The following is a 110860-nucleotide window of genomic DNA, read 5'->3' on the forward strand; positions in this document are numbered from 1 at the left end:
CGTGGTCAACGTGGCCGATCGTGCCGATGTTGACGTGCGGTTTGTTCCGTTCAAACTTTGCCTTTGCCATTTCCGGGCGCCTCTGGTTCGGGGGCCGGCGTCGGCCCAGTGTGAATATGGCGCGTTCCCTATTGCCGATACGCAGAAAAATCAAGCCCGCTTCGCGGAAGGAGGCTGCGTCGCAAGGCAGAAATGTCACGCCCGGTCATGTGCGGGCGATGTCCGCACCAAAGGACGGGCCGCCCCCTCTTTTCCTTCGGAAAATTCGCCCGGCGATCCTGCCGCGGGGGTTTCGCACGCGCCCGGCGGCAAACCGCGCCGGCGCGGGGGGGGTGGGGGCACGGCCCCCACGAAAAAGCGGGGGGTGCGGGGGGCGGCAGCCCCCCGCCTGGGTCGGGCGCGCAGGCGCCCGACAGCAGATCAGGTAAAGCGGTTGTCCCGCGGGAAGCCGCGCGGCGCCATCCGCCCGGCCGAGGCGCGTTTGGCCTGCCATTCGGCCAGATCCATCTCGGTGCGGGTGCGCCCGGCCGGATCTTTCCAGCTCAGCCCATCCGCAAGCCGGAACGTGATCGCATCGCTCAAACCGCCATCCTTGAACTTTTGCAGCCGCACGCCCTTGCCGCGCACCATCTCGGGCAGTTCGTCGAGCGCAAAGACCAGAAGCTTGCGGTTTTCGCCCACACAAGCGACCGCATCGCCCGTCACCGGACGGCACACCTTCGTGCGCGCGCCCTCGGACATGTTGAGCACCTGCTTGCCGGTCCGGGTCGAGGCGATCATCTCTTCGCCCGGCACCACGAACCCGTCGCCCTCCGAAGAGGCGAGCAGGAATTTCTCGCCGGGCCTGGGCACCAGCACATGCGTCACCTCGACCTCGTTGGGCAGATCGAGCAGCAGCCGCAGCGGCTCGCCCATGCCGCGCCCGCCGGGGAGGTTCGCCCCCAAAAGTGTCCAGGCGCGCCCGTTCGAGCCGATCAGCACAATCCTGTCGGTGGTCTCTGCATGGAGCGCGAAGGCAAGCCCGTCGCCATCCTTGAATTTCGCCTCGGCATCCAAGGGCTGATGCCCCCTCAAAGCCCGCACCCAGCCCATGCGCGACAAGATCACGGTGATCGGCTCGCGCTCGATCATCGCCTCGATCGGCACCTCGGCCACATCGCCCGCCTCGGCAAAATCGGTGCGCCGCGCGCCAAGCTTGGTGGCCTTGCCATAGGCTTTGCGCACCTCGCCCAGTTCCGAGGTGATCTTCTTCCACTGCGCCTTCTCCGAGGCAAGCAGCGCCTCAAGCCCGGCCTGTTCCTTGAGCAGGCTGTCGCGCTCGGCGCGCAGCTCCATCTCTTCAAGGCGCCGCAGGCTGCGCAGCCGCATGTTCAAGATCGCCTCGGCCTGCACCTCGGTCAGATGCACCGCAACGCCCGCCTCGGTCGCCCAGTTCTCGGCGATCAGCGCGGCCTTCGGGTCATCCTCGGTGCGGATGATCTCGATCACCCGGTCAAGGTTGAGGAAGGCGATGATATAGCCCTCCAGCACCTCAAGCCGGTTGGCGATCTTTTCCAGCCGGTGGCGCGAGCGGCGGCACAGCACATCGCGGCGGTGGTCCAGAAAGGCGCGCAGCACTTCCTTGAGCGAACAGACCTTCGGCACGCGCCCGTCGATCAGCACGTTCATGTTGAGCGAGAATCGGATCTCCAGCTCGGAGTTGCGAAACAGCATCCCCATCAGTTGCGCCGGCTCCACCGTGCGGGCACGCGGCTCAAGCACGATGCGCACATCCTCGGCGCTTTCATCGCGCACATCGGCAAGCGCGGGCACCTTTTTCGTTTCGATCAGCTCCGCGAGCCGCTCGATCAGCTTTGCCTTTTGCACCTGATACGGGATCTCGGTGACGACAATCTGCCATTGCCCACGGCCAAGGTCTTCCACCGCCCAGCGCGCGCGCAGCCGAAACGCGCCGCGCCCGCTGCGATAGGCTTCAAGAATATTCGCCTTCGGCTCCACGATCACGCCCCCGGTGGGGAAATCGGGGCCGGGGATCAGATCGACGAGCGCCTCATCGGTGGTTTCCGGGTCGCGGATCAGCGCAAGGCAGCCCTCGACGAGTTCATCGAGGTTATGGGGCGGGATATTCGTCGCCATGCCGACCGCAATCCCCGAGGCGCCGTTTGCCAGCAGGTTCGGGAAGGCGGCGGGCAAAACCACCGGCTCGGTCAGCGTGCCGTCGTAGTTCGGGCGAAAATCGACCGCATCCTCAGCCAGCCCTTCGAGCAAGGCCTCGGCGGGCGGCGCCATCCGCGCCTCTGTGTAGCGGCTCGCCGCCGGGCCATCGCCGTCGATGTTGCCGTAGTTGCCCTGCCCGTCCACGAGCGGGTAGCGCATGGCAAAATCCTGCGCGAGCCGGGCCATCGCATCATAGATCGCCGCATCGCCATGGGGGTGATAGTTCCCCATCACATCGCCCGAGATCTTCGCCGATTTCCGGAACCCCCCGGTCGAGGCCAGCCGCAGCTCCCGCATCGCAAAGAGGATGCGCCGGTGCACGGGCTTGAGCCCGTCGCGCGCATCGGGGAGCGCGCGGTGCATGATCGTCGAGAGCGCATAGGTCAGGTAGCGCTCGCCAATGGCGCGCACCAGCGGTTCGGAATGGGTCGATGGGGGCGGAGTATCGTCGTCGCTCTTCATCCCTGCCGTGTAAAACGGGACCGCGCTTCGGTCCAGCACGAAACGCCGCAGCGGCCGCACGGCGGCGCACCGGCGCCCCAAGAATGTTGCCCCGGCGCCCGCCATCGCCTATCCCCTGAGGCAGATCGGGGGCCAGCGGGGGCGCATCATGGCAAAGACCATTCTCATCACCGGCTGCTCGTCGGGCATCGGCTACGACGCGGCGCATGGGCTGCAGAAGGCGGGCTGGACCGTCTTTGCCACCTGCCGGAAGGAAGAGGATTGCGAACGGCTGCGGGCCGAGGGGCTGACCGCCTTCGTGCTCGATGTGAGCGACCCGACCTCGATCGAGGCAGGCTTCAACGAGGCGCTCGCGCGCGGGCGCGGGCGGCTCGATGCGCTCTTCAACAATGCCGCCTTTGCCTGCCCCGGCGCGGTGGAAGACCTGCCCGTGGGCGCGCTGCGCGAGATCTTCGAAACCAACCTCTTTGGCCTGCATGACCTCACCACCCGCGCGATCCGCGTGATGCGCGCGCAGGGCGAAAATGGCGAGGGCCGGATCGTGCAATGCTCTTCGGTGCTCGGGCTGATCGGCGTGCGCTGGCGCGGCGCCTATGTGGCGACGAAATTCGCCCTTGAGGGCCTTACGGATTGCGCGCGCCGCGAGATGTCCGATACCGGCATCCGCATCGTCACCATCAACCCCGGTCCGATCCCGACCCGGTTTCGGCTCAATTCGATCCCGCATTTCGAGCACTGGGTGGACTGGAAAGCCTCGGCACGGCGCGCGCAATATGAAAGTTCGCTGCTCAAGCGGCTCTATCAGCCCTCGGGCAAACCGGACCGGTTCGAGCTGCCCGCCTCGGCGGTCACCGAGGCGCTTTTGCGCGCGCTCACCGACCCGAAACCGCGCTCGCATTACTACGTGACCAAGGCGACCTGGCTGGCCGCACTCGCCCGCCGCATCCTGCCGCTCTCCGCGCAGGACTGGCTCTTCACCAAGGCCTGAGCCGAGCCTCCGAAGGATCGGCCCGAATCAGCGCCTCGCGCGTCGCGACGTGACGTAGCGACACCGCACTGCGTCGTTTTTCATCTGTCTTTTGCTGCACTCGCATTGTAACAAAATTGCCGAAACGGGAATCCGCCCCCCTTTCGGGGGCGGTCTGATAACTTAGGGAGACACCGCCGATGAAGGTCCTCGTGCCTGTGAAGCGCGTGATCGACTACAACGTGAAAGTCCGTGTGAAAGCGGATGGCAGCGGGGTCGATCTGGCGAACGTGAAAATGTCGATGAACCCGTTCGACGAGATTGCCGTGGAAGAGGCGATCCGTCTGAAGGAAAAGGGCGTCGCGACCGAGATCGTCGTCGTTTCCGTCGGCGTGAAGCAGGCGCAGGAAACGCTGCGCACTGCGCTCGCGATGGGGGCCGACCGCGCCATTCTCGTGGTTGCCGCCGATGACGTGCATCAGGATATCGAGCCGCTTGCGGTGGCGAAGATCCTCGCCAAGGTGGCCGCGGAAGAACAGCCCGGGCTGATCATCGCCGGCAAACAGGCGATCGACAATGACATGAACGCCACCGGTCAGATGCTGTCGGCGCTGCTGGGCTGGTCGCAAGGCACCTTCTGCTCCGAACTCGCGATCGAGGGCGAGAGCGCCAAGATCACCCGCGAGGTCGATGGCGGTCTGCAAACGATCACCATCAAGCTGCCCGCCGTTATCACCGCGGATCTGCGTCTTAACGAGCCGCGCTATGCCTCGCTTCCCAACATCATGAAAGCGAAGAAAAAAGAGCTCGCCGAAAAGACCGCCGCCGATTACGGCGTCGATGTCACGCCGCGGCTCACGGTGGTGAAAACCTCTGAGCCGGCCGGCCGTTCGGCGGGCGTGCGCGTGGCTTCGGTCGACGAACTGGTGACGAAACTCAAGGACGCGGGGGTGATCTGATGGCCGTTCTGCTGATTGCCGAACTCAATGGCGCGAGCCTTGCCACCGATGCGACCGCGAAGGCGCTGACGGCGGCCAAGCAAATGGGCCCGGTGACGGTGCTCGTGGCCGGGGCCGGTGTGGCCGAGGCCGCCGCCGCGGCTGCGGCGCTGGATGGCGTGGAAAAGGTGCTCACCGCCGATGACGCAGCCTATGCGCATGGGCTCGCCGAGCCGCTCGCCGATCTCGTCGTTGCGCTCGCCCCGAGCTACAGCCATATCGTGGCCCCCTCGACCGCCTGCGCCAAGAACGCGCTGCCGCGGATCGCGGCGCTGCTCGATGTGATGGTGCTCTCCGACATCATCGGCGTTGTCGATGCCGATACGTTCGAGCGCCCGATCTATGCCGGCAACGCGATCCAGACGGTGAAATCCGCCGATCCGGTGAAAATCGCCACGATCCGCACCGCGACCTTCGAGGCGACCGGCGCGGGTGGCTCTGCCCCGGTCGAGGCCGTGGCGGCCGCCGGCGACAAGGGCCTGTCGAGCTGGGTCGCCGACAAGGTCGCCGCCTCTGATCGCCCCGAGCTGACCTCGGCGAAAATCGTTGTTTCGGGCGGCCGTGGCGTCGGCTCGGAAGCCGATTTCGCACTGATCGAAAAGCTCGCCGACAAGCTCGGCGCCGCCGTGGGCGCCTCGCGCGCTGCGGTCGACAGTGGCTTTGCTCCGAACGACTGGCAGGTTGGCCAGACCGGCAAGGTCGTCGCCCCCGAGCTTTATGTCGCCGTCGGCATCTCCGGCGCGATCCAGCACCTTGCGGGGATGAAGGACTCGAAAGTCATCGTCGCGATCAACAAGGACGAAGAGGCGCCGATCTTCCAGGTGGCCGATTACGGCCTCGTCGCGGACCTCTTTGCCGCCGTGCCGGACCTGACCGACAAGCTCTGAGCGGCCCCGGAACACATAAAAGCCCCGCCAACCGGCGGGGCTTTTGCTTTGGGACCCGGCTCAGATGAGGCGCCGCACCTCGGGCTCCAGCGCCTCGGCAATCTCTTGATGCACGATCGGCCCGGCCACCGTTGCCGCCGCGGGCTCTTCGAGCGGTGCGTAATGCATCCCCACCGTGCCGGTTGACCGCGCCATGCTCGAAGGCGAGACCTTCACCAGCGTATCGGCCAGCGGCGAGATTTCGGCCACCATATCCTTGCTGACCATCAGCGGCTCGGCCCCGAGCGGGTCGCTTTGCAGGGGCGACTGGTAATCGGTGATCCAGAGCAGAAGCTTCGGCCCTTCGACACGCTCCAAAAGGCCGCGCATCCGCGCCACCCAAGCGGTGCGCAGCTCGCTCACCACAGTGTCAAACCGGTCCGGCGCGCGCTCCTTCAACGTCGTCAACATGTGACGGGTGAAGTTGAATTCCGTGAAGTCAACATCGTCAAAGATCGCCCGCATCATGTTGGAGGCGCGCAGGAATCGGTCATTGCGGCGCGGATGCACGGCATAAAACCGGTTGGACATGTTCGGCGCGCCCAGAAGCTGGATCACCGAAAGTTTCGAGGCCTTGGTGATCTCGGGCAGTTGCGGCTCGCTGTAGAAAACGTCGATCCCTGCGTTCACATAGCCGAAGTTCACGACCGGCAGGCGCAGCCGCTCCTCAAGGAGCGCGGGCCACGGGTCGGCAATGAACTTTCCATAGGTTTCAGTCCCCCCGAAGGCACCCACAAAAGGCTGGCTCAGATCACGCCGCGGACCCCGGAACAACAGCTTCGACTTGCCATACCGGCACGGAAAATAATCAAGGGCACCACTGCCCGAATACTCGAAGGCCATCCATCCCACCTTAGTTTTCGACTCACCCATCCGGGAGGTTGGCCGCAAAGCCTTGCCAAAGCGCTAAAGAGAAAATTGACACAATTGGAATACCACTTGCCGCAGTGCAGCATCGGGCTTAGGCTTTGTCCAACCCGAAGGAAGGAACGAAGATGACGATCGAAACGGTGGGCGTGGTGGGCGCAGGCCAGATGGGCAACGGTATCGCCCATGTCTTTGCTTTGTCGGGGTTTGGCGTGATCCTGACGGATGTGGCGCCGGAAAGCCTTGACAAGGCGTTGACCACGATCACCCGCAACCTCGACCGTCAGGTGAGCCGCGAAAAAATCACTGCGGAACAAAAAGACGCAGCGCTCGCGCGCATCCGCACCACGCTCGACATTGCCGAACTCGGCCAGACCGACCTTGTGATCGAGGCCGCGACCGAGCGCGAATCGGTCAAGCAGAGCATCTTTGACAGCCTGCTGCCGCATCTGAAGCCCGAAACGATCCTCGCCACCAACACCTCCTCGATCTCGATCACCCGGCTTGCCTCGCGCACCGACCGGCCGGAAAAGTTCATCGGCGTGCATTTCATGAACCCGGTGCCGGTGATGCAACTGGTGGAACTGATCCGCGGCATCGCCACCGATGAGGCAACCTACAACGAGCTGATCGGCGTGATCGAAACGCTCGGCAAGACCCCGGCCTCGGCCGAAGACTTCCCGGCCTTCATCGTGAACCGCATCCTCATTCCGATGATCAACGAGGCGGTTTACACGCTTTATGAAGGCGTTGGGAATGTGCGCTCGATCGACATGGCGATGAAGCTCGGGGCCAATCACCCGATGGGCCCCTTGGAGCTGGCCGATTTCATCGGCCTCGACACCTGCCTTGCGATCATGAACGTGCTCCATGACGGGCTCGCCGATACCAAGTATCGCCCCTGCCCGCTGCTGACCAAATATGTCGAGGCGGGCTGGCTTGGCCGCAAGGCGGGCCGCGGCTTTTACGATTACCGCGGCGAGACCCCGGTGCCGACGCGCTGATCGTGGCTTAACGGCCCTGCCCGCGCGTGCTAGGCAGGGCCATGACACAGAACCCGATCCCCACCAAGGAACAGATCCTCGCCTGGCTCTCCGATCACCCGGAGGCCGGGGCGAAGCGCGATATTGCCAAGGCCTTCGGCCTCAAGGGCACGGCGAAGATCGAACTGAAGCGCCTGCTCAAGGAAATGGCCACCGAGGGGACGGTGGCGCGCCGCCGCCGCTCTTACCATGACAGCGGCGCCCTGCCCCCGGTGACGGTGCTCGAGATCCTCGCGCCCGATGCGCAGGGCGATCTCTGGGCGCGCCCGGTGGAATGGGAGGGCGAGGCGCCGCAAATCGCCGTGCTCACCCGGCGCGAAGACCCGGCGCTTGGCGCGGGGGACCGGGTGCTGGCGCGGCTCGCCCAGGTGACAGAGGGCTACGAAGCGCGGATCATCCGCAAGATCGGCGTTGCACGTCATCGCATTGTCGGCATCTTCCGCAAGGGCGCCGAGGGCGGGCGGATCACGCCGATCGACAAGGGCGACATGAAGGAATGGATCGTGCCCGCGGGCGCGACGGCAGAGGCGAAGGACGGCGAACTGGTCGAGGCGGAGCAATCCGGGCCGAAGGGCCGCATGGGCCTGCCGCGGGCGCGCATCATCGAGCGGCTGGGAGACCCTGCCGCGCCGCGCGCGGTCTCGCTTATCGCGATCCACCAGCACGGCATCCCCGACGATTTCCCCGACGCGGTGATTGCCGAGGCCGACGCGGAGCGCCCGGCAGGGCTCGGAGACCGCGAAGATCTGACCGACCTCCCCTTCATCACCATCGACCCCGCCGATGCGCGCGACCGCGATGACGCCTGTTTCGTCCAGCCCGACGATGACGCGGCAAACGCGGGCGGGCATATCCTCTGGGTCGCCATTGCCGATGTGGCCCATTACGTCCGGCCCGGCGCGGCGCTCGACCGCGAGGCCCGCAACCGCGGCAACTCCACCTATTTCCCCGACCGCGTGGTGCCGATGCTGCCCGACCGGCTCTCGGGCGATCTGTGCAGCTTGCACGAACATGTGCCGCGCGCGGTGCTTGCGGTGCGAATGAAGATCTCCGAGGACGGGCGCAAGATCGCGCACCGCTTCACCCGCGGCCTGATCCGCTCGGTTGCCTCGCTCGAATATGCGCAGGTGCAGGCCGCGCACGATGGCCAGCCCGACGCCAAGACCGCGCCGCTTGTCGCAGAGATCATCGCGCCGATTTACGCTTGTTACGCGGCGCTCGCCCGCGCGCGCGCAATGCGCCAGCCGCTCGATCTGGACCTGCCCGAGCGGCAGATCGTGATCAATGAGGCGGGCAAGGTCGCCTCGGTGAAGTTCAAGGACCGGCTCGACGCGCATCGGCTGATCGAGGAATTCATGGTGCTCGCCAATGTCGCCGCCGCCGAGGAACTTGAGCGGCTGCACCGCCCGCTCCTCTACCGCGTGCATGAGGAGCCGAGTGCGGACAAGATCGAGGCGTTGCGCGAAGTGGCGCAGGCCTCGGGCTTCACCCTTGCCAAGGGCCAGGTGCTCAAGACCGCGCATCTGAACCGGCTTTTGTCGCAAGCCGAGGGCAGCGAGTTTGATGAACTGATCAACATCTCCACCCTGCGCTCGATGACCCAAGCCTATTACGCGCCGCAAAACCTTGGCCATTTTGGCTTGGCGCTGCGGTCTTACGCGCATTTCACCTCGCCCATTCGCCGCTACTCTGACCTGATCGTGCACCGCGCGCTGATCGCCGGGCATGGCTGGGGGAAAGACGGGCTCTCGCGCGAGGATGTCGAAACGCTTGAAGAGACCGCGCAGCATATCTCGGAAACCGAGCGGCGCTCGATGGCGGCCGAGCGCGACACCACCGACCGCTACCTTGCCGCCTATCTCAGCGACCGGGTGGGGGCAGAATTCACCGGGCGGATCTCTGGCGTGCAGAAATTCGGCGCCTTCGTGAAACTCGATGAAACCGGCGCGGACGGGCTCATCCCGATCCGCGCGGTGGGGCGCGAGTTCTTCCATTACGACCGCGACGCCCAGCAGCTGATCGGCGCCGACACCGGCCTTGTGATCGGCATCGGCCAGCGCGTGCTGGTGCGGCTTGCCGAGGCGATCCCGGTCACGGGCGGGCTCGAGCTTGAACTGCTGGAACTTGAGGGCGCAAGCCTGCCCGGCGGCGGCAAGGGCGGGCGCAGGCCCTTCAAACCGGCGCGGAAGTTCTCCGCGCTCAAGGCCAAGCAGCGCGCCACCGCCCGCAAGGTCAAACGCACCCGCAAATAGACGCGCCAAAGGAAAAGGGCCGGGAGATCCCGGCCCTTTCCATTTCCATCAAGCGGCGATCAGCCGATCGCGACGGCTTTCACGTCTTCGTCCACATAGGGCACGTATTGCGCGAAGTTCTCGGCGAACATGTGCACCAGCTTTTGCGCCTGCGCGTCGTAAGCGGCCTTGTCAGCCCAGGTCGCGCGCGGATCAAGGAGCGTGGTGTCCACGTCATGCACCGCCACCGGCACCTCAAAGCCGAAGTTCGGGTCCTTGCGGAACTCGGCATTGTTGAGCGAGCCGTCGAGCGCGCCGGTGAGCAGCGCCCGGGTTGCCTTGATCGGCATCCGCTTGCCCACGCCATAGGCGCCGCCGGTCCAGCCGGTGTTCACAAGCCAGCACGAGGCGCCGGTTTTCGCGATCTTTTCGGCCAGAAGCTTGCCATAGACCTCGGGGCGACGCGGCATGAAGGGCGCGCCAAAGCAGGTCGAGAAGGTCGGCAGCGGCTCGGTCACGCCCACTTCAGTGCCCGGGGTCTTCGAGGTGAAGCCCGAGAGGAAGTGATACATCGCCTGCGCCGGTGTCAGCCGCGCGATCGGCGGCAGCACGCCGTAAGCGTCGCAGGTGAGCATGATCACGTTTTTCGGCTGCCCGCCCAGCGCCGTATCCGAGGCATTGTTGATGTAATGCAGCGGGTAGGCGCAGCGCATGTTGTCGGTGAGCGAGTTGTCGAAGAAGTCGAGTTCGAGCGTTTCGGGGTCAAAAACCATGTTTTCGACCACGGTGCCGAACATCGAGCAGGTGTTGTAGATGTCGGGCTCGGCTTCCTTCGAGAGGTTGATCGTCTTGGCGTAGCAGCCGCCCTCGAAGTTGAAGATGCCGTTGTCCGACCAGCCGTGCTCGTCGTCACCGATCAGGATGCGCGACGGGTCGGCGGAGAGCGTGGTCTTGCCGGTGCCCGAAAGCCCGAAGAACACCGCCGCATCATCGGGGTTGCCGATCGCGTGGTTGGCCGAGCAGTGCATCGCCATGATGCCCTTGCCGGGCAGGATGTAGTTGAGAAGGGTGAACACGCCCTTCTTGTTTTCGCCCGCATAGGCGGTGTTGCCGATCAGGATCAGCTTTTTCGCGAAGTTGAGCGCGATCACGGTTTCCGAGCGGCAGCCGTGGCGTTCGGGATCGGCCTTGAAGCTCGGGCAGTTGATGATCGTCCATTCGGGCGAGAAGGTGTCAAGCTCGGCACGCTCGGGGCGGCGCAGCATGGTGCGCAGGAACAGCCCGTGCCAGGCAAGCTCGGCCACCAGACGCACGTCCAGCCGGTGCGCCGGATCGGCACCGCCATAAAGATCCTCGACGAAATAATCCTTGCCCTTCATATGCGCGAGCATGTCGGCGTGCAGCACGTCGAATTTCGCCGGGTCCATCGGCTTGTTGTTTTCCCACCAGATCGTGTCTTCCACATCGGGGGTGCGCACCACGTGCTTGTCTTTCGGCGAACGGCCGGTATGCGCGCCGGTCGAGCAGTAAAAAGCGCCACCCTTGCCAAGCGTGCCCTCCCCACGCTTGAGCGCTTCTTCGATCAGCGCGGGTTCCAGCAGGTTGTAATAGACGTTGCCGAGACCAGTAATGCCCTGATCTTCGAGGCGTTTGGCCGGGTTCACGCGTCCGATGGTCATGTTCAGCTCCCGTTGCCGCATTATGCTGCGGCGCAGTGTTCCTCCCGGTATCCGTTACGGGTGGATACCGATCCGCGAAAGAATATTGCGGATGGCCGGGCTATAGCATGTGGCATTTGCAAAAGAACAGAAGGCTTTGTCGCAGCTAGCGCAAACACCCGATATTTAGCGCCACCATGCCCAAGAGGTGAGACAAATTAGTCAAACGTTCGCTTTTTTGGCCCGAACTGATTCAGCCTGCGGAGGCGATTCGCATATCGGAGTTGATTCCGCGCCGGGGAAAAGAGACAATGAACGTCAATCAAAAAACAAATGCGACGAAGTGAGGGTGCAGGACATGTCGAGGATCGCGCTGGTCGATGACGACCGTAACATTTTGACATCCGTTTCGATGACGCTCGAGGCGGAGGGTTACGAGGTGGAGACCTACAACGACGGTCAGGCTGCGCTGGAGGCCTTCAACAAGCGCTTGCCGGACATGGCCGTGCTCGACATCAAGATGCCGCGGATGGATGGCATGGAGCTGTTGCAGCGCCTGCGCCAGAAGACCGCGATCCCGGTGATTTTTCTCACGTCGAAGGATGACGAGATCGACGAGGTGCTCGGCCTGCGCATGGGCGCCGATGATTACGTCAAAAAGCCCTTCAGCCAGCGCCTTCTGGTCGAGCGCATCCGCGCGCTTTTGCGCCGTCAGGAAGCGATTTCCACCGGCGAAGTCTCGACCACCGAGGAAACCAAGGTGATCGTGCGCGGCTCGTTGACGATGGACCCGTTGCGCCACTCGGTGACATGGAAGGGCATGGAAGTGACCCTCACCGTCACCGAATTTCTGCTGTTGCAGGCTCTGGCCCAACGCCCCGGCTTCGTGAAAAGCCGCGATCAGCTGATGGACGTGGCCTATGACGATCAGGTCTATGTCGATGATCGCACCATCGACAGCCACATCAAGCGCCTGCGCAAGAAGATGCGCGCGGTCGACGATGATTTCACCGCCATCGAAACGCTTTACGGCATCGGTTACAGATACAACGAAGAATGACCCTTGCCGAGCACATGGAGGCTGGTGGCGCACGCGTGAGACAGGCCGCAAAATCCGAGACGGATGTGGTCCTCGGCGAGGATTGGGAAGGCCCGCAGGGCGCGGTCGATGCCGATCTTGCACGCGGACGCGCAAAGCGCGGCTTCATCTCGCTCAACCACTCGCCGCTTGCGCGCAAGATCATCACCTTCAACCTGCTCGCCATGGTCGTGATGGTGGCGGGGGTGCTCTATCTCAACCCGTTCCGCGACAGCCTCGTGTTTCAGCGCGAAAGCGCGATCGTGAGCGAGGCCGAACTCGTGGCCGATGTGTTCGAGGCGCGCATGCCTGCGGCGGCGCCCGTGAACCTTGCCGCCGGAGATGGCATCGACGTGGTCGAGGCGATGCGCGGGATCGAATTGCCGGAGGGGGCGACGATCTTCCTGTTCGATGCCGCGGGCAATCTGCTCGCCGATTCCGATGCCGTGGGCTCGGCGCCGCGCCAGCGCGTCGAAGGGCTTGGCATCGACGCGCGCTCGACGATGATCACCGATCTGCTCAACAGCGCCTGGGAATGGGGCGCGGCGCTCCTGCACCGCGAAACCGACCCCACCCGGAGCCTTGACAGCCGCCGCATCGCCGAGGGGCTGGTGCAGCAGGTCGAGAACGGCAAGACGGTGATGACCACGAGCCGCAACCCGGCCGGGGCAACAATCTTCTCGGTGGCGACCGGGGTTTATCAGAACGGCACCAAGGTCGGCACGGTGGCAATGACCTCCGCCGCGGGCGAGATCGACAAGCTTGTCCGGGTCGAACGCGAGCAGGTGCTGCAGATGTTCGTGGTGGCAATCATCGTCTCGATCGGTCTTGGCCTCGTGCTGGCCTCAACCATCGCCAATCCGCTCTCCGACCTTGCCGCCGCCGCCGAGATCGGCCGGGACCGGCATTCGCACAAGCTTGCGCCCGGACGGATCCGCATCCCCGACCTGACCGCGCGCCCCGACGAGATTGGCCGCCTGTCCGGTGCCTTGCGCGGCATGGTGGCGGCGCTCTACGACCGGATCGACGCAAACGAGCAATTCGCCGCCGATGTGGCGCATGAAATCAAGAACCCGCTGGCGAGCCTGCGCTCGGCGGTGGCCTCCCTCCATGTCGTCAAGCGCGACGACCAACGCACCAAACTGCTTGAGGTAATCGATCATGACGTCAAGAGGCTCGACCGGCTGGTGAGCGACATTTCCAACGCCTCGCGGCTCGACAGCGAACTCGTCAAGGAAGAGGAAGAACGCTTCGACCTGCTCAAGATGCTCGGCAATCTCGGCCAGTATCTTGGCGGGCAGGCGGGTGAGCTGGGAGTTGATTTCATCACCGATCTGCCTGCCGAACCGATCCATATCACCGGGCTGGAGCAACGCCTGGCACAGGTGTTCGTGAACCTCATCACCAATGCGATCAGCTTTTGCGAAGAGGGCGATGCTGTGCGCGTCTGGGCCCGCAAGCGCGAAAACCGGGTGCTGGTGGTGGTCGAAGACACCGGCCCCGGCATCCCCGAGGAAGCGCTGACCAAAGTGTTCAAGCGCTTCTATTCGCAACGCCCCGAGGGCCAGTTCGGCGACCATTCGGGCCTTGGCCTCGCGATCTCGAAGCAGATTGTCGAGGCGCATGGCGGGGTGATCTGGGCCGAAAACATCCGCCCCACCGATGCCGACATCACCTCCGAGCCGCTTGGCGCGCGGTTCGTGGTCGGCCTGCCGGTCTGAGCCTTGACGGGCGAGACATTGCACGCCACCGCGGTCGCGCTCCCGCCCGACCGCGGCGTGCTGATCCTCGGCCCCTCCGGCTCCGGCAAATCGAGCCTTGCCTTGCGGCTGATGGCGCTTGGCGCGACCCTCGTTGCCGATGACCGGGTGCAGCTTTCGGTCGAGGCGGGCGCGCTGATCGCGCGCTGCCCCGCCCCGATCCGCGGCCTCATTGAGGCGCGCGGCGCGGGCATCCTGCGCGCCGAAACCCTCGCAGCGGCGCAGATCGTGCTCGCCGTCGACATGGGGCAGGACGAAACCGCGCGCCTGCCGCCCGAACGCGAGATCACGCTCTTGCGTCAGCGCCTGCCTCTTGTGCTGCGGCTGCAACATGGTCATCTTGAGGCAACCATCCTGCAATGGCTCAAGGCCGGGAGAGCGATGTGACCGAACAAGGTCCGCAGCCGCCGCACGACATGTCTTCCGAAGGCACGGCCCCCGCCGAGCCGCAAACCCGGCTCGTGCTGGTCACCGGGCCCTCGGGGGCAGGCCGCACCACCGCGATCGCTGCGCTCGAAGACCTCGGCTATGAGGTGATCGACAACCTGCCCTTCAGCCTTGTGCCGCGGCTTCTTGAGGCGCCCCTGCCCCGGCCCATGGCGCTTGGCATCGATGTGCGCAACCGCGACTTTTCCGCCGCCGCACTGATCGAGCTGATCGACCGGCTCACCCGCGCGCCGGGCCTGCGGCTCGAGGTGCTTTACATGGATGCAAGCCCCGAGACCCTGATCCGTCGTTTCTCGGAGACCCGCCGCCGCCACCCGCTCTCGCCCGATGCGCAACCCCTGACCGGCATCGCGCAGGAGATCGACCTCCTGGTGCCGATCCGCATGCGCGCCGATGTGCTGATCGACACCTCGGCGATGAGCCCGCATGAAGCCCGCGCCGAAGTGGCGCGCTGGTTCGACATGGGCCAGATCTCCCGGCTCGCGGTCTCGGTGCACAGCTTCAGCTACAAGCGCGGCACGCCCCGCGGGCTCGACATGATGTTCGACTGCCGGTTTTTGACGAATCCTCACTGGGTTGCCGCGCTGCGCCCGCTCACCGGGCTTGACCCGGCGGTAGCAGAGCATGTTGCGACCGATCCGCGCTATGGGGAATTCCTGTCAAAGGTGTGTGAGCTGCTGCTGTTTCAACTTCCGGCCCATGTCGAGGAGGGCAAGGCGCATCTGGCGGTCGGCTTTGGTTGTACCGGCGGGCAACACCGCTCGGTCGCTGTGGCCGAAGCGGTTGCCAAGGCCCTTGCGCAGGCGGGCTGGCAAGTGTCTAAACGGCACAGGGAACTCGAGCGGCGGGCACAGGCCCAGCCGGCAACACAAGAGGCAAACGACGCGTGATCGGAATCGTGATCGTGGCACATGGGGGTCTGGCGCGAGAATATCTCGCGGCGGTCGAGCATGTCGTGGGTCCGCAAGAAGGGATCCGCGCGATCACCATAGAAGACGACCATGACCGCGCCGCGAAACAGGCCGAGATCCGCGCCGCGGCGGATGCGGTGGACAACGGCGATGGCGTGGTGGTGGTGACCGACATGTTCGGCGGCTCGCCCTCCAACCTGAGCCTGATGGCCTGCGAGGCGGGCGGGCGCGAGATCATTTACGGCGCCAATCTGCCGCTGCTGATCAAGCTTGCGAAGTCGCGCAGCCTTGGCGTTCATGCCGCGGTCGAGGCCTCGCTCGATGCAGGGCGGAAATATATCAACTGCTATTCCACCGGCGGAGCTTCGGCGAAGTGAGCGTCTCCAGAGTTTTGAAGATCGTCAACGAAAAGGGCTTGCACGCAAGGGCTTCGGCACGGTTTGTCGAGGTGGTCGAGGCGCATGACGCCCGCGCCGACGTGGAAAAAGACGGCATGAAAGTCTCGGGCGACTCGATCATGGGTCTTCTGATGCTGGCGGCATCGCGCGGCACCTCGATCGAGGTCACCACGTTCGGGACAGAAGCCGAAGCGCTGGCCGAAGCCCTCGCCACACTGGTGGCCGACCGCTTTGGCGAAGAGATGTGAGCCGAAAGGCAAAGGGGTTCGGAGTGAACGTAGAGGGGCGCCCTATCGCGCAGGCAGAGGAGCCGAAACCCTATGACAAGGGACGGCTTTCCTATGCGGGGACTTTCACCAATCCGTGGAAGGCAAACACGATCCGCACGATCGAATGGCTCACCGCGAAGTGGAAGCTTCTGCGGCTGATCCGCAAGTTCGAGCGCCGCGGTGCACCGTTCGGCCAGCCGTTCTGGCCGCAGGCGCTCGACATCATGGGGATCAAGGTCACCACGCCGCCCGAGCAGATCGCACGCATTCCCAAAACCGGCCCGCTTGTCGTGGTGGCGAACCACCCGCACGGCCTCGTGGACGGCATGGTGCTCGCCTATCTGATCGGGCAGGTGCGGACCGATTACAAGATCCTCACCCGCTCGCTTCTGACCGGCATCCCCGAGATTGCGCAGTTCATGCTGCCGGTGCCCTTCCCGCATGAGCCCAACGCGCAGGAAGACAGCCTGAAGATGCGCGCCGAATGCATGGCCACGCTCAAGGCGGGCGGTGTGATCGTGCTGTTTCCGGCGGGCGCCGTGGCGCATTCGGAAACCTACTTCGGCACGCCGATCGAAGGCGAATGGAACCCGTTCACGGCAAAGATGCTGGCGCGTTCCGGCGCGGCGGTGCTGCCGATCTATTTTCCGGGCCGCAACTCGCAGGCCTACCAGATCGCCAACAAGCTCTCTGCCACGCTGCGGCAAGGCTTGCTGCTCTACGAGATCCGCCGCGCGCTCAACAAGCCGCAAAGCCCGGTGATCGGCCCGGCGAAATCGGCCGAGGAGATTGCCGCAGCGCTCAAGCATCCGCGTCAGTTCCTTGCCGATCTGCGCGCCGAAACGCTGAACCTGCGCGGTTAAAGCGCCCGTTCCATGTCGCGATGCGGAATCCCCGCATCGTCATAGACCGGGCCAAAGGCGGTGAAGCCGAGCCCCTCGTAAAACCCCGTTGCCTGCACCTGCGCGCTCAACTGCACGCGGGTGCAGCCGCGCGCCTTGAGCCGCGCGCAGCCCTCAAGGATCAGCGCCCGGCCAAGCCCGGTGCCGCGCGCGCTTTTGGCCACGCAGACCCGGCCGATCTTGCCCAGAGCGCCCGTCGCGAACAGCCGCGCCGTGCCGAGCGCGGTCTCGCCCTCAAGCGCGAGCAGATGCACCGCCTCGCCGTCGCGGTCATCCCATTCCTCGGCCTCGGGCACGCCCTGCTCTTCAATGAACACCGCGCGGCGCAGCGCATGGGGCGCGGTCAGATCTGTCGTCTCAAGGATGATCATGCGAAATAATCCCGCAAGATGCGCGTGTAGATGCGTTTGAGCCCTTCGATCTGGGCCACGTCGATCCGCTCGTCGACCTGATGCATGGTCTTGCCGACAAGGCCGAATTCCAGAACCGGGCAATGATCCTTGATGAAGCGGGCATCCGAGGTGCCGCCGGTGGTGGAAAGCTCGGGCACCACCCCCGTCTCGCTCACGATGGCGCGGCTCACCAGCGAGACAAAGGCGCCCGGCGGGGTCAGGAAGCTTTCGCCGGAAACTTCGGTCGTGAGCGCAAAGGTCACGCCGGTCTGCCCGGTCACTTCGGCACAGAGCCGCTCGGCCCAATGGGTGATCGTGTCCGAGGTATGGGCATCGTTGAACCGGATGTTCACCGTCGCGCGCGCCTTTGCCGGGATCACGTTGTTCGCCGGGTTGCCGCAGTCGATGGTGGTGATCTGCAGCGTCGAGGGCTCGAAATGCTGGGTGCCCCGGTCAAGCGGTTGCGCCGTCATCCGGTGCAGCAAGGCCACCAGCGCGTGGAGCGGATTGCGCGCCCGATGCGGATAGGCGGAGTGCCCCTGCACCCCCTCGGCCTCGATATAAAAGGTCATCGAGCCACGCCGGCCGATCTTCATCATCTGACCGAGATGATCGGGGCAGGTCGGCTCGCCCACAAGGCAAACCGACATCGCCTCGCCTTCCGCCGTCATCCAGTCCAGAAGTGCGCGCGTGCCATCCTTGCCCGGCCCCTCCTCGTCGCCGGTGATGGCAAGCACGATCGCGCCGCCGGGCGGCGTTGCGCGGACAAAATCCACCGCCGCCGCAACAAAGGCCGCCACACCCGTTTTCATATCGGTGGCGCCGCGGCCCCACAGCACGCCGTCGAGGATCTCGCCACCGAACGGGTCATGGGTCCAGGCCGCCGCATCCCCCACCGGCACCACATCGGTATGGCCGTTGAAGCCGAAGGTCTTGCCCCCCTTCTCGCCCCAGCGCGCAAACAGGTTGGGCACGCCGCCGCGGTCAACCCGGGTGCAGGCGAACCCCGCCGCGCTCAGCACGCGTTCCAGCAAGAGGAGCGCGCCGCCCTCCGTGGGGGTGACAGACGGGCAGCGGATCAGATCGGCGCTCAGCGCGACGGCATCGGTGGTCATGGGCAAGTCCTCTTTTGCCAAGGCTTAGCCCTGCGGGCGGGCGCTTGCAACGCTACCGGCACGGCGGCGGATGGGACATACACTTTTGCGCGCGACACATTAGAACACATTTATCATCTCCTGCGAATTTTTATTGCGCTGCAACTGCAAAATGCCTAAGCACACTGCAACCGCAACAACCGCGCCGAATCCGGGCGCCATGGGGCTGACATGAAAGATACGATCCTCTCTGCCGACCTGCTTGCCCTCACCGGCGCGGCGCTCCCCGAGATTGCCGCGCTCACCGCCGAGGCCACAGCCGGGCTCAAGGAAAAGGTGAGCCGTGGCGGCAAAGTATCGAATGCAGCGCTTGAAGAGGATCAATTCGCCGCTCATGCGCTTGCCTGGCTCGCCACCTATAACCAGTCGCTCATTCAGCTCAACGGCTGGGCCACGCGGGTGGCCGAAGCCGGCCAGTTCGGCGAGATGGAAAAGCTGATCCTGCAGATCGGCTTTGGCGAATACCTCAACCAGATCGCCGGCGGCATCCCGATGAGCCAGGGCGAAACCGCGCGCCTCTCCGACCTCGGCGTGAGCTGGGCCCCGTCGGAAGCGGCCCGCCAGCTGATGGCCGAGGGCAACACGCCCGCCGCGCGCAAGGCGCTCGTCGCGCTGATGCAGGAGAACCACGGCCGCGCCCTCTTTGGCGCCTCCGGGCTTGAAGAAGAGCTTGAGATGATCCGCGACCAGTTCCACCGCTATGCCGAGGAACGGGTGATCCCGAATGCGCATGAATGGCACCTGAAGGATGAGCTGATCCCGATGGAGATCATCGAGGAGCTGGCGGAGCTTGGTGTGTTCGGCCTGACGATCCCGGAAGAATATGGCGGGCTCGGACTTTCGAAAGCCTCGATGGTCGTTGTGACCGAAGAGCTGTCACGCGGTTATATCGGCGTTGGCTCGCTTGGCACGCGCTCCGAAATTGCCGCCGAGCTGATCATCTGCGGCGGCACCGAAGAGCAAAAGCAAAAGTGGCTGCCGGGGCTTGCCTCGGGCGAGATCCTGTCCACCGCCGTCTTCACCGAACCGAACACCGGCTCGGATCTGGGCTCGCTGCGCACCCGCGCGGTGAAAGACGGCGCGGATTGGGTGATCACCGGCAACAAGACCTGGATCACCCACGCCCAGCGCACCCATGTGATGACGCTTTTGGCCCGGACCGAGCCGGACACGACCGACTGGCGCGGCCTTTCCATGTTCCTCGCCGAAAAGACCCCCGGCACCGACGACAATCCCTTCCCGACGCCGGGCATGACCGGCGGCGAGATCGAGGTGCTGGGCTACCGCGGCATGAAGGAATACGAGCTCGGCTTTGACGGCTTCCGGGTGAAGGGCGAGAACCTGCTTGGCGGCGAGACCGGCAAGGGCTTCAAGCAGCTGATGGAAACCTTTGAATCCGCGCGCATTCAAACCGCGGCGCGCGCCGTGGGTGTGGCGCAGGCTGCCTGCGAGATCGGCATGCGCTACGCGATCGACCGCAAGCAGTTCGGCAAGTCGCTGATCGAGTTTCCGCGCGTCGCGGGCAAGCTCGCGATGATGGCGGTGGAGATCATGATCGCGCGCCAGCTCACCTATTTCTCCGCCTGGGAGAAGGACCACGGCCACCGCTGCGACGTGGAGGCGGGGATGGCGAAGCTCTTGGGCGCCCGCGTCGCCTGGGCGGCCTCGGACAATGCGCTGCAGATCCACGGCGGCAATGGTTTTGCGCTCGAATACACGATCTCGCGCATTTTGTGCGATGCGCGCATCCTCAATATCTTCGAGGGCGCGGCAGAGATTCAAGCGCAGGTGATCGCGCGCCGTCTGCTCGGCTGAACGGGCTGAAAGGTGTCAGGCGGGGCCGTTTGCGGCCCCGTTTTGCATTGCGCGCAGTGGGGCATCGGGCAATCTGGCGCCAAAGGAGCCCCCGATGATCAGACCCGCCACCCCCCTTGATGCCGCCGCCATTGCCGCGATCTACAATGCTGCGGTGCGCGAGACGACCGCGATCTGGAACACCACCGAGGTCGACGCCGCCGATCGCGCGGACTGGATCGCCGCGCGCGCCGCATCGGGCCTGCCGGTTTTGGTGTTCGAGGCGGCAGGCGCGGTTCTGGGCTACGCCACTTACGGGCCGTTTCGCCCGCAGGACGGCTTTTGCGCGACGGTTGAGCATTCGGTCTATCTGGCCGCGGAGGCGCGCGGGGCGGGGCGCGGAGCCGCGCTGATGGCGGCGCTGATCGCCCATGCGCGCGGCGCGGGGGTGCATGTGATGGTGGCCGCAATTGATGCCTCCAACGCCCCGTCGATGCGCCTTCATGAAAGGCTTGGTTTCGCGCAGGTGGGGGTGATGCCGCAGGTCGGGCAAAAATTCGGCCGCTGGCTCGATCTGGCGCTCTTGCAATTGGTGCTGGACGAGCGGCCTCAGCCCTGACGGGCAATGGCGGCCATCAGCCGGTTGCGCGCTTCGGGCAGCGGCTTGCGGCCATGATCCGCCGCGAAGCGGGCGAGAAAATGGCCGGTGAGATCGAGCCCCTGCCCGATTTCGCCCCAGGTTGCCGGGCCTTGCCCCAAAAGGCACAAAGGCAGGGGCAAGAGCCGCGGCGCCCAGTCTCCCGCGCCCGCCCGGCTCACCGCGCGGCCCGAGCGGGGCGAGACAAAGGCGAGGTCGTCGCGCGTGCCGGTGACGGCGCAGCGGCTCAGATCGAGTCCCGAGCCCAGCTCTTCCAACAGCGCCATTTCCCAATGCAGGTAATCGACGACCCAGCCCTCGGCGGCCTCTCCGATCACGCCAAAAAGCGGCTCGGTTGCCGCATAAAGCCTTGGATGCGGGTCGCGCTCGGCCAGACAAAAGCTCAACAGCGCGCAGACCGCATTGAGCCCCATCAGCGCGAGCCGGTCTGAAAGCGCGCCCGCGCGCGAGGCGACAGGCTCGACGGTGAAGCTGCCGAGGTGATCTTCGAGCCGCGCCCGCCAGCCAAGCGCCACATGGCTGCCGGGCATCAGCGTCGCCGCCATCTTGCGCGAGGCACCGCCCCGCACCACCCCAAGGTGGCGGCCATGCGCGGCGGTGAACACCTCGATGATCGCGGAACTCTCGCCCTGCGTGCGGGTGGAAAGGATCGTGCCTTGGTCTTGCCAGTCCATCTGTCTCGCCGAAAGCCGGGGGGCTGTCTGCCCCCCGGACCCCCCGAGGATATTTGCACAAAGTCGAAGGGGAAAGTCAGTCTTTCAGGCCGTCTTCATCAAGCAGCGTGCGGCCATGGCGGGCTTCAAGCTCGATCACCCAGAGGTCGGGGTCAAAGCTGCGCTGCTTGCGGATGCTGTCATCGACATCGCGCTCGGCCCCCTCGGTGAGCACGGTCCAGGTCTCGCTGTCGGTCATCAGATCAAAGCGGCGGGTGTAAAGCTTCGCCTGCCCGTCCATGGTGGCACATTTGACCATGACCGCACCCGAATCGGGCTGCCCCTTCGCCGCGATATAGGCGGGGATATTGTTCAGCTCCAACCGCTTGAGATAGGCCCGCACCCAAAGCTCGGCGCGCAGACGGGGGGTCATGCGGAATTGCCGTCCTTGAAGTCGAGCCCCATCTCCGAATAGCGCTCGGCCTCTTCCTGCCAGTTCTCGCGCACCTTCACCTGCAAAAAGAGATGCACCGGGCGGCCCATGAACTCGGTCAGATCGTGACGCGCGGCGGTGGAAATCGCCTTGATCGTCTCGCCGCCCTTGCCCAGCACGATGCCCTTGTGACCGTCGCGGCTGACGTAGATGATCTGGTCGATGCGCGCCGAGCCATCGGGGCGGTCCTCCCAGCGCTCGGTCTCGACGGTGAGCTGATAGGGCAGCTCTTCATGCAGCCGCAGCGTCAGCTTTTCGCGCGTGACCTCGGCGGCGATCATCCGCATCGGCAGATCGGCGATCTGGTCTTCCGGGTAATACCACGGGCCGACGGGAAGCTCCCCGGCGAGCCAGCCGCGCAGGTCATCCACACCATGGCCACGCTCGGCGGAAATCATGAAGGTTTTCACGAACGGGTATTCGGCATTGGCCTTCTGGGCCAGCTCCAGAAGCCGCTCGGCCTTCACCTTGTCGATCTTGTTGATCGCGAGCGCGACGGGCTGCGTGCCCTCGCGCGCCTTGAGCGCCTCAAGGATCGCCTGCACCCCGTCGGTGAGGCCGCGATGCGCCTCGATCAAAAGCACGATGATATCGGCATCCGCCGCCCCGCCCCAAGCCGCGCTCACCATCGCGCGGTCAAGCCGGCGGCGGGGACGAAAGATGCCGGGGGTGTCGACGAACACGATCTGGCTTTGCCCCGCCATGCACACACCGCGAATGCGGGCGCGCGTGGTTTGCACCTTATGGGTGACGATGGAGACCTTGGCGCCCACCATCGTGTTGAGCAGCGTTGATTTGCCGGCATTCGGCTCGCCGATCAGGGCCACAAAGCCCGCGCGGGTGGTTTCGGTCATCTGGACTCCTGAACTTTGCGCCCGGATAGTCGATTTCATGCCACAAGGCCAGCGCGAAGCAAGGGGGCAGCGCTCAACCGGCTTCGAGCCGGGTCAGCAGGGCTTTGGCGGCGGCCTGTTCGGCATGGCGCTTGGAGCCGGCGATCGCCTCTGCGCTCTCGCCCGAATCGAGCACCACCGCGATGCGGAACTGGGGCGCATGGTCCGGCCCCTCGCGGCTGAGGGTCTCATAGCGTGGCGGGCTCATGCCGCGCGCCTGCGCCCATTCCTGCAGCGCGGTCTTCGAGTCGCGGGCATCGTGTTCGACCGTGTCGATCCGCGCGCCCCAGAGCCGGAGCACCAGCGCCCGCGCCACTTCGAACCCGCCATCGAGATAGACCGCGGCGATCACCGCTTCCATCGCATCGCCCAAGAGCGCTTCCTTGCGCCGCCCGCCCGACATCATTTCGGAGCGGCCAAGCTTGAGCACGGCCCCCAGGTCGACCTCGCGCGCCACCGCGGCGCAGGTCTCCTTGCGCACGAGCGCATTGAAGCGCGGCGCAAGCAGGCCCTCGGAGGCGCTGCGGTCAGCGCGGAACAGCGCTTCAGCCATCGAAAGCCCCAGCACCCGGTCGCCCAGAAACTCGAGCCGCTGGTTGTCAGGCCGCGTGGCCGAGCCGAGCGAGGAATGGGTGAGCGCCCGCACGAGGATCTCGGGGCTCTCGAACCGATGCCCAAGGCGCTCCATGAAGGCTGAGATCTCGGCAGAGACCTTCATTCGATCGCCTTGAAGAAGCGGTCCATCCGCCATGTCCAGATGTAGAAGAGCGATTTGCCCGCGGAGGAGAACATCACCCGGTCGGCGCGCCCGATCAGGTTTTCTGCCGGCACGAAGCCAACACCGCCGATGCTTTGCGGAAAGCGGCTGTCTTCGGAATTGTCGCGGTTGTCGCCCATCATGAAATATTGCCCTTCGGGGACAACGAAAACGGGCGTGTCATCGGCGGGACCGTCGTTGACGATGTTGAGGATGTCATGGCGCACGCCATTGGGCAGCGTTTCGAACTGGCGCGGCTTGATGCAATCGGCGCCTTCGCCCACCGGCGCGTTGGCGCAGCGCGGCAGCCCGCCCTGCGGCCCTTGCGGCGCATAGGTCTCGGCGAACTGGCCACCATCTTCAAGTTTCACCGGCTGGCCGTTGATCTGCAGCACCCCGTGGACCATCTGGATCCGGTCGCCCGGCAGGCCGATCAGCCGCTTGATGAAATCGACATTCTTGGTGGGGTGACGAAACACCACCACATCGCCGCGCTCGGGCTCGGAGGCAAACAGCCGCCCGTCAACCGGGCAGGGAGAAAAGCCGGGCGAGGAGAACGGGCAGGAATAGCGCGAATAGCCATAGGCCATCTTGTTGACGAACAGGAAATCGCCGATCAGCAGCGTGTCCTTCATCGAGCCCGAGGGGATCCAGAACGGCTGGAAGAAGAGGGTGCGGAAGATTCCGGCGATGACGAGCGCCCAGAACAGGGTCCGGACCGTTTCGCCAATGCCGCCTTCGGATTTGCTGGCCATGCTCTGCCTCTTTTTGGAACTGTGCCTTCCTTCGCCCGTCCCGGGGCACAAGTCAAGAAAGCGGCGTCAGGGAAGCGGGCGCGCCTCGATCACGACAAAGGCCTGCGCCCAGGGGTGGTCGTCGGTCAGGGTGACATGAACGACGGCTTCATGGCCCGGCGGCGTCATCTCGGCGAGCCGCTCGGCGGCCCAACCGGAGAGTTCCATCACCGGCTGGCCGGTTGGCAGATTCGTCACCGCCATGTCCTTCCAGGCGATGCCCATCCTGAGCCCGGTGCCAAGCGCTTTGGAACACGCCTCTTTTGCCGCCCAGCGCTTGGCATAAGTGCCGGGCGTATCGGCGCGCCGCTCTGCCTTGGCGATCTCCACCGGCGTGAACACGCGCGTGCGGAAGCGGTCGCCAAAGCGCGCGAGCGTCGCCGCGATGCGCTCGATATTGGCCAGATCGGTGCCGATCCCGAGGATCATCCGCGCCCCATCACGCCCGGGCTGCGTCCATCCGCCGCCGCATCTCGGCAATCGCCTCGCCAAGCCCCATGAACACGGCCTCGGCAATCAGCGAATGGCCGATGTTGAGTTCGGCAATCTCCGGGATCGCGGCAATCGGCGCCACCGTCTCGAAGGTGAGGCCATGGCCCGCATGCACCTCCAGCCCGAGGCTCGCGGCAAGCTTCGCGGCTTTTTGCAAGGCGGCAAGCTCGGCATCGCGCTCGGCGACCTTGCCCGCGTAATGCAGATCGCAGTAATGCCCGGTGTGCAGCTCCACCACCGCCGCGCCAATCGCCGCCGAGGCCTCGATCTGCCGCGTCTGGTGGCCCACGAACATGGACACACGCGCCCCCGCCTGCCGCAGCGGCGTGATATAGGCGGTGAGCCGCGCCTGATCGCCCGCAACATCAAGCCCGCCCTCGGTGGTGCGTTCCTGCCGCTTTTCGGGAACAAGGCAGATCGCATGGGGCTTGGTGGCCACCGCGATGCGCTGCATCTCCTCGGTCGCGGCCATCTCGAAATTGAGCGGAATTTTCAGCCCCTTCTTCAACTCCGCCATGTCGGTATCGCGAATGTGGCGCCGGTCTTCGCGCAGATGCGCGGTGATCCCGTCCGCGCCCGCCTCCTGCGCCAGAAGCGCGGCGCGCAGCGGGCTCGGATAGGCGGTGCCGCGCGCATTGCGCAACGTGGCCACGTGATCAATGTTGACGCCAAGGCGGATCGAGCGGGTCATGGAAGCCTCCGGGGTGATTGGCGCCACTATGCCCAAAGCCCGCGGCAGAGGGAAGATGCCCGCTCAGCCCTTGCCCGGTTCGTGATCCGGCTCGGCACGGTTTTTGGCCGCGGCCTCTTCGATCTGGTCTTGCGGCACCAAGGCGCCCTCTGGCGCCCCCTCAAGGGGCTCCTCCTCCGCAGGCTTGCGCGGCGGCAGCTTGGCCTTCAGCTTCGCCAGCCGCGCCTTCAGCTTCAGCTTGCGGGCATGCTGATAGGCCGTCACCAGCGGCAGCGCGATATAATAGCCGATCAACCCCGCCACGGTTCCGGGGATCAGCCCGCCCAGGAAATAGGGCAGGAAGATATCGATGAAGAAATCCTTCATGCCGCCCCATTGCGTCGGCTCGGCGGTGAAGACGGCGATCAGGTTGTGACGGGTGTCGACAAAGGCCTGCGCGAAGATGTCGAGCAGCCCCTCGGAATGGGTCGCGTCATAATGCTCGCCCATCATCCAGTGACCGAGCTTGATCGCGGTGAGCGCGATCAGCGGAAAGGTCAGCGGGTTGCCCACGAGCGTGGCAAAGAGCGAGGCGAGCACATTGCCGCGCATCAGCTTGGCCAGCAGCGCCGCCGCCACCAGATGCACGCCAAAAAACGGGGTGAAGGAGACGAAGATCCCGGCAAAGACGCCGCGCGCGATCCGGTGCGGCGGGTCGGGCAGGCGGTTCAGGCGCAGCCGGATATAGGTCAGCGCGCGCGCCCAGCCGCCCCGCGGCCAGAGCGAATCGCGCAATGTGGCGCCAAAGCTCCGCTTGTCTCGCCGTTTGAACACCACTTCCGTCTTCCGTCCTCAGGGCTTGCGGGACAGATCCCGCCACCGTTCCACCTGCGCCACATCCGTCTCGGCTTCAAGCGCTGTCAGCAAACGGTGCAGATGTTCCGCGTCGCGTAACTCGACTTCTACGACAAGCGAGTAAAAGTCCGGTTTGCGGTCGATGAAATTCAGGTCGGAAATATTCGCCCTTTGCGCCCCGATCAGGGTGCAGATATGGCCAAGCACGCCGGCATCGTTGGAGATCGTGACCTTGAGCGAGACGGAATAGGCCGGCGGATGCTGCCCCTCCTGCCAGTGCAGGTCGACCCAGCGCGCCGGCTGATCCTCGAATTCCTCAAGCGCGGGGCAGTCGATGGCATGAATCACCACGCCCTGCCCGCGATAGGTGATGCCAACGATGCGCTCCCCCGGCAGCGGCTGGCAACAGGCGGCGCGGCGGAAGCTTGTATCGGCGCCAAGCCCGATCACCGCGCGGCTCGGTTCAATCGTCTCGGGGCCGCGCTTGGCAAGCTCGGGGTAGAGCGTCTCCACCACCTCGCGCGCCATGATCTCGGCCGAGCCGAGACGGGCGAGCAATTCGGTTTCATCCGGCAGGCCCATGGTTTTCGCCGCGGTGCGCAGGGCCTTGTCAGAAACCTTGCGGCCAACATGCTCAAAGGCAACGCGGGCAAGTTCCGCCCCCAGCTTGACGAAGCGGGTGCGATCTTCCTCGCGCAGGCTCTTGCGGATCGAGGCCTTGGCACGCCCGGTCGCCACAATGTCGAGCCAGGTCGGCTGCGGGCGTTGCCCGGCGGCGGTGATCACCTCGACCGACTGGCCATTTTTCAGCCGGGTCCAGAGCGGCACACGGATGCCATCCACCTTGGCGCCGACGCAGGAATTGCCGATCCGCGTGTGGATCGCATAGGCAAAGTCGATCGGGGTTGCGCCCTTGGGCAGCTTGATCACATCGCCCTTCGGCGTGAAGCAGAACACCTGATCGGAATACATCTCGAGCTTGACGTTCTCGAGGAATTCCTCGTGATCGCCCTCGCCAAACCGCTCAGTCAGAGATTTCAGCCATTTCGCCGGGTCGACGGCAAAGGGGTTCACCGCGCGCTCGCCATCGCGGTAAGACCAATGCGCGGCCACCCCTGCCTCGGCCACTTCATGCATCTGCCGGGTGCGGATCTGCACCTCGACGCGCTTGCCGTCGCGGCCGGAAACGGTGGTGTGGATCGAGCGGTAGCCGTTCGACTTCGGCTGGCTGATGTAATCCTTGAACCGGCCCGGCACGGAGCGCCAGCGCTGGTGGATCAGGCCCAGAACGGCATAACAATCGGCCACGTTGCGGGTGATGACGCGGAAACCGTAGATGTCGGAAAGCCTTGAGAAGGTAAGGCTTTTTTCCTCCATCTTGCGCCAGATCGAATAGGGCCGCTTGGCGCGGCCAAAAACATCGGCCTCGATGCCCGCCTTTTCCAGCTCAATGCGGATATCGGCGGTGATCTTGGAGATCACATCGCCCGATTCCTTTTGCAGCGACACGAAGCGGCGGATGATCGAGGTGCGCGCCTCGTGGTTGAGCACCTTGAAGGCGAGGTCTTCCAGCTCCTCGCGCATCCATTGCATGCCCATCCGGCCCGCAAGCGGCGCATAAATCTCCATCGTCTCGCGCGCCTTTTGCGCCTGCTTTTCCGGCTTCATCGAGCGGATCGTGCGCATGTTGTGCAGACGGTCGGCGAGCTTGACGAGAATCACCCGCAGATCCTTCGACATCGCCATGAAAAGCTTGCGGAAGTTCTCCGCCTGCTTGGTCGCGTTCGAGCTCAGTTGCAGGTTGGTCAGCTTGGTGACGCCATCGACGAGTTCGGCGATATCGGTGCCAAACAGCGTCTCGACCTCGGTGAAGGTCGAGCGGGTATCTTCAATCGTGTCGTGCAAAAGCGCGGTGACGATGGTCGCATCGTCGAGCCGCTGCTCGGTCAGGATCGCAGCCACCGCGACGGGATGCGTAAAATAGGGCTCGCCCGAGTGGCGAAACTGCCCCTCGTGCATCTTCAGCCCATAGGCATAGGCACGGCGAATCAGATCGTCGTTGCAGCGCGGATTGTAGTTGCGAACGAGCGCGATCAGGTCTTCGACGTCGATCATCCGCGTTCGCTACCCTCCTGCGCCCCGGTCTGGCCTCAGTCGCGGCCTTGCGCGTCCATCAGGGCGCGCAGCATGCGCTCTTCGTCCATGTCGTCGGCTTTCGGCCGATCAACCTCGCCCGACATCAGCATCGCCATCGAATCCTCTTCGGGTTCGTCGACTTCGATCTGGGTCTGGTTGCTCTCGATCAGGCGCTCGCGCAGATCATCAGCAAGCTGAGTTTCCTCGGCGATCTCGCGCAGCGCGACAACCGGGTTCTTGTCGTTGTCACGGTCAACCGTGATCGGCGCGCCGGCAGCCACTTCACGGGCACGATGCGCCGCGAGCATCACCAGCTCGAAGCGGTTCGGAACCTTGTCAACGCAGTCTTCAACCGTCACGCGGGCCATGGGCAACTCCAGTAGAACGGGGAGGTGTGAACCGCCTACTTAGTCGGTTGATCTGCGCTTGACAAGCCGCCGATCTCCGCCATCGGCGCCAAAAACGGCTCAAGCGCGGCTTTTTCGGCCCGATCAAGCGCCGCCAGCATCTCCATGACCGTGCGCCCCGTGGCCGGATGGCGCCAGCGCGGCGCGATCTCGGCGAGAGGCACCAGCACGAATGCCCGCTCTGCAAGGCGCGGATGCGGCAGGATCAGAGTCTCGGGGGCAACCTGCATTTGCCGCTCAAGCGGCAGCGCGCGCCATGTGGCCTGCGTTTCTGCATCGGGCAAGACCGCATCGCCCAGCGCCAAGAGATCAAGGTCGATGCCGCGCGCCGCCCAGCGGGTGGTGCGCACGCGCCCGAGCGCCGCCTCGACTTTGTGCAATTGCGCAAGGATCTCTGCGGGGCGCCCCGCCCCGGCAAGCCATGCGCAAGCATTGACGTAGTCAGGCCCGGAGCCCGCAGGAAAGGCGGGGGATCGGTAGAATCGACTTACCGCCCGGAGCGCAAACCCAGAATCGACCAACATTTTGAGCGCCGCGACAAGGGCTTGCGCGGGAACGCCGGCAGGACCGGCAAGATTCGCCCCTAAACCGATCATAATGTTGTAATTATACATAAGGACATATACCTTATCGTCTCAGCTATTGCTATGCAGGACCTTCAGGCGGTTTCTATGGCGTTTTGGTCAATCGTTTTCCGCGTCAACCACTCACAACCTCTCGCCGCGGGACCGATAGAAAGGACTTATTGATGTTTTACAAGGATGAACGCCTAGCCCTCTTTATCGACGGCTCAAACCTCTATGCCGCCGCAAAGGCGCTCGGGTTCGACATCGACTACAAGTTGCTCAGGCAAGAATTCGAACGCCGTGGCAAGCTCGTTCGGGCTTTCTACTACACGGCGCTGCTCGAAAACGAAGAATATTCGCCGATCCGCCCGCTCGTGGACTGGCTACACTACAACGGTTACGCGATGGTGACCAAGCCCGCGAAGGAATACACCGACTCGATGGGCCGGCGTAAGGTCAAGGGCAACATGGACATCGAGCTGGCCGTGAATGCGATGGAGCTTGCGCCCCGGCTCGATCATGCGGTGCTGTTCTCGGGCGACGGCGATTTCCGTCCGCTCGTTGAAGCGCTGCAACGGATGGGCGTGCGCGTCTCGGTGGTGTCCACGATCCGCTCGCAACCGCCGATGATCGCGGACGAACTGCGCCGTCAGGCCGACAATTTCATCGAGCTCGACGCGCTGCGCGAAGTGATCGGTCGCCCCCCGCGGGAGCCGCGCGAAGCCGCGCCCGAAGCGTCGGAAACCTGATACCTCACTAAAAAGACGCGGAAAACGCAAGGGCGGCGGTTCACTCCCGTCGCCTTTTGTTTTGGCAAGGCCCCCCCGTCAGAACGGGCAGGGCGCGGTGAAGGTCATGTGCTTGCCGCCGTCGGGGTGGCGCAGCCGCAGGCTCTCGGCATGCAGCATCAGCCGCGGATAGTCCCGCGCCACGCCCTCGGCATAAAGCGGATCGCCGAGGATCGGGTGGCCGAGCGACAGCATATGCACCCGCAACTGATGGCTGCGCCCGGTCAGCGGCGTGAGCCGCACCCGCGTTGTGCCATCGCCGTCATGGCGCAACACGCGCCAGTCGGTCTGCGCGGGCTTGCCATTCTCATGGTTCACATGCTGGCGCGGCCGGTTGGGCCAATCGACGCAAAGCGGCAGATCGACCTGCCCCTCCTTGGGCTCAAGATGGCCCCAGAGCCGGGCAAGATAGTGTTTTTTTGTTTGCCGATGCTCGAATTGCAGGCCGAGATGGCGCTGCGCATGCGGCGTGAGCGCAAAAACCATCACGCCCGAGGTATCGGCATCGAGCCGATGCACAAGCAGCACCTGCGGAAACGCGCCCCTGAGCCGCGCGATCAGGCAATCGGCCTTGTGCGCCCCCTTGCCCGGCACCGAGAGCAGCCCGGACTGCTTGTCCACCACGAGGATCTCGTGATCGGCATGAAGGATGCGCGGCGGCTCCTCTGGCGGGGCATAGGCGTGTTCGGTCATCCCCCTCGCATGGCGCGGCGGGGGCGGCGCGTCAAGGCTCAGAGCGCGCCAAAGGTGGCGTGGAGAATCCCTTCAAGCGCCTGCGCATCTTCCTGCGTGAAGGCATCGGGCTGATTGCTGTCGATATCGAGCACGCCGATGAGCCGCCCGCCTGCCCCGAAGACGGGAATCACCAGTTCTGACCGGGTCGTGGAGGCGCAGGCGATATGGCCCGCAAAGGCCTCGACATCGGGGACAAGCTGGGTCCGCCGCGCACGCGCCGCCGCGCCACAAACGCCGCGGCTGAACGGGATCACAAGGCAGCCGTGCCCGCCCTGATAAGGGCCGATCTTCAGGATCTCCGGTTCCGTGACGCGGTAAAAACCCGTCCAGTCAAAGCGTTCATCGGCGTGATGGATCTCGCAGGCGAGCGTGGCCATCAGGGCCACTTCGTCTGTTTCACCCGCGGTCAGGGCAGCGATGGTGCGCGCGAGGGTCGGATAATCTGCGGACATCTGGGCCGTCATTCTTTCTGCTGGATACCGATTGGTAAGCTTTCGCTTTTAAGTTGAACCAAACGTTTCGGCCCCGGAGAGGCAAGATGAATCTTTATGCGGAAGCCAGGGCTGGCGCCCTTGTTGTTACCGTGGACGAAGAGCGGCTTGATGCTGCGATCGCGATCCGGTTCAAGGACCGGATGCGCGAAGTCACCCTGCAGCCCTCCCAACGGGTGTTGCTCGACCTCTCGCGTGTCGATTTTCTCGACAGTTCGGGGCTCGGCGCCGTGGTGGCCGTCATGAAAGCCCTGGCCCCGGATCGCGCGCTCGAACTGGTGGGGCTGACGCCGAATGTGGAGCGTGTGTTCCGCCTCACGCGAATGGATTCGGTCTTCACCCTGCATGGCGATGTGGAATCCGCCCTGCGCAAGGGGATGCGCCATGCTGGCTGACGGATCGCAGCCGCAACGCAGCGGCGCAGATCAACCCCCGGCCCGCCCCGAGGCGAAGATCTTCCATCATTCCTTCGCGGCGACGCCCTTTGCCGTGCGCACGGCCCTGCGCACCGCGCTCGCGCGCTTCCTGCGCCAGCTGAGCCCGGACGAGGCCGGCACGCTCGAACTGGTGTTGGCCGAAGTGCTCAACAACATCGTCGAGCATGGCTACGGCGAAACCGGGCACGGCACGATCACCCTTTCGCTGGTGCGCGATCATCGCGGCCTGAGCTGCTCGATCAGTGATGACGGCGTGGAACTGCCGCCCGCCTGCCTTGCGCGCTCGCTCGACAACACCCAGCGCCCGGAGCCCCAGGCCCTGCCCGAGGGCGGGTTCGGCTGGTTTCTGATTCACGATCTGGTGGAGGATCTGGGCTATCACCGCGCCAATGGCCGCAATCTGCTGGCCTTCCGCATGCCGATCGGCTGACGCGCCCGTCAGTTGAGCTGAAACTGCAGCGGGTAGCGACCGTCGGTAAAATCGCCGAAGAGATCGCCAAGGTCGGGATGCTCGACCGGCTCCCCGGACGGATCCGCCATCAGGTTCTGCTCGGACACATAGGCAACATAGTAACTGTCGTCATTTTCTGCGAGCAAGTGATAGAACGGCTGGTCCCGATTGGGACGGCTTTCCTCCGGGATGGCCTCATACCAGGCCTCGGAATTGGAAAACATCGCATCCACATCAAAGACGACACCGCGAAACGGATGTTTCCTGTGCCGGACGATCTGGCCGATATGATATTTTGCTTGTGTCGTCTGCATGGCGGCCCCCTAGCTTGGTTACATAATCCTTACCGCGCGTGATGTCCATCAATTGCCCCGGCCACCCCGAGAAACAGATTGTCGAATCTCGCCCAACAGTGAACGCCCGCCCCGCCTTCAAGGAATGGTTTTGCTTTCGTCCTGCGGCAGAATTTCGTAGACTTGTGCTCAAACAAGGCCGGAACGGCCAGAGCAGTCTCCAGATGCCGCCCCCGGCCCGCCCGCCGGGCAAGCGGCAAAACCGCACAGGCAAAATCGCGATGAAGAAATTCCTGATCCTGACAGCCGTGCTGATCCTCGGATCTTGCGGTGGCGGGTCGAAAGCACCGCGCAACCTCGACAACGCCTGCCTTCTGGCGCGCGAGAAACCGGCCTATTATTCCGCGATGAAACGGACCGAGGCCCGCTGGGGCGTGCCGGTTCATGTGCAGATGGCGACGATCCATCAGGAATCGCGCTTCGTCGCCAATGCCAAGACCCCGCACCGCTACGCGCTGGGCGTGATCCCGATCGGGCGGCAAAGCTCCGCGCAGGGGTTCAGCCAGGCGCTTGATGGCACATGGGAAGAATATCAGCGCGCCACGCGCCGGTATGGCGCGCGCCGCTCTAAAATTCAGGATGCGACCGATTTCATGGGCTGGTACATGGACGGATCAACCGAGAAACTCGGGATCTCGAAATGGGATGCCCGCGCGCAATACCTCGCCTATCACGAGGGGCGCACCGGCTACGCGAATGGCAGCTACAACGCGAAGGGCTGGTTGCTCGCCGTCGCCGACAAGGTTGCCGATCGCGCCGAGATGTATCGCCAGCAATTGCGCACCTGCCGACGCTGAGGCCCCGCTTGGCGGCCCCGCCCGGCTATTGCTTGCGGCGCTGGGTTTCCTGCATGATCGAAAACTTGGAATTGCCGATCGTGACCCCGGGTTTCAGCCCGCTCAGGATCACGGCGGTGCGCGCACCGCTTTCATCCGTGATCACCCAGCGCGCCAGCCGCAGCGGATTGGCCGAAAAGATCAGCCGGATCGTGCCATATTCGGGGTGCTCGGGGTCTTGCGCCACCACCGCGGTATCGCCCTCTTCCTCCTCATGGCCCACCACCATGCGCGCCTGACCAAGGTCAATGCGCGGCGCGAGGATCAGGTTCAGCGGCGTGCGCTTGAGCGGATATTGCTCCGCCATCTGGTTCGATTTCGGATCGAAAATCGCCACCGTGCCCGCCGAGGCCAGCACCAGCGCCTCGTTGTGATCATATTCGAACCGCATCTTGCCGGGCCGCTGCAGGTAGAGATGCCCGGTCGAACGGGAGCCATCGGCATTGATCTGGGTGAACTCCGCCTCGGCGCTTTTCAGCCCGTTGAGATAGGCGGAAATTTCAGACAGCGGCAACTTCTCGGCCAAGGCCGGAGCGGCGAGCGCGAGAAGCAGGATCGGGGCAAGGGCGAGGCGTGCAAGTTTCATGCGCTTATTCTAGCGCAAGAGGGCGCGGGGAACAGCCCCGCGCGCCTCACGTTCCACCGCGCGTCGATCACATTCACGCCGGGCGTCACTGCTCGGGCACCAGGATCTCGCGCTTGCCAACGTGGTTTGCCGGGGTCACCACGCCCTGGTCCTCCATCTGCTCCACGAGCCGGGCGGCCTTGTTGTAGCCGATGCCAAGCTTGCGCTGGATATAGGAGGTGGAGCATTTGCGATCCTTGATCACAATCGCCACCGCCTGATCGTAAAGCGCATCCTCACCATCGGTATTGCCGCCAAGGCCCAGCACCGCATCGATATCGGAGGCTGCATCCTCATCGGGGCCCTCGACCACGCCAGACATGTATTCGGGCGGGCCGAAGCTCTTGAGATGGCTGACGATCTCTTCCACTTCCTCGTCGCTCACGAAGGGCCCGTGAATGCGGGTGATGCGCGAGCCCGCGCCCATGTAAAGCATGTCGCCCATGCCCAGAAGCTGCTCGGCCCCCTGCTCGCCCAAAATCGTGCGGCTGTCGATTTTCGAAGTCACCTGGAACGAGATCCGGGTCGGGAAGTTCGCCTTGATCGTGCCGGTGATCACATCAACCGAGGGGCGCTGCGTGGCCATGATCAGGTGGATACCGCTCGCCCGCGCCATCTGCGCAAGGCGCTGGATGCAGGCCTCGATCTCCTTGCCCGCAACCATCATCAGGTCCGCCATCTCGTCGACGATCACGACGATATAGGGGAAGGGCTGGGGCAGGAATTCCTCGGTCTCGAACACCGGCTCGCCGCTGTCCTCGTCAAAGCCCGTCTGCACGGTGCGCTTGAACATCTCGCCGCGGTCCATCGCCTCGCGCACGCGGCCATTGTAGCCCTCGATGTTGCGCACGCCCATCTTCGACATGCGCCGGTAGCGCTCTTCCATCTCGCCCACCACCCATTTGAGCGCGACGACGGCCTTTTTCGGGTCGGTCACGACCGGGGAGAGCAGATGCGGAATGCCGTCATAGACGCTGAGTTCCAGCATCTTCGGGTCGATCATGATCAACCGGCATTCTTCGGGAGAGAGCTTGTAGAGCAGGCTCAGGATCATCGTGTTGATGGCGACCGATTTGCCCGAGCCGGTGGTGCCGGCAATCAGCAGGTGGGGCATTTTCGCAAGGTTCGCCACCACCGCCTCGCCCGCGATATCCTTGCCCAGCGCCAGCGGCAGCCGCATGTTGCTGTCACCAAAGTCGCGCGCAGAGAGGATCTCGCGCAAAACCACCTTTTCGCGATGCGCATTGGGAAGTTCGATACCGATCACCGAGCGGCCCGGCACGGTCGACACGCGGGCCGACAGCGCCGACATCGAGCGCGCGATGTCATCGGCCAGCCCGATCACGCGCGACGCCTTCAGCCCCGGGGCCGGTTCCAGCTCATACATGGTGACAACGGGGCCGGGGCGAACAGAGACGATCTCCCCCTTCACACCGTAATCCTCCAGCACGCTTTCGAGCATGCGGGCATTTTCCTCAAGCGCCTCATCGGACAGCGCATGACGCTGGATCGTGCTCGGGTTGGTGAGCAGGCTCAGCGGCGGCACCTCATAGGCAGGGGCCTGCGGCGCGTCAAACCGGAGCGCGGGCTGCGCCTCGGCAAGGGCCTGTTTCGAGGGCGCGAGCGACTTGCGCGGCGGCGCCACGATGCGGCGCTCGGGCGCGGCAGGCACGACGGCGCGGTTGAGCGCGGGGCGCAGCATCGGCGCGCCCTGCGGCATCGGCGGGATATCGTCATCCCCCAGATCGGCAAACACGTTGCGCTCTTCCTCCGCCTCGACATCTGCAAAGCCTTCCCACTCTTCATCGGGGGCGAGGCCCGGCGCAACGGCGGCCGGATGCGCGACGAAGGCGGCCTCGGGCTCGGGCTCGGGGGTCGCAAAAGCCATCGGTTCGGGCTGTTGCATCACCCGCGGGGCCGCAACGGGCGGCACAGGCGGCACGGCGGGAGCAGCCCCCGGCATGAAGCGCGGGCGCGCTTGCAGCGGCGGCTCTGCGCGCAGCACCGGGGCGGGTGGCACTTTCGGGCCACGCGCGAGCCGCGCGGAGACCGCCGCCAGAACCGAGGCGGGGGTCGAGAGCACGGGGGCAGGCTCCGGCTCGGGAAGCGGGCTTTCCACCGGGGCAGGCGCGCTCAACACCGGCTCGGCCCGCAGCACCGGAGCGGCCATCGGCGGCGCCGACACGGGCGGCGCAGGCGGCGCGGCGCGGGTCTTGACCGCCTCCTGGATGCGCGCCTTGATCCGGTCCTCGGAGGGGGCCTCGGAGGCATAGAACGCGGGCGCATGCATCGGCTCCACGAGTTCGGGCTCAAGCGAAAAATCTTCGTCATAGCCGAGATCGACCGGCTCGGGCGCACGGCGCACGCGCGAGCCCATCAGCGGGCGCGACGGCGCGGCCGCCATGCCGGAGGCCTCCGCAGCGGCCCGGCGGCCAAGCTCCCAAGCCTGTTGCGCCTGCCATGCGGCCTCATGTTCGGCCCGTTCGGCGGCAGCGGCACGGCGCGTCCGGCGCGCCTCGGCGGCGCCTTGCGCCATCTCGACGGAGCGCGCAGCGCTTCGGCCCGCAGCCGTCATCACCGTGGCGTAAAGCGTGATCGCCCCGATGCGCAGAAACCGCGCGATCGCCTGCAATTCGCCTTTGTCAAAGCCGAGCACGAAGAGGCTCGCGGCAAGGCTCGCCAGCGCCATCACCACCGTCATCAGCTTCAGCCCGACCGCGCCGGAAACCGGCAGCACGCCGAGCAGCGAGCCCGCGATCATGTCGCCAAAGTTGCCGCCAAGGCCATAGGCCTGTTTCCAGCCCGCGCCGGGCACGAGCAGCGCAGCATAAACCGCGACCACGGCGATGGCGATCGGCAAAAGAACCATCCGCCCCATGGCGCGTTCGGCGCCCCGGTGGAGCATGTGACGCCCCCCCCAGACCACGAGCGCAACCGGCAAAAGCCACCCGCCCCGACCGCAGATCACCACCAGCGGCGAGGCGATGGCCGCACCGATCCGGCCCAGCCAGTTCTGCACCGGCGCATCGGAGACGGCCATCCAGCTCGGATCTTCCGGCGTATAGGAGGCGAGCATCATCGCGCTCAGCACACCCAGCACCACAAAGAGGAGGCCCATAAGCTCGCGCCCCCGCCGTTCCAGAACGGCCTGAGTGTCCTGATCCAGAAGCGGGTCGCGTTGCCGTGCCTGATATGATGCCATCCGAACCGTCCTCACCTGTGCAAGCAGTCGCGCAGCATGATCAAGCCGCGCCGCGTTTCTTCTCTTGGGGCGACAAGAGCCACCCGAATATAATTGCGCCCGGGGTTCTCGCCCGCCACTTCCCGCGCGAGATAGGCGCCGGGCAGCACCTTGACCCCGGTTTCGCGCCAGAGCTTGCGCGTGGCCGCCTCGCCATCCTCGACCGGCAGCCACAGGAAAAACCCGCCCTCCGGCAGGCGGAACGCGTTCACGCCCGCAAAGATCTCTGCCGCATCGGCATATTTCTCGGCATAAAGCGCGCGGTTTTCCTCAACATGGGTCTCATCGGCCCAAGCCCGCTCCGACACGCGCTGAATGGGTTGCGGCAACGGCGCCCCGGCATAGGCGCGCAGCTGACGGATCTGCCTCATCGCTTTCGGCCCCGCCGCGCAAAAGCCCGAGCGCAACCCCGGCAGGTTCGAGCGTTTGGAGAGCGAATGAAACACCACGGCGCGCTCCGGGTCGGCCCCGGTCTCGCGCACCACCTCCAGCAGGCCGGGCGGCGGGGCAAGCCGCCAGATCTCGGAATAGCATTCATCCGCGAAAATGCGGAAATCGTGTTTCTCGGCAAGAGCCAACAGCCGGGCGAGATAATCGTGTGAGGCCACCGCACCCTGCGGGTTGCCGGGCGAGCACAGATAGACAATCGCGGTGCGATCCAGAAGCTCGGCGGGCAGGCTCTCGAAATCGGGCAAAAAGCCCGTCTCTTCGGTTGCGGGCACAAAGACCGGGTCAGCCCCCACCGTCACCGCGGCGATGGCATAAACCTGATAAAACGGGTTCGGCATCAGGATCGCCGGGCGCTTGCCGTTTTTGCTTTCCGGGCAGAGCGCCACGGCGGCGTTGAAAAGCCCCTCGCGCGTGCCGTTGAGCACCATGATCCGTTCCGGGCCCACCTCGGCACCATAGCGCCGCCCGAGCCAGCCCGAGATCGCGCCAAGCAGTTCGGGCGTGCCATCATTCGCCGGATATTGACCAAATTCCGCCAGATGCGCCGCCAGAACCTCGCCCACAAAAGCGGGCATCGGGTGGCGCGGCTCGCCGATCGACATGGCAATAGGGGCGCCACCGGGCTCGGTGCCGTCCAGAAGCCGCCGCAAACGCGGAAAGGCATATTCGGGCAGGTTCGCAAACCGCTCGGGAAAGTCCATCTGTGCCTCATGCTCGGGGTCGTTGCGCCCCGTTTGGCCCCAAAACTACCTAAGCTTGTGGGGCGCGTCCAGAAAAAGCGAATATCTGCCCCGGCCGCCAGATCAAAATGTGGCTTTTCAGCCCAGAGCAGCCTCCGCGGCGATGCCAAGGCGCACCAGCGCCTCCTCTCGCATCGGCTTGCCCATCAACGAGATCCCGCACATCGGCTCCCCCGTCGGCAGAGTGAGCGCGCAGAGCCCGAAGATATTGGCAATGCGCGTGTTGCGCAGCGCAAGCAGGTTCTCGGTTTCAAAATACTGCGGATCGGTGAGCAGCCGCAGCGCATCGGGCGGCAAGATCGGCGCGGTGGGCACGAGGATCGCATCATAGCCCGCGACCGCGGCATGAAACGCCGCGCGATAGCGCTCCAGATCATCCCAGGCCTTGACATAATCAGCCGCACTCACCCCCGCCCCGCCGCGGAAGCGCTGCAAGATCAGCGGATACATCTTCTCGGGCGCGGCCTCGATCACATCGCGCCAAAGCCCGTAAGCCTCCGGCGCAAAAACAACGCCTGAAAGCGCCATCGCCGGGGCGACCATCGGCAGATCCCTGTGTTCGATCCGGGCGCCTGCGCGCAAAAGCTTCTGCACTGCCGCAGCAAAGCCCGCGGCGGGCGCCTCTCGAATGGAGTCGAAGGGCAGCCCGTCGAGCACCAGCAACCGCGCGCCCTCAAGCGTGGCCCCCCGTAGATCGGGCGCGGCGCGGCCCTCAAGCGCGGCGAGCACCAGCGCGCAATCCTCGACCGAGCGCGCGAGCGGGCCAACCGTGTCAAAGCGCTTGCACAGCGGCACCACCCCTCGGATGGACACGCGCCCATGCGTGGTCTTGAGCCCGACGATATCGTTCCATGCGGCGGGAATGCGCACCGAGCCGCCGGTATCCGAGCCCACGGCGGCAGCGGCGAGCCCGAGCTTGACCGAAACCGCCGCGCCCGAGCTTGAGCCGCCCGGCGCAAGCCCGCGGGTCACGGCATTGGGGGGCGTTGCGGTATTGGGGTTGAGCCCGAGGCCCGAGAAAGCCAGCTCGGTCATATGTGTCTTGCCAAGGCAGACGGTGCCCGCGAGCGTTGCGTTTTCCAGCACGTCGGCATCGCGCTCGGGCGTGCGGCCCGCAAGCAGGAGCGAGCCTGCCTCAGTCACCGTGCCTGCGGTGTCAAACAGGTCTTTCCAGCTCAACGCCACGCCATCGAGCGGGCCACGGCCAAGCCCGTCAAGAAGCCGCGTGCGCGCCGCCATCGCCTCGAACCGGGCGCGGTCGGCAGTCAACCGGGCATAGATGTCGGGCCGCGGCGCGGCAGCTTCAAGATAGGCCTCTGCCATATCCACCGGGTCGAGCCGCCCCTCGGCCATTGCCCGCCCCTGTGCCGCCGCCGACCAGAACCGTTCCAGCATCCGCGCCTCCATGGTTTTGCACAGGCTAGCCGCGCCGCGGGCAATGGACAATCCCGCAGCCGACGCCATATTGGGAGCATGACACAGGATTCGGACGTTCTCATCGCCGGTGGCGGCCTGAATGGCCCCGCTCTTGCGCTCGCCCTCGCACAGGCGGGGCTCCGCGTGACCGTGATCGATGCCGCGCCGCGCGAGCGGCGGGCCGCAGATACCTTTGACGGGCGCGCCTATGCGCTGGCGCTTGGCTCCCAAAAGCTTCTGGATGCGCTCGGGCTCTGGCCCTCGGTCGCCGATCAGGCACAGCCGATCAACGATGTCAAAGCCTTCGATGGCCGCCCCGGCGAGGGCGTGGCGCCGTTCTTTTTGCACTTCGACAGCCGCGAGCTGGAGCAAAAGCCCGTGGGCTATATGCTCGAAGACCGCTTCCTCTACCGCGCCCTGATGGCGCAAGTGGCTGCCGCCCAAAACATTTCCCTCATTTCCGAAACTTCGGTCATTTCACAAAATGAGGGTCCGGGCGGGATCAGCGTCACACTTTCCAATGGCGCGACGCTCACGGCCAAGCTCCTTGTCGGCGCCGACGGGCGGCGTTCGGGCGTGGCGGAACGCGCGGGCATCTCCCGGGAGGGCTGGAATTACGGCCAAACCGCGCTGGTCGCCGCGATCGAGCATGAAAAGCCGCATGAAGGCATTGCCTATCAGCTTTTCATGACCTCGGGTCCGCTGGCGATCCTGCCGCTCACCGGCAACCGCTCCTCGATCGTCTGGAGCGAGAAGGCCGCCGCCGCCGCCGCCGTCGAACAGCTTGATGACGCGGATTTCATGGCGCTGGTGCGCCCGCGCTTTGGCGATTTTCTGGGCGAGATCCGGCTCGCCGGGCCGCGCTTCAGCTACCCGCTCAACCTGACGCTCGCCAAAGCCTATGTCGCGCCGCGGGTGGCGCTGATTGGCGATGCCGCGCATGGCGTGCACCCGATTGCCGGTCAGGGGCTGAACCTCGGCCTGCGCGATGTGGCCGCCCTGGCCGAAGTGGTGATCGAGGCGATGCGGCGCGGCGAGGATTACGGCACCACCTTCGTGCTCGACCGTTATCAGAGCTGGCGCCGGTTTGATTCCGTCTCGATGGCGCTTGGCATGGATGCGGTCAACACGCTCTTTTCAAACGACAATCCAATTCTGCGCGCGGGCCGCGACCTTGGCATGGGGCTGGTGCAGGCGATTGGCCCCCTGCGGCGCGGGTTCATGCGGCAGGCCGCGGGCATCGCCGGGCCGCTGCCCAGGCTGATGCAGGGCCGCCCGATCTGAGCCCCCGCATCTGATTTATTTCAGGCGCCGCGCCTCATCCGCGATCAGGATCGGGATCCCGCCACGGATCGGATAGGCGAGGCCTGCCGCTTTCGACACCAGTTCCTGGCGCGCCGCATCGTAGCAAAGCGCGGTCTGGGTGAAGGGGCAGACCAATGCCTCCAGCATGCGCCGGTCAAACCCGCCGCGTTCCGCCTCGGGCACGACAGCGGGCAAACCGGGGGCTGCCGTGTCTGTCATTGCTTGCGCTCCTCCAGCCCGCCGCGCAGCACGAATTCAAGCAGCGTCAGCAAAGTCTCGCGGCGCGTTGGCAGGCTCGGCGCCTCCAGCAGCGCCTGCTTGTCCTCCGGCTCAAGCGGCAGCAGCATCGAGAGCGAATTGATCAGCAACTCGTCCTCAGCGTCTTTCAACGCATCCCAATCGGTATCAAGGCCCTGGGCGTGGAAATAGCGCGCGAGCGTTTCCAGAAAGATCTCGCGGTCAAAGCCCGGATCATGCTCGGCCAGCCCCAGATCGCGCTCAAAATCCCCCCAGCTCACCTCGGCGCGACGATAGGGGGTGAAGCCCTCAAGCTCTTTGTGCAACCGAAACCGCGACACCCCCGAAAGGGTGACCATGTAGCGCCCGTCTTCCGTCTCGGAAAAACCGGTCAGGCGCCCCGCGCAGCCGATCACCGAGAGCTTCTCGCAGCCGTCGCGCCCCATGCAGGGCTGGATCATCCCGATCAGCCGCTGCGGGGTTTTCAGGCAATCCTCGATCATCTGCAGATAGCGCGGCTCGAAGATATGCAGCGGCAGCCGCCCCCGGGGCAAAAGCAGCGCCCCGGGCAGCGGAAAGAGCGGGATCTGGGCAGGCAGGTCGCAGGATTTCATCATACGCATCAGATAGCCCGCCCTTGCGCTCAGGCAAATATCATCGAGGAGAGCCGACGGCGGCCCTTCACGACAATCGGATCAGAGGGTTTGAGTGCATCGAAGATGGTGAAAAGCTGGGTTTTCGCGGCGCCATCGCTCCACTCACGGTCGCGGCGGAAGAGTTCGAGCAAGGCCTCGACCGCTTCTTCCACATCGCCCGCGGCATGAAGCGCCGTGGCCAGCTCAAAGCGCGCCTCATGGTCGTTCGGGTTCGCCTCCACCCGCGCCTTCAGTTCATCAAGCGGCCCGGCCTCGGCGGCCTGTTTGGCAAGCGCAAGCTGGGCACGCGCGGCCTCCACCGGCGCGGAAGCGGCAATCTTTGCGGGCACGGCGGCAAGGAAAGCCTCTGCCTGCTCAAGGTTGCCCGCCGCAATATGCGCGCGCAGAAGCCCGCCATAGGCTTCGGCGTTTTCGGGCTCTTCGCCGAGAATCGCGGCGAAAGTCTCGACCGCGTCGACCACCGCGCCCTGCGCCAGCATCTCCTCGGCCGCGGCAATCGCCTCCCCCAGGCCGTCATCGCCCGCAAGGCCTGCGAGCTTCTCGACAAAGGCCTTCACCTGCGAGGCCGGGATCGCGCCTTGGAACATATCCACCGGGCGGCCTTCAAAGAAGGCGACCACGGTCGGGATCGATTGCAGCGGCAGGCCCTGCTGCGCCAGCGCCTGGGTGAGGCGCTGGTTCTCGTCGACATTGATCTTGGCCATCACGACCTTGCCCTTTGCGGCCTCTACCGCCGCTTCGAGCTGGGGCCCGAGCTGCTTGCAGGGGCCACACCAGGGCGCCCAGAAATCAACGATGACAGGCACGGACATCGAGGCATCGACCACCTCGGCCATGAAGGTTGTTTCGGTGACGTCTTTCACCAATTGTTGCGCGGGTTTGGTCTCGGTTCCGAACATGGAAATCCTCTTTCGCGGGCTTTGCCCCTATATGCGGTGCGCGCGGGCGCCCGCCAAGGGGGGCATCTCAAAGATCGAATGTGGCAAAGACCGGAGCGTGGTCGGAGGGCTGCTCCCAGCCGCGGGCGGCGCGCAGCACGCGGCTGCCATGCGCGGCCCCCGCAATGTCGGGCGTGGCCCAGATATGATCGAGCCGGCGGCCCTTGTCGGCGGCATCCCAATCGGGCGAACGGTAGGACCACCACGAATAAAGCCGCCCCTCGGGAATATCTTGCCGCGTGATATCGACCCAGCCGCCCGCATCCTGCGCCTGCGCCAGATGCTCGACCTCAATCGGGGTATGCGAAACGATCTTGAGAAGCGACTTGTGGTTCCACACGTCATCCTCGCGCGGCGCGATGTTGAGATCACCGACGAGGATCGCTTTTGCGGGCTTCGCGGCGTGGAAATCATCACGCATATGGGTGAGAAAATCGAGCTTCTGGCCAAATTTCTCGTTCACGGAACGGTCTGGCACATCGCCGCCCGCGGGCACGTAGAAATTGTGGATCGTCACGCCGTTCTCAAGCTGGCCAGCAATATGGCGGGCATGGCCGAGCCCGGCGTAATCGCCTGCCGCCACTTCGGTGATGGGCATTTTCGAAAGGATCGCCACGCCGTTGTAGCCCTTTTGCCCGCGCGCCACCATGAAGCGGTAGCCCAACGCCTCAAACGCGGCAAAGGGGATCTTGTCCACCGGGCTCTTGCATTCCTGCAAGCAGAGCACATCGGGCGCGTCTTCGGTCATCAGCTTGCACACCAGCGCCTCGCGCAGGCGAACCGAGTTGATGTTCCATGTGGCGAGGGTGAAGGTCATGAGCGTCTCCTTTGGGGCCGCGAGAATGGCCTCTTGGCGGGCAAAGGGCAAGCGCCGCTCACCGGGGAAGCGCGCCCAGGGCCAGATCCCAGACCTTGCGCATCACCGTGGGCAGCGCGGCGGGCGCAAATTCTGCACGCGGCGTGAAGCCCTTCCCCTCGGCACAGGCCACAAAGACCTGCAGGCGCAGATGAAAATGGGTGAAGGTGTGGCGCACCTCATGCGAGAGCGCGACCCAATCCGCCTCCATGGGCGGCGCGGGCGCGGGCGTGGTTTCCGCCCAAGGCGTGCCCGGAAACCCGAGCATGCCGCCGAGGAGCCCCTTTTCCGGGCGGCGCTCCAAAAGCACCGCGCCCGCAGGGTCCACCGCCACATAGATGCACCCGAACCGGGTCGGCTTTTCCGCCTTTGGCACCTTGCGCGGCAGCTCTGCGGCAATGCCAAGCGGGCGCGCAGCACAAAAGGCCGCCACCGGGCACAGCGCACAGACCGGCCCGCGCGGGGTGCAGATCGTCGCGCCCAGATCCATCATCGCCTGTGCGTGATCCCCCGGGCGAAGCTGCGGCGTCAGCCGCCCGGCCTTTTCAACCAGCGCAGGCTTCGCGGCAGGCAGCGGCGTCTCGATCGCCCAGAGCCGCGCCACCACCCGCTCCACATTGCCATCGACAACAACCGCGGGCTCTTCAAAAGCAATCGCGGCGATCGCGGCAGCGGTATAGGGCCCGATGCCGGGGAGCTTTTGCAGCTCCGCCGCCGTCTGAGGGAAGCGCCCGCCCCGCTCGAACGCCACGACACGCGCGCATTTCAAGAGATTACGGGCTCGGGCGTAATAACCAAGCCCCGCCCATTCGGCCATCACCTCCGCGTCTTCGGCGGAGGCAAGATCCTCCACACGCGGCCAGCGCGCCGTGAACCGGCGGAAGTAGTCGCGCACGGCGGCAACGGTCGTTTGCTGCAGCATCACCTCGGAGAGCCAGACATGATAAGGCGCGGGATGCGCACCCGCGCCCGGCCCCACCCGCCAGGGCATCACCCGTGCGGACCGGTCATACCACTCCAGCAAGGCTGCTCCGGCCGCTGTTTCCTCGCCGTCACGCAATGTTTATGATCCCCTGACCAGAGTTGTTGTGGCAAACCCGCCTCAGCCGCCTAGAATAGTGCCAAGACCCGCGATGGCGAGGCCAGGAAACCCGATGAAGCCGAAGACGCCCGAGACCAGCCCCGAGCGCCAGCCCGACGAGCGCCCCGAAGCGCCACGGGCCAAGCGTCGCTTGCGCGGCTTCGAGGCGGCATCCGGGCTGGTGAAGGAGCGCATCCGCACTGCGGGCGAGTCGCGTGGATTTGCGGTGGCGCGCCTTGTTACCCATTGGGCCGAGGTGGTGGGGGCAGAAATCGCCCGCTCTGCCCGCCCGGTGAAGATCGGCTATGGCCGCGAGGGGCTGGGCGCCACGCTCACGCTGCTTGTCGAGGGGCCGATGGCGCCGATGATCGACATGAAGCGCGAAGAGATCCGCGCCAAGGTCAACGCCTGCTACGGCTACAACGCCATCGCGCGCATCCATCTGACCCAGACCGCCGCCACCGGCTTTGCCGAGGGGCAAGTGGCTTTTACACCCGCCCCCGGCAAGCGCCCCGCCACTTTGCCCTCGCCCGAGGTCTCCGCGCGCGCGCGTGACGCTGCGCAGGGCTGTGCGGATGCGGGGCTGCGCGCTGCGCTTGAAGAGCTTGGGCGCAATATCCTTATGAAACCCGCCACCTCCCTCACCCCGGCGGGACGAGCTGAGAAAGGCTGATCCATGAACCGACGCTCCCTTCTGCTGGGTCTCTCCGGTGCTGCCGTGCTGGCCGCCGCCGGTGGCTGGACGATGCTGCGCCCGGGCGCCACCACCGAAGACCTGGTGGCGAGCCCCGCCGAAGCCGGAGGCGCCACGCCGCAGATCCTGCCCGATAACGTCATGGGCTCGGCCAATGCGCCGGTCACGCTGATCGAATATGCCTCGTTCACCTGCCCGCATTGCGCGCATTTCCAGCAAGATGTGTTCAAGGCGCTCAAGCGCGATTACATCGACACCGGCAAGGTGCGCTTCATCCTGCGCGAAGCCTATTTTGACCGCTACGGGCTCTGGGCCGGGCAGATCGCGCAATGTGGTGGCAGCCCGAAATACTATGCCATCGCCGACATGATGTTCACCGAGCAACAAGCCTGGATCGGCGACGGCCAGCCTGAGACGATCGGCAACAACCTGCGCAAGATCGGGCTGCGCGCCGGTCTGACCAAGGATCAGATCGAGGCCTGCCTGAACGACAATGCCCGCGCGCAGGCGATGGTCGCGACCTATCAGAAGCATTTCACCGATGATGACATCAAGGGCACGCCCTCGCTGGTGATCAACGGCACGAAATACGAGAACATGAGCTACGAGAATCTGAAAAAGATCCTCGATCCGCTGCTGGCGGGCTGAGACCGCTAAAGACCGAGGCGGGCGAGCGCGGCTTCCAGCGCGCCCGCCTCTTCCAATTGAAGCCGCACCGGAAGCGCCAGCACATTGGGGCGAAACTCTGCAGGCAGGCGCGCGGCGTCCTTTTCGGTGGTGACAAGCTGTGCGCCGCGCAGCCGCGCCTCTGCCGCGAGCCGCGCCAGCAGCCGCGCCGTGAACGGCTGATGATCGTCAAGCGCCTCGGCCCGGATCAGGGTCACGCCAAGCCCGCGCAAGGTGGCAAAGAACTTTTCGGGATGCCCGATGCCCGCAAAGGCCAGAACCGGCAGCCCCTCCCAATCCATCCCGGTTTGCAAGGGCGCAAGATGGCCCTTGAGATGCGGCACGGAAATTGCCTGCCCCCAAAGCGCAGCAAAGCCCTGTTGCGCCGGGGGGGCGCCGATCGACACCAGCAGATCGGCGCGCGCGAGCCCTTCGGGCACCGGCTCACGCAAGGGCCCGGCGGGCAGGCACAGCCCGTTGCCAAAGCCCTTCACCGCATCCACGACAACAAGCGAAAGATCCTTGATCAGGGCCGGGTTCTGATGCCCGTCATCGAGCACGATCACCTCCGCCCCGGCAGCCAGCGCCGCCGCGGCGCCCGCCGCGCGATCCTTGGCGACCCAGGTGGGGGTGAAAGCGGCGAGAAGCAGAGGCTCGTCCCCCACCTCCTGCGCGCAATGGTGCATCTCATCGACGCGCAGGGGCCCGTGTTCCCTGCCGCCATGGCCGCGGCTGACCACATGGGCGGTGTGGCCGCGCGCCGCCAGAAGCTGCGCGAGCGCGATCACCGTCGGGGTCTTGCCCGTGCCGCCCGCATTGATGTTGCCGACCGAGATCACCGGCACCGGCAGGCGCTGCCCGCTGCGGCGCACGCGCCGCGCCGTGGCGGCGCCATAAAGCCGGCCAAGCGGCGCGAGCAGCCGCGCCATCGGCGCCGGGCTCCCGGGCGCGGTGAACCAGTAGCCGGGAGCCTGCATCATTCGTCCTTTCGTTGCCGCGCGGCATCATATGCGCGCAAGATCGCCGCCACCACCGTCTCTGCCGCCGCAGCGCCATCGGAAATCACCGCCCAGGCATTATGGGCGAGCACTGCGGCACGGTCGGGCGAGGTCAGATCCGCCACCGCCTCACCCAGCGAGATCTCGTCATGAATGGCCCGCGAGGCCCGCGCCTCGTCGAGCCGTGCGTAATCGGCGGCATGCGGCGCGGTCTGGGTGCCGTGCAAAATCGCCGAGCCGAGCGCCGCAGGCTCGAAAGGCGCGCGCGGCGCGGCCCCCGCACCCCGCAGCGTGCCGCCCATATAGGTGACCGGGGCGATCCGATACCACAGGCCGTATTCGCCCGGATCGTCGGCCAGAAAGATCTCGGTTTCCTCATCCGGCTCCCCTTCGACCGAGCGGCAGGCAACGCTCCGTCCGCGGTCTGTCAACTCGGCAGCGAGGTCTGCCGCCGTTTCGGGGAGTTCGGGCGCGAGGATCAGAAGCATCCGGTGCGCATGGCGCTGCGCGCGCTCCTGCGCGGCGACCAGCGCCTCGATCTCTTCGGGCGGCACCGAGGCGCCAAACCAGACAGGCCGGGTGCGGGTGAGCGCCGCAAGCGATACCCGCTCTGCCTCCGAGCAGCGCAAGGGCTCAGGCGGCTGCCCGAGCATGCCGCCAAAGGCGAGCCGCTCCGGCTCGACGCCAAGCTGCACCAGCGGCGCGATCGAGCCCTGATCGCGCACCAAAATCCGGTCCAGCCGGCGCAAGAGCGCGGGCTGACCAAAGCGGCGAAACGGGGGCCTCTGCCCCGGCCCCGCAACGGCGCTCGCATCCACCATCATCACCGGTCGTCTTGCTTTTCCTGCCGCGAGGATCAGCGCCTTGGGCAGCTCATTTCCGAACAGGACCAGAAGCGCCAGCGGTGCGGAACGCATCAGCAGGCGCGCGCCCGCCTCATCGGGCAGAGAGATCCGCTCTGCACCGTCAGGAAGCGCGATCTCCACCGTGTCAGGAAGGGCGACACGCAGCGGCAAATCGGGGCGGAGCCGGGCGAGCCGCGCCAGCACCAGGTCTACCCCCGCACCACGCTCGGCGGCATCTTCAGCGCCCAGCCACAAACAGATCGCCGGCGCCGAGGCCCCGGCGCTGGCCGCTTCTCCTTCGGGCTGCGAGGGGCGCCCCCGCAGCCAGCTGAATGCCGCTGGCAGCATCGCCGGGCCTGCCGATCAGAAGCCGAGTTCCTCGGTCAGCGAGGCCGCCGTTTCCTCATCGCGCAGCCGGTGCAGGTGGGCGATGAAATAGCGCGCATGGGCATCATCCACGGTGCGCTGCGCCTCGGCCTTCCAGGCGGAATAGGCGGCGGCATAATTGGGATAGATGCCGACGACATGGATCTTCGAAACGTCCTTGAACTCGGTGCGGTTGGGCGAGACAAGCTCACCACCGAAGACGAGATGCAGGCGCTGGGGGTTCGTTTTCGACATGGGCCTTCCTGTGGCTTGGGTGGGGTGAGAGTAAGCGAAGCCCGGTTTCCTCTCAAGCTGCATCGCAGCCCGCCGCAAACTTGCCCGAACGCGCGGACACGGCGGCGTGATCCGGCACGCCTTTCGGTGATCTTTTCTTCGCCCGCCTGAGCGGGTATGAGGCGCCATGACCAGCAGCCTCGTTCAGATCTACGACAGCCGCGTTGCCGCAGGCCGCCTGCGCGCCGATGCGGCGCAGCGCGCGCTTCTGCCCGCGCTCGAAGACATCCGCTCCGCCCTTGAGGCACCGCAGAAAAAACCGGGCCTGTTCGGCCTCTTTGCGAAACCGCCAGAAGCGGTGCGCGGGCTCTATCTCTGGGGCGGCGTCGGGCGCGGCAAGTCGATGCTGATGGACCTGTTCCACGAGACCGTGGCGGTGCCCAAGCGGCGCGTGCATTTTCATGCCTTCATGCAGGAGGTGCAGGCGAAAATCGACATTGCCCGCCGCGCCAAGGAAGAAGATGCGCTGATGCCGGTGGCGAAAGAGATCGCCGCCTCGGTCCGGCTGTTGTGTTTTGACGAGATGCAGATCACCGATATCGCCGATGCGATGATCGTCGGGCGGCTGTTTGACGAGCTGTTCAAGCGCGGCGTGACGGTGGTCACCACCTCCAACCGCCCGCCGGAAGATCTCTACAAGAACGGGCTCAACCGGCAGCTTTTCCTCCCCTTCATCGCGATCCTGAACGACAAGCTCACGGTGCGCGAGATCGCCTCGGAAACGGATTACCGCCAGCACCGGCTGACCGGCGCGCAGGTCTATTTTTCGCCCGCCTCCAAGGCCGCCCATGCGGCGATGGATGCGCTTTGGGACGAGCTGACCGGCCATGATGCCGCGAGCCGGCTTGTGCTGGAGGTGAAGGGCCGGCAGGTGGTGATCCCGCGGTTTCATAATGGCATCGGGCGCGCGAGCTTTTGGGAACTGTGCGGCGCAATGCTCGGCCCGGGCGATTATCTCGCCATTGCGGCAGCGCTGAAGGTGCTGATGCTCGACGACATCCCGCAGCTTTCCGCCTCGAACTTCAACGAGGCCAAGCGCTTCGTGACGCTGATCGACACGCTTTACGAGGCGAAGGTGCGGCTGATCTGCTCTGCCGCCGATGTGCCGGAGCGCCTCTATAACGAGGGCACCGGCAGCTTCGAGTTTGAGCGCACCGCCTCACGGCTGCGCGAGATGCAATCGGCCGATTGGGCGGCCGACCGCGCTTAAGCGAGCAGTTCGCGCACCCGCGGCGCGACCTCGCGGCCATAAAGGGCAACGGTCTCGTGCAGATGCGCGGGATCTTGCGGCCCGGCAGAATATTTCAGCGTGAAACGCGAGAGCCCCAGCGCCTTCACCGTGGTCGCAATTTTCTGTGCCACCGTCTCCGGGCTGCCAACGTAAAGCGAGCCATGGGCGATCTCGTGTTCAAACGCGGCGCGGGTGAATTTTGGCCAGCCGCGCGAGGCGCCGATCAGATCATGCATCTTCGCATAGGCCGGGAAATAGCGCTCCTTCGCCTCTGCATCCGTCGGGCCCACATGCCCCGGTGAATGCACCGCAATCGGCAGCTCTGCCGCGCCCATCTCGGCGCGGGCCTTGCGGTAAAGATCGGCAAAAGGCGCGAACCGGGCCGCATTGCCGCCGATAATCGCAATCACGAGCGGCATATCCATCGCCGCCGCCTCCAGCACCGAGTCGGGGCTGCCGCCGACGCCGCGCCAGACCTGAAGCGGGCGTTCCGGACGCGGGTAAACGGTGACGTTGTGCAACGGCTTGCGGTGGCGGCCCTGAAAGCTCACCTTTTCCCGGCTCAAGAGCGCCTGCAGGAGCTGCGCCTTTTCCGAAAACAGCATCTCGTAATCGTGGAGATCGAAGCCGAAGAGCGGGAAGCTCTCGGTGAAAGAGCCGCGCCCAATCGTGACCTCCGCGCGCCCCGGCGCCACGGCATCAAGCGTGGAGAGCCGCTGAAACAGCCGGATCGGGTCATCGGAAGAGAGCACCGAGACCGAGGTTCCGGCGTGGATGCGCTCCGTTTTCGCGAGAATTGCGCCCAGCAGCGGCTCCATTGACGAAATCGCGTAATCCGGGCGGTGATGCTCGCCAAGGCCGAAGTAATCCAGCCCGACCTGATCGGCGAGAATGGCATCCGCGAGCGTGTCACGGATCACCTGCGCCGCCGAGCGGGGGCCATTTGCGTCGGCGGTGATATCGCCGAATGTATCGAGACCAAATTCGAGCGTCATGGCGGGCTCCTTTCCTTTTCAGGCAAGATAACCCGCCGGGTTTTGTGCGCCTAGGCAGAGAAACGCACAGATTTCGTGCGCAGCCGCTCAGCCGTTCTCGCGCAAAACCTGCCCCGCCAGATAGAGCGAGCCGCAGATCAGCACGCGCGCCTGCGGGTCTTGCGCTGCAATCGCGGCGAGCGCGGCGGCCACCGAGCCCGCCTCAGCCACCGCGCCAAAGCCTGCCGCGCGCGCCGCTGCGGCGGTCTCGGCGGCGGGAAGCGTATTGGGCTCATCGGGGATCGAAACGGCCGTGAGGCTGGCGGCATGGACGGCAAGCGGGCGCAGATAGCCCGCTATGTCCTTGGTGTTGAGCATGCCGCAAATCAGATGCGATTGTCGGGCAGGCATCCGCGCCAAGGTTGCGGCCACCGCCGCGCCCCCCGCCGGATTGTGCCCGCCGTCGAGCCAAAGCTCGATGCCCGGCGCGCTCTCGGCCAGCGGGCCCTGCCGCAGCCGCTGCATGCGTGCGGGCCATTCGGCCCGGCTCACCGCCGCCTCGCAGGCGCTTTCGCCAAAGCCGAGGCAGCGCAGCGCCGCGATCGCCGCGCCCGCATTCTCGATCTGGTGCGGGCCGGGCAGGATCGGCAGCGGCAGATCGAGAAGACCGGTCTCGTCTTGATAGATCAGCCGCCCGCGCTCTTCGAACGCGTGCCAGTGCTGGCCATGGGCAAAGAGCGCTGCGCCAAGCCGCGCCGCCTTTGCCTCGATCACCGCCATGCCCTCGGGCGCCTGCGGGCCAACCACGCAGGGCACGCCGCGCTTGAGGATGCCCGCCTTTTCGCCGGCAATCTCGGGGAGCGTCTCCCCCAGATATTGCTGATGGTCGATCGAGACCGGGGTGATGATCGTCAGCGCGGGTTTTGCGACCACATTCGTCGCATCGAGCCGCCCGCCAAGGCCAACCTCAAGGAGCGTGTAATCGGCGGGCGTGCGCGCAAAGGCGAGAAAGGCCGCAACCGTGGTGATTTCAAAAAAGGTGATCGGCGCCCCGCCGTTCGACGCCTCGCATTCATCGAGCAGCGCGGCCAGCGCGGGTTCGGAGATCAGCGCGCCCGCAAGCCGGATCCGCTCATGAAACCGCGCCAGATGCGGCGAGGTATAGGCATGCACGCGCTGGCCCGCCGCCTCGAGCCCGGCGCGGATCATCGCCTGCGTCGAGCCTTTGCCATTGGTGCCCGCGATATGGATCACCGGCGGCAGTGCCGCCTCGGGGTGGCCGGTCGCCGCCAGAAGCCGGTGCACCCGGTCCAGCGTGAGGTCGATGATCTTGGGGTGCAACCCCATCAACCGCGCGAGGATTGCATCGGAAGGCTGCGGCATCGGAAACTCCCATATGTGAAGGCCGGGGGCGCTGCCCCCGGACCCCCGGGATATTTGGGGCAAGATGAAAAGGCTACTCGGCCTTTTGCGGCGCTTGCGGCGGCGTTTCCGCCGGATGCTCGGTTTCGGGCACGGTGATCTGGCCGGGCGGGGGAAGCTCGCCCCAGATCGCCGGCGCCTGGCTCATCAGCAGGCGCAAAAGCACAATCAGCTCATCGCGCATCTTCTTGCGATGGGTCACGCGGTCCAGCATGCCGTGATCGAGCAGATATTCGGCGCGCTGGAAGCCCTCGGGCAGTTTTTCGCGGATCGTCTGTTCGATCACCCGCGGCCCGGCAAAGCAAATGAGCGCATTGGGCTCGGCAATCTGCACATCGCCCAGCATCGCGTAAGAGGCCGTCACCCCGCCCGTGGTCGGGTGGGTCAGCACGACGATATAGGGCAGGCCCGCATCTTTGAGCATCTGCACCGCCACGGTCGAGCGCGGCATCTGCATCAGGCTCAGGATCCCTTCCTGCATCCGCGCGCCCCCGGCGGCGGAAAAGAGCACGAGCGGGCATTTGCGCTCCACCGCGCGCAGGGCGGCGGCAAGGATCGCATTGCCCACATACATCCCCATCGAGCCGCCCATGAACGAGAAATCCTGCCCGGCGGCAACGATGCGGGTGCGCCCCACCTCGCCCTCGACGACAAGCATCGCCTCTTTCTCGCCGGTGGATTTCTGGGCCGATTTCATCCGGTCGGGATATTTTTTCTGATCCTTGAAGGTGAGCGGATCGGTGATCGGCTCAGGCACTTTCACCTCGGTGAAAATACCCAGATCAAAGAGCGCCTCAAACCGCGCCCGCGGCGTGATCGGCATGTGATGGTCACAATTGGTGCAGACGTTGAGGTTTTCCGCCACTTCGCGGTGAAACAGCATCGTGCCGCATTCGGGGCATTTCGTCCAAAGGTTCTCCGGCATGTCGCGGCGCGCGAACAGCGAGTTGATCTTCGGTCGGACGTAGTTCGAGATCCAGTTCATCGGGGGGCCCCTTGGTTTCCGCGACGTCGCCCAGATAAGCCCGCGCGCGCGCAAATGCAATCAGCGGCGAAGTCTCAGCCGGGCGGCGAGCCAGAACACCAGCATCGAAACGCTGTCGAGCGCGAGATAGGGCGCCATCTGCCCGAGATCGTGCGAGTTGACCACGAGCGTGTAAAGCGAGAGCCCGTCAAGCTGGCCATAAAGCCCGACAAGAAACATCGCCGAGAGGTTGTTGGCGAAGTGAAAGGCAAGCGCAGGCCCAAGGTTGCCGGTGCGGGCGGTCAGATCGGCGGCCAGAATGCCAAAGCCCATGGCCCAGAGGCCGAGGAAGATTGCGCTTGGCCCGTTTTCGCCCGGAGAATAATGGAGCGCGCCGAAAATGGCGGCGGGAAGCACCATCCAGAGCGCGGGATGGCGCCAGCGTGCGGCGATCTGTTGCAGCAGGTAGCCGCGAAAAAGAAGCTCTTCCGAGGCGATTTGCACAAAGAGCAGCGGCAGCGCGAGCGGCAGCCAGGTGAGCAGCACAAGCAACGGTGTCGATTTTCCCAGATGCGGATCGAGGAAGGAAAACGGCACCATCAGCAGCGTGAGCCCGAGAAGCGGCGGAAACACGCGGGCAAAGTCGCGCCCGGCGCCTTGGCCGAGCAGGCTGGCGGCGGGGCGGCGGTGCAGAACCCGGGTCACAAGCAGCGTGCCAAGCGCGAGCGGCGCAAAGGTGGCCAGCACCATCGAGAGCCCCTCGGGCGTGCCCGCACGCGCCATCGCCGCCATCACCACGGCAAGCTCGAGCTTGCCCGCGACAAGCCCCACGAGCCCGAGGCCACCGAAAAGCGCCCCCAAATAGAACGCCACGATCAGCGCAAGGCCGATGAGGCTGCGCCAGATCTCGGAACGCGGCGCGGCGGGCGCGACGAAGGGGGCAAGGTTGGGGTAGGTCATGCAGGCTCCTCGGCGCGACCCTAGCCGCGGCCCCGCCGCCTCACAAGCCGCTTTACTTCGCCGTGCCTGCGGCAGATGAAGAAGCGCTTTGCCGGAGGTGTCATGTTCGAAGTCTCGCTCGATCTTGCCGCGATGCTGATTGCCGCGGGTTTTGCCGCGGGCTTTGTCGATGCCATTGCGGGCGGTGGCGGGCTGATCACGCTGCCGGTGCTGTTGCTCGCGGGGGCAACGCCCTTGCAGGCGCTTTCGACCAACAAGGTGCAGGGCGTTTTTGGCGCCGCCACGGCAGCGCTCACCTATGCCGCCAAGGGGCAGGTGAACCTGCGCCGCCAGATCGGCGCGGCCTCGCTCGCCTTCCTTGCCGGGCTCGGGGGCGCCTTCCTCGTCTCGGTGCTGCCAACCGAAGCTCTGCGCCGCATCCTGCCCTTTGTGCTGATCGCGATTGCGGCCTTTTTTGCCCTGCGCAAGGGGCTTGACGATACCGACCGGGCCGAGCGGATCACGCCCGCCGCCTTCACCGCCTTTGTGGTGCCGTTCATCGGCTTTTATGACGGGTTGATCGGCCCCGGCGCGGGCGCATTTTACATGATCGGCTTTGTCATGCTGGCGGGCTACGGGGTGCTCAAGGCCACGGCCCATACGAAGCTTTTGAACTTCGCCTCAAACCTCGGCGGGCTCGTCGCCTTTGCCGCCACCGGCGCGCCGTGGTGGGTGATGGGCCTCGCCATGGGGCTCGCGCAGATCGCCGGGGCCAGCCTTGGCGCAAGGCTCGCGATGCGCAAGGGCGCCAAGCTGATCAAACCGCTCCTCGTGCTCACCTCAAGCGCGCTCGCGCTCAAGTTGATGTGGTGATCAGCAAAAGCCCTGCGCGCGCCGCATCCCGCCGGTGACAAACCCGCGCCAGTTCGTTTGTTCGGGCGGCAACAGCTCTGCCACCACCGGATGATCGGGCGCGAGCGCGCCCAGATGCATGAGAAGCGCGGTGATCGCCGCCTCCGAGGCGCGGGTGGCGCCATCCAAGATCTTCAGTGCGATGCCGCGTTTTTGCTCGGGCAGAATGGCAACGAACACGCCCTCGGCGCCGGTTTTTACCGCGACCTTGCCACCCGTGGCGCGCATCAGCTTGGTGCAGGCGCGCCCCTCCCCCGCGACCATCTCGGGGAAGGCGCGCATCGCGGCGGCGAGCCGCGCCGCCGCGGCCTCGCGGATCGTTCCTTCCGGGTTTGCAGCGGCAAAAAACTGCATCGCGCGGGCAAGCGCCGCGACGCTGCAGGCAAAGTTCGGCGCCGAGCAGCCGTCGATGCCCCAGCCCGCCACCTCGGCCCCGGTCACGTCTTCAAACGCCGCGCGCACCGCAAGCTGCACCGGATGGTCGATCTCGACATAGTCCGGCCCGGCTTTCAGATGCTTGTTGAGCGTCAGGAAGCCGGAATGCTTGCCCGAGCAATTGTTGTGGATCTGGCAGGGCTTGTCTTCGCTGCAGGTGAAATGGCGAAACGCCTCCGGGTCGCGCGGCACATGCGCGCCGCAGCGCAGATCGGGCTCGCCCAGCCCCAGCGCAGAAAGCCACTCCGTCACCGCCTCGGTATGGAGTTTTGCGCCCGAATGGCTGGCACAGGCAAGCGCGAGCTGGCGCGGGCTCAGCCCCGCCGCATCCGCCGCACCGCTCTCAACCAGCGGCAGCGCCTGAATCATCTTGCACGACGAGCGCGGGAAGATCACCGCCTGCCCGTCCCCCCAGACCCATTCCGGCCCGCCCGGCCCCCAGACCACCGCATGACCGGCATGCACGCTCTCAAGCAACCCGCCGCGCCAGAGTTCGATCATCGCCTGCGCCGCCATTTGCCCCTCCAGATGCGCGGAAACCCGCCGGAGGGGCTTTTCCCGACCGGCACTTTTGCGTTATCTCTCGCGTATCGAGTTGAAATAGGTTCCGCCAGAGGGAAAAAGGGCAAAAGCCCACGGGCGGACAGAGGCATCAGACGGCTGGAGGCTGTTCCATGAAGACGAACCTTACGAGCGTCGCTGCAATTCTTGCCGCGGCGCTGGCACTTTCCCCTGCCGCGCAAGCGCAGGAAAGCTCGAACCGGGTGGCGGCGGAAACCGACTGGAGCGTGTTCGTAGAGAACAGCCCCAAGGAATGCTGGGGCGTGGTGCCGCCGAAGAAGACGGTGAACACCAAGGATGGCAAGCCGGTGCAGGTGCGCCGCTCCGAGATCCTGCTGTTCGTCACCCATCGCCCAGACAAGGCGCCCGAGGTGATGTTCATGGGCGGATACCCGTTCGAGAAAGGCTCGACGGTGGAGCTGAAGGTCTCGACCGGGCAGGCCTTCAACCTGTTCACCGATGGCGAGGGCGCCTGGGCCGCGCCGGGCGAGGATGCCAAGATCATCGCCGCGATGAAGGCGGGCGCCGATGTGACGCTCTCGGCCCATTCGGCGCGCGGCACCTATACCACGGACACGTTCTCGCTGATGGGCTTTACCGCGGCGATGGACGAGGCGGCGAAGCGCTGCAAATAAACAAGACCCGCTCAAGCTGAGCCCCGGTTCGCCGGGGCTTTTGCATTTGTGCTACCTTTTGGCGCACGAATCCCCTATATGCACGGCTTCCCAACCCCGGACGCGCCATGACCGACCTGCCCACCCCCATCACGCAAGACGTGCTGACCCTGCCGCGCAAGCTGCCCGATGGCGGCAAGCTCAATCTGGTGGGCCTCACCCGCGAGGAGATGCGCGACGCACTCATTGCCGCGGGCACGCCCGAGCGGCAGGCAAAAATGCGGGTCGGGCAGGTCTGGCAATGGATCTACCATTGGGGCGTGCGCGACTTCGCGGCGATGACGAACCTTGCCAAGGATTATCGCGCGCTGCTTGAGGCGCATTTCGAGATTGCGCTGCCTGAAGTGGTGACCTGTCAGGTGTCGATGGACGGCACGCGCAAATACCTTCTGCGCATCGCGGACGGCCATGAGGTCGAGGCGGTCTATATCCCCGAGGAAAACCGCGGCACGCTGTGCATCTCAAGCCAAGTCGGCTGCACCCTCACCTGTTCGTTCTGCCACACCGGCACGCAAAAGCTGGTGCGCAACCTCACCGCGGGCGAGATCGTCGGTCAGGTGATGGTGGCGCGCGATGATCTGGGCGAATGGCCCCAGCCCGGCGCGCCGAAAGACGAGACGCGACTCATTTCCAACGTCGTGCTGATGGGCATGGGCGAGCCGCTCTACAACTTCGACAATGTGCGCAATGCGATGAAGGTGGTGATGGACGGCGAGGGGCTGACGCTCTCGCGCCGCCGGATCACGCTGTCCACCTCGGGCGTGGTGCCCGAGATTGCCCGCGCCGCCGAAGAAATCGGCTGCCTGCTCGCCGTTTCCTTCCACGCCACGACGGATGCGGTGCGCGACAAGCTCGTGCCGATCAACAAGCGCTGGAACATCGCCACGCTGCTTGACACGCTGCGCGACTATCCGCGGCTGTCAAACTCCGAGCGGATCACGTTTGAATATGTGATGCTCAAGGGCGTGAACGACAGCGATGAGGATGCGCGCCGGCTGGTGAAGCTGATCCGCGGCATTCCGGCGAAGATCAACCTCATTCCGTTCAACGAATGGCCCGGCTCGCCCTATCAGCGCAGCGACTGGGAGCGGATCGAGGCCTTCGCCGATATCGTCTACAAGGCAGGCTATGCCGCGCCGATCCGCACGCCGCGGGGCGAGGACATCATGGCCGCCTGCGGGCAGTTGAAATCCGCCACCGAACGCGCGCGCAAATCCGCGGCGCAAATCGCCGCGGAAACCGGGCTCTGACGCCTCACTCCGCCCGCCACAGGCACCAATCGTGACCATAGAAGAACCGCACCTCGGCAGCGGTTTTTTCAAGCGTGGGCACATCGCGGCATTCCGCGACGAGGAGCCCGCCCGGATGCGCGGCCAGCCATTGGGGCGCCTCTTCGGCGGTGAGCACATCGACCTTGCGGGTCAGCCGCCCCTCGAAGCCGAATTCGGAATTGTAGCGCCCGGTCACCGTGGCAAGGCCCGCGGCCTCATGCGCGGCCATCTCGCGCGCAATCGGGGCGCTGTCGTAAGATGCGCCAAGGCCCGTGGTCGCGATCAGGCCAAGCCCGCCGAGCATGAGCCCCAGCCCCGCCACAGAAAGCCCCGCTGCGCGCGGTAACACCCAGACCAGCGCGGCCAGAAGCACGCAAAAGAGCAAAAACCCGATGGGCGCCACCAGCGGATGTAGAAGCTCCGCCGTGCGCGCATCGGCTGCGCCCAGCGCCGCGGCGAGGGGGATGAGGCCCGCCAGCAGCAAAAGCCCCAGAACCGGCGCCTCTGCCCAACCGCTGCGCCGTTCAGCGCCGCCCGACGCAATAAGTGCGCGCGCCGCGATCAGCGCGAAGGCGGGGAGTTCGGGCACGAGGTAATGCAGTTGCTTGCCCGAAATCAGCGAAAAGAGGAAAAGCCCCGCCCCCGCCTGCACCGCCATCAACCGCAGCGCGCGATCGGAAAACCGCAGCCGCACCGCGCCGCGCCAAAGGCCGGGCGACCAGATCCACGGGAACAGCAGCACCGGCAGCATGGCGCCAACCCACCAGAAGGGCCGCGCATGGGCAAAGCTCGCCACGGTGCGCCCCGCCGTTTGCTCCCACAAGATCATGTGGCGGTATTCCGCACCGCCGGTGATCGCCGCGGGCAAAACCCAGAGCGCGATCACACAGAGCGCCACAGCGAGCGCAAGGCCCGCCCCGCGCAGCGCCTCGCGCGCCGACGGGCGAGACGCAGGGTCGGCCCAGAGCGGCGCGGCCAACAGCGCGGGCGCGAGGTGAAAGAGGATCACCGGCCCCTTGGCGAGCACGCCAAAGGCAAGCGCAAGGCCAAAGCCGCCCCAGGCGCGCCGGTTCACCCCCGGCGCCTTCATCGCAGACACGAGCGCCCAGATCCCCGCGAGCGTGGCGCAAGCCAGAAGCGTGTCGAACATCAGCGCCCCGCCAAAGGCGGCGAAGACGGTGAGGCCGGCCAGCACCACGGCGGCCATCGCCCCGGTTGCAGTGTCCCACAGCCGCCGCCCCAGCGCCCATGTGCCCGCCAGCGTCAAAAGCGCAAAGAACGGCCCGACAAGGCGGCCCGCAAAGCCGCTCACCTCGCCTGCCAGCGTCCAGACAAGATTGATCAGCCAGAAGAGAAGCGGCGGCTTGTCGGTGTAAAGCTCGAAGTTTTTCAACGGCAGGAACCAACTGCCCTCAAGCCGCATCTCGCGCGCCACGTCGATGTAACGGGTCTCGTCAATCGGCAAGAGCGGGCGCAGTGCCACGCCCGCCACCGCCACCGCCGCAAAGGCAAGGATCATCAACCCGGCGCGCAGGCCCGCCCCCCGCGCCTCACGCATGGCCGTTTGTCCAATTGGCGATGATCTCCACCGCCTCCTCCGCCGTCTCGACAAAACTCACCAATTCCAGATCCTCGCGCGCGATCGTGCCAGCCTCGGCCAGCATCTCCCAGTTCACCACATTCTTCCAGAAATCGACGCCGAAGAGGATCAGCGGAATCCGCTTCATCCGCCGGGTCTGAATGAGGGTCAGCGTTTCGAACATTTCATCAAGCGTGCCGAAACCGCCCGGGAACACGCAGACCGCCTTTGCCCGCATCAGGAAATGCATCTTGCGAATGGCAAAGTAGTGGAAGTTGAAGCACAGATCGGGCGTCACATAGGCATTGGGCGCCTGCTCGTGCGGCAGCACGATATTGAGGCCAATCGACTGGCCCCCCGCCTCATGCGCGCCGCGGTTGCCCGCCTCCATCACCCCCGGCCCGCCGCCGGTGCAGATCACATATTCCCGCCCGTAAGCCGCCATCGAGCGCTCGGTCATCATCCGCGCAAAGGCGCGCGCCTCCTCGTAATAGCGGCTGAGTTCGGCCAGAACCGGGGTCTTGGCCGTGTCCTTATGTGCGGGGTCGGGGATGCGCGCACCGCCGAACATCACCACCGTGCTCTCCACCCCGCGCTCGTCCATGATCAGCTGCGGCTTGAGGAGTTCGAGCTGCAACCGCACCGGGCGCAGCTCCTCGCGCATCATGAAGCCCTCGTCGGCGAAGGCGAGCCGGTAGGCGGGGGCGCGCGCCTGCGGCGTGTCTGGCAGATCCTTCGCGGCGCGCGCATCCATGATGCTGTCGCGGAACGGATGGGAACGGCTGTCGTCTTTCATGCTCGGCCTCATTGCGCGAAGGGCTTTCCCCAACTATAGGGGGAAAACCCTGAATGCCACCTGAAAGAACCTCAGAGAGGAGCCTCTGCCGATGTCGAATGCCGTGCTCGAAGCTGCGATCGAAGCCGCCTGGGAGGCGCGCGATACCATTACGCCGCAAACCAAGGGCGAAGCCCGCGAGGCGATCGAGGCCACGCTCGAAGCGCTCGACAAGGGCGTGCTGCGGGTGGCCGAAAAGCAGGCCGATGGCCATTGGCATGTGAACCAGTGGGCGAAAAAGGCGGTGCTCCTGGGCTTCCGGCTGAAAGACATGGAAATGCAGCCCGGCGGGCCGCAAGACAGCAGCTGGTGGGACAAGGTCGACAGCAAATTCAAGGGCTGGGGCGAGGCAGAGTGGAAGGCCGCGGGCTTCCGCGCCGTGCCGCACTGCATTGTGCGCCGCTCGGCCTATATCGCCAAGGGCGCGGTGCTGATGCCCTCTTTTGTCAACCTCGGCGCCTATGTCGATGAGGGCACGATGGTCGACACCTGGGCAACGGTGGGGAGCTGCGCGCAGATCGGCAAACATGTCCACCTTTCGGGTGGCGTTGGCATTGGCGGCGTGCTTGAGCCGATGCAGGCCGGGCCGACGATCATCGAAGACAATTGCTTCATCGGCGCGCGCTCGGAAGTGGTCGAGGGCTGCATCGTGCGCGAGGGCTCGGTGCTCGGCATGGGCGTCTTCATCGGCAAATCGACGAAGATCGTCGACCGCGAAACCGGCGAAGTGATGTATGGCGAAGTGCCGCCCTATTCGGTCGTTGTTGCGGGCTCGATGCCCTCGAAGGGCGGGATCAACCTTTATTGCGCCGTGATCGTGAAGCGGGTCGACGCGCAGACCCGCTCGAAAACCGGCATCAACGAGCTGTTGCGGGACTGAGCCATGATCCTGTCACTGGTGGGGAAGATCCGCGATGCGGTGAACGGCACGGTGATGCCGCATAACATCCGTGGCCTGTTGATGGTGGCCGATCTGGTGATGATCGCCGCCTTTCAGGTCTGGGGGGTGGGCAAGATGTCGGCGATGGCCGCCGCTGCAGGCCCCGGGGAATGGATTCCGGGGGCGGCTTTTGTCGCCTATATCGTCGTGTTCCTGTGGCTTGCGCTGACGGCCTTGCGCTCGTCCCGCAGGCCCGCTTGAGGTTTCGAAAATGACCGAAACGCCGGAAAAGCCGGAAAAGCAAAAACGCCCGCAGAAGGTCTATACGCTTCTGGTGGAGGTGGGACGCTGCACCGGAGACGGGCTGCCCGACGGCGCAACCGGGGCGGGGCTCTTGTGCTATGCCTCGGGCGTGGACGAGGCCGAAGCCGTGCGCGAGACGGTGGCGATCCTGAAACAGGCCGACCTCTCGCCGCTGGACGTGACGGGCTATGGCACCGTTGAGGAGCGAGAAAAGGCAGGCGACGAGATCGACGCCGAAGAAAAGGCGCTGATGGAGCGCGCTCTGGCTGAAAATTCGGTGATCGTCGCGCAGATGACGCCGTTTTACGACGAGAAGGGCTAGCGGAGCCCCGCGCACCCGGCCCGGCCCCCGTTTGCGGGCGGGCCGGGCCATGCTAGACTGCCCAAAACAGCAAACAATCGGGCAGGTCATGAAACGCGCAGTCAAACCTCTTGTTGTCACCCTTCTTGCCGTCTCGGCGCTCACCGCCTGTGGCGGCCCGCTGACCGGCGGCCCCGGAGCCGGCATGACCGAAACCATCCCCCCCGTCGATCCGGCCACGCAACAGGGGCTCGACGACTGGATCGCCGATTTCAAGCCGCGCGCAATGGCGGCGGGCATCACCGAGGCGACATGGAACCGGACCATGCGCCACGTGCCCTACAACCCGAAAGTGATCGAGCGGGACCGGTTTCAGGCCGAGTTCTCCAAGCCGATCTGGGATTATCTCGACAGCGCCGCCTCCGATGAGCGTATCGCCGAGGGGCGGCGCATGCTGGCCACCCATGACCGGCTCCTGCGCGAGATCGAAGCGCGCTACGGCGTCGAGAAAGAGGTCGTGGTCGCCGTCTGGGGCATGGAATCGCGCTACGGCACAAAGCGTGGCGATACGCTGATCATCCCCGCGCTTGCCACGCTCGCCCATGATGGGCGCCGCGGCGCCTTTTTCGAGGGCCAGTTGATCGGCGCGCTGAAGATCATCCAGTCGGGGGATATCGACCCCGCGCATATGACCGGCTCCTGGGCCGGGGCGATGGGGCATACGCAGTTCATCCCGACCTCTTACCTTGCCTTCGCGGTCGATTTCACCGGCGACGGCAAGCGCGACATCTGGTCGGACAATCCCGCCGATGCGCTGGCCTCGACCGCGGCCTATCTTGCGCGCTCGGGCTGGTCCAAGGGCCAACCCTGGGGGGTGGAGGTCACGCTGCCCGCGGGCTTCAACCTTGGCCTTTCCGGCAAGGGCGTGAAGAAATCACCCGCCGACTGGGCCGCGCTCGGCGTGCGCGCCGTGACCGGCGGCCCGGTGCCGAATTACGGGGCGGCCTCGATCCTCCTCCCCGCGGGGGCAAACGGCCCGGCGCTGATGATCTTTGGCAATTTCCGCGCGATCTCGCGCTACAACAATGCCGATGCCTATGTGATCGGCGTGGGCCACCTCTCCGACCGGATCAAGGGCGGCGGCGCCTTCGTCACACCCTGGCCGCGCGAAGGGCGCGCGCTGACCGAGGCGGAAAAGATCGAGGTGCAGGAACGCCTGACCGCAGCGGGCTATGACACGCAGGGCCATGACGGGCTCATTGGCGCCAATACCATTTCCGCAGTTGCCGCATGGCAGCGCGCGCATGGCATCCCCGCCGATGGCTGGGTGACGCTGAAACTGCTCGAAGCGCTGCGCGGCGGTTAAGCCCGCCGCGCGGGCTGTTTGGAGAGCTGAACGGCAAGGATGCCCGCCGCGATCACCGCGACGCCCGCAAGGTCCAGCCAGCCGAGCCGCTCACCCAGCACCACAGCGGCAATGGCAACACCAAAGAACGGGTTGAGAAAGTGGAAGGTCGCGGCCTTGACCGCGCCGATCCGCGCCACGAGGCGGAACCAGACCCATGTCGCCAGAACGCCGGGAATGAGCGCGGTGTAAAGGAAGGCAAGGGTGAGGCGCGTGGTGGGCACAACCTGCCAGCTTTCGGTGAAGGCCGAGACCAGCGTGAGCGAGATCGCCCCGACGAACATCTGCAGCCCGACAATCATCAGCACATTGCCCTTTGAGGCGGCGCCCCGCACGCTGAGCGTGGCCACCGAAAGCGCGAAAGCCGCCATGAAGCAAAGCGCGAGCCCAAGCGGGTCCACCCCGCCTGAAAGCCGCGCGCTCATGATGATGGCCACCCCCACCACGCCCGCAAAAAGCCCGGCAAGGCCAAGCGGGCGGATCGTGTCGCCAAAGACAACGCGGCCCATCAGCGCCACCATCAGCGGCATGGTCGAGGCGATGATCGAGGCAACAGAGGCCTGCACCCATTGCATCGCCACGAAGTTCAGCCCGAGATAAAGCGCATTCTGGCACAGCCCGAAAATCAGCGTGGCGCGCCATTGCGCGGGGCTGAGCTTCCAGCTCTGCCCCATCGCCAAAGCGATGCCCACCCCGATCACGCCAGAGACCAGAAACCGCGCCGAAAGCGCCAGAAGCGGCGGCGCCTCGGCGACGATCATCCGCGCCGAGGTGAAGGCAGAAGACCACATCAGCGCGAAGGCGAGCCCCATCAGAATGGCGCGAATATCCATATATCTCGTCTCCCTCGGTGCAGGTTCGAACAGTCAGAACCGGATTTGCCCGCATCGGACAAGAAATAACATGTATGCGATACAGGTTCTCGATTCGAAGCGACACCGTTCGGGCAAGAGAAAGGCCGCCCTGCCGGTGCAGGACGGCCCAAACCCGTGGCCCCGGGAGGAGAGGCCAGATGCGGGGCGAGGATCAGCCGTTGACGCTGTCCTTGAGCGCTTTCGCGATCGTGACTTTGACCTGTTTGTCAGCCGGCTTCATCATCGTGTCGCCGGTCGCCGGGTTGCGCACCATGCGCTCCGGGCGGGCTTTGCAGGAGACCTTGCCGATCCCCGGCAGCGTCACGGCGCCACCGGCAGCCACTTCCTTCGTCACGACGTCAGCGATGGCATCGAGCGCAGCGGTGGCGGTTTTCTTGTCCGAGCCCATGGCTTCGGCGAGGGCGGCCACCAGCTGGGTCTTGGTCATCGGTTTCGACATGGATTATCCTCTCATATGCCCCTTATGACGGGGCTGATCTGACCGTTTGAACGGTTTGGTGCGCCCTCTAACACACCGTTTTTTTCAACAAGGCAAGCCTTTTCGGGCGCTTTGGCGGTTTTTCGCCCCGGCGCGGGAGAGGGGTCACAGGAAGGCGGTCTCGTCAAAGGAGCGCAGCTTCCGGCTATGGATGCGCTCCAGCGGCATGTCGCGCAACTTTTCCATCGCCCGCACACCGATCAGGAGGTGATTGGCCACCTGCGTGCGGTAGAACTCCGTTGCCATGCCGGGGAGCTTCAGCTCGCCATGCAGCGGCTTGTCGGAGACGCAAAGCAGCGTGCCGTAAGGCACCCGGAAGCGGAACCCGTTCGCCGCAATGGTGGCGCTTTCCATGTCAAGCGCGATGGCGCGGCTCTGGCTGAGCCTTTGCACCGGGCCGGACTGGTCGCGCAGCTCCCAGTTGCGGTTGTCGATCGTCGCCACGGTGCCGGTGCGCATGATCCGCTTGAGCTCATAGCCCTCAAGCCGGGTGATCTCTGCCACCGCCTCTTGCAATGCCACCTGCACCTCTGCCAGGGCCGGGATCGGCACCCAGACCGGCAGATCATCATCAAGCACATGATCCTCGCGCAAGTAAGCATGGGCGAGCACAAAATCGCCAAGGCTTTGCGAATTGCGCAGCCCCGCGCAATGCCCCACCATCAGCCACGCATGGGGCCGCAGCACGGCAATATGATCGGTTGCCGTTTTCGCATTCGAGGGGCCGACGCCAATGTTGACCAGCGTGATCCCGTTCCCGTCCGGCCGCTTGAGGTGGTAGGTCGGCATCTGTGGCAGCTTGGTCAGCGCAGGGATTGGCGCTGCCGGGTCCGTGATCTCGACATTGCCCGGCGCCACAAAGCTTGTGTAGCCCTGCGCCGGGTCTGCCAGCATCCGCCGCGCCACCACCTCGAATTCATCGACATAGAACTGGTAGTTGGTGAACAGCACGTGGTTTTGGAAATGCTCGGGCAGGGTGGCGGTGTAATGGGCCAGCCGGGCCAGCGAGTAATCCACCCGTTGCGCGGTGAAGGGGGCAAGATGGGCCGATCCATCGGCATGAAGCCCCGCCGTGCCATTGACGATGTCGTCGTTCATCGAGGCGAGCGCGGGCACGTCAAACACGTCGCGCAGCGAAATGCCAAGCGCCCCCTCTTGCGGCACCATCACGCCGGGCTGGGCGGCCACGGCAAAATGCACCGGAATGGGCGTTGTCGAGGGGCCGATGCGCACCGCGGCATCGTGGTTGCGCATCAAAAGGCCAATCTGCTGCGTCAGATAGTTGCGGAACAGATCGGGGCGCGTGATCGTGGCCGAATAGGTGCCCGGCTCGGAGACATGGCCAAAGCTGAGGCGGCTGTCCCCCTTTTTGTGCGAACCAACCGTGAGCCGCACCTCCGGGTAAAAGGCGCGATACCGCGCCGAAGCGGCGCCCGTTGCCAGCACCGCATTGAATTTTTCGAGCAGAAACCCCGTCGCCTCGGCATAAAGCGCCTCAAGCCGGGCCACGGCTGCGGCGGCATCGGTGAAATATTCCGGGTCTGTGTGCGGAGAGGTCTGGATCGTCAGCGGGTCGGTCATTCGAAAAGCTCGGTCAGTTGAAACTTGGTCACGTCGACAAGGCCAAGATCAGAGATGCGGATCTCCGGGATCACGACCAGCGCCAGCAATGAATGTTGCATATAGGCGTTGTTGAGCGCGCATCCACAATCGGCCATCGCCGCAACCATGGTTGCGGCACGCGCCGCCACCTCGGCCGCCGGGTCGTCTGACATCAGCCCGGCAATCGGCAAGGGCACCGCGGCGATCTCTGCCCCGTCTTTCCAGACCGAGATCCCGCCCCCCATTGCGCCCAGGCGGTTCGCCACAGCCGCCATGCTCTCGCGGTCGGTGCCCACCACGATCATGTGGTGGCTGTCATGGGCAACGGTGGAGCCGATCGCCATCCGGCCCTTGTAGCCAAAACCGGAGACGAAGCCGTTCACCACCTGCCCCGTGCCGCGGTGCCGCTCGACCAGCGCGATCTGCGCCACATCTTGCGCTTCATCGGGCTGGGCGAGCCCATCGGCGACAGAAAGCTCCCGCACCAGCGCCTTCGTCGGCGCCTGATTCTCCACCACGCCGATCACCTTGGCGGTGACGGTATTCGCGCCCTCGGGCGCATGGATGGCAAAATCCTCCGCCGTCAGATGCTTGCCCAGATGAACGGTTTCGCGCGCATGCGCGGGCCAGTCATAATGTGGGCAAGGCACTTTCAGCACGCCCGCCTCGGCCACCACCTGACCGCGCGCGATCACCATCTCGACGGGGAGCGTGGCAAGGTCGGAGGTCAGGATCACATCTGCCCGCCGCCCCGGCGCAATCGAGCCAAGCTCGCGTTCAAGCCCAAAATGCGCCGCCGTGTTCACCGTGCACATCTGCAAGGCAATCAGCGGATCACAGCCGCAGGCAACCGCATGGCGATAGGCGCGGTTCATATGCCCCTCGTGCACCAGCGTGCCGGAATGGCAATCATCGGTGCACAGGATGAAATTGCGCGGATCGAGCCCCTTTTCGGTCACTGCGGTGATCTGGCTTTCCACGTCATACCAGGCCGAGCCGAGCCGCAGCATCGCCCGCATTCCCTGCCGCACACGCGCCACCGCATCGGCCTCGCAGGTGCCTTCATGGTCATCCGCCGGCCCGCCCGCCGCATAGGCGCGGAAGGGCGCGCCAAGATCGGGCGAGGCATAATGCCCGCCCACGGTCTTGCCCGCATTCTGCACCGCAGCAATCTCGGCGAGCATCTTTGCATCGGCGTTGATCACGCCCGGAAAGTTCATCATCTCGCCCAGCCCGATGATGCCGGGCCACGCCATCGCCTCGGCCACATCCTCGGGCGTGATCTCGAACCCCGTGGTCTCGAGCCCCGGCGCGGAGGGCGCGCAGGAGGGCATTTGCGTAAAGATGTTGACGGGCTGCAACTGCGCCTCGTCATGCATCATCCGCACGCCCGCAAGGCCGAGCACATTGGCGATCTCATGCGGATCGGTGAACATTGTTGTCGTGCCATGCGGGATCACCGCGGCGGCAAATTCGGCAGGCGTGAGCATGCCGGATTCGATATGCATATGCGCATCGCAAAGCCCCGGCAGCATGTAGCGGCCCGCGGCCTCGATCACCACGGTCTCGGGGCCGATTGCGGACGAAAGATCCGGCGCAATGGCGGCAAAACGGCCCTCGGCAATCGCAATATCAAAGCCCTCGAGCACTTCGCGGCTTTGCACGTTGACCCATTTGCCGTGACGGATCACCATTTCGGCGGGGGCGCGGCCAGCGGCGACGGCCACCAGGCGCGGCGCGGCTTCAGGCCATGATTTCAGTGGTTTCATCTGTTCCATGCCACAGGGTGCCACTGCTTCTTGCGCTTCGCAAGTGACGAGGTGATGACTAGGGGACGCAAAAGGGGAACGAGATGAAAACGCTGCTCTCGATCGGTCACGGATATTCGGCCCGCGCGCTGGGACGCCTGCTTCTGGCGCAGGGCTGGCGCGTCATCGCCACCACGCGAAGCGTTGAAAAAGCAGAATTGCTGCGCAGCGAAGGGCTGGAAGCCATGGTCTGGACGGGCGGTCCCCTGCCGCTTGAAGAGGCCACGCATCTGCTCACCTCGGTGGCGCCGGACCGCATGGGCGACCCGGTTCTTGCTGCGCAGAAAGAGGCCATTGCTGCAGCGCAGCATCTGGCATGGGCGGGGTATCTTTCCACCGTTGGCGTCTATGGGGACCATGGCGGCGGCTGGGTCGATGAGGAGACCCCGCTCACCCCCACCACCGAGCGGGGCCGGGCGCGGGTGGCGGCCGAAGCGGATTGGCAGCGCCTCGGCCTGCCGCTCCATATCTTCCGGCTCGCGGGGATCTACGGGCCGGGCCGCGGCCCCTTTGCCAAGGTGCGCGCGGGCGCGGCGCGGCTGATCGTCAAGCCCGGGCAGGTGTTCTCCCGCATCCATGTCGACGACATCGCGCAGGTGCTCGCCGCCTCGATCGCCCATCCGAGCCCGGGGCGCATCTACAATGTCTGCGATGATGCGCCCTCGCCGCCCGAGGATGTGCTTGCCTATGCCGCCGAACTGCTGGGCCTGCCGCGCCCACCCGAAGAACGCTTCGATCCGGCGCAGATGACACCGATGGCGGCGAGCTTTTATGCCGAGAACAAGCGGGTGCGCAACGACCGGATCAAGGCGGAGCTGGGCGTGACGCTCCTTTACCCCGATTATCGCGCCGGTCTGGAAGCGATCCTGAACGCCGAGACTCAGGCGGGCTGAGCGCGCAATGGCCGCTCGCGCACCGGCAGGTGCACGAGCGCCGAGAAGGCGCCGACCCCCACCCCGACCCACCACACCAGCGTGTAATCTCCCGCGATGTCGTAAAGCCGCCCGCCGAGCCAGACGCCAAGAAAGGCGCCAAGCTGGTGCGAGAAGAACACGAGGCCATAAAGCGTGCCCATGTAGCGCAGCCCGTAAAGATCCGCCACGAGCCCGGAGGTGAGCGGCACGGTGGCCAGCCAGAGCGCGCCCATCACCAGCGAGAACACAAGCACCGAGCCCGGCGTGATTGGCGCGAGGATGAAGGCGGCGGAGGCGATGGTGCGCAAAAGGTAGATGGTGGCGAGCAGATATTTCTTGCTCCAGCGCCGCCCGGCCCAGCCGGCAAAGATCGTCCCCGCAATGTTGGCAAGGCCGATCACCGCAATTGAAAAGGCGCCGAGCGCCGATTGCGTCTCGATCCCGAGGGCCGCGAGCATCGAGCCCGGCGGCACCGCGCCGCACATCTCGGTGATCATCGCCGGGAAATGCGCGGTGATGAAGGCAAGCTGATACCCGCAGGAGAAAAATCCCATGAAGATCAGGATGAAAGACGGGTCGCGCAGCGCGCGGGCAACCACTTCGCCCATGCTCTCGTCGCTGGCGGAAGGCGCCGTGCGCGCCGGGCCGCGCAGCATCGGCAGGGCGAACAGCGCACAGAGAATCAGCCCCGCAAACAGCAAAAACACCGTCTGCCACGGGAAATAGGCGAGCAAACCCTCTGCGAGCGGCGCGCCGAACACCTGCCCCGCCGAGCCTGCCGCCGTGGCGATGCCAAGCGCGAGCGAACGGTTCGCATCCGAGGCCGCGCGCCCCACCACCGCCAGAAGCACGCCAAAGCCGGTGCCCGCGATACCGAAGCCCACGAAGATTTCGAGCAGATCATGCTGCCAGGGCGCGGTGGCAAAAGCCGAGAGCACAAGGCCCAGCGCATACATCAGCGCGCCAAGCACAATCGCGCGGCGGTCGCCGAAACGCTCGGCAATCGCGCCAAAGATCGGCTGACCGATCCCCCAGGCAAGGTTCTGGATCGCGATCGCGAGGCTGAACTCCGCGCGCGGCCAGCCGAACTCGGTGGCAATCGGGATCTGGAACACGCCAAACGAGGCGCGAATCGCAAATCCGAGCATCAAGATGATGGCCCCGCCGATCAGGACGGGGGAAATGAGGCGGCTCTCGGTCATTGGCGTCTCCCTGGCGCGAGGAGCCAGTTCGCCATGCGGCGTGAGCTGCGTCAATCGGCTGATTGTGCCGGGAACAATCGCGCGGCGGCAGCGCTCCCCGCGGCGTCGCCCGTGGCAAGGCAGCCGGTGAGCAGATAGCCCCCTGTCGGCGCCTCCCAGTCGAGCATCTCCCCCGCCGCAAAAACGCCGGGCAGCGCCTTGAGCTCCAGCCCATCGGTCAGGGCCGTGGCGGCGATGCCCCCGGCGGAAGAGATCGCCTCGGCGAGCGGTCGGGGGCCGTGATGCGCGACGTCAAGGCCCTTGATCTTGCGCGCGAGCGCCAGCGCGTCAGATGGCAGCGGGCGGCCCCATTCGTTCAGAAGCGCAAGCTTCACCGGGTCAAGCTTGAGCGCCTTGCGCAGCCGGTTTTGCAGGCTCTCCCGCGGGGAGATGCGGCTGATCCGGTGGGCAACGGCATCGCGGTCGAGATGGGGCAGCAGGTCCAGATGCAAGGGCGCGCCGTCGCGCACGGCAGCCGCGATGGCATAGACGCCACCGCCCTCGATGCCGCGCGTCGAGAGCACGAATTCGCCCCGGCTCACCTGCCCCGGCACACAGAGCGCCGCGCCCTTGACCGGCTGGCCCAGATGCGGCGCCATATGCGCCGACCACTCCACACAAAGCCCCATATTGGCGGGGCGGAACGGCGTGATCTCAACGCCCCTTTCCATGAGCCACGGCAGCCAGGCGGCATCGGAGCCAAGCCGCGGCCAGCTTGCCCCCCCAAGGGCGAGAACCGTGACCGCAGGCGCAAGCGTTCGAGCGCCCGCGGGCGTCTCGAAGCGAAAGCCCTCCCCCTCGAACCCTGCCCAGCGCCAGCGCGTGCGCAGCTCAACCCCAAGCTCCTCGAGCCGCGCCAGCCATGCGCGCAGCATCGGCGAGGCTTTCATCTCGACCGGAAACACCCGCCCCGTGGAGCCGGTGAACAGCGTCACGCCGAGGCCGCGCGCGAGCCCCATCACCCCCTCGGGGCCAAAGCGGGCGATATGGGGGCGCACCCATTCCGGGCTATAGGCGGCAAGGAAGGCGGCGGGTGATTCGTCCTTTGTCAGGTTCAACCCCGACTTCCCGGCCATCAGGAACTTGCGCGCAGGCGTCGGCTTCGCCTCCGCGATCACCACCCGCGCGCCCGCGCGGGCGAGCCGTTCCGCCGCGATCAGGCCCGCCGGGCCTGCCCCAATCACAAGCGCCTGCACCATCAGTGTTTTGCCGCCATGCTGGCGAGCCGCATCAGCGCGCGTTCGATCACCGCCATCTGCGGCGCGCGCGACGACGAGCGCAGCGTGAGATCGGCCTCGATCAACACTTTGAGCGCCTCGTCGAGCCGGAACACACCCCATTTTTGCGCCTGCCCCTGCAGCCGGTCGCGCCGCGGGCCAAACACCGGCGGGCGCATCCGCGCAATGCCCGAGCCCGGGCCCGCCGGGTCCGAGGCCGCCATATGCAGCGTGCGGAAATGGCGCGTGGCCATGATCGCAAGCGTCACCGGCGCTACCCCCTGCCCTTCGATCCGCCGCATCATCTGCGCGAATTCCGGCACCCGCCCCTCGGCCACGAGATCAAGCGCCACGTCAACTTCGGCCTCCACCGTCGCCGGCGCGCACAGCGAGACTTCATGCGGCGTGAGCGGGGTCGCGTCGCCATGCTTGTACAGCGCGATCTTTTCGATGGTCTGGCGGAAATCGCCCGGATCGAGCGCGCGCGACAGCGCGAGGATGTCGGTCATCGTTTCGGCGGGCACATGGGCAAGGCCCGCCTTTTTCAAAATATCCTCGATTTCCTCGCGGCTCGGCGGGTCATCGTAGATGCCGATCGCATAGGCGTTGGCATGGCCCTCAAACACCTTGCGCAGCGCCGATTTTGCCGTGAGCGCGCCTGCGGTGGCGATGATCTGCGCATCGCCCGGCGCCCAGGCCTTCACCGCGGCGGCAAAGGCGGGGGCGGTGCCATCGGTCGCCTCTTCCACAAACACCACGCGCGGGCCGGGAAAAAAGCCGATCTCCTTGATCGCATCGAGCACAAGGCCGGGCTGGCGGCGCAGATCGCCCCCCGAAAGGCGCGTGAGTCGCATCTCCCCCTCGCCTTCGGGGCCGATGAGCGCGGCGATCACTTCCTGACGGCGCAAGGCCACCCGCATCGCATCGGCGCCAAAGATCAAAAGCCCGAGCCGCGCCGGATCGGGCTTGGCGAAATAGCGGACCGCCTGCGCGCCCGCGAGCTTCATTGCGGCAGCGTTCCGGCCTGCGCCAGAAGCCGGGTGATGGTCTGGTCGGCGAGCATCCGCATCAGGCGGCGATGCGCGTCTTCCTCGGCGGCAGAGGTGGCCACGACGGTGCCCGAGGCGGACCACGAGGTAAAGCTCGACACTTTCCCTGCCATCAGCACGGCATCAGTCCCGGCGTCATGGAGCCGATAGTCGGCGCTGCCCGTGAGCGAATAACGGGTGGTGGCGCCATCAGGCGTGATCGCCTGACCGAGCCGGGCGGTGGTGATCTTGTAGGCAAGGCGGTAGCGCGCGGTGCCGGGCGGATTGAGCCGCTCCGCGATGCGGCGCACAAAGTCGAAATCATCGCGCGTCTGCGGCGCATCCGGGGCAACCGCGCCCAGAAGCTTGCTGCCGCCGCCCGCAGGGCCATAGGCGGGGGTGAAGCCGCAGCCTGCCAGCGCCGCAGCGCTGGCCAGCATCAGAAAGTTCCGGCGATCAGATGACCACATTGACGATGCGCCCCGGCACGACGATGAGCTTTTTCGGCTGGCCACCGGCCAGCGCCTTTTGCACAGCATCGTCGGCCAGCACGATCTTTTCAACCTCCGAGGCGGGCATATCTTTCGGCACGGTGACTTCGCCCCGCCGCTTGCCATTGATCTGAATCGGCAAGGTCACCGAATCTTCCACCAAAAGCGCCGGGTCTGCCTGCGGCCAGGCCGCTTGCACCACAAAGCCCGCACCGCCCAGCGCGGCCCAGATGTCTTCGGCCAGATGCGGCACCATCGGCCCCATCAGCTGCGCCATCAGCTTCATGGCCTCGCGTTTGACCGCGTTGGAGGCTGCCGATTTCTGCATTGCATTGGCGAGTGTATAAAGCGCCGCCACCGCCTTGTTGAAGGCGAAGCCCTCGATCGAGCGGGTGACCTCGTCAATCGCCTTGTGGGTGGCCTTGAGAAGGGCGGCATCTTCCGCACCGCCCGCACCGCCCGCGCCTTCGGCGATTTCACTGGCAATCCGCCAGACCCGGGCAAGGAACTTGGAGGTGGCTTCGGCGCCTGCCGCCGTCCATTCCACATCGCGCTCGGGCGGGCTGTCGGACATCACGAAGAACCGCGCCGTATCGGCACCGAAATCGGCGATGATATTCATCGGATCGACCACGTTCTTCTTCGATTTTGACATTTTCGCCGAGGGGATGATCTCGACCTTTTCGCCGGTGGCCTTGAGCGTGCCAGCCTCGCGGTCGACCTCTTCGGGCAGGTGATAAATTGGCCGCCCGCCCGGCTCGCGGGTGAGGTAGATTTCATGCGTGACCATGCCCTGCGTGAAAAGCGCATTGAAGGGCTCGATCGCCTTTTGCGGCAGGTGGCCGGTTTTCTGCATCGCGCGGGCAAAGAAGCGCGAATAGAGCAGGTGCAGGATCGCATGCTCGATGCCGCCGATATATTGATCGACGTTCATCCAGTAATCGGCATCCTCCGCCACCGTGGGCGTGCTCGCATGGGGCGCGGTGAAGCGCGCGTAATACCACGACGAATCAACGAAGGTGTCCATCGTATCGGTCTCGCGCTTGGCCGCGCCACCGCAGTTCGGGCAGGCGCAGTCGCGCCAGGTGGGGTGGCGGTCGAGCGGGTTGCCGGGCTTGTCGAAGGCCACGTCATCGGGCAGCCGGACCGGGAGGTTTTCCTTTTTCTCGGGCACCACGCCGCAAGAGGCGCAATGCACCACCGGAATCGGGCAACCCCAGTAGCGCTGGCGCGACAGGCCCCAGTCGCGCAGCCGGTATTTGGTGACGCCCTGGCCAAAGCCCTTGTCTTCCGCAAAGGCGATGGCCGAGGCCACGCCCGCCTCGCCGGTCTGCACCGTCTCGCCCGCAAAGCCGCGGATATAGCGCACGGTTTCCGATTTCATCGGCACGAAGGCCTCGGTGAGCGGAGCCTCCTCGGCGCCTTCGGCCACAAACACCGGGTTGATCGGCAGCTTGTATTTGGAGGCAAATTCAAAGTCGCGCGGGTCATGCGCGGGGCAGCCGAAAATCGCGCCGGTGCCGTAATCCATCAAGATGAAGTTCGCGATCCAGACCGGCAGTTCCCAATCCGGGTCGAGCGGATGTTTCACGCGAAGGCCGGTATCGCGGCCGATCTTCTCTGCCGTTTCAATCGCTTCCTCGGTGGTGCCGCCCTGGCGGCATTTCGCCAGAAACGCGGCCATCTCCGGGTCTTGCGACTCAAGCAGCTTGGCCAGCGGATGGTCGGGCGAAATCCCCACGAAGCTCGCGCCCATCAGCGTATCGGGGCGGGTGGTGTAGCAGTCGATCTTTTCGAAGCCTGCGGGGGCCGCAACGGTCTCAAAGGAGAACTGCAGGCCGCGCGACTGGCCGATCCAGTTCGCCTGCATCACCCGCACCTTCTCGGGCCAGTCCTTCAGCCCGTCGAGCGCCGAGAGCAGCTCGCCCGCAAAATCGGAGATCTTGAAGAACCACTGCGTGAGTTCCTTGCGCTCCACGAGCGCGCCCGAACGCCAGCCGCGCCCGTTCTCCACCTGCTCGTTCGCGAGCACCGTCATGTCGACCGGGTCCCAGTTCACCACGGCGTTCTTGCGATAGACGAGCCCGGCCTCAAGCATGTCGAGGAACATCGCCTGTTGCTGGCCGTAATACTCCGGGTCGCAGGTGGCAAACTCGCGGCTCCAGTCGATGGAAAGCCCCAAAGGCTTCATCTGCGCGCGCATGTCGGCGATATTGCCATAGGTCCAGTCTTTCGGATGGCCGCCGCGCTCCATCGCCGCGTTTTCGGCGGGCATGCCGAAGGCGTCCCAGCCCATCGGGTGCAGCACCGAAAACCCGCACGACATCTTGTAGCGCGCCACCACATCGCCCATCGTGTAGTTGCGCACATGGCCCATGTGGATGCGCCCCGAGGGGTAGGGGAACATTTCGAGCACGTAGTATTTCGGCCGGGCCGGATCGCGGCGCGCCGTGAACACGCCCTCCGCATCCCATGCGGCTTGCCATTTCGTCTCGCTCTGGCTCGGCTCGTAACGCGACATCGCGGCCCCTCGTCCTTCAATCTGGCGGAATTGTTGCGCCCTGCTATACCGCAGCCGCCCCAAAGGTCCAGAGACGAGCCGCTCAGGCGACAAAAAACCCCGCCGAAGCGGGGCTTTCGATTCATCTGGCGGCGCGGCTCTGGCTTAAAGCCCCGACTCGCGCACCCGGATCTGGCGCGCCCGGGTGAGGATCGCATCTTCCACGGCCCGCACCGTTTCCGCCGAAACCGTGCCGCCGCGGCTTTCGAGCGAGACCTTGAGCGAGCGCGCATCCAGCGCCGGATCACTAACATGAATCGTCGCGCGATACGCGCGCCCACCGCCCGGCGGCGTGCCGTAGCCCGTCACGATCAGCCCGGAGAACGGATCAACCGTTTCGATCGGCAGGAAGTCGAGCACTTCGAGCGAGGCGTTCCACAGATAACGGTTCACCTCGAGCCGGACATTCGGATCATCCTCGTTGGTGAACAGATCCCCGAGTTTCGAGCCGCGCTTCTCCCGCGCGGCGCCGGTATAAGATGCGTTGCTGGCACTCGCGGCCGATTGCTTGGGCGAGCCCCAGGAAAACAGCTTGCCGCTTGAGATGCCGCCGCAACCTGCCACCGTCAACGCGAGTCCCAGCACCGCCGCGGTGCGCAGAAAGGTTGCTGTATTCATCGGATCGACTGCTCCCGTCGGCTGAGCTCTTGGCTTTTCCTGTCTCTAGCCCATGCCCCGCGGGGCGACAAGATTTTTCCCCCGCCGTCACGCGCAGGTGCCCGCTCGCACAATCCGGGCCGGAGAATGGCGGCACGACGGCGGCGCCCTCATCGCCAACCCGGCGCGGAGGCACTGTGGCAAAGCTGCACCACGAGGGTTGCCTTTGTCCGCACCGGTCCCGTTTTCGTTGCAATGTCAGGCGGGGCGAGAGAAAAAGCCTCCATACCCAACTCGGATTCCCCTGAGTTGGGGCTGACCTTAGCAGAATGAGGGAAACAATGAAAAAGCTTCTCATCGCGTCGACCGCGCTCGTGCTGACCGCCGGCGCCGCGGCCGCTGACATCTCCATCTCGGGCTACGGCCGTTTCGGCCTCGGCTACACCTCGGCGGACCTCAACCCGACCGGTGGCGAGTCGAGCACCTGGGTTGAACAACGTATGCGTCTGAACATCGTCGCGTCGACCACCTCCGATATGGGCGTGGAATTCGGTGCGAAAATGCGGATGCAATACGACGACGGCGACTCCGCTGTTGCCGGTAACCGCGCTCAGTTCTTCGTGTCGTATGAAGGCTTCTACGCTCAAGTCGGCAACGTCACGACCGCCATCGACGAAGACACCTCGGGTCTCTTCTACGCGACGGAAATCGGCCTGACCGACACCGGCTTCGGTGACTCGCGTTCGGACTTCTTCGCCTATGAGTCGAAAGCTGGCAACGCCAACAAAATCGGCCTCTACGGCAAATACACGATCTCCGGCGTGACCGTCGAAGCGTCGTACATCAACCCCGACCACTACGACTTCGGCCTCGCGGTTGAAGACGAAAGCTCGCTCGTTGTGTCCTACGCCGCTGGCCCGCTCACCGTGGGCGCTGGCGCGGTCTGGAACGGTGCCGGCATTGACGGCAACGACATCTGGTATCTGGGCGGCAAATACGCGATCAACGACATGTTCTCGGCCGGCCTGACCTACATCGACGAAGGTGAAGTCGCTGGCCTCGACCTCGGCTCGACCACCTCGATCTACGGCACCTACACCGTCGGCGCCCTCGGCGTGACCGCCTATGTCGCTCAAATCGACGACTACGATGCGGCTCTGGTCTACGAAAACGACACCTCCTACGGTGTTGGCGCTTCGTACGACCTTGGCGGCGGCGTGAAACTGCTCGGCGCGGTGCACAGCACCTACGACGACGAAACCTACGCCGAAGCCGGTGTGAAATTCGCGTTCTGATCTTTCAGAACCTGAATGGGAAAGAGCGGGCCTTGGCCCGCTCTTTTCTTTTTTGCCCTGCCGTGCTGGATTGGCCCGGATCTGACGGAGGAACGATATGGGACTGGCAGAGATCACGGCGCGGGTGAGCGCCGCCGAAGCGGCCGCCGGGCGCGCGCCCGGTTCGGTTGCGCTGATCGCCGTGTCGAAAGTGCAGCCGCCCGAGCGGGTGGTGGCGGTGCTGGACGCCGGGCAGCGGCTCTTTGGCGAGAATTACGTGCAGGAAGCCGCGGGCAAATGGCCCGCATGGCGGGCGCAATATCCCGGCGCGCGCGTGCACATGATTGGCCCCTTGCAAACCAACAAGGCCAAACAGGCGGTGGAGCTGTTTGACGCGATCCACACGCTCGACCGCCCCGCGCTTGCCACCAAACTGGCCAATCTCGCGCAGAGGCGCGGCGCCAGCCCGGAGCTTTTCGTGCAGGTGAATACCGGTGCCGAGCCGCAAAAGGCGGGCGTTCTGCCCGAGGCGGTCGACAGCTTCATTGCCGATTTGCGCGCGATGGATCTGCCCTTGGCCGGGCTGATGTGCATCCCGCCCGAGCACGAAGACGCCGCGCCGCATTTTGCGCGGCTGGCCGAGCTTGCAAAGCGCAACGGGCTCACCGGCCTCTCGATGGGGATGAGCTCGGATTTTGAGGCGGCGATTGCCGCAGGCGCCACGCATGTGCGCGTCGGCTCGGCGATTTTTGGCGCGCGGGATTACAGCGCGCGCGGCTAGGCCTTGGCGCAACCGGGCGCGCGGCCGATCACAGCAAGTGCCCCGATTTCGCCGCCTTGGTGGCCAGATAGGCCGCGTTATGCGGGCTCAGCCCCACTTTCAGCGGCACCCGCTCCGCCACGGTGATGCAATGCGATTCGAGCATGCGCACCTTGGCGGGGTTGTTCGTCATCAGCCGCACCGATGAAAAGCCGAGCTTGCGCAGGATTGCGGCGCCAATGCGAAAATCGCGCTCGTCATCCTCAAAGCCGAGCCGATGGTTCGCCTCGACCGTGTCAAACCCCTGATCTTGCAGCGCATAGGCGCGCATCTTGTTGGCAAGCCCGATGCCGCGCCCCTCCTGATTGAGGTATAAAAGCACCCCCGCCCCTTCCGCCCCCATCTGGCGCAACGCGGCATCAAGCTGGGGCCCGCAATCGCATTTGAGCGAGCCGAGCACATCGCCGGTAAAACAGGCCGAATGAAGCCGGGCCAGCACCGGCAAGGCGCGGTCGGGCGATCCGATCTCGATCGCGTAATGCTCCTCGCCGCCATCGTCGGGGCGGAAGATGTGCAGCCGCCCCTTTTCCGCCGCGCGCATCGGCACGCGGGCGGCGGCAACCGGCGCGAAAGCCGTCTCTTCCGAGATCAGCGCCAGCGTCTGTGCCGCATCGAGATGGGTGAGCCCCTCCGGCGCGGCGCCCGTCAGCGGCACAAGCAGCGCCGCGGGCAAAAGCTGCGCGGTCTTGGCAAGCAAGATCGCGGCGCGCGCAGGCACCGCATCGCCCTCGCGCAGGGACGACAGCGGCCCCTTCATCGGCATCCTCAGATCATCCGCCGGGTCGGCAAGCGCGCGCAGCCAGGCCAGATCCGCATCTTCGGGCACCCGGACCCGCGCGAGGTCGTTATCATAAACGCGCGCCTTGAGCGTTTCCGCCCGCCAGGCGGTGAGCGCGAGCGTGAGCGCCCCGAGCCCGCGCAGCGCGGTGAGCCGCTCGACAGAGAGCGTCTCGACCGCCACGGCCAGCTGGCCAGACAGCACGACAGGCAGCCCCATGCGCAAATCGGCGCGGGCGCGGTTGATACGTTCGGCGAGGCTCGGGCCAAGGGAAAGGGGCGTTTGCATGGCACAAGAGATAGCGACGCCCGTAACAAATTGAAACACTTCCCCGTGCTGCGTCACCCTTGCGTGAGAAAGATTTCACGCCCCTTGCCGCGGACGTGATCCACCTCCAGCTTCGGCAAAACGCCCAAATCGAAGAAGAAGGAGGCAAAGATGGCGGGATTGAAGAAGATCCTTCTGGTGGATGACGACGACGACCTGCGCGAGGCGCTGGCCGAGCAGCTCGCCGCGACCGAGGAATTCGAGGTTTTCGAAGCGGTCTCGGGCGCCGATGGCGTCGAAAAGGCGAAGGCCGCGCTTTATGACATCGTCATGCTCGATGTGGGCCTGCCCGACACCGACGGACGCGAGCTGTGCAAGAAGCTGCGCAAACAGGGCGTGAAATGCCCGGTCATCATGCTCACCGGCCATGATACCGATGCCGACACCATCCTCGGCCTCGATTCGGGCGCGAATGATTACATCACCAAACCGTTCAAATTCCCGGTGCTGCTCGCCCGCGTCCGCGCCCAGCTGCGCACGCATGAACAGTCGGAAGATGCGGTGTTCCAGCTTGGCCCGTATACGTTCAAACCGGCGATGAAGATGCTGATCGACGCGAAAGAGCGCAAGATCCGGCTGACCGAAAAAGAGACCAACATCCTGAAGTTCCTCTACCGGGCGCAAGATGGCGTGGTGGCGCGCGATGTGCTCTTGCATGAGGTCTGGGGCTATAATGCAGGGGTGACCACCCACACGCTGGAGACCCATATCTACCGGCTGCGCCAGAAGATCGAGCCCGATCCCTCGAACGCGCGGCTGCTGATCACGGAATCGGGCGGCTACCGGCTGGTGGCCTGACGCGTGGGGGCTTTGTCCCCGCACCCCGTGAGAGAATGGCCGCACGAAAATCCCGGCCCTCGGCTTTGCAAAAATATCCCGGGGGGAGGCTGCGCTGCAGCCGGGGGGCAGCGCCCCCCTCTCCGCCCGGGTCTCAGACCGAACGGTTGATGTCTTCCTCGGCCTCTTCGAGGCTGATGCCAAGGGCGTTGAGCCCGTCTTCGAGGTAATCGGCCAGCATCGGGATGCCGAGCAGATAATCTGCGGTGGGCGCGGTGGCCTCGGTTTTGGCCGTGGCATAGGCCTCCTCGAATTCGGAGGCATCAAAGGTTTCGCGGCCGATCCACATCACGGCGGTGAGCGCGGCCTGCTCGTCCTCATTGAGGTTCTCGATGAAGGCGCGCAGCTCGCGCCCCTGCCCCGCGCCCGGAAAATCGGCATCGAACTTGCGCGCGCGGATGATGATATTGGCAATTTTCGACGGGCTGATGGGCAACATGATGGCTCTCCTCCGCCCTCAGTCTCGCCGCTCACGTCTTTGTGCGCAAGCCTATTCAGCGCTCCAGCGGCACGACATTGGCAGGCCCCTGCGGCGCGCTGGACGCAAGCTCCTCGAAATCGAAATTGTCGAGCCGATGCGCGCGCTTTCCGGCCTTTTCGGCGGAAATGCGGATCTCTTCGATGTCCTTTGCCGCCATGGCAAAATGCCGGTCAAGGTTGGACACGCGCCCTCCCAGCCGCTCGACATCGGCATAAAGCGCGGCCAGTTCGCGCCGGATCGCCCCCGCCTGCGCGCGCATCCGCGCGTCTTTGAGCACCGCGCGCATCGTGTGCAACGTTGCCATGCAGGTGGTGGGCGAGACAATCCAGACCTTTGCGGCAAAGCCCTCGCGCACAAGTTCGGGAAAGTTCGCATGCAGCTCGGCATAAACCGCCTCGGACGGCAGGAACATCAGCGCGCCATCGGCGGTTTCACCCTCAAGGATGTAGCGGTCGGCAATGGCGCGGATGTGGCTGCGCACCGCGATCCGCATCATCCTTTGCGCCTCGATCTTCTGGCTCTCGTTTTCGGCGCGCCGCAGCGCCTCATAGGCCTCAAGCGGGAATTTGCTGTCCACCACAATCGGGCCGGGCGGGTTGGGCAGATAAATGAGGCAATCGGCGCGCCGCCCGTTTGACAGCGTGGCCTGCATGGTGAAGGCATCAGAGGGCAGCGCCTTCCTCACAATGTCATGAAGCTGGATCTCGCCAAACGCGCCGCGGGTCTGCTTGTTGGACAAAATATCCTGCAGCCCCAGCACATTGCCCGAGAGCTTCTCGATATTCGCCTGCGCCTTGTCAATCGCCTCAAGCCGCTCCTGCAGCGCGCCAAGGCTGCGCGCGGTGCGGGTGGCCGAACCATGCAGGCTCTCGCTCATGGCGCGGTTCACCTCGGCCAGCCGCGCCTCCATCAGCGCGAGCATTTTGGTTTGCGCCGCCGCCTGCGCCTCGCTCACATGATGAAGCCCGCCCGCAAGCTGGTGCTGGCCGTCCGAGAGCGCCTGCACCCTTTGCGTCAGCGCGATCAGGTTGCCGGTGAGCGGGTCCATCGCGCGAGACGCACGGCCTGCGCTGCGCAGCACCGCAAGCAGCAGCAAAAGCACCAGAGCCGCGACCGCGAGCGCCCCCTGCACGAGCGGGTCGTGAAGGTCGATCAGATGCGTGCCGATCTCGATCATGTGCGCCCGAACAGCCGCTCGATATCGGAGAGCTTCAGTTCCACATAGGTGGGCCGCCCGTGGTTGCACTGGCCCGAATGCGGCGTCGCCTCCATCTCGCGCAAAAGCGCGTTCATCTCTTCCACGCGCATCTGCCGCCCCGAGCGGATCGAGCCGTGGCAGGCCATGCGGGAAAGCACCGCCTCGATGCGCGCCTGAAGCTTCAGGCTTTCCCCCAGATCGGAAAGCTCATCCAGCACGTCGCGCAAGAGCGCGCCCGCATCAATCTCGCCCAAAATCGCCGGGGTCTCGCGCACGGCAATGGCAGCGCCCCCAAAGGGCTCGATGGTGAGGCCGAGGCGCTCAAGATCCGCCGCCGCCTCAAGGAGCCGCGCCGCGTCGGAGGGGGAAAATTCGACAATCTCGGGAATGAGCAGCGCCTGCGCCGCCACGCCCTTTTCCGCCATCTGCTTTTTCAGCCGCTCATAGACAAGGCGCTCATGCGCGGCATGCTGGTCGACAAGCACCATCCCGGTCTCGGTCTGGGCGACGATGTAATTTTCATGCAGTTGCGCACGCGCGGCACCCAGAGGGCGGCGGGTGAGTTCGGGCGTCGCCTCCGGCACGGGCTCGACCCGCGCGCTGGGGGTGAAGGGCTCGGCAGGGGCGCCGGTGAAGGGCTGCGGCGCCTCGTCAAAACTTGAGAGCGGCATCTGCGCGGCGTAAGCGCTGCGGATCGCGCCATAGCTGGGCCGGTCCATCTGATAGATGCGCGGCGGTCCCGCGGGTTCGGGCTGCATCGCGCCCAGCGTTGCCGTGGCAACGGTGGAGGAGGCGCGGTGGCCCGCCTGCGCCAGCGCATGGCGAATGCCCGTGACAATCAGCCCGCGCGGCACGCCCGCCTCACGAAACCGCACCTCCGCCTTGGCGGGGTGCACGTTCACATCGACCCGCTCGGGCGCGCAATCGAGAAACAGCACCGCTGCCGGATGCCGGTCGCGGGAGAGGAAATCCATGTAAGCGGCGCGCAGCGCACCCAGCAGCATCTTGTCGCGCACCGGGCGGTGATTGACGAACAGGAACTGCTCGATGGCAGCCCCGCGCGAATAGGTGGGCAGCGCGGCATAGCCGGTGAGCCGCAGCCCCTCGCGCTCGGCATCGAGCCGCACGGCATTATCGGAAAACGCGCGGCCGAGCACCCGGCCAAGGCGCGCGGCGAGCGCATCAAACAACTCACCCTGTTCGGCATCGGCGCGGAAAAGCTCGCGGCTCTCCGCGCTCACATCGCGCAGCGTAAAGCTCACATAGGGCGCGGCCATCGCGAGGCGCTTGACCACATCGGCAATCGCCTGCGCCTCGGCGCGGTCGGAGCGCAGAAACTTGAGCCGCGCCGGGGTGGCGTAAAAAAGATCGCGCAGCTCAACAACCGTGCCACGGGTCAGCGCTGCGGGCTTGACCGCGCCAAGCTGGCCGCCCGCAACCGTGATCTGCGCAGCATCGAAGCCTTCCGCGCGCGAGGTGAGCGTGAGCCGGCCCACCGCCCCAAGGCTCGGCAGCGCCTCGCCCCGAAAGCCGAAGCTACGAATGTTGAGCAAATCACTGCCGTCGATTTTCGAGGTCGCATGGCGCGACAGCGCAAGCGGCAGGTCTTCGGCGGTCATGCCGCAGCCGTCGTCGGTGATGCGAATGAGGGTCTTGCCCGCATCGGCATAGGCCACGTCGATCCGCCGCGCGCCCGCATCGAGCGCGTTCTCGACAAGCTCCTTCACCGCCGAGGCGGGGCGCTCCACCACCTCGCCCGCGGCAATGCGGTTTGCCGCGGCTTCATCCAGTTGCCGGATCACGGGGCGCTCGTTCGCGCTTATATTGCGGGGGTCTGCGTTCATTCCACTAGGGATAGCACAGCCCGGAGGGCGCCCCAAGAGATTCGGGCGTTACTTCAGCCCGGCAGGCTGCCCCACCACGACAAAGCGCAGATCCTCGGGCTTGAGCAGCCGCGCTGCAACGCGGGCAATGTCTTCCTTGGTCACCGCATCCACCTTGGCATTGCGGCTGTTGATATAATCGACCGGCATATGGTTGAGCTGCATCCCGGCAAGGATATCGGCGATATTGCCATTGCCGTCAAAGCGCAAAGGATAGGCCCCGGTCAGATAGGTCTTGGCATCTGCCAATTCCTTGTCGGTCACCTCGCCCGTTGCCGCCTTCGCCCATTCCGCCTTCACGATCTCCATCGCCTCGGCAACCTTTTCATTGGCGGAGGCAAAGCTCCCCTGCCAGGTCTCCGAGAGATCCTTCGGCACAAGGTAGGTATAGATGCCATAGGTCAGGCCACGTTTCTCGCGCACCTCTTCCATCAGCCGCGAGGAAAAGCCGCCCGCGCCAAGGATCTGGTTGAGCACATAGGCCGCGAAGAAATCCGGGTCTTCCATCGACAGCCCGGCCTCGGCAAAAGCCACCACGGATTGCGGCGTATCAAAGGGCACGACGGTGGTGCCGCCGGTCAGCTTCAGCTCCGCCCGCGGCGGCATGTCCGCGCCACGCGCAGGCAGATCGCCCAAAAGCGCATCGAGCATCGGGCCAAGTTCGGCGGGCGTGATATCTCCCACCGCAGAGACCACCAGCCGGTCCTTGGCCATCACCCGGGCCTTGGCGTCAAACAGATCCTCGCGGGTCAGCCCCTGCACGCTTTGCACGGTGCCGTTGAGCGAAGAGCCATAGGGGTGATCGCCATAGGCGAGCGCGCGCAGGGCCTTGCCTGCCAGCGCGTTGGGATCTTGTTCATCCGAGGCAATGATCGAGAGCACCTGGCCGCGCACCCGGTCCATCGAGGCCTGGTCGAAATGCGGCTCGATCAGGGCGCCGCGCAACAGCGCCACCGCCTTGTCGCGGTTTTCCGTGAGCATCCGCGCCGAGACGGCGAGCGCGTCATCATCCACATCAAAGCGGAAACTCGCGGCCAGCGCCTCCTGCGCGGCGGCAAAGCCCTGGCTGTCAAGCTCGGCGGAGCCCTCCTCAAGCGTTGCCGTCATCAGGTTGATCGCGCCGCGTTTGCCCGGCGCATCAAGGCTCGCGCCGCCGCGAAAGCGGATTTCGAGCGCCGTGAAGGGGATGTCATGCGCTTCGACGAGCCAGGCATGGATGCCGCCGGGCGAGGTCACTTCCTCGATTTCGAGCGCCTGCGCGGGGAGCGCCGCAAGCACAAGGGCAAGGCCAAAAAGCGCGGTGCGGATTCGGGCAAACAGGCTCATTGCGTCACCTCCGCACCAAGACCCGCAGGCAGGGCCGGGGCCCCGGCGGCCACTGGGTCGACGCCCTCCCCGGCCTCGGGTTCGGCGTAAACCGTAACCGCATGCGCCGGGTCGAGCACCGCTTTGGCGGCGGCCATCACATCTTCGGGCGTCACCTGCATCAGCACCTCGGGCCAGGCCTGCACATCCTCGATGGAAAAGCCCGAGGCCAGCGCCTCGCCATAGCGCCGCGCCAAGGCCTGAGTGTCGTCCTCTTCATAAATCTCGCCCGCGCGGATCTGCGTGCGAATGCGCTCAAACTGCGCCGGATCGACCCCGCCTTCGAGAAAGTCCTTCAATGCCGCATCAAGCGCCGCCTCGACCTCGGGCAGGGTCACATCTTTTGCGGGCATGACCGCGAGCGACAAGGTGGTCTTGTCGATCGACATGCCATCATAACCCGCCGACGCATGGATCGCGTCGCCGGTTTCAAACAGAAGCTTGCGCCCCAGAACCGAAGTGGCGGAATTGCCCCCGAGGATCTCCGACAGGATGGTCAGCGCCGCAGCGGTTTTCTGGTCGCCCGGATTGCGCTCGGGGGCGAGATAGGTGCGCATCAGATAAGGCTGTGCAATGCGCGGATCGTGAAACACCAACCGCCGTTCGGCCAGCTGCGGCGGCTCCTGCGGGCGGATGCGCTCGGGAATATCTTCCGAGGGGGCGAGCGGGCCATAGTATTTTTCGGCCAGCGCCTGCACCGCCTCGGGCGTCACATCGCCCGCCACCACCAGAACCGCATTGTTGGGCGCGTAATAGCGCGTGTACCAGGCGATCGCATCATCGCGGGTGAGCTCTTCCATCTCCTGCCGCCAGCCAATCACCGGCGTGCCATAGGGGCTGTTGAGGAATTGCGCCGCCCGCATCTGCTCCCCCAGAAGCGCGCCGGGGTCACTGTCGGTGCGCTGCGCGCGCTCTTCGAGAATCACGTCGCGCTCGGTCTGCCAATCATCGGGCGAGATATGCAGATGCCGCATCCGGTCGGCTTCCATCTTCATCACCAGTTCCAGCCGGTCGGCGGCGATGCGCTGGTGATAGGCGGTGTAATCATAGGAGGTGAAAGCATTGTCCGAGCCGCCATTGGCCGAAACGGTCTTGGAAAGCTCTCCCGCCGCCATCGTATCGGTGCCCTTGAACATCAGGTGCTCAAGGTAATGCGCGATCCCCGATTTGCCGCGGATCTCATCCGCCGAGCCCGCCTTGTACCAGACCATCTGCACCACCACCGGAGCGCGGTGATCCTCGATCACCACGGCCTCGAGCCCGTTGGGCAGGGTGAAATGGCTCACCGGAGCGGCGAATCCGGCCATCGCGGCGAACTGAGTCGAAACGGCGATGGCAACGGCGGCAAAGCTTGCGCGCATGGGGTCTCCTCCCTCGATCGGGTCAGATTAGCGGCACCCGGAGGGGAGGCAAACCATCGCCGTCACGCCTGACGCAGGTTTGAACGGCCGTGACGGCAGGTCATTCGCTCTTGGGCAGCAGATCTTGCGCCGCGCCCGAAGGCGGAGCCGCAGGGGTGCGCAGCCCGGCCCGGCGCCAGCGCTCGATCTCGGCTTCCTGGTCAAGCGACATCGGCGCGTAAGCCCTCAGATAGGTGTTCACGCCAAACAGCTTTTCGAGGAACTTGCCATCGTTCTTGCGACGATATTCGAGGTCTTCATCGGCAAGCGTCGTGCGAATGCCGGCCTCGGCCCCAAACCGCCCGGCGCGCGCCACCAGCGCGCCATCGCCCGCAGGCACGCCCGCCGTCCGCAGCCGGTCGGCGTTGCCGCCCAGCGCCGCAATGGCATCGGCCTCGGGCGTCGGATCGGTCAGGTTGCTGCCGCCCGGCGTCGGCGCCGGCAGCGCGGCCAGATCCTCGGGCATTTCGAGCGGTTTTGTCGGCAAGATGCCAAATTCATCCGGCCCGGGCGAATCCGAACGCAGATGCATGAGTTGCGGCGCCTTGTCGGAACGACCACAGCCAGCCAAGGCCAGCGCCAACACCAGCGCAATCCCGAGCTTGTCCGTCACCGATCGCATGAGCACCCTCGTCGCAGTTTCAAGCCTCGTCTTAGCCTATCGTCGCATCCGCGTCACGCCCCAAAGGCGGCTCAACGGCGGCGTTTCGCTTCCCCCTCGCCGGTGAAGAGCACCAGCCCCGCCGCCCCCAGGAAGATGGCGATATCGGCAATGTTGAAGGAATAAGGATTTTGCCAGATCGGCAGCGACATGTTGAGAAAATCGGCAACCGCCCCATAGGCGAGCCGGTCGATCACATTGCCGAGCGCGCCGCCGATCAAGAGCCCCGCAGAAACGGTGACGCGGGCCAGATGCCGCCCGCGCCCGACCCAGAGCCAGACCCAGAGCGCAATCGCCAGCGCCACCACCACGAGCACCCAGCGGGTGATCTCGTCCTCACCCGAAAAAAGCCCGAAGTTGATGCCCCGGTTCCACGCCATGCGCAGGTTGAGCCACGGCGGGAGCAGGTCGATTGCCCCCACCCGGTCGAGCCCCATCCCGTGCACGACGATGTATTTTGACGCCTGATCGAGCATCAGGACGAGGGCAGCAGTCCAGGCAGCGGTGCGCATCAGGGCTCAGTGCCGGAAGTGGCGCATGCCGGTGAACACCATCGCAAGGCCGCGCTCATCGGCTGCGTCGATCACATCTTGATCGCGCATCGAGCCGCCCGGCTGGATGATCGCCGTCGCCCCCGCCTCGGCGGCGGTGATCAGCCCGTCCGCAAACGGGAAGAACGCGTCCGAGGCCACCACAGAGCCCTTGGTGAGCGGCGCGGAAAGGCCCATCGCCTCGGCCATGTCTTCGGATTTGCGCGCGGCAATCCGGGTGCTGTCCACGCGGCTCATCTGGCCGGCGCCCACGCCGACAGTGGCGCCGTCCTTGACGTAGATGATCGCGTTCGACTTGACGTGTTTCGCCACTTTCCACGCAAAGAGCAGGTCTTTCAGCTCCTGTTCGGAGGGGGCGCGCTTGGTGACGACTTTCAGGTCATCGCGCGTAATGGCGCCATTGTCCTTGCCCTGCACAAGGAAGCCGCCCGCCACTTGCCGGAAGGTGGTGATCGCCGCTTTCGGGTCCGGCAGGGCGCCGGTGGTCAAAAGCCGCAGGTTCTTTTTCGCGGCAAAGACGGCTTTTGCCTCATCGGTCGCCTCGGGGGCGATCACGACCTCGGTGAAGATCTTCACGATCTCTTCCGCGGTGGCGCCGTCCAGCAACTGGTTCAGCGCGATGATGCCGCCAAAGGCCGAGGTGCGGTCACAGTCAAAGGCCCGGGTATAGGCCTCGCTCAGCGTTGCACCGGTTGCCACGCCGCAGGGGTTGGCGTGCTTGATGATCGCGCAGGCGGGCGCCCCGGTGCCGAATTCCGCCACCAGCTCGAAAGCCGCGTCGGTATCGTTGATGTTGTTGTAGCTCAGCTCCTTGCCCTGATGCTGGGTCGCGGTGGCAACGCCGGGGCGATTCGAGCCATCAAGGTAGAAGGCCGCCGATTGATGCGGGTTCTCGCCATAGCGCAGGCTTTGCGCGAGCGTGCCGGCAAAGGCGCGGCGACGCGGCGTTTCTTCGCCAATCGCGCCCGCCATCCAGGTTGAAACGGCGGCATCGTAAGCGGCGGTGCGGGCATAGGCGATCTGCGCCAGCTTGCGGCGGAAGGCGAGCGTGGTGGCGCCGTCGTTGCGGTCGAGCTCTTCCAGAACTGCGGCGTAATCTTCCACATCGACCACGGTGGCGACGAATTCGTGGTTTTTCGAGGCGGCGCGGATCATCGCCGGCCCGCCAATGTCGATATTCTCGATGCAATCATCATAGGCCGCGCCTTTCGCGACAGTGGCCTCGAACGGGTAAAGGTTGACGACAAGAAGGTCGATCACCTCGATCCCGTGCGTCTCCATCGCGGTCAGATGTTCGGTGTTGTCGCGCAGCGCCAAAAGCCCGCCATGCACTTTCGGGTGCAGGGTCTTCACGCGGCCATCCATCATCTCGGGGAAGCCCGTCACCTCGGCCACGTCGCGCACGCTCAAGCCCGCCTCGCGGAGCGCTTTTGCCGTGCCCCCGGTCGAGAGCAGCTCCACGCCGCGCGCGGCCAGCGCCCGGGCAAAATCAACGAGCCCGGTCTTGTCGGAAACCGAAATCAGGGCGCGGGTGAGGGGAACAGATCTGGTCACGGTGGCAGTCCTTCGATCATCTGTCGGGTGGGGGCGGCACGGGGTCGCGATTGGCGTCGGGGGTATCGTGTGCCTTGGCCAAGGTCCAGCCAATTTGGGCAATCGGGTCGAGCAGACGGCCCGAAAGCACGATCTGTTGCGTGGCACGGGGTCGCAGACGGCCCTTTTCAAGATAGACCGAGGGCTCGAGGCTCAACTCCACCGGCGCGTCAAAGCGGAACACCCAGATCTCGCCCGACTTCAGCACCATCGACACCGCCCAGCCGCCCATGTCGAGCGCGGCATCGACATCGGGGTGGAGATGAAAGCGGATCTGGTAGGGAATACCGCGGTAGCCGCCCGCCTCCAGCACGGCTTCGAGCCGCGCCTTGTCGGAGGAGGTCATCGCGCCAAGGCTGTCGGTGCCGGTGAGGCCATTGCCATCCTGCGCAAGCTCAAGCTCGCGAATATGGGTGAGGCCATGGGTGGCCAGATAGCCGTCATGGCCAAAAAGCGCATGGCGCGCGGGGTCGGATTCGGGGCGCATCCAGACCTCGGACGGGATCTCTTCAAGCCAGGTGCGCATCTGCGCCCCGCGCCGTGTGGCCGGGCCGAGGCGTGAGGAGGAATAGCCCTCGAGCCCCAGTGTCGAATGGCTGGGCGTGGCGCGGCCCGCGCGGTGCCAGTCCGGGCCGAACATCGCCCCCGAGCCGCAGCTCACGATCAGCGGCCAGCGCCCGGAGGTTAACTCAAAGGCGAGCGTCGAGGCATGGGCATTGGCCGAGGCGGCCCCGGCGGGCGGTGCGGCCGCATCAATGATCAATGTCGAGCGCCCGGCATGAAGGCGGCCAAAGCCCATCGCCAACCCCTGCGGCGGCCCCGCGCGCGTGCCAGAGGCGGCAAGCGCCGCGTCAAGCCGCCCCGGCAGGCCCCGCCCCCCGCCATGGAAGCGCGCAAGCCCGCCATCGGCGTGGCGCAGGGCGCGCAGCGTCGGCGCAATCCGCGAGATCGCCGCCAGATGCGCGGGCAACGGGGTGCGCCCGGCGCCCTCGATGGCCTCGACCGCCCAGATCAGAAGCGTGAAAACTTCGAGCAATTCTTCCGGGTTGCGGGTCGGGATGCCGCCCCCGGCATCGACCTGCACGGCACATTCCGCGGCAAGCGCCTCTGCTGCGGGGCCGGCGTGGCGCTCCATGCCCGTGAGCGCGAGGCTCGCATAAACCAGCCCGGTCAGCGCCTCGAACCGGGGCAGGCCGGGGCTTGCGCTGCGCCAGCGCCTGGCCAGAAACAGCGTTTGTCCGCCCAAGACGCGAAAGAACGCCTCAGCCTGCGCCTTGTCGCGCCCCGAAAGGAGAAACGGCGCGTGATTGATCATGCGGATCAGGCGGCGGCCGGTCAGATCCGGGGTCCAGCCCGGCCCCTTGCCCGCGCCGAACCGCACCACCCAGTCGAACACCCAGGCCTGGGCGCGCTCCCGTGCGGGGCGATCACCCACCGCGGCGAGATCATCAAGCCAGGTGCAACCGTGCAAGACTTCCTCGAAGCTCGGATCGGGCATGGCAAGATCCCAGATCGACAGATCCTTGCCCTCGACGAGGAAGCCCGCAAAAAGGAAATTGCCCGCAACCAGCTGGCGCCCCCGTGCGAAAGAGCCGATCGAGCGCGGCTCGGGCTGATGCACGAAACCGGTGGCAGGCCGGGCGCGCGCGGCGGTGAACGCGGCCAGCCGGTCAGCGGCGGCGGCGAGCCGCCCCCGGGGCACCTTTCGGGAAGATCTCTCGCCGCCTGTCATTGCCTCTTCGCCATGCTCGCTCGTGCAGAGCTTGCGCGCACCATAATCTTGGCCCGGTTCCCTGTCATCGCCTGATTAACCCGCACAGGTCAGCGCCGCGAGGAAGAACCCGTCCATCCCGCCCCGCTCGGGCCAGAAGTCGGGGCGCAGGCGCAGGCTGCCTTCGGGCGTGATCCAGTCGGGGTCGAGCCCGGCGATCCCGGCGCGGATCACGCGCAACCCCGGATGGCGCGCCAGCGCGGCGGAAATCTGCGCCTCGCCCTCTTCGGGAAGGAGCGAGCAGGTGGCATAAACGAGCCGCCCGCCGGGCGCGAGCCAGCTCAGCGCCCGGTCCAGAAGCTGCGCCTGCAGCGCGACCAGATCCTTGATGCCCTTGGCATCCTTGACAAAGGGCAGGTCCGGGTGGCGGCGGATCGTGCCCGTGGCCGAGCAAGGCGCATCAAGCAAGATCGCATCGAACGGGGCGTCGGGGCCCCAGTCGAGCGCATCCGCGACAACGGTTTTTGCGCTCAGCCCGCAGCGCGAAAGGTTCTCCTGCAGCCGGTCGAGCCGGGGCGCGGAGATGTCGAGCGCGGTGACCTCCGCCCCCATCGCAGCGAGTTGCAGCGTCTTGCCGCCCGGCGCGGCGCACAGATCAAGCACGCGCGCTCCGGGGCGCGGGGCAAGGAGCTTGGCAGGCAGCGCCGCGGCCGCGTCCTGCACCCACCAATCTCCGCTGTCATAGCCGGGCAGTTCGGTGATCTGCCCGGCCTCGGCAAGGCGCAAGGACCCGGTGGGCAAAAGCGTGGCGCCGAGCGTTTCGGCCCAGCCCGCAGGGTCGGATTTCACGCTGAAATCCACCGGCGCACCCGCCAGATGCGCCGCCTCCATCCGCATCACCGCGGCCTTGCCGTAAGCCGACATCAGCCGCCCGCGCAGCCAGCCCGGAAGCGCGGGCGGATCGAGCCGCGCCCAGCGCGGCGCATCGGCCGCGACCTTGCGCAGCACTGCATTCACCAGCCCGGCAAAGCCCTCGGCGCGCTGCCCGCCCGAATGGGTGAGCGTGACAAGCGCATCCACCACACCATGCGGCGCATGGCCAAGCGCGCAGATCTCGACCGTGCCAAGGCGCAACAGCGCGTGCAGATCGGGCGGCGGGCGCTTGCGCAAATGGGGTTTCAGCATCGCATCGGCGCGCGGGAGCGCGCGCAGGGTGGCAAGCGCGAGCCGTTGTGCCCGGGCCCGCTCGGCGGGGGGCAGAAGTGCAATTTCGCCCGCCTGCTCGGCAAGCGTCAGCCGCTCTTCCAGCACGCCGACAAGAAGCGCCGCTGCCGCCCGCCGGGCCGGGTCGATGCTGGTCATGGGTGCGTCCTTGCTTGTTTGGAGGGTTGGCGCGGCCTATAACAGGCCCGACCCGAAACGCAAAGCCGGAGCCTGCGATGAGCGAGGAGACCCGCAAAGACCTGCCCCCCGCGGCGCTGCGCGCGCTGGCCGAGGCCGAGGAACGGCGCAAGGCCGCCAAGGCGCTTGATCTGCCGCCCGAGCTTGGCGGGCGCGACGGGCCCGAACCCGTGCGCTATGGCGACTGGGAGAAGAAGGGCATCGCGATCGATTTCTGAGCCTGGCGCCCGTGGCGCGCGCCGGGGGTTTCACACCCCCGGACCCCCGTGGGATATTTCAGGCAAGATGAACGGCAGGCCCGGCCTTAAAGGCCGAGCACGTCGATCATGTCATATTGGCCCGGCTTCTTGTCGATGCCCCAGAGCGCGGCACGGACCGCGCCGCGTGCAAAGATCACCCGATCCGTTGCGATGTGACGCAGAACGAGGCGTTCGCCCGGAGCCGCAAAGATCACGTCATGCTCGCCCACAATGTCGCCGCCGCGGATCGAGGAAAACCCGATCGCGCCCTGCGCCCGCGCGCCGGTGATCCCGTGACGCCCTGATTCGCTGTGCTCCTCGAGCGTAACGCCGCGCCCTTCGGCGGCCGCCTTGCCCAGCATCAGCGCGGTGCCAGAGGGCGCATCGACCTTGCGGTTGTGATGCGCCTCGACCACCTCGATATCCCAATCATCGCCGAGCACCTCGGCCACGGTCTTCACCAGTTTCGTCATCAGGTTGACGCCAAGGCTCATGTTGCCCGCGCGGATCTGCACCGAATGGCGCGCGGCGGGTTCGAGCGCGGCGATCTCTTCGGGGGTGAAGCCGGTCGCGCCGATCACATGCACGGCGCGGGCCTGCGCAGCGATCTTCGCAAAGCCGAGCGTGGCCGCGGGGGTGGTGAAATCGATCACCGCCTGCGCTTTGGCAAAAGCCTCGAGCGGATCATCGGTGACGGTCACGCCCAGCGCCGGCCCGCCCATCGCCTCGCCCAGATCCTGCCCGAGCCAGCCGTGGCCCGGGCGCTCTACCGCGCCCACCAGCCGCGCCTTGCCAGAGGCCTTGAGTGTCGCGAGCAGCATCTGCCCCATCCGCCCCGAAATTCCGGTGATCGCCACGCCCGGCAAATCGCTCATCGCACCCTCCATCGGTTTTGCTTTCCTTAGCCCGCGCAGGCGTGATTGGCAAAGCCGTTGCGAGACGGGGGCGAAAGCTCTATGTGGCAGGCATGGCAAAGAACCGCTTTTCTTCTGGCGAGGGCCCCTCGCAACGGCAACTCCGCGTCGGCGAACTCATTCGCCGCACGCTTTCCGACGTGCTGATGCGCGGCGAGGTGCATGACCCTGACCTCAACCGGATCTCGATCACGGTGGGGGAGGTGCGCCCCTCGCCCGATCTGAAGGTGGCGACCGTTTACGTTGCGCCCCTGGGCGGCACGCTCGGCGGCGAGAGCGGCGAGGCGATGCTGGCAGCCCTGCGCCGCCATTCGGGCGAGCTGCGCCACCATGTTGCCAAGGCGATGACGCTGAAATACGCCCCCGACCTGCGGTTCCGCCTCGACGAGACCTTTGACCGGCTCGACGAGACGCGGCGGATCTTCTCGGATGAAACCGTGCAGCGCGACATTGCCGCGCGGGACGAAGACGATGAAGCCGATCTGGGCTAGGCTTTTTGCTGCGCTTGCGCTTGTTGTGCCGCGGGTGGCGCTGGCGGGCGCGCCTTGCGAGACCGTCACCTTTGAAGACAAGCCCTTCAGCGTTTGCACCGTGCAGGCCGGGCAGGATCTGCGGCTCTGGCTGAAAGATGACACGGGCACCGTGCTTGGCACGTTTGAGCGGGTGAAGGCGCATCTTGGTGCGGGCGAGCAGCTCGTTTTTGCGATGAACGCAGGCATGTATGCGCCCGACCGGATGCCCGCCGGGCTTTATGTCGAGAACGGGAAAGAGCTGCATGGCATCGTGACGCGCGAGGGGCCGGGCAATTTCGGCATGCTGCCCAATGGCGTGTTTTGCATGTCCGATGCATTTGCGGTGATCGAGAGCCGGGCCTTTGCCGCAGATCCGCCCGCCTGCCGCTATGCCACGCAATCGGGGCCGATGCTGGTGATCAATGGCGCGCTGCATCCGCGCTTTTTGCCCGAGAGTGACAGCAGCTATATTCGCAACGGCGTTGGCGTGTCCGCAGATGGGCAAACGGCCTGGTTCGTGATCTCCGACCGGGCGGTGAACTTCCATCAATTTGCGCGGTTCTTCCGCGATCGCCTGGGCGCGCCCAATGCGCTCTATCTGGATGGGTCTATCTCGCGGCTCACTGTCCCCGCGCAGGGCCGGGCCGATTTCGGCTTGCCGATGGGGCCGATCGTCGGGCTTGTCGCGCACGATTGACCCGGAGCCCGCGAGCGGCTAGCAGGCGGGCCTGCAAAAAGGGAGCATCTCATGGGCCGCAAGAAGGGGCGCGATATTTCCGGCTGGATCGTCGTCGACAAACCGGCGGGGGTCAGCTCGACCGCGGTTGTCGGCAAGGTCCGCTGGGCGCTCGACGCGAAGAAGGCGGGCCATGCCGGCACGCTTGATCCTGCCGCGACCGGGGTTTTGGCGATTGCGCTCGGCGAGGCGACGAAGACCGTTCCCTTCATCACCGATGCGATGAAATGCTACCGGTTCCTCGTGCGCTTCGGGGCTGCGACCGCGACCGATGACGCCGAAGGCGCGGTGCTGGAAACCTCTGACAAACGGCCGACGGATGCCGAGATCGCGGCGGCGCTTGGCGCCTTCCGCGGCGATATCCAGCAGGTGCCGCCGCAGGTCTCGGCGGTGAAGGTCGAGGGCGAGCGCGCCTATGACCTTGCCCGCGAAGGCGTGGCGATGGATCTCGCCGCGCGGCCCCTTTGGGTGGAGAGCCTCGAGGTGATTGCGCGCCCCGATGCCGATACGGTCGAACTGGAGATGGTTTGCGGCAAGGGCGGCTATGTGCGCGCCATTGCCCGCGACCTGGGCCGCGCGCTCGGTTGCCTTGGCCATGTGGCATGGCTGCGCCGGGTCTGGTCCGGCCCGTTTGAGGCGGAAAACGGCCTGAGCCTCGAAGAGATCGACGCGCTCGCCCGCACGCCAGCGCTTGAGGCGAAGCTCCTGCCGCTGGAAATGGGCCTCGACGACCTGCCCGAGGTCAAGGCCACGGTCGAGGGCGCGGTGCGGCTCAGCCATGGCAACCCGGGGCAGGTGATCTGCTCGGGCATCGAGTTCGGCACCGAGGTCTGGGTCAGCCGCGACGGGCGCGCCATCGCGGTGGGGCGCTACATGGGCGGCGAGGTTCACCCGGACCGCGTGTTCAACCGGGGCGAGGCGTGATCACCCGCAGCCATATCAAGGGCGATGCGCCCTCGATCGCGGTCTATTCCGATTGCGAGCACTATCGTTACCTGCTCACCCGGGTCTGGGACGACAGCCTGCCGCGCGCCCTTTTTGTGATGCTCAACCCCTCGACCGCGACCGAGGTGCAAAACGACCCGACGGTGGAGCGCTGCGAACGCCGCGCCCGCACGCTCGGCTTTGGCGCGTTCCGGGTGACCAACATCTTTGCCTGGCGCGCCACCGACCCAAAGCAGATGCGCGCGCAGGCAGACCCGGTCGGGCCGGAGAACGACACGGCGATTCTCGACAGCCTTGGCTGGGCAGGCGGCGCGGAAGACCGGATCATCTGCGCCTGGGGCACGCATGGCGCGCATCTGGGCCGCGGGGCGGCGGTTGAGGCGCTGTTGCGCCATTCCGGGCGCGATCTGCATTGCCTTGGCCTTACCGCCGCGGGCGCGCCGCGCCACCCGCTCTATCTCGGCTATGCCGCGCCGCTCCAGCTCTGGAGCGCAGGGCCCGGTTGAGCGGGCCTTAACCAAACCCCGAAAAACCCGGCGCCTGCGCCGCATTTTCCCGATTTGTTCGCCCCCGCGCAACCTCTTGAGGCTAGTCTTGCCTCAGGTGTGTGAGGGGATGTCATGCTGCTCTTTTCGGGCTTTCTGGGCCTTTTGATGGCCGGTCTGGCGGCCGGGTTTCTCCCGGATGCGGGGCATGATCCGGACGCGGATCATGCCGAGACGGACGACGGCATGACCGATCATGGTTCTGGCGGCACGGTGCTTGAACCGGAACCGGCCCCCGACCCTGAACCCGAACCCGAACCCGCGCCCGAAGACCCCGCCGCAGGGGGCTCCGAGACCGGATCAGACACCAGCGTGACCACATTGCCGGGCTACCCGGAACCGCCCGGCGACCCGGAAGCCTCGCCCGATCCGACCGAAGACTCCGACATCCTCTGGGGGGATCTGTTCAACGACACGATCGACGGGCTCGGCGGCGACGACCAGATTGACGGCGCCGAGGGCGATGACAGCCTGCAGGGCGGCGCGGGCGACGACAGCCTGCAAGGCGGGGTTGGCGATGACACGCTCGACGGTGGCGACGGAGACGATTCGCTTGCCGGCGAGGATGGCGACGACAGCCTCCGTGGCGACGTGGGCGATGACACGCTCGCGGGCTATCTGGGCGACGACAGCCTTTTGGGTGGCGAGGGCGCAGACAGCCTTTTGGGCGGCGCAGGCGATGACAGCCTTGAGGGTGACGCGGGCAATGACAGCCTGCAGGGCAATGATGGCGATGACACGCTCACGGGCGGGCCCGGCACCGACGAGCTTTTTGGCGGGGCGGGCGCGGATCTGCTCAACGGAGTGGTGCCCTCTGACGAAATCGGTAACATGGATGCCGACGGGGCGGATTATCTCAACGGCGGCGCAGGGGCAGATACGCTGATGACAGGATCGGGGGACTGGGATGCCGGAGGCGAGGATGACGATCTCTTCGTGCTGGGCGACTGGATCGACCCCGCCATGCCGGCAACGATTGCCGATTACGATTCGGGCGCCGATCAGATCGTCGTGGTCTATGACCCCGAAAGCGATGCCGCGCCGGAATTGACACTCGAACCCTCCGATATCGAGGGCAATCTCTGGGTCGCGCTCAATGGCACGCGGCTCGCAGAGGTGATCGACGCGGGCGATCTCACGGCTTCGGACGTGCTTTTGATCACGCCCGCGGAGCTGGCTGCGCTGTGAACGCTTGCGGGCCTTTTGCATCGGCCCTTTCTTTTTGCTGCCATTTCCGCTAAACGCCGCCATCCGCCGGATTCGGCGGAGCCTCCACGGGCCTTGCTGGACGACATCCCGGCCTGCGCCATAACCCTTAACCAAGGAGACCCCGATGTCGATCACCGTCGAAGAAAAGAACCGCCTCATCAAGGAATACGCCACCAAGGAAGGCGACACCGGCTCGCCGGAAGTCCAGGTGGCGATCCTCAGCTCGCGCATCGCGACGCTGACCGAGCACTTCAAGGAGCACAAGAAGGACAACCACTCGCGTCGTGGCCTTCTGATGATGGTGGCCCAGCGCCGCAAGCTTCTCGACTACCTGAAGAAGAAAGACGTTGCCCGCTACCAGTCGCTCATCGAGCGCCTCGGCCTGCGCCGCTGATCTTTCCGAAATCGGAACGGAACGCCTGCCCCCCGGGGCAGGCGTTTTGCGTTGGGGCTCACTCCGCCCAGCCCGAGATCGATTTCACTTCGCAGAATTCCTCGATCCCCCAGCGCCCGCCCTCGCGCGCCCGGCCCGAGGCGCGCACGCCCCCAAAGGGCGCGCCCGCGCCGCGGCTCTCTCCGTTCATCTCCACCATGCCCGAGCGCAAGACCCGCGCCAGCCGGTTGCGCCGGGCGCCATCTTGCGACTGCACGTAATTGGTCAGCCCGTAAGGCGTGGCATTGGCAATCTCGACCGCTTCCGCCTCGGTGTCGAACGGCATGATCGAGAGCACGGGGCCAAAGATTTCCTCGTTCATCACCGTCATCTCCGGGGTGCACTCGGCAAACACCGTCGGGCGCACAAAGAAGCCCTTGTTGAGCCCCTCGGGGCGGCCAAGCCCCCCGGCCACGAGCCGCGCGCCCTCCTTGATGCCGGTTTCGATCAGGCCCTGGATCTTCTCGTATTGCGCCGCGTTCACCACCGGGCCGATATGGCGGCCCGGCTCGTGCGCCGAGCCAACGCGCGTTTCCGCCGCAACGCGGGCGGCAATCTCCACCGCGCGCTCGTAAAGCGGGCGCTCGACCAGCATCCGGGTCGGCGCATTGCAGCTTTGGCCGGAGTTCTGCATGCAGTGCCGCACGCCCCGCGCCACCGCCTTCTCATCGGCATCGGCGAAGACAAGGTTTGCCCCCTTGCCGCCAAGTTCGAGGCAGACGCGCTTGAGCGTTTCTGCCGCGGCCTTGGAGATTGCGCGCCCCGCGCGGGTCGAGCCGGTAAAGGAGATCATCTCCACATCGTCATGTGTGGAAAGCTGCGTCCCCACGCCCAGACCATCGCCGTTGACAAGGTTGAACACGCCCGCGGGCACGCCCGCCTCATGCATCATTTCGGCAAAGAGGATCGAGGAGAGCGGCGATTCCTCCGAGGGCTTGAGCACCATCGTGCAGCCCGCAAGCAGCGCCGGAACGACCTTCAGCGTCACTTGGTTCATCGGCCAGTTCCACGGCGTGATCAGCCCAACAACGCCCACCGGCTCATAAGCGATCATCGCGCCGGGCGTGCCGTCTCCGAGCGGATGGACCCACTCGAAATCCTTTGCCGCCTTGATGAAATTCGCAATATGCCAGCTTCCGGCGCTGGCCTGAGCCTCGCGGGCAAAGTCGATGGGCGCGCCCATTTCAAGGCTCATCGCTCGCGCCATCTCCTCGCTTCGGGCAAGATAGGCCTCAAGGAGACGCTCGACCGCGGCCAGCCGCTCGGCGGGCGGCGTCGCCGCCCAGCCCGGCCCGGCCTGCAGCGCGGCCGCTACGGCCGCATCGGTATCGGCCTGATCGCCGAGCGAGATGATCGCGCAGGGTTCCTCGGTTGACGGGTCGATCACGAAGTGATCGCGCGGCAGCGCCGGCGCGACCCAATGGCCACCAATGTAAAAGTCCCGTTTCTCGATCATCCTGTTCTCCCTTTTGTCGCAGCGTGACAGGCGGGAAAGCCGGAAACAAGCCTCTGCCTGCGGCCTTGCTCGCGCCAAAATCACAAAATTGGTTATCTAAACTTACCAGTCATGCAGATCTCGCATCACGGCCTTTCCGCATCGGCGTTGGTGAAAGGCCGGGGAATAAGTTACGTTAGCGGTATCGGGAGGAAAACTTCAACGTGATGAGGCTCCGATGACCTTCGCCCCTGCTCTGTCCCTGCCGCGCCTGCTGAGCGTGGAATCACTGTCCCGCAAGATCGCACAATGGCGTGAAGCTTGGGAATTGCACCGCAAATACCTGACGTTGCTCGAAGAGCTGCAAAGCATGAGCAACCGTGACTGGGACGATATCGGCCAGTCGCGCCTGAACGCGCATGAAATCGCGCGGCAAACCATCTACGGCCGCTGAGCCGTAACGCAACAGCCCCCGCACGGGCGGGGGCTGCGGATCATTTGGAAGAGACCCGTAGGATCAGCCCTCGGCTTGCTCTTCTTTCTTCTCGGCCGCGATCTCGGCGCCGGTTTCCTGATCGACCATCTTCATGCCGAGCCGGACCTTGCCGCGATCGTCGAAGCCGAGCAGTTTCACCCAGACTTCCTGACCTTCTTTCAGCGCCTCGTTCGGATGGTTGAGGCGCTTGCCCGCGATCTGGCTCACGTGCACCAGCCCGTCGCGCTTGCCGAAGAAGTTCACGAAGGCGCCGAAATCGACGAGCTTCACGACCTTGCCGCGGTAGACCTTGCCTTCTTCCGGCTCTGCCACGATCGAATAGATCATGTCATAGGCCTTCTTGATGGCATCGCCATTGGCCGAGGCGATCTTGATGATGCCATCGTCGTTGATGTCGACCTTGGCGCCCGAAACCTCGACGATCTCGCGGATCACCTTGCCGCCCGAGCCGATCACTTCGCGGATCTTGTCGGTCGGGATCTGCATCGTCTCGATGCGCGGGGCATGGGCCGAGAACTCGGTCCGGCCCGCCGAAAGGGCTTTCGCCATTTCACCGAGGATGTGCATCCGGCCATCTTTCGCCTGCGCCAGCGCCTGCTCCATGATCGCCGGGGTGATGCCCGCGACCTTGATGTCCATCTGCAGCGAGGTGATGCCGTTCTCGGTGCCCGCGACCTTGAAGTCCATGTCGCCGAGGTGATCCTCGTCGCCAAGGATGTCGGTCAGCACGGCCCATTTGCCATCGTCTTCGAGGATCAGGCCCATCGCCACGCCAGCCACCGGGGCTTTCAGCGGCACGCCCGCATCCATCATCGAGAGCGACGACCCGCAGACCGTCGCCATCGAGGACGACCCGTTCGACTCGGTGATCTCGGAGACAACGCGGATCGTGTAGGGGAAGTCGGTCGCCGCGGGCAGAACCGCTTGCAGCGCGCGCCAGGCAAGCTTGCCGTGGCCGATTTCACGACGGCCGGGCGAGCCCACGCGCCCCACTTCGCCAACCGAATAGGGCGGGAAGTTGTAGTGCAGAAGGAAGTTCGAGCGGAAGTTGCCGTTCAGCGCGTCGATGATCTGTTCATCATCGCCGGTGCCGAGCGTGGTCACCACAAGGCCCTGCGTTTCGCCGCGGGTGAACAGCGCCGAGCCATGCGTGCGCGGCAAAATCCCCACTTCCGAAACGATCGGGCGCACGGTGCGGGTGTCGCGACCGTCGATCCGGGCGCCGCCGCTGATGATGTCGCCGCGCAGGATGCCCGATTCGAGCTTTTTGATCGCCGAGCCGAAGTTGATGTCGGCCAGGTCTTCCTCGGTCATCTTGGACTTGATCAGCTCGACCGTCGCCGCAATGGCATTGGTGCGCTCTTGCTTGTCCTTGATCGCGAAGGCCGCGCGCATCTCGGTCTCGCCCGCGGCTTTCACCTTGGCGTAAAGTTCCGAGTAATCGGGTGGGCTGAAGTCGAAGGGCTCTTTCGCCGCGTCTTCGGCGAGCGAGATGATCAGGTCGATCACCGGCTGCATCTGCTCATGGCCGAATTTGACGGCGCCGAGCATCTCTTCTTCAGAAAGCTCATAGGCTTCCGATTCCACCATCATCACGGCGTCTTTCGTGCCGGCGATGACGAGGTCGAGGCGCTGCTCGGGGTTGTCGCGCAGCTTGGTCATGTCGTCCATGGCCGGGTTCAGCACATAGGCGCCATCAACAAAGCCCACACGCGCCGCGCCGATCGGGCCCATGAAGGGCACGCCCGAGATCGTCAGCGCCGCCGAGGCGGCGATCATCGCGACGATGTCAGGGTCGTTGACGAGGTCACACGAGAGCACCGTCGCCATGACGAGCACTTCGTTTTTGAAGCCCGGCACAAAGAGCGGGCGGCAGGGACGGTCGATCAGACGCGAAACCAGCGTTTCCTTTTCCGAGGGACGGGCTTCACGTTTGAAGAACCCGCCGGGGATCTTGCCGGCGGCGTAGTATTTTTCCTGATAGTGCACGGTCAGCGGGAAGAAGTCCTGCCCCGGCTTCGCTTCTTTCGCGAAAGTGACGTTGGCCATGACCGAGGTTTCGCCCAGAGTGGCGATCACCGAGCCATCGGCCTGACGGGCAACCTTGCCCGTTTCCAGCGTGAGCGTTTCGTCGCCCCACTGGATGGATTTTTTCGTAATGTTGAACATCGCGTATCCTGTCTGGGAGCACGCATGGGCCCGTCCCATGTCTCCCGGCATATGGCGGCCCCATTGCCGCCGCCCCCTATCCTTCGCATGTGCCCGGGGGTTTGGGCCTCACGTCGCAGATGGGGGCGCGAATACAGGAAAACAGGGCTTTTGGAAAGCATTGAGTTCACAATCCCCCTGCAATCAGGGGTTTTGGGCCCATTATTTTACCCGCAAGGGTTGCAAGCCCCGTTCAGGTGACCACTCGCAACGTCACATTGAGGCGCCCGCCCTGGGCCAGCAGCGGCGAGGTATCCGGCGCGATCCGGTCGATCCCGTGATACAGAAGCCGCGCCGCTCCCCCCATGACGAGCACATCACCCGAGCGCAGCCACAGGCTTTGCGTCTTGCCGCCCCGCGTCTCATTGCCGATGCGGAAAAGCCCGTCATCGCCCAGCGAGATCGACACCACCGGCGCGGCAAAATCCGCCTCGTCGCGGTCCTGATGCAGGCCCATCCGCGCGCCCGCGCGGTAATGGTTGATCAGGCAGCACTCGGGTTCACGCGCAAAGCCGGAGACGGCGCGCCAGATCGCCAGCACGCTCTCGGGGATCGCGGGCCAGCCCCTGCCGCCCGGATGGGTCTCGCTGTAGCGGTAGCCGCGCCGGTCGGAGACCCAGCCGAACCGCCCCGCAGAGGTCATCTGCACCGACATCGGCTTCCCGGTGGGGGTCATCGGCGAAAAGAGCGGCGCCGCGGCCACCACCGCGCGCAGATCCGCCACCAGCCCCGCCTGTTCGGCGGGGGTGAGCCAGCCCGGATAATACCGAAAACCGCGGATCTGTTGCGGCTCCGGGCGTTGTGGAACAGGAGCGGCAGATGCACAGCCGATTTGTGTCATTTGTCGCAAACTCCCGTAGCGAGGGTTCTTGCAGGGCTATTTTCCCCTCCTTATATACGCCTGAAGCCGGAACGGGCCACCCGGGCCGGGCCAAACTGAAACCTTGGGATTGGGGCCGGGGGCCTGATGGGACCCGCCCTCACCTGTCGCCGAAAGAAGAGGTATTGAAATGGCCAAAGTCATCGGGATCGACCTCGGGACCACGAACTCCTGCGTTGCCATCATGGACGGCTCGCAGCCCCGCGTGATCGAGAACTCCGAAGGGGCGCGCACGACGCCCTCGATCGTCGCTTATACGGACAGCGAACGTCTGGTGGGCCAGCCCGCCAAACGCCAGGCCGTGACCAACCCGACCAACACGATCTTCGCCGTCAAACGGCTGATCGGCCGCCGCACCACCGATGCGGAAGTGCAAAAAGACAAGAAACTCGTCCCCTATTCCATCGTTGACGGTGGCAATGGCGACGCTTGGGTCGAAGTGCATGGCGAGAAATATTCGCCCTCGCAAGTTTCGGCCGTGATCCTGCAAAAGATGAAGGAAACCGCCGAGAGCTATCTGGGCGAGACCGTCACGCAGGCCGTGATCACCGTCCCCGCCTATTTCAACGACGCGCAACGCCAGGCCACCAAAGATGCGGGCAAGATCGCCGGCCTTGAAGTGCTGCGCATCATCAACGAGCCGACCGCCGCCGCGCTGGCCTATGGGCTCGACAAGAAAGACACCAAGACCATCGCCGTTTATGACCTCGGCGGCGGCACCTTCGACATCACGATCCTCGAGATCGACGATGGCCTGTTTGAAGTGAAATCCACCAACGGGGATACCTTCCTCGGCGGGGAAGACTTCGACATGCGCATCGTCCATTACCTCGCCGACGAGTTCAAAAAAGAGCACGGCGTCGATCTCACGAAAGACAAGATGGCGCTGCAACGGCTGAAGGAAGCCGCTGAAAAGGCGAAGATCGAGCTGTCGTCCTCGAGCCAGACCGAGATCAACCAGCCCTTCATCTCGATGGATGCGAAATCGGGCACGCCGCTGCACATGGTGATGAAACTCACCCGTGCGAAGCTCGAAAGCCTCGTGGAAGACCTGATCAAGGCCTCGCTCAAACCCTGCGCCGCCGCGCTGAAAGACGCCGGTGTCTCGAAAGACGAGATCGACGAGGTCGTGCTCGTGGGCGGGATGACCCGGATGCCGCGCGTGGTCGAGGAAGTGACCAAGTTCTTCGGCAAGGAGCCGCACAAGGGCGTGAACCCGGATGAGGTCGTGGCACTTGGCGCTGCCATTCAGGCGGGCGTGCTGCAAGGCGACGTGAAAGACGTGGTGCTGCTCGACGTCACCCCCCTCAGCCTCGGCATCGAGACGCTGGGCGGTGTGTTCACCCGGCTGATTGACCGCAACACGACGATCCCGACGAAGAAAAGCCAAGTCTTCTCGACCGCCGAAGACAACCAGAACGCGGTGACGATCCGGGTGTTCCAGGGCGAGCGCGAGATGGCCGCGGACAACAAGATGCTCGGCATGTTCAACCTTGAGAACATTCCGCCGGCGCCGCGCGGCGTGCCGCAGATTGAAGTGACCTTCGACATCGACGCGAACGGCATCGTCTCCGTTTCGGCGAAGGACAAGGGCACCGGCAAATCGCAGCAGATCACCATTCAGGCCTCGGGCGGTCTCTCGGATGACGACATCGAGAAAATGATCAAGGACGCCGAGGCGAATGCCGAAGCCGACAAGACCCGCAAGGAGCTGGTGGAAACCCGCAACCAGGGCGAAAGCCTGCTGCACTCGACCCGCAAGTCGCTCGAAGAGCATGGCGACAAGGTCGACAGTTCGACCGTCGAGATGATCGAACTGGCCTGCAATGCGCTTGAAGAGGCGCTGAAAACCGACGAGCCCGGCAAGATCAAGGGCGCGGTGCAGAACCTGACCGATGCCGCGATGAAGCTCGGCGAGGCGATCTACAAGGCGCAGGCCGCGACCGAGAACAACGCGGAAGCCGAAGACGAAGACGGCCCGCGGTCGGTGGATGACGACATCGTCGACGCCGATTTCGAGGACATGGGCGAAGACAAGCGCAAGTAAGCGCCAGAACCTGAGAAGCGGGCCCCCTTGCGGGGCTCGCTTTGATGTTCTCACAGCGGGGTTCTGCAATGGCAAAACGTGATTTCTACGAGGTTCTGGGCGTCGCCAAGGGCGCCTCGGCCGAGGAGATCAAGAAGGCCTATCGCACCAAGGCGAAAGAACTTCACCCCGACCGCAACAAGGACAACCCGAACGCCGAGGCCCAGTTCAAGGAAGCGAACGAAGCCTATGACGTGCTGAAGGACGCCGACAAGAAGGCGGCCTATGACCGTTTTGGCCATGCGGCCTTTGAGGGCGGCATGGGCGGCGGTCCGCGGGGGCCCTATGGGGCGGGCGGTCAGGGCGATTTCGCCTCGGCCTTCTCGGATGTGTTCGAAGACCTGTTCGGCGATTTCATGGGCGGGCGTGGCGGCCCGGGCGGCGGCGGGCGTTCGCGCGCGACCCGTGGCTCGGATCTGCGCTACAACATGCGTGTGACGCTTGAAGAGGCCTACAAGGGCGCGCAGAAAACGATCACCGTTCCGGGCTCGGCGCCCTGCACCTCGTGCAATGGCACCGGCGCCGAGGGCGGGGCCGAACCGCAAACCTGCCCGACCTGTTCGGGGCTGGGCAAGGTGCGCGCGCAAAACGGCTTTTTCACCGTGGAACGCACCTGCCCCACCTGTGGCGGCCAAGGTCAGGTGGTCAAAAACCCCTGCAAGGTCTGCCATGGCGCGGGCCGGATCGAAAAGGAACGCACGCTTTCGGTCAACATCCCCGCGGGGGTGGAAACCGGCACCCGGATCCGGCTTGCGGGCGAGGGCGAAGCGGGGCTGCGCGGCGGCCCGGCGGGGGATCTTTATATCTTCATCGAGGTGCGCGAGCATGCGCTCTTCCAGCGCGAGGGCGTGAACCTCTTTTGCCGCGTGCCGGTGAGCATGGTGCTTGCTGCGCTCGGTGGCGAGGTCGAGGTGCCAACGATCGACGGCGGACGCTCGAAGGTGAAGATCCCGGTGGGCAGCCAGTCGGGGCGGCAAATGCGCCTGCGCGGCAAGGGCATGCCCGCTTTGCGCGGCGGCGCGCAAGGCGACATGGTGATCGAGCTTGCGGTCGAAACGCCGGTCAACCTCACCGTCCGGCAAAAGGAACTGCTCGCCGAATTCGAGCGCATTCAGGCCGAAAACAATCCCGAAGGGGCCTCCTTCTTCAAGAAGGTCAAGGGCTTCTGGGACGGGATGAAAGGATGACAGGGCGCCTTCGGGCGCCCTTTCGTTACCGGTTGCAAGCACCGTTAACTTTTCATTTACCATGCGCGCGCAGACTGCGCGGATGAAACCGCGCGGCCCCAGCCCTGACGAGCGGTCGCTGCCGCTCTTCGGCGACCTCGACGAGGCGCCGGTGGCGGCGCTTGGCCCGGAAAAACTTCCCTCCTATATCGCCGATCATCGCAAACGGCTGCGCGCGCGCTTCATGGAGGGCGGCGCCACGGCGATGCCCGATTATGAACTTTTGGAACTGATCCTGTTTCGCGCCCTGCCCCGGCAAGATGTCAAACCGCTCGCCCGCCGCCTGCTCGATGTGTTCGGCACTTTCGGGCAGGTGCTCTCCGCCCCCGCCGCCCGGCTGACAGAGGTTTCCGGCGTCGGAGATGCGGTGGTGCAAGAGCTGAAGATCGTCGAGGCCGCGGCACAGCGGCTGGCCAAATCACGGGTGATGCAGCGCCCGGTGCTGTCGTCATGGCAGGCGTTGATCGACTATTGCCACACCGCGATGGCGCATCGCACCACCGAGCAGTTTCGGGTGCTGTATCTGGACCGCAAGAATGTGCTTGTGGCGGACGAGGAGCAGGCGAAGGGCACGGTCGATCATGTGCCGGTCTACCCGCGCGAGGTGGTGAAGCGCGCGCTTGAGCTTGACGCCTCCGCGCTCATTTTGGTGCACAATCACCCCTCGGGCGACCCGACCCCGTCAAGCGCCGATATTGCGATGACCGCGCAGGTGGAGGCCGCGGCGCGGGCGCTTGGCCTCACCCTTCACGACCATCTGGTGATCGGCAAGGGGCGCGAGCTGAGCTTCCGCGCCGAGGGCTTGCTTTGAGCCTCAGCGCGCCGCCACGTTGAGCGGAAAATCAGGAAGTGGCATCACCACAAGCCCGCTGGCATCGGCGCAATCGGGCATCGAGAGATCAATCCAGGATTCCGCCTCGCCCGTGCCGCGAAGCACCCGCGCCCCTGCCCCCGCCAGATCACGGCCGCAATTGCCCGGCGTGACCTCGGTTTCAAGCGTCATGCGGATATCCGTCATCGTCGCGGGCGCGGTGTAGATCTCGGTGCGCATCGCCGCCTCCGGGTCCGCAAAAACCGCCATCCAGCCGCCGTAGGCGGTCTCGGGCGCGCGCGGCGCCTGCGCCGACACATCCCCCACTCCCCCCGGCAAGGCGCCGTATTCATACCCGTGCAGGGCCATGCCATCGGCAGAGCCAGACAGGATCGCCACCCGGTTCACCTCTGCCAGATCGGGGACAGCAAGCGTGACCTCGGGCCCGTTCGTGCCGGGCATCTCGAGCGAGAACCGCGCATCACTCGCCATTGCGGGCACGATGCCGCTCCAGTCACCGGTTTCAGACAGCCGGACCGGCAGGCGCAACCCCTCGTGGCGGATCTTCACCAGCGCGCCGGGGGCGCAGGGGGCATGCACTGTCAGATGCACACTGGCCGACGCCGCGGGCGCGGCCCGCAACGTGGGCGCGGCGCAGCTTGGCGGGCGCGCGTCAAGATCAAAGCCGGGGCTCGCCGGTTCCTCCGCGGGCGGCAGCGCCTGCGCCAGATCGGGCGAAGCGCCAAGCCGCGGCCCCGCCGCAGGCATCGGCAAATCGGGGAGGCGCTCCCCCGCCTCGGACCCGGGGAAGACCGCCCCCGGCCCCCCCGCCGCTTCGGCGACATCGGGCGCCTTGGCCGCGCCGGGATCAAAGGAGGGCTGCGCCGCAGGGTCGAGACCGTAGAGGGCCGAGTTCTGCATCACGTGGCCGGTCGTCGCGGCCAGCACGAAGGTGGTGCCGACAATGAGGATTTTGTGAAGCGCTTTCATGGCCGATTCCCCTTTCCGTTGCCCCAAAATCTCAGGCGATCAGGGCGAGGGTTGGGCCGAACGGGGGTATTGTTTCCCCATTCGTGCCACATTCGTAAATGCTTAACCATTCCGGCCAAAATGAAAACGGCGCGGAATGCTCCGCGCCGTTCAACGGTCATCCCCTGTCAGCCCGGCTCAGGCCAGACGCCCGTGGCAATGTTTGAACTTCTCGCCCGAGCCGCAGGGGCAAAGGTCATTGCGCGCCGGGTTGCCCCAAGTGCTCGGATCGGCCTCGTCAAAGCCCGGAGCCGCCGCCGCAAGGGCTTGCGGTTGCGGCGCGGCGGGCTCTTCGACCGGCGCCGCGTCCACCGCTTCCGCCTCGGCCTGCACCATCATCTGCCGCGCCTGCTCGGCAAGCAGCACCTGACGCTCTTCCTCGCTGATCGGGCGGATCTGGCCAAGGCGCTTCGTCACTTCGAACCGCAGGCTGTCAAGCATCGCCTCGAAAAGCTGGAACGCCTCGGTCTTGTATTCGGAGAGCGGGTCGCGCTGCGCATAGCCGCGGAAGCCCACCACCGAGCGCAGATGTTCGAGCGTCACCAGATGCTCGCGCCATTTCGCGTCGATCGTCTGCAGCAGAACCTGTTTCTCGATCAGCCGCATCGTCTCGGCGCCGAAGCCCTCGGTCTTTTCTTCCATGAACGTGTCGGTCGCGGCGATGATGCGCTCGGCCAGAACGTCCTGGTCCACGCCCTCTTCCGCCGCCCAGTGCGCAACCGGCAGATCAAGGCTCACCTGTTCCAGAAGCGCCGCCCGAAGGCCTTCGACATCCCACTGATCAACATAGGATTTCGGCGGGGCGTAATCGTCGATCAGGTCTTCGATCACCTGCAGGCGCATATCGCGCGCGATCTCGCCGATCTCGTCGGTTTCCATGATGTCACGGCGCTGGCTGAAGATCGCCTTGCGCTGGTCGTTCATCACGTCATCAAACTTCAGAAGCTGCTTGCGCATGTCGAAGTTGCGGCCCTCGACCTTCGCCTGCGCGCGTTCGAGCGACTTGTTCACCCAGGGGTGGATGATCGCCTCGCCTTCCTTCATGCCAAGTTTCGAGAGCACGCCCTCAAGCTTGTCGGAACCGAAGATCCGCATCAGATCGTCTTCGAGCGAGAGGAAGAACAGCGAGCGCCCCGGGTCGCCCTGACGGCCAGAGCGGCCGCGCAGCTGGTTGTCGATGCGGCGGCTCTCGTGCCGCTCGGTGCCCAGCACGAAAAGCCCGCCCGCCGCGAGAACCTTTTCCTTCTCGCTCGCGTGTTCGGCCTCCAGCCGCGCGCGCACATCATCCGGGTTCGCGCCCGGGTTTGCCGCAAGCTCTTGCAGCACCTGCATCTCGACATTGCCGCCAAGCTGGATGTCGGTGCCGCGGCCCGCCATGTTGGTGGCGATGGTCACCGCGCCAAGCCGGCCTGCCTCGGCCACGATCAGCGCTTCCTTCTCGTGCTGGCGGGCGTTGAGCACGTTATGCGCGATGCCCGCCGTTGTGAGCATCTCGGAGAGCATCTCCGATTTCTCGATCGAGGTGGTGCCCACAAGCGTCGGCTGGCCCTTGGCATTGGCTTCCTTGATCGCCTCGATCACGGCCGCATATTTCTCGCGCGCCGTCCGATACACGCGGTCATGCTCGTCTTTCCGCGCAATCGGGCGGTTGGTCGGCACTTCGACAACGCCAAGGCTGTAGATGTCGGCAAATTCTTCCGCCTCGGTCACTGCGGTGCCGGTCATGCCCGCGAGCTTGGAATAGAGGCGGAAGTAGTTCTGGAAGGTCACCGAGGCGAGAGTGACGTTCTCGGGCTGGATCGTCACGCCCTCTTTCGCCTCGATCGCCTGATGCAGGCCGTCGGAAAGCCGCCGCCCCTTCATCATCCGGCCGGTGAATTCGTCGATCAGCACCACCTCGTCATTCGCCACCACATAGTTCTGATCCTTGTGGAACAGCTTGTGGGCCGAAAGCGCCTGCGTGATGTGGTGCACAATCGTCGTGCTTTCCGGGTCGTAGAGCGATTGCCCCTCGGGCAGAAGCCCGCTTTCG

110 protein-coding genes (1 of these 110 cut by a window edge) are annotated in these 110860 nt (G+C 65.4%); 44 read left to right on the forward strand and 66 right to left on the reverse strand.

Translation table 11 applies throughout. The features are described from left to right. Together ACFSM0_RS01650 and parC are read right to left on the reverse strand one after the other, a co-directional pair. Nucleotides 1-199, reverse strand: a 199-nt coding sequence (locus ACFSM0_RS01650) for a hypothetical protein (protein WP_377386190.1), incomplete at its 3' end; no start/stop codon positions are given. Nucleotides 200-420: 221 nt separating this feature from the next. Beyond that, nucleotides 421-2679, reverse strand: a complete 2259-nt coding sequence (parC, locus tag ACFSM0_RS01655; RefSeq protein ID WP_377386193.1) for a DNA topoisomerase IV subunit A — start codon at nt 2677-2679, stop codon at nt 421-423. Between the two features lie 148 nt (nt 2680-2827). Between parC and ACFSM0_RS01660 the strand changes: the two genes are divergently transcribed. The 3 genes from ACFSM0_RS01660 to ACFSM0_RS01670 all read left to right on the forward strand — a co-directional run bounded on the left by ACFSM0_RS01660 (nt 2828) and on the right by ACFSM0_RS01670 (nt 5531). Next, nucleotides 2828-3667, forward strand: a complete 840-nt coding sequence (locus tag ACFSM0_RS01660; RefSeq protein ID WP_377386195.1) for an SDR family NAD(P)-dependent oxidoreductase — start codon at nt 2828-2830, stop codon at nt 3665-3667. A gap of 179 nt (nt 3668-3846) precedes the next feature. Beyond that, the gene (locus ACFSM0_RS01665; protein WP_377386198.1) at nt 3847-4605 is read left to right on the forward strand and encodes an electron transfer flavoprotein subunit beta/FixA family protein; all 759 of its coding nucleotides are present in this window, start codon (nt 3847-3849) and stop codon (nt 4603-4605) included. After that, nucleotides 4605-5531 (forward strand): electron transfer flavoprotein subunit alpha/FixB family protein, encoded by a 927-nt coding sequence (locus ACFSM0_RS01670; protein ID WP_377386201.1) that lies wholly within the window; start codon nt 4605-4607, stop codon nt 5529-5531. The genes ACFSM0_RS01665 and ACFSM0_RS01670 overlap by 1 nt, the downstream gene beginning before the upstream one ends. A gap of 60 nt (nt 5532-5591) precedes the next feature. Here the strand turns inward: ACFSM0_RS01670 and ACFSM0_RS01675 are convergent, their stop codons facing one another. Continuing rightward, nucleotides 5592-6413: a DUF6473 family protein gene (locus ACFSM0_RS01675; protein WP_377386204.1), complete on the reverse strand. Its 822-nt coding sequence runs from the start codon at nt 6411-6413 to the stop codon at nt 5592-5594. 152 nt (nt 6414-6565) lie between these two features. Here ACFSM0_RS01675 and ACFSM0_RS01680 point away from each other — a divergent pair, with 152 nt between their 5' ends. Further along, on the forward strand, nt 6566-7441 hold the full coding sequence (locus ACFSM0_RS01680; protein ID WP_377386206.1) for a 3-hydroxybutyryl-CoA dehydrogenase: 876 nt from the start codon (nt 6566-6568) through the stop codon (nt 7439-7441). Nucleotides 7442-7482: 41 nt separating this feature from the next. Further along, nucleotides 7483-9732: a ribonuclease R gene (gene rnr / locus ACFSM0_RS01685; protein ID WP_377386209.1), complete on the forward strand. Its 2250-nt coding sequence runs from the start codon at nt 7483-7485 to the stop codon at nt 9730-9732. Nucleotides 9733-9791: 59 nt separating this feature from the next. Here the strand turns inward: rnr and ACFSM0_RS01690 are convergent, their stop codons facing one another. Next, entirely contained in the window at nt 9792-11390 is a 1599-nt protein-coding gene (locus tag ACFSM0_RS01690) for a phosphoenolpyruvate carboxykinase (protein WP_377386212.1), read from the reverse strand. 337 nt (nt 11391-11727) lie between these two features. On the opposite strand from ACFSM0_RS01690, the gene ACFSM0_RS01695 reads away from it, so the two are divergent. The 7 genes from ACFSM0_RS01695 to ACFSM0_RS01725 are packed head-to-tail and all read left to right on the forward strand — an operon-like array spanning nt 11728 to nt 17095. Next, a complete protein-coding gene (locus ACFSM0_RS01695; protein ID WP_377386215.1) occupies nt 11728-12429 on the forward strand; it encodes a response regulator transcription factor in 702 nt (233 codons plus the stop codon). A gap of 14 nt (nt 12430-12443) precedes the next feature. After that, the gene (locus ACFSM0_RS01700) at nt 12444-14168 is read left to right on the forward strand and encodes a stimulus-sensing domain-containing protein (protein ID WP_377387151.1); all 1725 of its coding nucleotides are present in this window, start codon (nt 12444-12446) and stop codon (nt 14166-14168) included. 18 nt (nt 14169-14186) lie between these two features. Then, a complete protein-coding gene (locus tag ACFSM0_RS01705) occupies nt 14187-14594 on the forward strand; it encodes an HPr kinase/phosphorylase (RefSeq protein WP_377386218.1) in 408 nt (135 codons plus the stop codon). Between the two features lie 29 nt (nt 14595-14623). Continuing rightward, complete coding sequence (gene rapZ, locus ACFSM0_RS01710; protein WP_377387154.1) at nt 14624-15544, forward strand: RNase adapter RapZ; 921 nt, start codon at nt 14624-14626, stop codon at nt 15542-15544. Next, the gene (locus ACFSM0_RS01715) at nt 15541-15942 is read left to right on the forward strand and encodes a PTS sugar transporter subunit IIA (protein WP_377386221.1); all 402 of its coding nucleotides are present in this window, start codon (nt 15541-15543) and stop codon (nt 15940-15942) included. Before rapZ ends, ACFSM0_RS01715 begins: the two co-directional genes overlap by 4 nt. Continuing rightward, on the forward strand, nt 15939-16211 hold the full coding sequence (locus ACFSM0_RS01720) for an HPr family phosphocarrier protein (protein ID WP_377386224.1): 273 nt from the start codon (nt 15939-15941) through the stop codon (nt 16209-16211). The genes ACFSM0_RS01715 and ACFSM0_RS01720 overlap by 4 nt, the downstream gene beginning before the upstream one ends. 23 nt (nt 16212-16234) lie before the next feature. Beyond that, nucleotides 16235-17095 carry a lysophospholipid acyltransferase family protein gene (locus tag ACFSM0_RS01725; RefSeq protein WP_377386226.1) on the forward strand — a complete coding sequence of 287 codons (861 nt, stop codon included), beginning with the start codon at nt 16235-16237 and terminating at the stop codon, nt 17093-17095. On the opposite strand, the gene ACFSM0_RS01730 is transcribed toward ACFSM0_RS01725, so the two are convergent. Continuing rightward, nucleotides 17092-17505: a GNAT family N-acetyltransferase gene (locus tag ACFSM0_RS01730; protein ID WP_377386229.1), complete on the reverse strand. Its 414-nt coding sequence runs from the start codon at nt 17503-17505 to the stop codon at nt 17092-17094. The genes ACFSM0_RS01725 and ACFSM0_RS01730 overlap by 4 nt on opposite strands. Further along, nucleotides 17502-18641 (reverse strand): succinyl-diaminopimelate desuccinylase, encoded by a 1140-nt coding sequence (dapE, locus tag ACFSM0_RS01735; RefSeq protein WP_377386232.1) that lies wholly within the window; start codon nt 18639-18641, stop codon nt 17502-17504. Before dapE ends, ACFSM0_RS01730 begins: the two co-directional genes overlap by 4 nt. A gap of 210 nt (nt 18642-18851) precedes the next feature. Between dapE and ACFSM0_RS01740 the strand changes: the two genes are divergently transcribed. Together ACFSM0_RS01740 and ACFSM0_RS01745 are read left to right on the forward strand one after the other, a co-directional pair. Continuing rightward, complete coding sequence (locus ACFSM0_RS01740) at nt 18852-20495, forward strand: acyl-CoA dehydrogenase family protein (RefSeq protein ID WP_377386235.1); 1644 nt, start codon at nt 18852-18854, stop codon at nt 20493-20495. Between the two features lie 94 nt (nt 20496-20589). Next, a complete protein-coding gene (locus tag ACFSM0_RS01745; RefSeq protein WP_377386237.1) occupies nt 20590-21093 on the forward strand; it encodes a GNAT family N-acetyltransferase in 504 nt (167 codons plus the stop codon). On the opposite strand, the gene recO is transcribed toward ACFSM0_RS01745, so the two are convergent. From recO to folK, 11 genes are all read right to left on the reverse strand, one after another. Further along, nucleotides 21084-21806 (reverse strand): DNA repair protein RecO, encoded by a 723-nt coding sequence (recO, locus tag ACFSM0_RS01750; RefSeq protein ID WP_377386240.1) that lies wholly within the window; start codon nt 21804-21806, stop codon nt 21084-21086. The two genes, ACFSM0_RS01745 and recO, sit on opposite strands and share 10 nt — an antisense overlap. Nucleotides 21807-21882: 76 nt before the next feature. Then, nucleotides 21883-22218 carry a DUF1491 family protein gene (locus ACFSM0_RS01755; RefSeq protein ID WP_377386243.1) on the reverse strand — a complete coding sequence of 112 codons (336 nt, stop codon included), beginning with the start codon at nt 22216-22218 and terminating at the stop codon, nt 21883-21885. Continuing rightward, on the reverse strand, nt 22215-23132 hold the full coding sequence (gene era / locus ACFSM0_RS01760) for a GTPase Era (protein ID WP_377386246.1): 918 nt from the start codon (nt 23130-23132) through the stop codon (nt 22215-22217). Before era ends, ACFSM0_RS01755 begins: the two co-directional genes overlap by 4 nt. A 73-nt stretch (nt 23133-23205) precedes the next feature. Next, nucleotides 23206-23889, reverse strand: a complete 684-nt coding sequence (gene rnc / locus ACFSM0_RS01765; protein ID WP_377386249.1) for a ribonuclease III — start codon at nt 23887-23889, stop codon at nt 23206-23208. Next, nucleotides 23886-24683: a signal peptidase I gene (gene lepB, locus ACFSM0_RS01770; protein WP_377386256.1), complete on the reverse strand. Its 798-nt coding sequence runs from the start codon at nt 24681-24683 to the stop codon at nt 23886-23888. Before lepB ends, rnc begins: the two co-directional genes overlap by 4 nt. 66 nt (nt 24684-24749) lie before the next feature. Next, nucleotides 24750-25151 (reverse strand): holo-ACP synthase, encoded by a 402-nt coding sequence (gene acpS / locus ACFSM0_RS01775; RefSeq protein ID WP_377386259.1) that lies wholly within the window; start codon nt 25149-25151, stop codon nt 24750-24752. Between the two features lie 10 nt (nt 25152-25161). Continuing rightward, nucleotides 25162-25905, reverse strand: a complete 744-nt coding sequence (locus ACFSM0_RS01780; protein WP_377386262.1) for a pyridoxine 5'-phosphate synthase — start codon at nt 25903-25905, stop codon at nt 25162-25164. A gap of 63 nt (nt 25906-25968) precedes the next feature. Further along, complete coding sequence (locus tag ACFSM0_RS01785; protein ID WP_377386265.1) at nt 25969-26718, reverse strand: DUF2062 domain-containing protein; 750 nt, start codon at nt 26716-26718, stop codon at nt 25969-25971. 18 nt (nt 26719-26736) lie between these two features. Further along, nucleotides 26737-28854: a RelA/SpoT family protein gene (locus tag ACFSM0_RS01790; protein ID WP_377386269.1), complete on the reverse strand. Its 2118-nt coding sequence runs from the start codon at nt 28852-28854 to the stop codon at nt 26737-26739. 35 nt (nt 28855-28889) lie between these two features. Then, nucleotides 28890-29243, reverse strand: a complete 354-nt coding sequence (gene rpoZ, locus ACFSM0_RS01795; RefSeq protein ID WP_377386272.1) for a DNA-directed RNA polymerase subunit omega — start codon at nt 29241-29243, stop codon at nt 28890-28892. Between the two features lie 35 nt (nt 29244-29278). Beyond that, nucleotides 29279-29896 (reverse strand): 2-amino-4-hydroxy-6-hydroxymethyldihydropteridine diphosphokinase, encoded by a 618-nt coding sequence (folK, locus tag ACFSM0_RS01800; protein WP_377386275.1) that lies wholly within the window; start codon nt 29894-29896, stop codon nt 29279-29281. Between the two features lie 134 nt (nt 29897-30030). Here folK and ACFSM0_RS01805 point away from each other — a divergent pair, with 134 nt between their 5' ends. Continuing rightward, entirely contained in the window at nt 30031-30597 is a 567-nt protein-coding gene (locus tag ACFSM0_RS01805; RefSeq protein WP_377386278.1) for a LabA-like NYN domain-containing protein, read from the forward strand. A gap of 78 nt (nt 30598-30675) precedes the next feature. Here ACFSM0_RS01805 and ACFSM0_RS01810 read toward each other — a convergent pair whose 3' ends face one another. Next, on the reverse strand, nt 30676-31329 hold the full coding sequence (locus tag ACFSM0_RS01810) for a pseudouridine synthase (protein WP_377386282.1): 654 nt from the start codon (nt 31327-31329) through the stop codon (nt 30676-30678). A 38-nt stretch (nt 31330-31367) separates the two neighbouring features. Beyond that, nucleotides 31368-31823 carry a GAF domain-containing protein gene (locus ACFSM0_RS01815; protein WP_377386285.1) on the reverse strand — a complete coding sequence of 152 codons (456 nt, stop codon included), beginning with the start codon at nt 31821-31823 and terminating at the stop codon, nt 31368-31370. 86 nt (nt 31824-31909) lie between these two features. On the opposite strand from ACFSM0_RS01815, the gene ACFSM0_RS01820 reads away from it, so the two are divergent. After that, the gene (locus ACFSM0_RS01820) at nt 31910-32257 is read left to right on the forward strand and encodes an STAS domain-containing protein (protein WP_377386288.1); all 348 of its coding nucleotides are present in this window, start codon (nt 31910-31912) and stop codon (nt 32255-32257) included. Then, entirely contained in the window at nt 32247-32729 is a 483-nt protein-coding gene (locus ACFSM0_RS01825; protein WP_377386292.1) for an ATP-binding protein, read from the forward strand. Before ACFSM0_RS01820 ends, ACFSM0_RS01825 begins: the two co-directional genes overlap by 11 nt. A gap of 8 nt (nt 32730-32737) precedes the next feature. Here ACFSM0_RS01825 and hspQ read toward each other — a convergent pair whose 3' ends face one another. After that, on the reverse strand, nt 32738-33064 hold the full coding sequence (gene hspQ / locus ACFSM0_RS01830) for a heat shock protein HspQ (RefSeq protein ID WP_377386295.1): 327 nt from the start codon (nt 33062-33064) through the stop codon (nt 32738-32740). Nucleotides 33065-33324: 260 nt separating this feature from the next. Here hspQ and ACFSM0_RS01835 point away from each other — a divergent pair, with 260 nt between their 5' ends. After that, the gene (locus tag ACFSM0_RS01835; RefSeq protein WP_377387157.1) at nt 33325-33900 is read left to right on the forward strand and encodes a transglycosylase SLT domain-containing protein; all 576 of its coding nucleotides are present in this window, start codon (nt 33325-33327) and stop codon (nt 33898-33900) included. A 25-nt stretch (nt 33901-33925) separates the two neighbouring features. Here ACFSM0_RS01835 and ACFSM0_RS01840 read toward each other — a convergent pair whose 3' ends face one another. The 4 genes from ACFSM0_RS01840 to ACFSM0_RS01855 form a co-directional block, all read right to left on the reverse strand. Then, complete coding sequence (locus ACFSM0_RS01840) at nt 33926-34525, reverse strand: LolA family protein (protein ID WP_377386298.1); 600 nt, start codon at nt 34523-34525, stop codon at nt 33926-33928. Nucleotides 34526-34610: 85 nt separating this feature from the next. Then, nucleotides 34611-37766, reverse strand: a complete 3156-nt coding sequence (locus ACFSM0_RS01845) for a DNA translocase FtsK (RefSeq protein ID WP_377386301.1) — start codon at nt 37764-37766, stop codon at nt 34611-34613. Nucleotides 37767-37777: 11 nt separating this feature from the next. Then, the gene (locus tag ACFSM0_RS01850) at nt 37778-38956 is read right to left on the reverse strand and encodes an aminotransferase class I/II-fold pyridoxal phosphate-dependent enzyme (RefSeq protein ID WP_377386304.1); all 1179 of its coding nucleotides are present in this window, start codon (nt 38954-38956) and stop codon (nt 37778-37780) included. A gap of 117 nt (nt 38957-39073) precedes the next feature. Next, nucleotides 39074-40390 (reverse strand): amidase, encoded by a 1317-nt coding sequence (locus ACFSM0_RS01855; protein WP_377386306.1) that lies wholly within the window; start codon nt 40388-40390, stop codon nt 39074-39076. Between the two features lie 78 nt (nt 40391-40468). On the opposite strand from ACFSM0_RS01855, the gene ACFSM0_RS01860 reads away from it, so the two are divergent. Beyond that, complete coding sequence (locus ACFSM0_RS01860) at nt 40469-41695, forward strand: UbiH/UbiF/VisC/COQ6 family ubiquinone biosynthesis hydroxylase (RefSeq protein WP_377386309.1); 1227 nt, start codon at nt 40469-40471, stop codon at nt 41693-41695. 15 nt (nt 41696-41710) lie between these two features. Here ACFSM0_RS01860 and ACFSM0_RS01865 read toward each other — a convergent pair whose 3' ends face one another. The 5 genes from ACFSM0_RS01865 to mutY all read right to left on the reverse strand — a co-directional run bounded on the left by ACFSM0_RS01865 (nt 41711) and on the right by mutY (nt 45463). Then, nucleotides 41711-41863, reverse strand: coding sequence for a Trm112 family protein (locus ACFSM0_RS01865; protein ID WP_377387160.1), 153 nt, complete (start codon nt 41861-41863; stop codon nt 41711-41713). Nucleotides 41864-41931: 68 nt separating this feature from the next. After that, nucleotides 41932-42570, reverse strand: coding sequence for an LON peptidase substrate-binding domain-containing protein (locus ACFSM0_RS01870; protein ID WP_377387162.1), 639 nt, complete (start codon nt 42568-42570; stop codon nt 41932-41934). A gap of 26 nt (nt 42571-42596) precedes the next feature. Beyond that, the gene (locus ACFSM0_RS01875) at nt 42597-43508 is read right to left on the reverse strand and encodes a tetratricopeptide repeat protein (protein WP_377386311.1); all 912 of its coding nucleotides are present in this window, start codon (nt 43506-43508) and stop codon (nt 42597-42599) included. A 67-nt stretch (nt 43509-43575) separates the two neighbouring features. Then, nucleotides 43576-44364: an exodeoxyribonuclease III gene (locus ACFSM0_RS01880; RefSeq protein WP_377386314.1), complete on the reverse strand. Its 789-nt coding sequence runs from the start codon at nt 44362-44364 to the stop codon at nt 43576-43578. A gap of 58 nt (nt 44365-44422) precedes the next feature. After that, complete coding sequence (gene mutY / locus ACFSM0_RS01885; RefSeq protein WP_377386317.1) at nt 44423-45463, reverse strand: A/G-specific adenine glycosylase; 1041 nt, start codon at nt 45461-45463, stop codon at nt 44423-44425. A 94-nt stretch (nt 45464-45557) separates the two neighbouring features. Here mutY and ACFSM0_RS01890 point away from each other — a divergent pair, with 94 nt between their 5' ends. Then, nucleotides 45558-46157, forward strand: coding sequence for a DUF721 domain-containing protein (locus ACFSM0_RS01890; protein ID WP_377386320.1), 600 nt, complete (start codon nt 45558-45560; stop codon nt 46155-46157). Between the two features lie 3 nt (nt 46158-46160). Continuing rightward, entirely contained in the window at nt 46161-46826 is a 666-nt protein-coding gene (locus ACFSM0_RS01895) for a DsbA family protein (protein WP_377386323.1), read from the forward strand. A 5-nt stretch (nt 46827-46831) separates the two neighbouring features. On the opposite strand, the gene lpxK is transcribed toward ACFSM0_RS01895, so the two are convergent. Genes lpxK through ACFSM0_RS01910 form a run of 3 tightly spaced genes read right to left on the reverse strand, consistent with a single transcriptional unit; the run spans nt 46832 to nt 49308 of the window. After that, nucleotides 46832-47821, reverse strand: a complete 990-nt coding sequence (gene lpxK / locus ACFSM0_RS01900; RefSeq protein ID WP_377387165.1) for a tetraacyldisaccharide 4'-kinase — start codon at nt 47819-47821, stop codon at nt 46832-46834. Continuing rightward, a complete protein-coding gene (locus ACFSM0_RS01905; RefSeq protein WP_377386326.1) occupies nt 47821-49035 on the reverse strand; it encodes a 3-deoxy-D-manno-octulosonic acid transferase in 1215 nt (404 codons plus the stop codon). Before ACFSM0_RS01905 ends, lpxK begins: the two co-directional genes overlap by 1 nt. A 15-nt stretch (nt 49036-49050) precedes the next feature. Then, a complete protein-coding gene (locus tag ACFSM0_RS01910) occupies nt 49051-49308 on the reverse strand; it encodes a DUF4170 domain-containing protein (RefSeq protein WP_377386329.1) in 258 nt (85 codons plus the stop codon). A gap of 166 nt (nt 49309-49474) precedes the next feature. On the opposite strand from ACFSM0_RS01910, the gene zapE reads away from it, so the two are divergent. Next, a complete protein-coding gene (gene zapE, locus ACFSM0_RS01915) occupies nt 49475-50557 on the forward strand; it encodes a cell division protein ZapE (RefSeq protein ID WP_377386332.1) in 1083 nt (360 codons plus the stop codon). Here zapE and ACFSM0_RS01920 read toward each other — a convergent pair. The 4 genes from ACFSM0_RS01920 to ACFSM0_RS01935 form a co-directional block, all read right to left on the reverse strand. After that, the gene (locus tag ACFSM0_RS01920) at nt 50554-51573 is read right to left on the reverse strand and encodes an LLM class flavin-dependent oxidoreductase (RefSeq protein WP_377386335.1); all 1020 of its coding nucleotides are present in this window, start codon (nt 51571-51573) and stop codon (nt 50554-50556) included. The two genes, zapE and ACFSM0_RS01920, sit on opposite strands and share 4 nt — an antisense overlap. 87 nt (nt 51574-51660) lie before the next feature. Next, nucleotides 51661-52935 carry a bifunctional folylpolyglutamate synthase/dihydrofolate synthase gene (locus ACFSM0_RS01925; protein WP_377386338.1) on the reverse strand — a complete coding sequence of 425 codons (1275 nt, stop codon included), beginning with the start codon at nt 52933-52935 and terminating at the stop codon, nt 51661-51663. Between the two features lie 73 nt (nt 52936-53008). Then, nucleotides 53009-53959 (reverse strand): acetyl-CoA carboxylase, carboxyltransferase subunit beta, encoded by a 951-nt coding sequence (gene accD, locus ACFSM0_RS01930; RefSeq protein ID WP_377386341.1) that lies wholly within the window; start codon nt 53957-53959, stop codon nt 53009-53011. A 60-nt stretch (nt 53960-54019) separates the two neighbouring features. Continuing rightward, a complete protein-coding gene (locus tag ACFSM0_RS01935) occupies nt 54020-54898 on the reverse strand; it encodes a CPBP family intramembrane glutamic endopeptidase (RefSeq protein WP_377386344.1) in 879 nt (292 codons plus the stop codon). A gap of 102 nt (nt 54899-55000) precedes the next feature. Here ACFSM0_RS01935 and ACFSM0_RS01940 point away from each other — a divergent pair, with 102 nt between their 5' ends. Next, nucleotides 55001-55750, forward strand: coding sequence for a TSUP family transporter (locus tag ACFSM0_RS01940; RefSeq protein WP_377386347.1), 750 nt, complete (start codon nt 55001-55003; stop codon nt 55748-55750). Here the strand turns inward: ACFSM0_RS01940 and ACFSM0_RS01945 are convergent, their stop codons facing one another. Further along, a complete protein-coding gene (locus ACFSM0_RS01945) occupies nt 55751-56740 on the reverse strand; it encodes an asparaginase (protein WP_377386350.1) in 990 nt (329 codons plus the stop codon). Between the two features lie 158 nt (nt 56741-56898). On the opposite strand from ACFSM0_RS01945, the gene ACFSM0_RS01950 reads away from it, so the two are divergent. Both ACFSM0_RS01950 and rlmN read left to right on the forward strand, forming a co-directional pair. Further along, the gene (locus tag ACFSM0_RS01950) at nt 56899-57420 is read left to right on the forward strand and encodes an invasion associated locus B family protein (RefSeq protein ID WP_377386353.1); all 522 of its coding nucleotides are present in this window, start codon (nt 56899-56901) and stop codon (nt 57418-57420) included. A gap of 107 nt (nt 57421-57527) precedes the next feature. Beyond that, on the forward strand, nt 57528-58709 hold the full coding sequence (gene rlmN, locus ACFSM0_RS01955) for a dual-specificity RNA methyltransferase RlmN (protein WP_377386356.1): 1182 nt from the start codon (nt 57528-57530) through the stop codon (nt 58707-58709). Between the two features lie 4 nt (nt 58710-58713). On the opposite strand, the gene ACFSM0_RS01960 is transcribed toward rlmN, so the two are convergent. Together ACFSM0_RS01960 and ACFSM0_RS01965 are read right to left on the reverse strand one after the other, a co-directional pair. Then, nucleotides 58714-60288 (reverse strand): ArnT family glycosyltransferase, encoded by a 1575-nt coding sequence (locus ACFSM0_RS01960; protein WP_377386359.1) that lies wholly within the window; start codon nt 60286-60288, stop codon nt 58714-58716. Next, the gene (locus ACFSM0_RS01965; protein ID WP_377386362.1) at nt 60281-61105 is read right to left on the reverse strand and encodes an LOG family protein; all 825 of its coding nucleotides are present in this window, start codon (nt 61103-61105) and stop codon (nt 60281-60283) included. Before ACFSM0_RS01965 ends, ACFSM0_RS01960 begins: the two co-directional genes overlap by 8 nt. Before the next feature lie 91 nt (nt 61106-61196). Here ACFSM0_RS01965 and dapD point away from each other — a divergent pair, with 91 nt between their 5' ends. The 4 genes from dapD to ACFSM0_RS01985 all read left to right on the forward strand — a co-directional run bounded on the left by dapD (nt 61197) and on the right by ACFSM0_RS01985 (nt 63994). After that, nucleotides 61197-62024 (forward strand): 2,3,4,5-tetrahydropyridine-2,6-dicarboxylate N-succinyltransferase, encoded by an 828-nt coding sequence (dapD, locus tag ACFSM0_RS01970; protein WP_377386365.1) that lies wholly within the window; start codon nt 61197-61199, stop codon nt 62022-62024. A 3-nt stretch (nt 62025-62027) separates the two neighbouring features. Continuing rightward, the gene (locus ACFSM0_RS01975) at nt 62028-62285 is read left to right on the forward strand and encodes a hypothetical protein (protein ID WP_377386368.1); all 258 of its coding nucleotides are present in this window, start codon (nt 62028-62030) and stop codon (nt 62283-62285) included. A 10-nt stretch (nt 62286-62295) separates the two neighbouring features. After that, nucleotides 62296-62649 carry a hypothetical protein gene (locus tag ACFSM0_RS01980; protein WP_377386370.1) on the forward strand — a complete coding sequence of 118 codons (354 nt, stop codon included), beginning with the start codon at nt 62296-62298 and terminating at the stop codon, nt 62647-62649. Nucleotides 62650-62737: 88 nt separating this feature from the next. Further along, nucleotides 62738-63994 carry a lytic murein transglycosylase gene (locus ACFSM0_RS01985; protein ID WP_377386373.1) on the forward strand — a complete coding sequence of 419 codons (1257 nt, stop codon included), beginning with the start codon at nt 62738-62740 and terminating at the stop codon, nt 63992-63994. Here the strand turns inward: ACFSM0_RS01985 and ACFSM0_RS01990 are convergent. The 4 genes from ACFSM0_RS01990 to ade form a co-directional block, all read right to left on the reverse strand. Next, entirely contained in the window at nt 63991-64866 is an 876-nt protein-coding gene (locus ACFSM0_RS01990) for a DMT family transporter (RefSeq protein WP_377386376.1), read from the reverse strand. The genes ACFSM0_RS01985 and ACFSM0_RS01990 overlap by 4 nt on opposite strands. 193 nt (nt 64867-65059) lie before the next feature. Continuing rightward, the gene (locus ACFSM0_RS01995) at nt 65060-65347 is read right to left on the reverse strand and encodes an HU family DNA-binding protein (RefSeq protein ID WP_377386379.1); all 288 of its coding nucleotides are present in this window, start codon (nt 65345-65347) and stop codon (nt 65060-65062) included. Between the two features lie 144 nt (nt 65348-65491). Then, on the reverse strand, nt 65492-66967 hold the full coding sequence (locus ACFSM0_RS02000; protein WP_377386382.1) for an AMP nucleosidase: 1476 nt from the start codon (nt 66965-66967) through the stop codon (nt 65492-65494). Then, nucleotides 66964-68766, reverse strand: a complete 1803-nt coding sequence (gene ade, locus ACFSM0_RS02005) for an adenine deaminase (protein ID WP_377386384.1) — start codon at nt 68764-68766, stop codon at nt 66964-66966. The genes ACFSM0_RS02000 and ade overlap by 4 nt, the downstream gene beginning before the upstream one ends. Nucleotides 68767-68840: 74 nt before the next feature. Here ade and ACFSM0_RS02010 point away from each other — a divergent pair, with 74 nt between their 5' ends. After that, nucleotides 68841-69689, forward strand: a complete 849-nt coding sequence (locus ACFSM0_RS02010; RefSeq protein WP_377386387.1) for an SDR family oxidoreductase — start codon at nt 68841-68843, stop codon at nt 69687-69689. Here ACFSM0_RS02010 and ACFSM0_RS02015 read toward each other — a convergent pair. From ACFSM0_RS02015 to ACFSM0_RS02040, 6 genes are all read right to left on the reverse strand, one after another. Then, a complete protein-coding gene (locus ACFSM0_RS02015) occupies nt 69677-70912 on the reverse strand; it encodes an MFS transporter (protein ID WP_377386390.1) in 1236 nt (411 codons plus the stop codon). The two genes, ACFSM0_RS02010 and ACFSM0_RS02015, sit on opposite strands and share 13 nt — an antisense overlap. Before the next feature lie 50 nt (nt 70913-70962). Then, nucleotides 70963-72147, reverse strand: a complete 1185-nt coding sequence (locus ACFSM0_RS02020) for a TIGR03862 family flavoprotein (protein ID WP_377387168.1) — start codon at nt 72145-72147, stop codon at nt 70963-70965. A 2-nt stretch (nt 72148-72149) separates the two neighbouring features. Then, entirely contained in the window at nt 72150-73175 is a 1026-nt protein-coding gene (gene holA / locus ACFSM0_RS02025; RefSeq protein ID WP_377386393.1) for a DNA polymerase III subunit delta, read from the reverse strand. After that, a complete protein-coding gene (gene lptE, locus ACFSM0_RS02030) occupies nt 73172-73636 on the reverse strand; it encodes an LPS assembly lipoprotein LptE (protein ID WP_377386396.1) in 465 nt (154 codons plus the stop codon). The genes holA and lptE overlap by 4 nt, the downstream gene beginning before the upstream one ends. 16 nt (nt 73637-73652) lie before the next feature. Further along, nucleotides 73653-76208: a leucine--tRNA ligase gene (gene leuS / locus ACFSM0_RS02035; RefSeq protein WP_377386399.1), complete on the reverse strand. Its 2556-nt coding sequence runs from the start codon at nt 76206-76208 to the stop codon at nt 73653-73655. A gap of 144 nt (nt 76209-76352) precedes the next feature. Continuing rightward, entirely contained in the window at nt 76353-76865 is a 513-nt protein-coding gene (locus tag ACFSM0_RS02040) for a DUF3576 domain-containing protein (RefSeq protein ID WP_377386402.1), read from the reverse strand. A 320-nt stretch (nt 76866-77185) separates the two neighbouring features. Between ACFSM0_RS02040 and ACFSM0_RS02045 the strand changes: the two genes are divergently transcribed. Together ACFSM0_RS02045 and ACFSM0_RS02050 are read left to right on the forward strand one after the other, a co-directional pair. Next, nucleotides 77186-78139, forward strand: coding sequence for a porin (locus ACFSM0_RS02045; protein WP_377386405.1), 954 nt, complete (start codon nt 77186-77188; stop codon nt 78137-78139). A 97-nt stretch (nt 78140-78236) separates the two neighbouring features. After that, nucleotides 78237-78899 carry a YggS family pyridoxal phosphate-dependent enzyme gene (locus ACFSM0_RS02050; protein ID WP_377386408.1) on the forward strand — a complete coding sequence of 221 codons (663 nt, stop codon included), beginning with the start codon at nt 78237-78239 and terminating at the stop codon, nt 78897-78899. A 28-nt stretch (nt 78900-78927) separates the two neighbouring features. Here ACFSM0_RS02050 and ribA read toward each other — a convergent pair whose 3' ends face one another. Then, a complete protein-coding gene (ribA, locus tag ACFSM0_RS02055; protein ID WP_377386411.1) occupies nt 78928-80004 on the reverse strand; it encodes a GTP cyclohydrolase II in 1077 nt (358 codons plus the stop codon). Between the two features lie 150 nt (nt 80005-80154). On the opposite strand from ribA, the gene ACFSM0_RS02060 reads away from it, so the two are divergent. Beyond that, the gene (locus ACFSM0_RS02060; RefSeq protein WP_377386414.1) at nt 80155-80841 is read left to right on the forward strand and encodes a response regulator transcription factor; all 687 of its coding nucleotides are present in this window, start codon (nt 80155-80157) and stop codon (nt 80839-80841) included. A 133-nt stretch (nt 80842-80974) separates the two neighbouring features. On the opposite strand, the gene ACFSM0_RS02065 is transcribed toward ACFSM0_RS02060, so the two are convergent. From ACFSM0_RS02065 to ACFSM0_RS02110, 10 genes are all read right to left on the reverse strand, one after another. Then, entirely contained in the window at nt 80975-81319 is a 345-nt protein-coding gene (locus ACFSM0_RS02065) for a DUF3775 domain-containing protein (RefSeq protein WP_377386417.1), read from the reverse strand. Nucleotides 81320-81374: 55 nt separating this feature from the next. Beyond that, nucleotides 81375-82538 (reverse strand): DNA recombination protein RmuC, encoded by a 1164-nt coding sequence (locus ACFSM0_RS02070; protein ID WP_377386419.1) that lies wholly within the window; start codon nt 82536-82538, stop codon nt 81375-81377. After that, the gene (mutL, locus tag ACFSM0_RS02075; RefSeq protein ID WP_377386422.1) at nt 82535-84403 is read right to left on the reverse strand and encodes a DNA mismatch repair endonuclease MutL; all 1869 of its coding nucleotides are present in this window, start codon (nt 84401-84403) and stop codon (nt 82535-82537) included. Before mutL ends, ACFSM0_RS02070 begins: the two co-directional genes overlap by 4 nt. A 48-nt stretch (nt 84404-84451) precedes the next feature. Further along, nucleotides 84452-85768, reverse strand: coding sequence for a M16 family metallopeptidase (locus ACFSM0_RS02080; protein ID WP_377386425.1), 1317 nt, complete (start codon nt 85766-85768; stop codon nt 84452-84454). Further along, entirely contained in the window at nt 85765-87168 is a 1404-nt protein-coding gene (locus ACFSM0_RS02085; protein WP_377386428.1) for a M16 family metallopeptidase, read from the reverse strand. Before ACFSM0_RS02085 ends, ACFSM0_RS02080 begins: the two co-directional genes overlap by 4 nt. Before the next feature lie 100 nt (nt 87169-87268). Further along, nucleotides 87269-87829 carry a DUF3035 domain-containing protein gene (locus ACFSM0_RS02090; RefSeq protein WP_377386431.1) on the reverse strand — a complete coding sequence of 187 codons (561 nt, stop codon included), beginning with the start codon at nt 87827-87829 and terminating at the stop codon, nt 87269-87271. Nucleotides 87830-87900: 71 nt separating this feature from the next. Continuing rightward, nucleotides 87901-88380: a signal peptidase II gene (gene lspA / locus ACFSM0_RS02095; RefSeq protein WP_377386434.1), complete on the reverse strand. Its 480-nt coding sequence runs from the start codon at nt 88378-88380 to the stop codon at nt 87901-87903. A gap of 6 nt (nt 88381-88386) precedes the next feature. Then, nucleotides 88387-89973: a bifunctional phosphoribosylaminoimidazolecarboxamide formyltransferase/IMP cyclohydrolase gene (gene purH, locus ACFSM0_RS02100; protein WP_377386437.1), complete on the reverse strand. Its 1587-nt coding sequence runs from the start codon at nt 89971-89973 to the stop codon at nt 88387-88389. A gap of 16 nt (nt 89974-89989) precedes the next feature. Further along, nucleotides 89990-91744: a heparinase II/III family protein gene (locus tag ACFSM0_RS02105; RefSeq protein WP_377386440.1), complete on the reverse strand. Its 1755-nt coding sequence runs from the start codon at nt 91742-91744 to the stop codon at nt 89990-89992. A gap of 75 nt (nt 91745-91819) precedes the next feature. Further along, the gene (locus ACFSM0_RS02110; protein WP_377386443.1) at nt 91820-93085 is read right to left on the reverse strand and encodes an RsmB/NOP family class I SAM-dependent RNA methyltransferase; all 1266 of its coding nucleotides are present in this window, start codon (nt 93083-93085) and stop codon (nt 91820-91822) included. Between the two features lie 77 nt (nt 93086-93162). Between ACFSM0_RS02110 and ACFSM0_RS02115 the strand changes: the two genes are divergently transcribed. After that, complete coding sequence (locus ACFSM0_RS02115) at nt 93163-93342, forward strand: DUF1674 domain-containing protein (RefSeq protein ID WP_377386445.1); 180 nt, start codon at nt 93163-93165, stop codon at nt 93340-93342. 86 nt (nt 93343-93428) lie between these two features. On the opposite strand, the gene dapB is transcribed toward ACFSM0_RS02115, so the two are convergent. Continuing rightward, the gene (dapB, locus tag ACFSM0_RS02120) at nt 93429-94238 is read right to left on the reverse strand and encodes a 4-hydroxy-tetrahydrodipicolinate reductase (protein ID WP_377386448.1); all 810 of its coding nucleotides are present in this window, start codon (nt 94236-94238) and stop codon (nt 93429-93431) included. A 92-nt stretch (nt 94239-94330) separates the two neighbouring features. Here dapB and rbfA point away from each other — a divergent pair, with 92 nt between their 5' ends. From rbfA to rpsO, 6 genes are all read left to right on the forward strand, one after another. After that, nucleotides 94331-94768, forward strand: coding sequence for a 30S ribosome-binding factor RbfA (rbfA, locus tag ACFSM0_RS02125; RefSeq protein WP_377386451.1), 438 nt, complete (start codon nt 94331-94333; stop codon nt 94766-94768). Next, nucleotides 94758-95486, forward strand: a complete 729-nt coding sequence (locus tag ACFSM0_RS02130; protein WP_377387171.1) for a phosphodiester glycosidase family protein — start codon at nt 94758-94760, stop codon at nt 95484-95486. The genes rbfA and ACFSM0_RS02130 overlap by 11 nt, the downstream gene beginning before the upstream one ends. A gap of 51 nt (nt 95487-95537) precedes the next feature. Continuing rightward, nucleotides 95538-96449 (forward strand): tRNA pseudouridine(55) synthase TruB, encoded by a 912-nt coding sequence (gene truB, locus ACFSM0_RS02135; protein WP_377386454.1) that lies wholly within the window; start codon nt 95538-95540, stop codon nt 96447-96449. Further along, entirely contained in the window at nt 96446-96976 is a 531-nt protein-coding gene (locus ACFSM0_RS02140; RefSeq protein WP_377386457.1) for a DUF1643 domain-containing protein, read from the forward strand. The genes truB and ACFSM0_RS02140 overlap by 4 nt, the downstream gene beginning before the upstream one ends. A 114-nt stretch (nt 96977-97090) precedes the next feature. Continuing rightward, nucleotides 97091-98203 (forward strand): calcium-binding protein, encoded by a 1113-nt coding sequence (locus tag ACFSM0_RS02145; RefSeq protein ID WP_377386460.1) that lies wholly within the window; start codon nt 97091-97093, stop codon nt 98201-98203. A 145-nt stretch (nt 98204-98348) separates the two neighbouring features. After that, complete coding sequence (gene rpsO, locus ACFSM0_RS02150) at nt 98349-98618, forward strand: 30S ribosomal protein S15 (protein ID WP_377386463.1); 270 nt, start codon at nt 98349-98351, stop codon at nt 98616-98618. 58 nt (nt 98619-98676) lie between these two features. Here the strand turns inward: rpsO and ACFSM0_RS02155 are convergent, their stop codons facing one another. After that, nucleotides 98677-100113, reverse strand: coding sequence for an aldehyde dehydrogenase family protein (locus ACFSM0_RS02155; RefSeq protein ID WP_377386466.1), 1437 nt, complete (start codon nt 100111-100113; stop codon nt 98677-98679). Nucleotides 100114-100330: 217 nt separating this feature from the next. Between ACFSM0_RS02155 and ACFSM0_RS02160 the strand changes: the two genes are divergently transcribed. Continuing rightward, the gene (locus ACFSM0_RS02160) at nt 100331-100546 is read left to right on the forward strand and encodes a hypothetical protein (RefSeq protein WP_377386468.1); all 216 of its coding nucleotides are present in this window, start codon (nt 100331-100333) and stop codon (nt 100544-100546) included. Nucleotides 100547-100609: 63 nt separating this feature from the next. Here ACFSM0_RS02160 and pnp read toward each other — a convergent pair whose 3' ends face one another. Next, complete coding sequence (gene pnp, locus ACFSM0_RS02165; RefSeq protein ID WP_377386471.1) at nt 100610-102757, reverse strand: polyribonucleotide nucleotidyltransferase; 2148 nt, start codon at nt 102755-102757, stop codon at nt 100610-100612. 232 nt (nt 102758-102989) lie between these two features. Continuing rightward, nucleotides 102990-103637, reverse strand: coding sequence for an alpha-ketoglutarate-dependent dioxygenase AlkB family protein (locus tag ACFSM0_RS02170; RefSeq protein WP_377386474.1), 648 nt, complete (start codon nt 103635-103637; stop codon nt 102990-102992). 169 nt (nt 103638-103806) lie between these two features. On the opposite strand from ACFSM0_RS02170, the gene dnaK reads away from it, so the two are divergent. The 3 genes from dnaK (at nt 103807) to radC (ending at nt 107799) form a co-directional block, all read left to right on the forward strand. Continuing rightward, nucleotides 103807-105723, forward strand: coding sequence for a molecular chaperone DnaK (gene dnaK, locus ACFSM0_RS02175; RefSeq protein WP_377386477.1), 1917 nt, complete (start codon nt 103807-103809; stop codon nt 105721-105723). Nucleotides 105724-105791: 68 nt separating this feature from the next. Beyond that, nucleotides 105792-106949: a molecular chaperone DnaJ gene (gene dnaJ / locus ACFSM0_RS02180; RefSeq protein ID WP_377386480.1), complete on the forward strand. Its 1158-nt coding sequence runs from the start codon at nt 105792-105794 to the stop codon at nt 106947-106949. Between the two features lie 82 nt (nt 106950-107031). Beyond that, nucleotides 107032-107799, forward strand: coding sequence for a RadC family protein (gene radC / locus ACFSM0_RS02185; protein ID WP_377386483.1), 768 nt, complete (start codon nt 107032-107034; stop codon nt 107797-107799). Nucleotides 107800-107802: 3 nt separating this feature from the next. On the opposite strand, the gene ACFSM0_RS02190 is transcribed toward radC, so the two are convergent. Continuing rightward, on the reverse strand, nt 107803-108789 hold the full coding sequence (locus ACFSM0_RS02190) for a hypothetical protein (protein ID WP_377386486.1): 987 nt from the start codon (nt 108787-108789) through the stop codon (nt 107803-107805). Between the two features lie 177 nt (nt 108790-108966). Further along, nucleotides 108967-110860: the 3' portion of a preprotein translocase subunit SecA gene (gene secA, locus ACFSM0_RS02195; RefSeq protein WP_377386489.1), read on the reverse strand. It continues 830 nt past the right edge of the window; only the last 1894 of its 2724 coding nucleotides appear in the window; its start codon lies off the right edge, out of view — the gene reads right to left on this strand; the stop codon is at nt 108967-108969.

This window comes from Rhodobacter lacus, from assembly GCF_042683065.1.
GTDB classification, from domain to species: Bacteria; Pseudomonadota; Alphaproteobacteria; order Rhodobacterales; family Rhodobacteraceae; genus Rhodobacter; species Rhodobacter lacus.

Bases quoted from the DNA above. Each gene is read 5' to 3' on its own strand.
- ACFSM0_RS02015 (WP_377386390.1), bottom strand. From the start codon at position 70,912: ATGACCGAGAGCCGCCTCATTTCCCCCGTCCTGATCGGCGGGGCCATC.
- ACFSM0_RS01940 (WP_377386347.1), top strand. From the start codon at position 55,001: ATGTTCGAAGTCTCGCTCGATCTTGCCGCGATGCTGATTGCCGCGGGT.
- hspQ (WP_377386295.1), bottom strand. From the start codon at position 33,064: ATGCAGACGACACAAGCAAAATATCATATCGGCCAGATCGTCCGGCAC.
- ACFSM0_RS01845 (WP_377386301.1), bottom strand. From the start codon at position 37,766: ATGGCATCATATCAGGCACGGCAACGCGACCCGCTTCTGGATCAGGAC.
- ACFSM0_RS02065 (WP_377386417.1), bottom strand. From the start codon at position 81,319: ATGTTGCCCATCAGCCCGTCGAAAATTGCCAATATCATCATCCGCGCG.
- ACFSM0_RS01825 (WP_377386292.1), top strand. From the start codon at position 32,247: ATGCTGGCTGACGGATCGCAGCCGCAACGCAGCGGCGCAGATCAACCC.
- lepB (WP_377386256.1), bottom strand. From the start codon at position 24,683: ATGGCCAGCAAATCCGAAGGCGGCATTGGCGAAACGGTCCGGACCCTG.
- zapE (WP_377386332.1), top strand. From the start codon at position 49,475: ATGACCAGCAGCCTCGTTCAGATCTACGACAGCCGCGTTGCCGCAGGC.
- ACFSM0_RS02115 (WP_377386445.1), top strand. From the start codon at position 93,163: ATGAGCGAGGAGACCCGCAAAGACCTGCCCCCCGCGGCGCTGCGCGCG.
- ACFSM0_RS01895 (WP_377386323.1), top strand. From the start codon at position 46,161: ATGAACCGACGCTCCCTTCTGCTGGGTCTCTCCGGTGCTGCCGTGCTG.
- ACFSM0_RS02070 (WP_377386419.1), bottom strand. From the start codon at position 82,538: ATGATCGAGATCGGCACGCATCTGATCGACCTTCACGACCCGCTCGTG.
- ACFSM0_RS01935 (WP_377386344.1), bottom strand. From the start codon at position 54,898: ATGACCTACCCCAACCTTGCCCCCTTCGTCGCGCCCGCCGCGCCGCGT.
- ACFSM0_RS01695 (WP_377386215.1), top strand. From the start codon at position 11,728: ATGTCGAGGATCGCGCTGGTCGATGACGACCGTAACATTTTGACATCC.
- ACFSM0_RS01875 (WP_377386311.1), bottom strand. From the start codon at position 43,508: ATGTTCGGAACCGAGACCAAACCCGCGCAACAATTGGTGAAAGACGTC.
- ACFSM0_RS01990 (WP_377386376.1), bottom strand. From the start codon at position 64,866: ATGGATATTCGCGCCATTCTGATGGGGCTCGCCTTCGCGCTGATGTGG.
- ACFSM0_RS02160 (WP_377386468.1), top strand. From the start codon at position 100,331: ATGACCTTCGCCCCTGCTCTGTCCCTGCCGCGCCTGCTGAGCGTGGAA.
- ACFSM0_RS01690 (WP_377386212.1), bottom strand. From the start codon at position 11,390: ATGACCATCGGACGCGTGAACCCGGCCAAACGCCTCGAAGATCAGGGC.
- ACFSM0_RS01985 (WP_377386373.1), top strand. From the start codon at position 62,738: ATGAAACGCGCAGTCAAACCTCTTGTTGTCACCCTTCTTGCCGTCTCG.
- ACFSM0_RS01870 (WP_377387162.1), bottom strand. From the start codon at position 42,570: ATGATGAAATCCTGCGACCTGCCTGCCCAGATCCCGCTCTTTCCGCTG.
- ACFSM0_RS01855 (WP_377386306.1), bottom strand. From the start codon at position 40,390: ATGCTGGAACGGTTCTGGTCGGCGGCGGCACAGGGGCGGGCAATGGCC.
- ACFSM0_RS01945 (WP_377386350.1), bottom strand. From the start codon at position 56,740: ATGGCGGCGCAGGCGATGATCGAACTCTGGCGCGGCGGGTTGCTTGAG.
- ACFSM0_RS01660 (WP_377386195.1), top strand. From the start codon at position 2,828: ATGGCAAAGACCATTCTCATCACCGGCTGCTCGTCGGGCATCGGCTAC.
- ACFSM0_RS01905 (WP_377386326.1), bottom strand. From the start codon at position 49,035: ATGCTGCCAGCGGCATTCAGCTGGCTGCGGGGGCGCCCCTCGCAGCCC.
- ACFSM0_RS02190 (WP_377386486.1), bottom strand. From the start codon at position 108,789: ATGAAAGCGCTTCACAAAATCCTCATTGTCGGCACCACCTTCGTGCTG.
- ACFSM0_RS02105 (WP_377386440.1), bottom strand. From the start codon at position 91,744: ATGACAGGCGGCGAGAGATCTTCCCGAAAGGTGCCCCGGGGGCGGCTC.
- ACFSM0_RS01980 (WP_377386370.1), top strand. From the start codon at position 62,296: ATGACCGAAACGCCGGAAAAGCCGGAAAAGCAAAAACGCCCGCAGAAG.
- ACFSM0_RS01790 (WP_377386269.1), bottom strand. From the start codon at position 28,854: ATGATCGACGTCGAAGACCTGATCGCGCTCGTTCGCAACTACAATCCG.
- rnc (WP_377386249.1), bottom strand. From the start codon at position 23,889: ATGAAGGTCTCTGCCGAGATCTCAGCCTTCATGGAGCGCCTTGGGCAT.
- ACFSM0_RS01850 (WP_377386304.1), bottom strand. From the start codon at position 38,956: ATGGACTTTCCCGAGCGGTTTGCGAACCTGCCCGAATATGCCTTTCCG.
- ACFSM0_RS01675 (WP_377386204.1), bottom strand. From the start codon at position 6,413: ATGGCCTTCGAGTATTCGGGCAGTGGTGCCCTTGATTATTTTCCGTGC.
- ACFSM0_RS02060 (WP_377386414.1), top strand. From the start codon at position 80,155: ATGGCGGGATTGAAGAAGATCCTTCTGGTGGATGACGACGACGACCTG.
- ACFSM0_RS01950 (WP_377386353.1), top strand. From the start codon at position 56,899: ATGAAGACGAACCTTACGAGCGTCGCTGCAATTCTTGCCGCGGCGCTG.
- rpoZ (WP_377386272.1), bottom strand. From the start codon at position 29,243: ATGGCCCGCGTGACGGTTGAAGACTGCGTTGACAAGGTTCCGAACCGC.
- ACFSM0_RS01920 (WP_377386335.1), bottom strand. From the start codon at position 51,573: ATGACGCTCGAATTTGGTCTCGATACATTCGGCGATATCACCGCCGAC.
- rbfA (WP_377386451.1), top strand. From the start codon at position 94,331: ATGGCAAAGAACCGCTTTTCTTCTGGCGAGGGCCCCTCGCAACGGCAA.
- leuS (WP_377386399.1), bottom strand. From the start codon at position 76,208: ATGTCGCGTTACGAGCCGAGCCAGAGCGAGACGAAATGGCAAGCCGCA.
- ACFSM0_RS01730 (WP_377386229.1), bottom strand. From the start codon at position 17,505: ATGATCATCCTTGAGACGACAGATCTGACCGCGCCCCATGCGCTGCGC.
- ACFSM0_RS02040 (WP_377386402.1), bottom strand. From the start codon at position 76,865: ATGAATACAGCAACCTTTCTGCGCACCGCGGCGGTGCTGGGACTCGCG.
- ACFSM0_RS01975 (WP_377386368.1), top strand. From the start codon at position 62,028: ATGATCCTGTCACTGGTGGGGAAGATCCGCGATGCGGTGAACGGCACG.
- recO (WP_377386240.1), bottom strand. From the start codon at position 21,806: ATGGACTGGCAAGACCAAGGCACGATCCTTTCCACCCGCACGCAGGGC.
- ACFSM0_RS01815 (WP_377386285.1), bottom strand. From the start codon at position 31,823: ATGTCCGCAGATTATCCGACCCTCGCGCGCACCATCGCTGCCCTGACC.
- ACFSM0_RS01960 (WP_377386359.1), bottom strand. From the start codon at position 60,288: ATGCGTGAGGCGCGGGGGGCGGGCCTGCGCGCCGGGTTGATGATCCTT.
- ACFSM0_RS01755 (WP_377386243.1), bottom strand. From the start codon at position 22,218: ATGACCCCCCGTCTGCGCGCCGAGCTTTGGGTGCGGGCCTATCTCAAG.
- truB (WP_377386454.1), top strand. From the start codon at position 95,538: ATGGGCCGCAAGAAGGGGCGCGATATTTCCGGCTGGATCGTCGTCGAC.
- ACFSM0_RS01965 (WP_377386362.1), bottom strand. From the start codon at position 61,105: ATGAAAGACGACAGCCGTTCCCATCCGTTCCGCGACAGCATCATGGAT.
- ACFSM0_RS01700 (WP_377387151.1), top strand. From the start codon at position 12,444: ATGGAGGCTGGTGGCGCACGCGTGAGACAGGCCGCAAAATCCGAGACG.
- rapZ (WP_377387154.1), top strand. From the start codon at position 14,624: ATGTCTTCCGAAGGCACGGCCCCCGCCGAGCCGCAAACCCGGCTCGTG.
- ACFSM0_RS02045 (WP_377386405.1), top strand. From the start codon at position 77,186: ATGAAAAAGCTTCTCATCGCGTCGACCGCGCTCGTGCTGACCGCCGGC.
- ACFSM0_RS01810 (WP_377386282.1), bottom strand. From the start codon at position 31,329: ATGACCGAACACGCCTATGCCCCGCCAGAGGAGCCGCCGCGCATCCTT.
- ACFSM0_RS01670 (WP_377386201.1), top strand. From the start codon at position 4,605: ATGGCCGTTCTGCTGATTGCCGAACTCAATGGCGCGAGCCTTGCCACC.
- lpxK (WP_377387165.1), bottom strand. From the start codon at position 47,821: ATGCAGGCTCCCGGCTACTGGTTCACCGCGCCCGGGAGCCCGGCGCCG.
- ACFSM0_RS02145 (WP_377386460.1), top strand. From the start codon at position 97,091: ATGCTGCTCTTTTCGGGCTTTCTGGGCCTTTTGATGGCCGGTCTGGCG.
- ACFSM0_RS01860 (WP_377386309.1), top strand. From the start codon at position 40,469: ATGACACAGGATTCGGACGTTCTCATCGCCGGTGGCGGCCTGAATGGC.
- folK (WP_377386275.1), bottom strand. From the start codon at position 29,896: ATGTATAATTACAACATTATGATCGGTTTAGGGGCGAATCTTGCCGGT.
- dnaK (WP_377386477.1), top strand. From the start codon at position 103,807: ATGGCCAAAGTCATCGGGATCGACCTCGGGACCACGAACTCCTGCGTT.
- rlmN (WP_377386356.1), top strand. From the start codon at position 57,528: ATGACCGACCTGCCCACCCCCATCACGCAAGACGTGCTGACCCTGCCG.
- accD (WP_377386341.1), bottom strand. From the start codon at position 53,959: ATGAACTGGATCTCGAACTACGTCCGACCGAAGATCAACTCGCTGTTC.
- holA (WP_377386393.1), bottom strand. From the start codon at position 73,175: ATGAAGCTCGCGGGCGCGCAGGCGGTCCGCTATTTCGCCAAGCCCGAT.
- ACFSM0_RS01835 (WP_377387157.1), top strand. From the start codon at position 33,325: ATGAAGAAATTCCTGATCCTGACAGCCGTGCTGATCCTCGGATCTTGC.
- ACFSM0_RS01820 (WP_377386288.1), top strand. From the start codon at position 31,910: ATGAATCTTTATGCGGAAGCCAGGGCTGGCGCCCTTGTTGTTACCGTG.
- pnp (WP_377386471.1), bottom strand. From the start codon at position 102,757: ATGTTCAACATTACGAAAAAATCCATCCAGTGGGGCGACGAAACGCTC.
- dapD (WP_377386365.1), top strand. From the start codon at position 61,197: ATGTCGAATGCCGTGCTCGAAGCTGCGATCGAAGCCGCCTGGGAGGCG.
- era (WP_377386246.1), bottom strand. From the start codon at position 23,132: ATGACCGAAACCACCCGCGCGGGCTTTGTGGCCCTGATCGGCGAGCCG.
- acpS (WP_377386259.1), bottom strand. From the start codon at position 25,151: ATGATCCTCGGGATCGGCACCGATCTGGCCAATATCGAGCGCATCGCG.
- rpsO (WP_377386463.1), top strand. From the start codon at position 98,349: ATGTCGATCACCGTCGAAGAAAAGAACCGCCTCATCAAGGAATACGCC.
- ACFSM0_RS01910 (WP_377386329.1), bottom strand. From the start codon at position 49,308: ATGTCGAAAACGAACCCCCAGCGCCTGCATCTCGTCTTCGGTGGTGAG.
- ACFSM0_RS01680 (WP_377386206.1), top strand. From the start codon at position 6,566: ATGACGATCGAAACGGTGGGCGTGGTGGGCGCAGGCCAGATGGGCAAC.
- ACFSM0_RS01780 (WP_377386262.1), bottom strand. From the start codon at position 25,905: ATGACCCGCTCGATCCGCCTTGGCGTCAACATTGATCACGTGGCCACG.
- ACFSM0_RS02155 (WP_377386466.1), bottom strand. From the start codon at position 100,113: ATGATCGAGAAACGGGACTTTTACATTGGTGGCCATTGGGTCGCGCCG.
- ACFSM0_RS02080 (WP_377386425.1), bottom strand. From the start codon at position 85,768: ATGAGCCTGTTTGCCCGAATCCGCACCGCGCTTTTTGGCCTTGCCCTT.
- dapB (WP_377386448.1), bottom strand. From the start codon at position 94,238: ATGAGCGATTTGCCGGGCGTGGCGATCACCGGAATTTCGGGGCGGATG.
- ACFSM0_RS01880 (WP_377386314.1), bottom strand. From the start codon at position 44,364: ATGACCTTCACCCTCGCCACATGGAACATCAACTCGGTTCGCCTGCGC.
- ACFSM0_RS01840 (WP_377386298.1), bottom strand. From the start codon at position 34,525: ATGAAACTTGCACGCCTCGCCCTTGCCCCGATCCTGCTTCTCGCGCTC.
- lptE (WP_377386396.1), bottom strand. From the start codon at position 73,636: ATGCTGGCCAGCGCTGCGGCGCTGGCAGGCTGCGGCTTCACCCCCGCC.
- ribA (WP_377386411.1), bottom strand. From the start codon at position 80,004: ATGCAAACGCCCCTTTCCCTTGGCCCGAGCCTCGCCGAACGTATCAAC.
- ACFSM0_RS02085 (WP_377386428.1), bottom strand. From the start codon at position 87,168: ATGCGCGCAAGCTTTGCCGCCGTTGCCATCGCCGTTTCGACTCAGTTC.
- radC (WP_377386483.1), top strand. From the start codon at position 107,032: ATGAAACCGCGCGGCCCCAGCCCTGACGAGCGGTCGCTGCCGCTCTTC.
- ACFSM0_RS02110 (WP_377386443.1), bottom strand. From the start codon at position 93,085: ATGACCAGCATCGACCCGGCCCGGCGGGCGGCAGCGGCGCTTCTTGTC.
- ACFSM0_RS01805 (WP_377386278.1), top strand. From the start codon at position 30,031: ATGTTTTACAAGGATGAACGCCTAGCCCTCTTTATCGACGGCTCAAAC.
- dapE (WP_377386232.1), bottom strand. From the start codon at position 18,641: ATGACCACCGATGCCGTCGCGCTGAGCGCCGATCTGATCCGCTGCCCG.
- ACFSM0_RS01665 (WP_377386198.1), top strand. From the start codon at position 3,847: ATGAAGGTCCTCGTGCCTGTGAAGCGCGTGATCGACTACAACGTGAAA.
- parC (WP_377386193.1), bottom strand. From the start codon at position 2,679: ATGAAGAGCGACGACGATACTCCGCCCCCATCGACCCATTCCGAACCG.
- ade (WP_377386384.1), bottom strand. From the start codon at position 68,766: ATGGAACAGATGAAACCACTGAAATCATGGCCTGAAGCCGCGCCGCGC.
- ACFSM0_RS01995 (WP_377386379.1), bottom strand. From the start codon at position 65,347: ATGTCGAAACCGATGACCAAGACCCAGCTGGTGGCCGCCCTCGCCGAA.
- ACFSM0_RS02170 (WP_377386474.1), bottom strand. From the start codon at position 103,637: ATGACACAAATCGGCTGTGCATCTGCCGCTCCTGTTCCACAACGCCCG.
- ACFSM0_RS02000 (WP_377386382.1), bottom strand. From the start codon at position 66,967: ATGACCGACCCGCTGACGATCCAGACCTCTCCGCACACAGACCCGGAA.
- dnaJ (WP_377386480.1), top strand. From the start codon at position 105,792: ATGGCAAAACGTGATTTCTACGAGGTTCTGGGCGTCGCCAAGGGCGCC.
- ACFSM0_RS01740 (WP_377386235.1), top strand. From the start codon at position 18,852: ATGAAAGATACGATCCTCTCTGCCGACCTGCTTGCCCTCACCGGCGCG.
- ACFSM0_RS02010 (WP_377386387.1), top strand. From the start codon at position 68,841: ATGAAAACGCTGCTCTCGATCGGTCACGGATATTCGGCCCGCGCGCTG.
- mutL (WP_377386422.1), bottom strand. From the start codon at position 84,403: ATGAACGCAGACCCCCGCAATATAAGCGCGAACGAGCGCCCCGTGATC.
- ACFSM0_RS01745 (WP_377386237.1), top strand. From the start codon at position 20,590: ATGATCAGACCCGCCACCCCCCTTGATGCCGCCGCCATTGCCGCGATC.
- ACFSM0_RS01890 (WP_377386320.1), top strand. From the start codon at position 45,558: ATGAAGCCGAAGACGCCCGAGACCAGCCCCGAGCGCCAGCCCGACGAG.
- ACFSM0_RS02050 (WP_377386408.1), top strand. From the start codon at position 78,237: ATGGGACTGGCAGAGATCACGGCGCGGGTGAGCGCCGCCGAAGCGGCC.
- rnr (WP_377386209.1), top strand. From the start codon at position 7,483: ATGACACAGAACCCGATCCCCACCAAGGAACAGATCCTCGCCTGGCTC.
- ACFSM0_RS01925 (WP_377386338.1), bottom strand. From the start codon at position 52,935: ATGCCGCAGCCTTCCGATGCAATCCTCGCGCGGTTGATGGGGTTGCAC.
- ACFSM0_RS01865 (WP_377387160.1), bottom strand. From the start codon at position 41,863: ATGCTGGAGGCATTGGTCTGCCCCTTCACCCAGACCGCGCTTTGCTAC.
- lspA (WP_377386434.1), bottom strand. From the start codon at position 88,380: ATGCGCACCGCTGCCTGGACTGCTGCCCTCGTCCTGATGCTCGATCAG.
- ACFSM0_RS02090 (WP_377386431.1), bottom strand. From the start codon at position 87,829: ATGCGATCGGTGACGGACAAGCTCGGGATTGCGCTGGTGTTGGCGCTG.